Below are 115343 nucleotides of genomic sequence, written 5' to 3' on the forward strand. Positions count from 1 at the left end.
CAGATCAGCCATGCCCGGTGCACTCAGTTGCAGGTGCGTACTGCCCAGCCAGCGCGCCTGCAGCTGAGTCATGTGTGCAAGCAAGCGTTGCGTAAGGAAGCGTCCAGATTCAGCATCGACTACCATCCAGCGGCGATCACCCTGCACGCCCAAAGCGTCCAGCATCGTTTCGCGCAGGGCTTCGCCCGCCGCCGACTTCAGTGGATAACGGTACAACCCGGAGAGATGCAACATGAGTCCAGCTTCCGTTTGGCAAAACGCACTTATACGAGCAACCCGACGTACCTACAAGCCCGCTTTGACCCTGCCGCTACTGGTATTGCTAAGCGCTTGCAGCGGTACTGCGCCGGATAACCTGGGCATCCATGATGGACAACTGAGCGCCTGTCCAGACTCACCGAACTGCGTAAACAGCCAGGCCAGCGATGCGCGACACGCCATTGAACCGCTGCCACTGCAAGGTACCGCCGAAGAAACCCAGGCACGCCTTAAGGCGCTACTCAGTGCAGAGCCACGCGTGAGCGTGGTGGAGGAGGCTCCGGGATATTTGCGCGCCGAATTCAGCAGCAAGCTGATGCGCTTTGTCGATGATGTGGAATTTATGATCGGTGCGGCCGAAGTGGATGTGCGCTCGGCATCGCGCCTGGGCTACGCGGATTTCGACGTTAACCGCGAGCGCATTGAACACCTGCGCCAGCGGCTAAGCGAATAAACAGAAGGTGCATGCCAGCCTGACGCCCGCGTCAGGCTTATTCCTCGGGGTGCAGCAGGGCCAGACGCTGGTGCACCACATCCACCAGTTTGTCCGGCTGGAATTTGGAGAGGAAGTTGTCGCAACCGACCTTCTTAACCATGGCCTCGTTAAAGCTGCCTGACAGCGAGGTGTGCAGTACCACGTACAAGTCCTTGAGACGTGAATCGTTGCGAATTTCGGTGGTCAGGCGGTAGCCGTCCATCTCCGGCATTTCCGCATCAGTGATCACCATCAGCAGCTTTTCATGCACATCGACGCCGGCATCAGCCCAGCTCTTCAGCAGGTTAAGGGCACGCAAGCCATCACTGGCGGCATGGCAACGGATATCCAATTGCGCCATGGTGCCCTTGAGCTGACTCATAGCCACGTTGGAGTCATCCACCAGCAGCACTTCGCGTCCTTTGGCATGCTCCAGTAACGGATCGGCGAGTTTTTCCGGAGAGACCTTGGTGCTCATCGGGCTGATTTCCGCCAAGACTTTTTCCACGTCGATCACTTCGACGATCTGGTCTTCAACCTTGGTGATGGCGGTCAGGTAATGCTGACGCCCGGCGCCACCGGGTGGCGGCAGGATGGATTCCCAATTAAGGTTGAGGATGCGTTCAACCCCACCGACCAGAAAAGCCTGCACCGAGCGGTTGTACTCAGTGACGATAATGGTGCTGCGCTCATCCGGCACAATCGGGCGCATGCCGATGGCCTGGGACAGATCGATCACTGGCAGCGTCTGCCCACGCAGGTTGACCACCCCACAGACAAAACGATGACGCTGCGGCATCAGGGTCAGCTTGGGCATTTGCAGGACTTCCTGAACCTTGAAGACGTTGATCGCAAACAGTTGCCGACCCGCCAGGCGGAACATGAGAATTTCCAAGCGGTTCTCACCCACCAGCTGGGTGCGTTGATTCACTGAGTCGAGAATGCCGGCCATCATGCGCTCCTGTTCACTTATCGATCTAGCCTAGCTCAAATAGCCATACCCGGGTGTATCGGCCATCTGCCGTGCATCTGAAGGCAGATGGCGCAGCGCCATCATGCGATAAGCGCGGCGACTAGGCCAGTCAGGCGGCAGAAGCCGCTCGACTTATTCAACCAGCAGCGGCGAGTCTTCCGGCAAATGCACACGTAACGCCTTCGGCCTGGCCGCGAACCGCAGTTTGCGGCTTTCCATCGGCTCACCGTCAAGGTTGAGATCCAGGCCTTCGGGGACTTCGACTTCCAGCCAAGGCAGCCGTGCGCTGAGGGCTACACTCTGCAGGCCATTGATTCCGCCAGACAGCAGCGTACCGAGGGTGCCTACCACATCCGCTGCCGCCGGCACGATGCAGACATCCAACAAACCATCGTTGACTCGCGCCTGCGGGCATAGCACATGCCCACCGCCGGCCTGTCGGCCATTGCCGATGCCGAGCGCGAGAAACTCGCCTTCCCACTGAAAATCCGGTCCGGTAAAGCGGCCAAACGACGATTGCACTTCGGCAAAACGGGTCAAGCCCGTCAAAAAATAAGCCGCACCGCCGAGCATGCGTTTGAGGTCTTCCGACGTGTTGGCGGTGACGTTAGAGCCAAAACCGCCCGTGGCCATATTGAGGAACACCTGACCATCCACTTCGCCCAGATCGATCGGCTGCGCCGGTATATCCAACAAGCTCAAAGCAGCCAGTGGCTCGAGCGGAATACCGGCCGCACGCGCAAAATCATTGGCTGTACCCAACGGCAACAGCGCCAGACTGGCCTTGGTTTTTGCCAACGCCATAGCTTCAGCCACGTCACGCAGAGTGCCATCACCACCGCCGGCAATAAGGGTTGGGTAGCCCGCCTGCAATGCCTCGTTGACCAGACGCTGTGCATCGCCACCCTCCCAGGTGACCCGCACATCCACTTGCCAGCCCTCTTCACGACGCGCCTGCACCGCAGCGCGCACCTCGGCATTGAGAGCTTGCTTGCCATGCAGGATCAGCAGCGCTTTACGTTCTTGCATTCACAGCATCCTTTCACGTTTCAACACAAAGATTCAGCAACAGGGCATGAGGTTGCACCAGCCGGCTGGTGACGAAATAAACATCAGCTAAATAGATTATTAAGCTCAATATTTACGCATTTTTAATCGTATTGATTTATTGGATCATCCTTACATCGCCAATGAACACCGCCGCTGAAAGCCGGTGCTCCTTAAATGAGGATATGCAGATGATCGACGTACGCCCCTTCGCCGAGCTCGGCGGTGCCCATCACGGTTGGCTGAATGCCCGCCATCATTTTTCCTTTGCCGAATACTATGACCCAGCGCGCATGAACTGGGGGCCGCTGCGGGTCTGGAACGATGATGAAATCGCGCCGCACACCGGCTTTCCGACCCACCCGCACCGCGACATGGAAATCATCACCTATGTACGCCAAGGGGCCATCACCCACAAGGACAACTTGGGTAACCATGGCCGTACCGAAGCCGGTGATGTGCAAGTGATGAGCGCCGGCACCGGGATTGCCCACAGCGAATACAACCTGGAAGACACCACCACCAAGATCTTCCAGATCTGGATTCAACCCAACCAGTCGGGCCTACCGCCGTCCTGGGGCGCCAAGCCGTTCCCTAAAGGTGAGCGCGCCGGCACCTTCGTCACCCTGGCCAGCGGCTTTGCCGAAGACCAGGACGCCCTGTCGATCCGTACCAATGCGCGGATGGCCGCAGCCACCCTACAAGCGGGCCAAAGCACCGAGTATCCGATTGGTGCTTCTCGCAAGGCTTATCTGGTGGCCGCCAGCGGCAGCATTGAGGTCAACGGCGTTAGCGCCCAGGCCCGTGACGGTGTGGCAGTCAGCGATGTAGAAGTGATCCGGGTGACGGCCATCGAAGACAGCGAAATCATCCTGGTGGATGTGGCATAGCCAGCAGAGATGGCTTAGCGGCGCAGCAGAACCTGTGCGCCGCTAAGCGGCTTTACGCCGGATACCCAGTAATCTTGCGAATGGTCTGATACAGCGGCTTCAGCTGCTTGTACATGCGCTGATAAACCTGGGTGTACAGCTGCTGATAGGTGCGCTGCGCCTCCGCATTAGGCTCGAACACCTGGCCCACCCGGGTCATCGCGGCAATGGCTGTTGGGTAATCCGGGTGCAGGCCCAGCCCCACCGCGCAATTGATCGCTGCGCCCAGACCGCTGGTTTCATACAGATGCGGACGCTCGGCAGGCAGGCCAAAGATGTCGGCCGTCAGCTGCATCGCCGCATCGCTCTGTGAACCACCACCAGAAACGCGCAGGCGGTTGATGCGCGTGCCCGAACGCTTCTCGATCTTCTCCTTGCCCTGGCGCAGGGCATAAGCCAAGCCTTCAAGAATTGCCCGGTAGATGTGCGCGCGGGTGTGCACGTCGCCAAAGCCGATGATCGAGCCTTTGGCCTCCAGACCAGGTTCGCGGATGCCCGGCGACCAGTAGGGTTGCAGCATCAGGCCCATGGAGCCAGCCGGCACGCTGTTGACCAGCTCATCGAACAGCGCCTCAGGCTCTACGCCAAGCTCCTTGGCCCGCTGCATCTCACGCAGGCCAAACTCCTGCTTAAACCAACTGACCATCCAGAAACCGCGATAAATCATCACCTCGGTGTTGAAGTGATCAGGAATCGCCGACGGGTATGGCGGAATCAGCGGAATGGTTTCCAGGTAATTACTGCGCGTGGTGTTGATGGTCGCCGTAGTGCCATAGGACAGGCACGCCGTGCTCGGCTCCGCGCCACCGGCGCCGAGCACCTCACAGGCCTTGTCGGCACCCGCTGCAATCAGCGGCAGGCCTTCAGGAATCCCGGTATGTCGGCTGGCAGCCGCCGTGATGTGGCCGAGCAATTCGCCAGGCTTGCACAGCTCCGGCAACTGCCCGCGACGCACCGGCATGGCCTGCCATTTCCAGTCGCCGGGCTTGGCCCACTGCAGTCGTTTGTAGTCGAACGGCAGGTATGCCACACAGCTGGTCAGGGAATCGACAAACTTTCCGCACAGCCGGTGAGTAAGAAAGCCCGAGAGCAGCAGCACCTTGTGGGTATTGGCCCAGATCTCCGGCTGGTTCTGCACGATCCAATTGACCTCGGCCTGGGCGCGAAAGTAATCCACCGTGGCCTGCAAACCCGCCAGCTTGAACAGCCAACCCCAGGGCCCGGTGATCCGCCCTTCGACCTTGGCCTGACGCTGATCGAGCCAGAGCATCGCGGGTCTCAGCGGTTGGCCTTGCGAGTCAACATTGATCAGGGTGCCACGCTGGGTGGTGAGTGACACACCCTTGATCAGGCTACGATCGATATCCACCTGCTGCCACAGCTGCGCGCAAGCCTCACCGAGGCTGGCCCAGTAGTATTCCGGATCCTGCTCGGCCCAGCCGGGTTGCTTGGAGTAGTAAGCCTCAAGTTCCACCTTGCCCTTGGCGAGCAGATTGCCCTGAAGATCAAACAACAGCGCCCGAATGCTCTGGGTGCCATTGTCGATAGCCAGCAGATAACTTTTCTCGCTCAAGACGCCGTCCTTACTCGTGATCCATCTTCCGCCGGCAGGCTGTAGCAACGCTGCCAAAGTTGCCGATACGCCTGTTCTTCCTCTTGCCAGCGCTCGTCATCCCACCCCAGGCGGGCCTGACACAGCGCACGGATACGCGGCAGTTCGGCCCCCGCGCCGCACGCCAACAACAGGCCCAAACGGGTGCGGCGCAGCAGCAGGTCATCCAGGTGTAACACCAGTTCCTGCTCGGCTGCCCAGGCCAGTTCGGCCCACAGCGTGTCCGTGCCGGAAACCTGCTCGACACCCAGCTCATCGAGCAACGCCAGTACTCGCGGCAGCGCCCGACCATAACGACCCATCAGGCGCTTCTGCTGAACCGGGCTTAACTGCGGCATCGGCTGCTGCGGTAAGGCGACAAAGGTCGCCGCGCCCTGATCATCCAGCGTACGGCCAACCATCGGCGCGCAAACCTGCAGCACTTCCAGCGCCAACAGGCGGAAAGTGGTCAGCTTGCCGCCGGCCAGGGTCACGCAACCGGGCTCAACCCACAGCGCATGTTCGCGTTTTTCATCCGAAGGTTTGCGCCCTTCACTGCCATCCGTGACCACCGGGCGCACCCCGGCCCAGGTCGACAACACATCCGCCGCGTTGATCGCGGCAGCAGGAAACTGCTGGCCACAGGCGGCCAGCAGGTAGTCCACTTCATCCGGGCTGATTCGCGCTTCTTCAGCTAATGGCGCCGGGTGATCCAGGTCGGTGGTGCCAATCACAGTCGCGCCTTCCCAGGGGAAGACAAACACCGGACGCTTGTCCGCCGCATGCATAAAGCTAAACGCATGAGCCACGGAAAGGCGCCAGGCCGGCACCAGCAGGTGGCTGCCGCGCAGCGGACGGATATGCTCCAGCCCAGTTTTCTGCCGCAGCTGATCGGCCCAAGCACCTGTGGCCTGTGCCACCGCGCGGGTCTTGAAGCGATACTGCAGGCCGCTTTCACTGTCTTCGGCGAGCAGGCCAGTAACGCGCCCGTCTTCGCGCCGCAACTCGACTACGCGCATGCCGTTGAGCGCTTCGCCGCCCTCGGCGCGGGCCTCACCCAGCACGCGCTGTACCAGGCGCGCATCATCGGTGACCGCATCGAAAAAGCGCGTGCCGCCAAGCAGGCCGTCTTCCTTCAGACCTGGGGCCAGATAACGCAGTTGCTGCAACGGGTAGTACAGGTGATTGCGCTTGCCGGCCAGGGCGTCGTACACCGCCAGCAGCCCGCCGAACACTCGCGGGCCGGGAAAGCCGCCCTGGTAATGCGCCATGATAAAACTCAATGGGTCGACCAACCCCGGCGCTTCCTGCAGCAAGCGCTCGCGCTCGCGCACCGAATCGCGGGTCAGGCCGAACTGGCCCTTGGCGATATAGCGCAATCCCCCATGCACCATCTTCGAGGAGCGGCTGGAGGTGCCCCAGGCAAAGTCGCGCTGCTCCAGCAGCAGGCATTTCCAACCGCGCCGCGCCGCTTCACGCAAAATTCCGGCACCGCTGATGCCGCCGCCGACGACGATCAGATCCCAATCACGCGCCGCCAGTTCGGGCAAGGCCTGTTCACGCCAGGCGGCGTTCCACTGGCTCATCATCAATCCTGCAGCAACACGCCAGGTGCTAGGCGCTGCTCAGGGTCGAAATGCCCAGCCAGCGCCTTGAGGGTCGCCATACCCAGCTCGCCCTTCTCCACCGGCAGGTAAGGCGCGTGATCGCGGCCGACGCCGTGCTGATGACTGATGGTGCCGCGGTTCTCGGCGATAGTCAGGCTGGCGGCATGCTTGAGCTTCTGCCAGCGCGCCATGGCCTCGGCGTAGTTCGCACCTGGGCGGAACACGTAAGTGGTGTAGATGCTCGAGCCTTCGTTGTAGACGTGGGACAGGTGGGTAAACACATGCACCTGCTCGCCCTCTTCGCTCAGGCCGGTGCGCAGGCTGGTTTCGACCTTGTTCAGCAGGTTATCGACATTGCTCCAGTCGGTGGCGGTTTCCAGGGTGTCCACCGCATAGCCAGCGGCCCACAGGCCGTGGCGCAAGTAGGGGAAACGGAAGCGGTTTTCTGCCCATTTCTTGCCCAGCAAGGTGCCGGTAAATACGCCACCAAAGCTCTTCAGCAACTTCTTCGCCTGCTTCAGCGAGGCGGCATTCTGCGTACGGCTGCCGGTAACGCCGAAGGTCAGCATGCACTTGCCCTCGCCGGCGCCGCGCAGGGCCAGGTATTTCTCCAACCAGGCGATTTGCTGCGGATGGCCGGCCAGGGCCAGCTGGGTTTTGGTCTCAATGGCGTTGGACAGACGCAGCATCGACAACGGCACACGCGCCTGGGCCAAGCTGCGAATGGCGCTCAGCGCCTGCTGCCAGTTGGGCAAAAATACCGCGTAGAAATTTTCCTGCTCGGCCAGGCGGGTGATGCGTACCTTGACCTCGGAGATGATGCCGAAGCGCCCTTCCGAACCCATGAGGATTTCGCGCAGGTCTGGCCCCGCGGCAGAGGCCGGGAAGGTCGGAATTTCCAGGGTGCCGGCGAAGGTCTCAACCTTGCCGCCGGCAAACAGCTGCTCGATACGTCCGTAGCGCAGCGATTGCTGCCCGCTGGAACGGCTGGCGACCCAGCCACCCAAAGTCGACAGCTCCCACGACTGCGGAAAATGACCCAAGGTGTAGCCCTGCGCACGCAGCTGGCTTTCCACTTGCGGACCATTGGCGCCAGGGCCGAAGGTGGCAATCAGGCTGTCGTGGTCGATCTCGATCAGCTTGCTCATGCGCGCCAGCGACAGGGTCAGCACCGGTTTGTTGCTGGCCTGTGGGTTGATATGACCGGCCACCGAGGTGCCACCGCCGTAAGGAATGACGATCAGGTCGTGCTGGCTGGCCCAGGCCAGCAACTCGCGGACCTGCGCAGCGCTTTCCGGGTAGGCCACGCCATCGGGAAACACGCCAAAATCGCCGGAACGCATCGCCAGCCAGTCCGGCAGGCTCTGGCCGCGGGCGTGACGCACGCGGTCTTCGGCATTCAGGCAAATCAGCGGGTGGGCCTGCAGACGCGAGGCCGGCACCTGTGCCAGAACCTGCTCCAGGCTGGCATCGGCCAGCAACTGACCCGAGCCGACCAGTTCGGCAAGAAAAGCCTCGCCATGGGCCGGCAGTTCCACCACTGTTGCGTCATCACCCCAGCCGTTCCAACGTCGCATCTGTATCTCCCGGATATTTCAGTCACCCTCGATGGCTGCCTATACTAGCTGGCCGTTTCAAGGCGTCACTGTCGTATCGAGCCAGGCGATATCGCCAATCAAGACATTCAGAATAAGAACAGTTCATGGAAAACCTCGGTTATACCTCTGTCCCTTCCCTGCTCAAGTACCTGCGCCACGCCGAGCAATTGGGCCTGGATATCGACCAGGCGTTGGCGGCCGCCGGCATCAAGACCGAGGACCTGGCCGACAACAGCAAACGCATCCCCAGTGAAACCCATGAGCGCCTGCTCGATCACTTACTCAAGGTGTCGGCTGACCCGCTGTTTGGCCTGCACTGCGCGCGCTTTGTGCAGCCGGGATCGTGGAGCGTGCTGGGCTATATCACCATGAACTGTGCAACCCTCGGTGAGGCCATGAGCCGCATCGTGCCTTACGAGAAACTGGTGGGGGACATGGGTGTCAGCCGGGTCGAGGCCGGCGCAGACCACGTTCGCCTGATCTGGACCTGTCGCCATCAGGCTGAGCCGATCCGCCGGCATATGGTGGAAAACGTACTGGCTTCGTGGTTGCTGTATGCGCGCTGGATCTCCGACTCAGACAGCTCGCCACGGGAGGTGTGGTTCGAGCACGCCCTGCCTGAGGGCGCCGACAGTGCCGAGTACCAGACGATTTTCGGCTGCCCGATCCGCTTCGAGCAAAGCTGCAATGCGCTGATTGTGCCGCTGGAATACCTCGCTGTGCCGCTGCGCCAGGCCGACGCCAACTTGTTGCGCACCCTGGAAGAACACGCCCTGACGCTGATGGCTGGACTGGACGACAACGAGCCACTGCCGCAGCGGGTAAAAAACGCCCTGCGCCTGCTGCTCAAGGATGGTCTGCCACGTAAGGAACGCGTGGCGGAGAAATTCAACATGACGGTGCGCACCCTGCAGCGTCACCTTCAATTGGCCGGCACCAGCTACCAGCAGATTCTCGATGAACTGCGCCAGGAACTGGCCGAGCATTACCTGCTGCGCAGCGACCTGGCGATTCAGGATATCGCCAGCTATCTGGGGTTTACCGAGTCGCGCTCGTTCCACCGCAGCTTCAAGACCTGGACCGGGCAGACCCCGGGCGAATTTCGCGAGAGCCGGCGCAATAGCTGACAACCTTGGTGGATGGGTAAAGCGCCATCCACCACAAGGAAGCAGCAACTACGCTGACCTAACCGAGGATCTCGCTGAGCGGAATAAACCTCAGGCTGTCGCCCTCTGCTAGCGTGGTACCCTCCAGCACTTCGGCAAAACCCTCAGCCCAGGCAGCGCTGCGTAGCACCCCGGAGCTTTGATTTGGATAAGGCACCACGCGTCCGTTTTCCAGACGCGCGCGCAGGTATTCACGGCGGTTGCCCGGCTTGCTCCAGGTGAAACCCGCCGGCATCGGAAAGCCCAGCGGCTCGACCCGCTGCACGCCCAGGCGGCGCAGCAGATACGGCCGCGCGAGCAGGCCGAAAGTCACCAGGGTCGAAGCCGGATTACCCGGCAGGCCGATCACCGGTACGCCGCGAAACTGCCCGCAGGTCAGCGGTTTGCCCGGTTTGATTGCCAACTTCCACAGCGCCAGCTCGCCTTCTTCACGCAAGGCCATACCCAGGAAATCCGCCTCGCCCACTGATACGCCGCCGGTGGAAAGAATCAGGTCAACGTCGCTCAATGCGCCCAGCGCAGCGCGGGTCTGCTCCAGGTCATCGAGCAGAATGCCGCCATCCACAACTTCGCAGCCCAGTCGCTGCAGCCAAGCGATCAGCACGCGGCGATTGCTGTTGTAGATTTGCCCGGCCCCAAGCGGCTGACCCGGCTCGACCAGCTCATCCCCCGTGGACAGCACCGCCACCCGAGGTCGGCGGCGCACATTCAATTCAGCGCAACCCAAGGACGCCGCCAAACCCAGCTCAATCGGACCTAGACGCGTGCCGGCGGGTAGAACGCTATCGCCAACACGGGTTTCCTGCCCCCGGGCGCGCACGTTCTGCCCGCGCTTGAGCGGCTCGCTAAAGGCGACGCGGCCATCCTCGCCGAGCACGGCGTTTTCCTGCATTTCCACAGTATCAGCGCCGGCTGGCAGCGGCGCGCCGGTAAAGATCCGCGCACAGGTGCCGGGCTGCAAAGGCTGCGGCGCACTGCCGGCCTGAATGCGTTGGCTGACGACCAGCGGCTCGCCATTCCAATCGACCAAGCGTAGGGCGTACCCGTCCATGGCGCTGTTGTCCCAGGGCGGCAGATCTAACTCGGCCAGCAATGGCTCGGCCAATACCCGGCCTGCGGCATCGCTCAGCTTGACCCGCTCGCATTCAACAATCGCGCTGGCCTCGGCCTGCGCCAGCAACCGCGCCAGCGCCGCCTCAACGGGCATCAATCCCGGCTTGTCACAGCAGCTCATCCACGGCTCTCGCAGGCGGCCACCGATTTGAGGTGCGGAACGAAATTGCACGGGCGGTGGCGGTTATCCAGCTGCTCACCCAGGATGCCATCCCAGGCGGTGCGGCAGGCGTTGGTCGAACCCGGTAGGCAGCACACCAGGGTGCCATTGGCCAGGCCTGCCAGAGCGCGGGACTGAATGGTCGAGGTGCCGATATCAGGCACAGAAATCTGCCGGAACAGCTCACCAAAACCATCGACCTGTTTATCCAGCAAACAGCTCACCGCTTCCGGGGTGCTGTCGCGGCCGGTGAAGCCGGTACCGCCGGTAATCAGCACCACCTGCACCTGATCCTCGGCAATCCAGGTGGCGACCTGGGCGCGAATCTTGTACAGATCGTCTTTGAGCAAAACCCGGGCGGCGAGCTGATGGCCGGCGGCCTGCAGGCGGTCGACAAACAGTTGGCCGGAGGTGTCAGTTTCCAGGCTGCGGGTGTCGCTGACGGTCAACACCGCGATATTCAAGGGCACGAAATGTGCCTCGGCCTTGTGGTTCATGGCAGGCTTCCAGTTATGGGCGATAATGCACGCCGTTATATCACAGGCCTGCTTTCGGAGACTGCGCATGCCCGCTCCCACGACCCTGCCCCGCTGTTCTGTTTTGCTGCTTGCGGGCGGCCGTGGGCAACGCATGGGCGGCGCCGACAAGGGCCTGCTCGACTGGCATGGCCGCCCGCTGATTGCCTGGCTGCACGAGCTAGTGCGACCTCTGACCGACGACCTGCTTATCTCCTGCAACCGCAACGCCGGGCGCTATGCACCCTTCGCGGATCGTTTGGTCAGTGATGACGAGGCGGACTTCCAAGGTCCTCTCGCAGGCATTCGCGCCGGCCTGCGCGCCGCACGTCAGGCGAATGTATTGATCCTGCCGTGCGACGCCCCGCAACTCGACAGACCGCTGCTGGAGGCGCTACTGAGCCTGGCCGGTGAGCGCGCAGTTGTAGTGCGTCAGGGCGAGTTTCTCGAACCGCTGTTCAGCGTCATTCCCCGTGCACTGCATGCTGACCTGGAGCAGGCCTGGCAAGCCGGCGAACGCAGCCCGCAACGCTGGCTGCGCAGCCTTGATCCATTGACAGTGGAGTGCCCACTCGGTGACCCTCGCCTGGCCAACTTCAACACGCCCGACTTGCTGACGACACGCGGATAAACACCGGCAAGGGAACTTGAACGGCAAAGTTTCGTCACAAGCAGGGTAAAAACATCTATCTAATCAAGGAGAAACCCATGTCTCAGCGGATTATTCCAGCATTGCTGCTTACCTTGGGCCTGATCGCGCTGACTGGTTGCGCGTCGCCAACGGTAATCACCCTCAATGATGGCCGCGAAATTCAGACCATCGACGAGCCGAATTTTGACGAGGATTCGGGCTTCTACGAGTTCGAACAACTCGATGGCAAACGCGCCAAGGTCAACAAGGACCAAGTGCGTACCGTCAAAGAGCTGTAAGCCGATAACCCAGGCGCTGCCACGTACTACTTGCCCAGCGCCTGGACTCTGATTGATATATTCAAAGCGCTTGGCCAATAGAAAAAATTAAAACCTAAGCCCTTGTGCGGTAAAACTTTCTCAGTAAAATTTTGACCCATTCGGAGTGTAGCGCAGCTTGGTAGCGCGTCTCGTTCGGGACGAGAAGGTCGCAGGTTCGAATCCTGCCTCTCCGACCAGATCACATAAAAAAGCCCGCTTAATTGCGGGCTTTTTTATGCCTGGAGAAAAGCTATTGCAAGCTTTCGAACGCATGCACCAAGGCCTTGCTCAGGTCCACGGTGGAGAACTTGGTCAACACCGCATTGGCGCCCACTGCCTCGGCTTTTTCAGTGTTCATGGTGCTGTCGAGCGAGGTGTGCAGCAGCACATAGAGCTGGCCGATATCCGGCTTTTTACGCAGCGTGCGCACCAAGTCATAGCCATCCATTTCCGGCATTTCGATATCCGACACCAGCACTTCGATAGGCTCGCCGGCATCGAATTGACGCTGTAGTAACTCCAGCGCTTCGGCGGCGCTGCGCACCATTTGGCAATCCAGCTCCAACTTGCGCAGGGTAATCATGGTCTGCTGTAAGGCGACATGGGAGTCATCCACCACCAGTACACGACGCCCCTTAAGCAGAGCGCGCTCACGCTCGGATAACAGCTGATCATCCAACTCATCAATACTCATCGGCGCGAGTTCGTGCAGAACTTTTTCAATATCGAGGATCTGCACAATCTTGCCGTCGATCTGCGTCACGCCGGTGATAAAGGCTTTACTGCCGGACGCGGCCGGCGGCGGACGAACGTCACGGGTGTAGCACTGCACGATGCGCTCGACACTCTGCACATGCAGGCCCTGCCGAGAGCGACTGAGCTCCGTCACGATCAGACAGCCGTCATCATTACCCGGCACGCCTTGCTCGCCGATCGCCTTGCCCAGATCAATCACCGTTAGCGCCGAGCCACGCAAAGTGGCAACGCCACGGACATGAGGATGACGACTGGGCAGTTTGGTCAGCGCCGGGCAAGGAATGATTTCCTGCACTTTCAGGAGATTAATGCCCAATAGACGGCCGCTGTGCAGACGGAATAACAACAGTGACAGTGCGTCACCTAGCACGATGCTCATGCGTATGTGTCCTGTAAAAATGCCATCCGTGCCAACGCACTAACCATGACTATTACGCAAGAATTCAACGATCTGTTCGGCCTCGAACGGCCAGCTCAACTCAGCACCGGTATCAATACGGCGCAGCACTGGAATGCGCAGACCATAGTCCTCAACCCAATGCTCCTGCTCAGCGATATCTACCAGCTCGACCAACAGGCCATGCTCGACAAAAGGCATCAGCAACGCCTCGGCCACCTCACACAGGTGGCAGCCGAGCGTACCGAATAATTGGCATTCCGGGAGCATCTGCGCACCTCCACTGACTACTGGAGGTGCAGTTTAGCACTGCGCCTGACTCAGGCGTCCGAGGACTTGCTGCTGTCTAGGGCGGGGTTGAGCAGGTTCTGCAGGCCATCGAGCAAGCGGCTGTTGAGCTGCTCGGCCTTGTCCAGGCGACCGCTGTCAAAACGCTCATCCAGCGAGAAGCCGCCTTTGAGCATATCCAGCAAGCTGGTTTTTGCGGTGCCTTCTTCAGCCACCTGACTGGCGCTGCGCAATGCGTCGAGCAGGCCCTGGGCGTAGTCAATCAGCGAGCTGTTTACTGCGCTGGCTGCCTGGCCGCCGTCCTGTGCAACGGAGCTATAGGCATCGGTTGCTTGGCGAACGGTGGTTTGAGTGAGGCGCAGGGACATCGACGCTAACTGTTCGCCATCCATGTCCAGCGCCATGGCGCGGTCGAAGGCACCCGACAGATCGCCGGCATAGAACTTGTTGGAGAGGTCCTGAACCTGGCCGAAGAGTTTTTCCAGTGCGGCGCGTTCTTCGTCATCCAGCTCGCCTTCGACGCTGACTTGCCAAGCGCCAATCTGCAGGCTGCCGGATTGGCTACTGGCAACTACTGAGCTGCCGTTACCATTGCTGCTGGCAACAACGCCACTCTGCGACCAGTTGGCCGAAGCCTGAGCGATGGAAATCCGCAGGCGGTCACCATCACGGGTGGTCACTTCCATATCGAAGGTTTCCGCTTGCGCGGCAAACCGCTCGCTGTAAGCGGCGATATTGGTTGAGCCCTCAACCAGGGCCGCATCCGGATTAAAGCGTTTATCCAGGTCGCTGAAACCGTCCTGGATTTTCTGGTAGGTGTCGTCGATATCGCTCGCCACCTTGCCTTGCAGCACCCCCATGCCGTCGAGAATCTTACGGGCTTCAGCAAAGCCTTTCTCTACGCCGCTGCGCGCCTGTTCAAGCAAACCCTTGAGCTTGCTGGGGTCGGCACCAGCCGCCTGCTCGCTTTGCAGGCGCTGCTCGATGAAACCGAGGATACGACCGGCGACTTTCTCCGGGGTGTAATCATTGGCCTTGCTGGCCAATGCACCCGGCTCAAGCCCAAGGCGTTCAGCCAAGCGGTTGGCCAGTGTCGCCTGCGCGTCAGCAGCATTGCGCACAACCGGCTGAGCAGTGGCGGAGGTAGGACGTGAAGCAGAGGATAAATTTGCGGCCAGAGGGTTCATGGCAAAGTACCTGGGCGGTGTATCTGACTGGTTGGCGGCCGTGCGGGATGAAACTTTAGCCTGATTGCGGATAAACCGATCAACGGCGCATCCAGCAGTCTAGAGCGATTGCAGCGCAGACAGTTGCATGCCGCACCCACACAGAGCGCGCCCGAGCAGACCAAAGTCTAAAAGCCAAGCCCAAGCCCCCATGCTTTATTGCGCCTCGCTGTATCAGATCGGCCACAAGCCGACCCGCACACACGAGGAGCTAACAATAATGACTCAATCCCCCCTCGCTCGCGCTGTGGCATTCGCCACACTGGGCACCTGCCTCACCCTGCCATCGCTGGCCCAGGCAGAGTTTATCAAGGACAGCAAAGCGACCCTTGAAGCTCGTAATTTCTACTTCAATCGTGATTTCCGTCAGTCATCAAACCCGACACCTAGTCAGGCCAAGAGCGAAGAGTGGGCACAAGGTTTTATTCTGCGCGCCGAGTCGGGCTACACCGAAGGCACTGTGGGTTTTGGCCTCGACGCTATCGGCATGCTCGGCTTCAAACTCGACTCAGGTGACGGCACCGCCGGCAGCAATCTGCTGACACCAGACAAATCCTCCAATGGCTCACAGGACTATTCGTCCGATCTGGCTGTGGCTGGCAAGGTGAAAGTTTCCAAAACCACCCTGCGGGTTGGCGATATGCAATATAAAAACATGGCGATTGCGTCCAGCGACAGCCGCCTGACACCGCAAGTTTTTAAAGGTGGTCAGCTGATTTCCCAGGAAATTGATGGCCTTATTCTGGACGGCGGCTATGTGCGTGAAGTTAACAACCGCAACTCAGGGGATTTCGAAGACCTGTCCATCACCAGTGGCGGCAGGCGTGGGATTAACGTAACAGGCGGCAACAGCACTGACTCGTTCACGTTTCTCGGTGGCACTTACAAGCTCACTCAGAATCTGACTGGCGCCTATTACTATTCCAACTTGGAGGATTTGTATAAGCAGAATTCCTTCAACCTGGTCCATGTCCTGCCCTTGGCAGACAAGCAAACCCTGAAAACCGACTTGCGTTACGCCCGCTCCACCGATGACGGTCGTAGCAACGTCGACAATAAGGCGTTGGGCGCCATGATTACGTACGGCATCGATGGTCACAGCTTTGGCTTGGGCTACCAGAAGATGAGTGGTGACACCGGCTTTGCCTACCTGGCTACCAGTACCGATCCGTTCTTGGTCAACTATGTACAAATCGGTGACTTTGCCAACAAGGACGAGCAGTCCTGGCAGGCGCGGTATGACTTCAACTTTGCCAGCATCGGCATTCCGGGCCTGACGTTCATGACCCGTTACCTGACCGGTGACAACGTTGAGCTGGCCGCCAATCGTTCCGAGGGTAAGGAATGGGAACGCAACACCGAGCTGATGTACGTGTTCCAGGAAGGGGCTTTGAAGAACCTCGGCGTTCGCTGGCGCAATGCAACTGTGCGTTCGAACTTTGCCAACGATCTCGACGAAAACCGCCTGATCGTCAGCTACACCCTGCCACTGCTCTAAGCCTCAACACTTAAGCGGTTGTAATAAAAAAGGCCCGGACATTGTCCGGGCCTTTTGCATTAACGCTCAGCGATCAATCCTGGCTGACAGCGCCAATCTTATGCACCGAGAGGTCAGCACCGTAGTACTCCTCCTCCTGGCTCAGGCGAATACCCACGGCGGCCTTCAGCACACCATAAACCAGTAGGCCGCCAATCAAGGCCACCACCACGCCCAGCGCGGTGCCGACAAACTGGCTGGCCAGGCTGACGCCGCCCAGGCCGCCCAACATCTCTTGGCCGAAGATGCCGCAGGCAATACCGCCCCACACGCCGCACAGACCGTGCAGCGGCCAAACGCCGAGCACGTCGTCGATCTTCCATTTCACCTGGGTCGCGGTAAACGCCCAGACGAACAAAGCACCGGCAATCGCGCCAGTAACCAGAGCGCCAACCGGGTGCATCAGGTCAGAACCGGCACACACCGCCACCAGGCCAGCGAGCGGACCGTTGTGCAGGAAGCCTGGGTCATTACGGCCAACAAGCAAAGCCGCCACCGTACCGCCGACCATCGCCATCAGGGTGTTGACCGCCACCAGACCACTGACGCTGCCCAGGGTCTGTGCGCTCATCACGTTGAAGCCGAACCAGCCGATGATCAGAATCCACGAACCCAGCGCCAGGAACGGAATATTTGACGGGGCAAAAGCAACCAAGCGGCCATCACGGTAACGCCCGTTACGGCGCCCCAGCAGGATCACCGCGCCAAAGGCCAGCCAGCCACCCATCGCATGCACCACCACCGAGCCGGCAAAGTCATGGAAGGTGGCGCCAAACTGCGCCTCCAGCCAGGCCTGCACGCCGTAGTTGCCATTCCAGATCATCCCCTCGAAGAAGGGGTAGATAAAGGCAACGATCAGCACCGTGGCACAAAGCTGCGGGCCGAACTTGGCGCGCTCGGCGATACCACCGGAAATAATCGCCGGGATGGCCGCCGCAAAAGTCAGCAGAAAGAAGAACTTCACCAGCGCATAGCCGTTGCCTTCCGTCAGAACGCTGGCAGGCTCTAGGAAGGTCACGCCGTAGGCAATCCAGTAGCCAACAAAGAAATAAGCCAGGGCCGACACGGCAAAGTCGGAGATGATCTTCGACAAGGCGTTGACCTGGTTCTTCTGCCTGACCGTCCCCACTTCAAGAAAGGCAAAGCCAGCATGCATGGCCAGCACCATCACGGCGCCGAGCAGGATAAACAAGGTATTGGAGCCGTGAATCAGGGTTTCCACAGCACTGTTGATGTTTTCCATCTGCGAAGAAAACTCCGTCGCGGGGAAAAAGCACCAAAGCGGATCACAAACCAATAAATACGCACCATATAGTGGCGCTCATCATGATCCAGCTTGCCGAGGCCCAGGCTGTACAGCACCAAGCCGGTGCCGACTGAACCTTGCCTCGAAGTACTTATTCCATAGTTATTAATAAGTTATTGATGCACCACGGCGTCCTGGCCAGAACCCTCACAGCCCCATAAAGGAGCGCATCTGCAAGGGCGCGCACCAGCGCAATGCAAGCGCTGTACCAGCCGATCAGTCGGCTGCATCCGTCTTGCACCGAAGAAAAAAGGAACCACTGCCCCGCAGAGGACTCGAACCCCCTACACTGCCCCGTCATAAGGAGAGACACCATGGCTCGTAAGACCCCCGTATCGTCCAGCTCGGATCAGTTACTCGACGAGTTCCAGGCGCTGGTACGCGACACCGAAAGCTTGTTGCAGCATTCCGCCAGCCTCGCCGGCGAGCAGGCCGAAGAGCTGCGCGAGCAGATCCGCAGCAGCCTGGGCCGTGCGCGCAGCACCCTGCACAACGCCGAAGACGCACTGCATGCCCGCGGCAAGGCGGCTATTGAAGCCACCGAAGGCTATGTGCAGACTCACCCATGGCAGACCCTTGGTATTGCTGCCGCCATTGGCCTGCTGTTGGGCATGCTGATTACCCGGCGCTAAAGAGAACGCTTAATGGATGCAACACCGTCCACCCCGCCAAGTCGCGGCAGTTCGCCACGGCGATTTGCCAGCGCCTTGCTGGGGTTATTGCAGGGGCATATCGCGCTGTTTGGCGAAGAGCTTAAAGAGCAGCAAAGCCACACCCTCAGCCTGCTGGTGCTGACAAGCCTGAGTTTGCTGTTCGGCCTGCTGCTGGTCATCGGCCTGTCGGCTGCATTGCTGATTGCCTTCTGGGAGACGCACCGTCTGCTGGTTATCAGCGCCCTGTGTGGCTTCTATGCACTGGGCCTGCTGGGCACCCTGTTCACGCTGTTGCAGCGTGTACGCAATGCTCCTGCCCCCTTCAGCGCCAGCCTTGAAGAACTGGCCCGCGACCGTGAGCAACTGCTGCCATGACTATGCCCGAGCTACCCGCCAAGGCCTCGCGCCGCGAACTGCGCAAAACCCTGCTGCGCATGCGTCTGCAAATGCACCGCCAGGAACTGCGCCATGAAACCCTGGTGATGCTGCAACCACTGCGGCAGGCACAGTACTGGCGCAACCACTGGCGTGAAGAACTTGGCAATAGCAACGCACCCCTTTGGGTCGCTGGCGGCGCACTGCTGCTGGCTACCGTCGGCACTCGCCGTGGCCACTGGCGCCGTTGGCTGCGTATCGCCCTGATCGCCTTCCCACTGCTGCGGCGCAATCCGCCGCGACGCCCAGACACATCCGCCGACACGACTAAAGATACCCGCGCAGGGGATTAAACTGGCCACGATCTTGCTTAGTCACCTGGCTTCGCCGCCCACCGGGGCGTCTGCCTGGCTAAGGAACTGCGCAGTGTTCAACGGTCAACCGCTTGCTGTTTTTCAACCTTTTATCGATACCGCCACCGGACGTATTGCCGGTGTCGAAGCACTGGCGCGCCTGCGCAGCGCTGATGGCCAGCTGCACTCCGTAGGCCCATTGTTCAGTGACCCGAAAACCCCGCCTACCGCGCTGCGCCGCCTTGATCGCGAAGTCCGTGAACAAGCTCTGAAGCGCTTTCATGAAGCCCCGCAAGACTGGTTTCTCAGCCTGAATATCTCGCCACGCTGGATCAGCCGGCTGCGCCCTGAACAAGCCTTGCCCAGCCTCAAACAGCTGCAACGCAGTGGCATTGACCCTGCACGTATCGTCTTTGAAATCACCGAACTGGGCGGCGCCAGCTCACGCCTGCCGGGCGTGGTGGAACGCTATCGAGAAGCCGGCGCACGCATCGCCATCGACGATTTCGGTGCAGGCTACTCGCAGCTCGACCGCGTACTGGCCCTGCAGCCGGACATCCTCAAGCTGGACATGCGCCTGTTTCAGCAAGCCGCCCGTGGCGGGCCAAGCAGCGAGATCGTCAAGGCGCTGGCGCAGATGGCAGAAAAGACCGGCTGCTGGATCATTGCAGAAGGCGTGGAGACCGAGGCAGAGCTGGATTTCGCCCTGGAGTGCGGCGCGCGTTATGTGCAGGGCTATCTGTTTGCCAAACCCGAAGAGGCCTTTTTCAGCAGCAGCGCATTCGTCAAACGCTTTGCCCAGCTGCGCGACCACTATGTGCAGCAAAAACTCGCCGAACGCGCGCGACTGATGACCCTGCGCCAGCAGCTCGGTGAGCTGATGAACAGCTTCAAGACCTGGATCGAAAGCGGCTCACAGCCCGATCAGCTACCGCAACCGCACGCCTACCCATGGCTGCTGCGCATCTACCAATGCGACCGCCACGGTACCCAGCTGACCGCCAACTTGGAATGGCGCGAGCACAGCTGGCACAGCGATGCGCGTTACGTCGGGCATAACTGGTCATGGCGCCCCTACTTCTATCAACTGCTGGCCGAAGGCTGGGAGGAACGCCGGCTGATTCTCTCCAGCACCTACCGTGATGCCACCACCAACCAGTACTGCCTGACCGCCGGGCAATTCATCGACAACGGCAAACGGCTGCTGCTGATCGATATCGACGCTGCGGGGTTTTGACTGCATAGGGCCGCACGCCTTGCATCATCGGCTTAGAACCCCGAAGCTAGCTGCCACAGCCAGGTAACGGCGAGGACAACCCTTGGATTGGCAAACCCTGCTCAACCGTGAACGACTCGGCAAGCCGACGCACAGCGTCGCCGAACTGGGCCGCACCCCGTTTCACAAAGACCATGACCGCATCATCTTCTCCGGCGCATTCCGCCGCCTGGGCCGCAAGACCCAGGTGCACCCGGTCTCCAGCAACGACCATATCCACACCCGCCTGACCCACTCGCTGGAAGTCAGCTGCGTGGGCCGCTCGCTGGGTATGCGCGTTGGCGAGATGATCCGCGATGCCCTGCCGGACTGGTGCGAGCCAAGCGACCTGGGCATGGTCGTGCAGTCCGCCTGCCTGGCCCACGACATTGGTAATCCGCCCTTTGGCCATTCTGGAGAAGACGCCATCCGCCACTGGTTCCAGCAGGCCGCCGGACGCGGCTGGCTGGACTCGATGAGCGCGGCCGAACGTGGCGACTTTCTCAGTTTCGAGGGCAATGCTCAGGGCTTTCGCGTACTCACCCAGCTGGAATACCACCAGTTCGACGGTGGCACCCGGCTGACTTACGCGACGCTCGGCACCTACCTGAAATACCCCTGGACCGCACGTCACGCCGAAGCGCTGGGCTACAAGAAACACAAGTTCGGCTGCTACCAGAGCGAGTTGCCGCTGCTTGAGCAGATCGCCAGTAAACTCGGCCTGCCGCAACTGGAAGAACAGCGCTGGGCGCGTCATCCACTGGTCTATCTGATGGAGGCAGCAGATGACATCTGCTACGGCCTGATTGACCTGGAAGACGGTCTGGAAATGGAGCTGCTCGATTACAGCGAAGTCGAGGCGCTGCTGCTCGACCTGGTCGGCGATGACCTGCCGGAAACCTACCGTCAACTTGGCCCCGACGATTCTCGGCGGCGTAAGCTGGCGATCCTGCGCGGTAAAGCCATCGAACACCTGACCAATGCCGCCGCCGAAGCCTTTGTCGAACAGCAGGATGCCCTGCTCGCTGGCACCTTGCAGGGTGATCTGGTCGAGCACATGCACGGCACCGCCAAGCGCTGTGTGCAAAGCGCCAAGGACATGGCCCGACGGAAAATCTTTCAGGACAAGCGCAAAACCCTGCATGAGATCGGCGCCTACACCACCCTGGAAATCCTGCTAAATGCTTTCTGCGGCGCAGCGCTGGAGCAGCATGGCGGGCGCACACCGTCGTTCAAGAACCGACGCATCCTTGACCTGCTCGGTAAAAACGCACCCGACCCAAGCTGGCCGCTGTACCGCTCATTCCTGCGGATGATCGACTTTATCGCCGGCATGACTGACAGCTACGCTACTGAAATGGCCCGCGAGATGACGGGCCGCTCAAGCCCGGTATAAGCCATGACGAGCCTACTGCGACAAACCTTCAGCTGGCATGCCGGGCCGCCCGCCTGGGGCCCCGCGATGGTTGCCGGCTTCGGCTGTGCACTGCCGCTGCTGCTCGGGCTGTTCAGCGCTCACCCGGGTTTTCTCTGGGCTTCGGCAGGAGCCTTCCAGGCTGCCCAGGCCAACCCGCTGCACCGGCTGGGCATGCTTCGCATGTTGATGCTCTGCGGTCTGGGCGCCTGTAGCGCCGGATTGGGCTTCTGGTCAGCCAGCCATCCCTATGCCAGCTTGCTGGTGTTCGCGGTGTTTGGTTTCTTGCTCGCCTGGCTGCAGCGCTTTGGCAGCGAAGCCGGCAAGCTGGGCATCGGCCTTGCCATCTGTCTGTGCCTAGGCCACGGTCAGCAGGGCCTGGGCTCGCTCAACAACCCGTATGCCATTGCCATGCTGTTCATCCTCGGTGGATTCTGGGTGATGCTGCTGGCCTTCGGCCTGCGCGGCATGCATGGCTTGCGCATGTGGCCGTATATGCCGCGTTTTATCAGCATCTTCAAGGTGCTCAAACGCCACGCCAAACGCCTGCCACAGCAAAAGTGGCGCCTGCATGCACTGGGTTGCACCTTGGCGTTTGCACTCTCCGGGCTGATCGTCAACCTGGCTGAGTTGCACCGTGGCTACTGGCTGACACTGACCGTAGTGACCACCCTGCAGCTGGACTTCCAAGGCAGTCTGGTAAGGGCCGTGCAATCGATCCTCGCCAGCCTGGGTGCAGCAGCACTGTTGATCCTGCTCGGTCACAGCATGCAAAACCCGGCACTGATGGTCGCCACACTGCTACCGCTGATCGCCCTTAGCCGTGCCCTGCAGGCCAACCATTACGGCCTGTTTGTGCTGCAAACGACGGTGTGCTTCGTGTTGCTGGCCGAAAGCCTGGCGCATGACTGGCAGCTGCCTCAGGTGCGTTTGTTCAATAGCCTGCTTGGCGTGGCCCTGGCCTTGCTGGTAGCGCTGCTGGTGTATGGCCTGGAGCGCTGGCTAGATCATCGAAACAATCTGCAAAAAATCAAGCACAGCACAGGTCCAATCTAGAGCTGTTGCAGCGTAAGAAACCGGCGTCCGCGCCACGGCAAAACGCACAACGCTCCACTATGCTTTGCGCTTGGCCAAGGCATAAAAGGACAGGCGCGGATGCAGCAGACAGTAAGGTCCAAGGAACGACGTTTTCCGCTCCATATCCATATCAGCGTGCTGTTTACCCTGCTGTTGCTGGGCTCCGGGGTGGTGCTGGGGTACTTCAACTACCAGCAGACCAGCAAGATTATCCTCAGCAGCAGCGACCAGCTGTTCACCCAGATGCGCAAAGAAGTGCAGGCGAGTCTGCGCAATACCTACCAACCGATTCGTAACATGATCAACCTGCTCGCGCGCAACGAGCAGCTCAGTGGTCGCGACCGCCACGAACGGATGGTCATGCTGCCGATTTTCAGCCAGGCGCTGCGCGACAACCCCAAGCTGGCTTCAATCTATGTCGGCTATGGCGATGGCAGTTTCTTTATGGTGCGCCCACTGCGCAGCGAGAAGCTGCGGCAGATCTTCTTCGCACCCGACAATGCGGCCTATCAAGTGTGGAGCATCGACCGCATCAGTGAACAACGCCTGGACTCCGAATACCTGTTCTTCGACAAACAACTGCAACCAATTAGCCGGCGGCAGAACCTTAAAGAGACCTATGACCCGCGTACTCGCCCCTGGTACAACGGCGCCCTGCAGAGCCCTGAGCACTTCACCACTGCGCCCTATGCCTTCTTCTCCACGGGAGAAATCGGCACCACCCTGGCTCGCAAAAGCACTGAAACCACAGTGGTGGGGGCCGACCTGACCCTTGATGACCTGTCCGCCACCCTGGCCGAACACCGCCTGACCCCCTCTACCGAAGTGGTGCTGTACAGCCCCGATGGCAGCGCGGTTGCATACCCGGACAGCGCGCGCCTGGTAATCCCAGGAGAAACGCTGCAACTGGCGCAAGTCAAAGACCTCAGCCCAGTGCTGGCAGACTTTCTCAGCCTCGGGCTCGACGCGGATCGCCAAGGCGCCGTGCGCCTGAATAAACAGCGCTGGCAGATTTCTTACAGCCAGTTCAGCGAAGGTGGCTCGCAGGGATTGCGCCTGGCCCTGCTGGCCCCAGAAAGCGAACTGCTAGCGGATGCCTACCGCATCCGCTGGCAGGGCGCGGTACTGACCTTGTGCATTCTGCTTTTATGCATCCCGCTGGGCTGGCTGCTTTCCAATATTCTGGTCAAACCGCTGCGCTTGCTGGTGGGCGAGGCCGAAGCCATTCGCAGTTTCAATTTCGATTACCCGGCCAGCGGCCGTTCCTTCGTCAAGGAAGTCGACCAGTTGGCCGTGTCGATGGGAAAGATGAAGGACACCATCTCCAGTTTCCTCGACATCACCGCCACGCTTTCAGCGGAAACCCGTTTCGATGCTTTGCTACGCCGGGTGCTGCGTGAAACCGTCGACCTCAGCGAAGCCAGCGGTGGCCTGCTGTATTTGCGCGACAGCAGCAGCGGCCGATTGGAGCCGTACGGCCTATTTATCAACGAGCAGCAACACAACCTGGAAGAACACCGTATCCCGAGTTTCGACCCCGATGATCCCGCCCTGCCCAGCTGGTTAGCGCAAACGGCCACCGGCGGCACGAGCGTCACCGTGGCGCTGGGGTTCGAGCATGCGCAGGGTTTCCAGAGCCTGCTGCATACCCTCGACAGCCCGCGTGCGCACCTGGTCTGCACCGGCCTGCACAACCGCCAGGGTCAGACATTGGGTGTGCTGTTACTGCTGCACCGCGACAGCGGTGACGAAACCGACCTGGCCATGCTACGCCCCGAGCGCATTGCCTTTGTCGAGGCTGTTTCCGGCGTCGCGGCGCTGTGCATTGAGAGCCAGCGCCTGCTCGATCAACAAAAGAAACTGCTCGACGCCTTTATCCAATTGATCGCTGGCGCCATCGACGCCAAAAGCCCTTACACCGGCGGTCACTGCCAGCGTGTACCAGAACTTACCCTGATGCTCGCCCGCGCGGCTGAAGCCAGCGAGGAAGCTGCATTCCGCGATTACCAACCCAGTGAAGAAGAATGGGAAGCCCTGCATATCGCCGCCTGGCTGCATGACTGCGGCAAGGTCACTGTGCCCGAATACGTGGTGGATAAAGCCACCAAGCTGGAAACCATCTGTGATCGTATCCACGAGGTGCGCATGCGCTTCGAAGTGCTCAAGCGCGATGCCTGGATCAGCTACTGGGAGAACCTCAGCCAAGGTGGCGATGCTGCTAACCTCGGCCAGGCGCGCGATGAACTGCTCACCACCCTGGATGACGAATTTGCCTTTATCGCCCGCTGCAACCTGGGCGGTGAAGCCATGGCCGAAGCCGATCTTGAACGCCTGCGCCGCATCGGCGCGCGCACCTGGGCGCGCACTTTGGATGATCGCCTGGGTGTGTCCTGGGAAGAAAACCTGCGCCAGTCGCGTACACCGGCGCAGCCCTTACCGGTGCAGGAAACGCTTCTAAGCGACAAACCCGAACACCTGATCGAGCGCCCTGAGAGTGAACTGATCGCCGAGGACAACCCCTGGGGTTTCAAGCTGGACATACCGCACTACAAACACAATCGCGGCGAGCTGTATAACCTCGGCATTGGACGCGGCACCTTGACCAGTGAGGAGCGCTTCATCATCAACGGCCATATGGTGCAGACCATCCGCATGCTCAGCCACCTGCCCTTCCCAGCGCACCTGGCCAATGTCGCTGAAATTGCCGGTGGTCACCACGAAAAAATGGACGGCACGGGCTACCCCAAACGCCTTAAGCGTGAAGACATGAGCCTGCCGGCACGGATGATGGCGATTGCGGACATCTTCGAAGCGCTGACGGCGGTGGATCGGCCTTACAAGAAAGGCAAACTGTTGTCGGAATCACTCAACATCATGGCGGGCATGTGCAAGGGCGCGCACATCGACCCCGAGCTGTTCGGGCTGTTCGTGCGGGAGAAAATCTACCTGCAATACGCCGAACGCTTTTTGCGCCGCGAGCAGATTGACCAGGTTGATATCGCTGCGCTGCTGGCCAAGGCTGGACTGAGCGACTGACGGGAATTGCAGGAGGGCGAAGCAACAGGGCATGCGCGATGCATGCCCTGCTCACAGGTCTTAGGCCTGATTGATCGAGTTGTCTGGGTACCAGACGTCGATCAGCGGGCTGGCAGTGAAGTCCACCAGCTCGTCACGGCCTTTCAGCCAGGCTTCAACGGCAGCGCGCTGCTCTTCGTTGACCGAGCCACGCTTGGACAGGCATACCAGACCGAAGTCATCGCCGCCGACATAGCCCAGGCCGTTAGCGACCATCGCGTCACGCAGAAAATCTTCCAAGAAGCTGTCGATGGCTGCATCGCTCAGGTCTTGTTTGAAGTTCAGGTTCAGCTCAAAGCCCAGCTCCTGGAATTCATCCACGCAGAGTTTTTTGCGCAGACGGCGGGAACGGTTAGTAGCCATGGAACAATCCTCAAAAGTGATAACGCGCGGCACTCTAGCAGTTTCGCGGCCTACGCGCCCGTCTGGAAGACGACAGGTCAACCGATAGCCCGCAGAAAAGCCCGGCCAATCGCATTTACTGCCACTCAGCCGGAACTGTCTTGGGGCATAATTGCCAACATTATCCCAACCCGCGACGGAACCTCGTTAGATGCCTCGCGTCACCTTTGTCCCTCAGTTAGAGGGGAGTCGCCCATGATCAAAAGCCTACGTCACCTGGCCATCGCCGGCCTGCTGTTACCCGTTTGCCTGCCGCTGGCGGCCGCCACCCCGGGCTTATCAAACAAAGTTCAACAGTCATTGAAAGCCAACAAGATCAGCAGCCAGTCACTGTCTGTGGTCACCGTGCCGCTCAACGGCCCGGGTAATAGCACTTATTTCAATGCCGACATCTCCGTCAACCCGGCCTCGACCATGAAGCTGGTCACTACCTACGCAGCGCTTGAACTGCTCGGCCCGACCCACCAGTGGAAAACCGAATTCTTCACCGACGGCCAACTGAAGAACGGCGTGCTCAACGGCAACCTGTACCTCAAGGGCGGCGGCGACCCCAAGCTGAATATGGAAAAGCTCTGGCTGATGATGCGTGACCTGCGCGCCAACGGCGTGCTGCAGGTGACGGGCGACCTGGTGCTCGACCGTAGCCACTTCGTTCAGCCACAGCTGCCCAGCTTCAATGACGACGGCGGCGACGCCAACAAGCCGTTCCTGGTGGCCCCCGACTCACTGCTGGTCAACCTTAAGGCGCTGCGTTTTATCGCCCGCACCGAGGGTGGCAAGGTGCATATCGCCGCAGAGCCACCAATTGCCTCTATTCGCATCGACAACCGCGTCAAAGCCCTGCCGGCAGCCAAATGCCCGGGCTGGCCGGATGTCCGCTACAACCCGGTCACCGAATTTGACGGCACCACGGTCATCGTGACCGGCAAACTGGCCGAAGGCTGCAGCTCGCAGACCTACCTGTCGCTGCTGGATCACCCGGGCTACGCCGCCGGCGCCATCCGCGCCATCTGGCAAGAACTGGGCGGCAGCATCATGGGCAAGGACCGTCTCGCCCCTGTGCCGGAAAAGGCCCGCCTGCTGGCGCGCGCCTATTCGCCGGACCTGACCGAGATCATCCGCGACATCAACAAATACAGTAACAACACCATGGCCCGGCAGCTGTTCTTGAGCCTCGGCGCGCAGTTTCGCAACTCCGCCGACCAGGACGACAGCAAGGCAGCGCAACGAGTGATTCGCAGCTGGCTCGCGCGCAAAGGCATCACCGCGCCACACCTGGTGATGGAGAACGGCTCCGGGTTGTCACGTGCCGAGCGGGTCAGTGCGCGGGAAATGGCGACCCTGCTGCAGGCGGCCTGGAAGAGTCCTTACGCCGCCGAGTTCATGGCTTCACTGCCGCTGGTAGCAATGGACGGCACCATGCGCAAACGCCTACACCGCACCCCGCTGGTGGGCGAGGCGCGGATCAAGACCGGTACGCTGAACAACGTGCGTGCCATCGCCGGTTTCAGCCGCGACAGCAACGGCAACAGCTGGGCCGTGGTGGCCATCCTCAACGACCCACGCCCCTGGGGCGCCTCGTCGATTCTCGATCAGGTGCTGATCGATCTGTACAAGCAGCCCAAGCTCAGCGCCCAGCGCTAGTCCTCGCTAACCCCGCGCCGTCCCAGGCGCGACGTTTTACTCCATTTCCCCACACAGCTGCGCCGCGCGTAACAACGCGGCGGTCAGGCTGTGGCGCTCCCATTCCTGCAAACCGGCAAAGCGCGCGACAAACTCCGGCGGCAGCAGGCTCGGCGCCTGTTGCAGCAGGGTGCGGCCCTGTTCACTGAGCAGCAGCCACTGCCGGCGGCGATCCTGATCATCACGCTGACGTTGCAACAGGCCCTTTTCCTCCAGCCTGTCGAGCATGCCGGACAGGGTCGCAGCCGTCAGGCTGACACGACCACTGAGGTCGCTGGCCGTCAGGCGTGCCTCTCCCGCCAACACCTGCAGAATCATCAATTGCATCGGCGTCAGCCCACCAAAGCGACCGAGCCGTTTGGCATGTACTTCACCGGCTTGCTGCAAGCGCCGCAAGGCCTGAAACAGCGGCAGTTCGAAGGCCGAAATAGATGACAAATCTATTTCAGTAGAAACCTTTTTATCGAGCATATACGCCTTTTAATTCGATATAAAACTTTGACATGAAAGCATTATTTTGTTTTGGTGTAAAAGGTTCGGCAGCCCCGAACCACTCCCCAACGGCAATACCGGTAAGGAATTATGTGCGCAATCGCTGGAGAATTACGTTTTGATCAACGACCGGCCGACCTGGCTGCAGTCGAGCGAATCACCCACCACATGGCCGCCCGCGGCCCCGATGCCCACGGCTTTCACAGCCAGGGCCCGCTGGCCCTCGGCCACCGCCGCCTGAAGATCATGGACCTGGCCGAAGCGTCTGGCCAGCCGATGATCGACAGCGAGCTGGGACTGACGATGGTGTTCAACGGCGCCATCTACAACTACCCGGAACTGCGCGAGGAGCTGAAAGCCCTCGGCTATCGCTTCTTCTCCGGTGGCGACACTGAAGTGCTGCTCAAGGGCTACCACGCCTGGGGCGCAGACCTGCTGCCCAAGCTCAATGGCATGTTCGCTTTTGCCATCTGGGAGCGCGACAGCCAGCAGCTGTTCATCGCCCGCGACCGCCTCGGGGTCAAGCCCCTGTACTTGTCACGCACTGGCGAGCGCCTGCGCTTTGCCTCCAGCTTGCCGGCGCTGATGGCCGGCGGTGACATCGGCAAAACCCTCGATCCCGTCGCCCTCAACCACTACCTGAACTTCCACGCCGTGGTGCCGGCACCGCGCACCCTGCTGGCTGGGGTGGAGAAACTGGCACCGGCCAGCTGGATGCGTATCGACGCCCAAGGCAACTGTGAACAGCAGACCTGGTGGAACCTGACATTCGGCCCGCAGCGCGAAGAAATCGCCTTCGGCCTGGAAGAATGGCAAGAGCGCGTATTGGATGGCATGCGCGAAGCCGTGTCGATCCGCCAACGCGCCGCCGTGGATGTCGGCGTGCTGCTGTCCGGCGGTGTGGACTCGAGCATGCTGGTCGGCCTGCTGCGTGAAGCCGGGATGGACAACCTGTCGACCTTCTCCATCGGCTTTCAGGATGCCGGCGGCGAACGCGGTGACGAGTTCCAGTATTCCGACCTGATCGCCGAGCACTTCGCTACCCGCCACCATCAACTGCGTATCGGTGAGCACGAGATTCTCGAACAGCTGCCAGCGGCCTTTCGCGCCATGAGCGAGCCGATGGTCAGCCACGATTGCATCGCTTTCTACCTGCTGTCACGCGAGGTGGCCAAGCACTGCAAGGTGGTGCAGAGCGGCCAGGGCGCCGATGAGCTGTTCGCCGGCTACCACTGGTATCCGCAGGTGGACGCTGCCGAGGATGCCTTCGGCGCTTACCGCGCGGCGTTCTTCGACCGTGATTACGACGAATACGCCGCCTGCGTGCAGCCCGCCTGGCTAACCGGCGACATGGCTGGCGACTTTGTTCGTGAGCATTTCGCCCAGCCTGGCGCCGTGGCCGCTGTGGATAAGGCGCTGCGCCTGGACAGCACGGTGATGCTGGTCGATGACCCGGTCAAACGGGTCGACAACATGACCATGGCCTGGGGTCTGGAGGCGCGCACACCCTTCCTCGACTATCGCCTGGCCGAGCTTTCGGCACGTATCCCTGGGCGTTTCAAGCTGCCGGATGGCGGCAAGCATGTGCTCAAGGAAGCGGCACGTAAGGTGATCCCCAGCGCCGTCATCGACCGGCCCAAAGGGTATTTCCCGGTGCCTGGCCTCAAGCACCTGGAAGGCGCCACCCTCAGCTGGGTGCGTGACCTGCTGCTCGACCCCAGCCAGGATCGCGGCCTGTTCAACCCGGCCATGCTGGACCGCCTGCTGAGTGATCCGCACGGCCAGTTGACGCCCTTGCGCGGCTCCAAGTTGTGGCAACTGGCGGCGCTCAACCTCTGGCTCAACGAACACGGCCTGTAGACCGCTGCGGTGGATGAGCACAGGCCCATCCACCGCCGTGTTTGAACCCTGAAAGATGCAATCTGCTCACGGCAAAGGAAACTCTCCAATGCGTGCCACTGCCTTTAATCAACGCCTGCTACGCGGCCAAGCGCCCTCCTACGAGCGCCTGCAGGCGCGCCTGGCCGAGGACCACAACGCCCCGCCCAGCCAACCGCAAGCGGTGCACTGCGGCTGGGGCCGCCTGCTGCTCGGCCACACCTACCCGGATGCTGCCGCCCTGGCCAGTGATCTGCTGACCGAGCAGCCCGGCGAGCGCGATATCGCGCTGTATGTCGCCGCGCCGCACCAGGTGCTCGCGCAAGCGCCGCAGCAGCTGTTTCTCGATCCGTCCGACACGCTGCGTCTGTGGTTTACCGACTACCGCCCGGCGCGCCGCGGTTTTCGCGGTTACCGAGTGCGCCGCGCACAGAATGCCGAGGACTGGCAGGCGATCAATGAGCTGTATCAACTGCGCGGCATGCTGCCGATCGACCCTGGCAAACTCACTCCGCGCCACCTTGGTGGACCGGTGTACTGGCTGGCCGAGGATGAAGACAGCGGCGCGGTGATCGGCAGCGTGATGGGCCTTAACCACCACAAGGCTTATCAGGACCCGGACCACGGCAGCAGCCTGTGGTGCCTGGCGGTCGACCCACGCTGCAGCAGGCCAGGGGTTGGCGAAGTGCTGGTACGTCACCTGATCGAACACTTTATGAGCCGCGGCCTGAGCTACCTGGACCTGTCCGTGCTGCATGACAACGAACAGGCCAAGGGCCTGTATGCCAAGCTGGGCTTTCGCGAGCTGCAGACCTTCAGCATCAAGCGCAAAAACGGCATCAACGAAGCCCTCTTCCTCGGCCCTGGCCCGCATACACCGATGAACCCTTACGCGCGAATCATCGTTGATGAAGCGCTGCGACGCGGCATCGAAGTGCAGGTCGACGACGCCGACGCCGGGCTGTTCACCTTGAGCCACGGCGGCCGGCGAATCCGCTGCCGGGAATCCCTGAGCGACCTGACCAGCGCGGTAAGCATGACCCTGTGTCAGGACAAGCGCCTGACCCATCGCACTCTGGCTCGCGCTGGCTTGCACCTGCCCGCCCAGCGCCTGGCCGGCAGCGCCGAGGACAACGCCGCGTTTCTCGCCGAGCATGGCAGCCTGGTGGTCAAGCCGGTGGATGGCGAACAGGGCCAGGGCGTGGCGGTGGATCTGCGCACGCCGCTGGATGTGCAGGATGCCATCGAACGCGCCAGTACCTTCGACAGCCGCGTGCTGCTGGAAAGCTTTCACCCAGGCTTTGATCTGCGCATTCTGGTGATCGGCTTTGCCGTCGTGGCCGCCGCCATTCGCCGCCCGGCGGAAGTGATCGGTGATGGCCAGCACAGCATCGGCGAGCTGATCGACGCACAAAGCCGTCGTCGGCAAGCCGCCACCGAAGGCGAAAGCCGCATTCCCAAGGACGCTGAAACCCTGCGCACCCTGCATGCTGCCGGGGTCGATTACAGCAGCGTGCTGCCGGCCGGCCAACGCCTGGCCGTGCGTAAAACCGCCAATCTGCACACCGGCGGCAGCCTTGAAGACGTCACCGACATCCTCCACCCGGTGCTGGCCGATGCTGCAGTAAAAGCCGCCCGCGCCCTGGATATCCCGGTAGTCGGCCTCGACCTGCTGGTGCCCGCTGCCGATCAACCCGAGTACGTGTTTATCGAAGCCAACGAGCGCGCCGGCCTGGCCAACCACCAGCCGCAACCCACGGCAGAGCGTTTTATCGACCTGCTGTTTCCATTGAGCCAAACGCCTAGCTAACCCCTTCCCCAGCCCCTCTCCGGCAACGACTGAGGGGCGCAATCGCCGTAGAGGAGACTCCATGCAGCAACTCCCCGAACCCGACCTCGCCTATCTGCAGAAAGTGCTGTTGGAAATGCTCGCCATTCCCAGCCCCACCGGCTTTACCGACACCATCGTGCGCTACGTCGCCGAGCGTCTGGAGGAGATCGGCATCCCCTTCGAGATGACCCGCCGCGGCACCATTCGCGGCACCCTCAAAGGCAAGCAGAGCAGCCCGGACCGCGCGGTTTCGGCGCACCTGGACACCATTGGCGCGATCGTCCGCGAACTGCAGGACAACGGTCGCCTGGGCTTGGCCGCAGTCGGTTGCTGGTCGAGCCGTTTCGCCGAAGGCAGCCGTGTCAGCGTGTTTACCGACCAGGGCGTGATTCGCGGCAGCGTACTGCCGCTGATGGCCTCCGGGCATGCCTTCAACACCGCCGTGGATCAATTGCCGATCAGCTGGGACCACGTCGAACTGCGCCTGGACGCCTACTGCAGCACTCGCGCCGACTGCGAATCACTGGGCATTTCGGTGGGTGATTTTGTCGCCTTCGACCCGCTGCCGGAATTCACCGAGAGTGGGCATATCAGCGCGCGTCACCTGGATGACAAAGCCGGCGTCGCGGCGCTGCTTACCGCACTCAAGGCCATCAAAGAAAGCGGCCTGGAACCGGAGATCGACTGCCACCCGCTGTTTACCATCACCGAGGAAGTCGGTTCTGGTGCGGCAGCAGCCCTGCCCTGGGATGTCAGCGAATTTGTCGGTATCGACATCGCTCCGGTTGCGCCGGGCCAGCAGTCCAGCGAACACACCGTCAGCGTGGCCATGCAGGATTCCGGCGGGCCTTACGACTATCACCTGTCACGCCAACTGCTGCGCCTGGCCAGCGAGAATGAAATCCCGGTACGTCGCGACTTGTTTCGCTACTACCACAGCGACGCACAGTCGGCGGTCACCGCTGGCCACGACATCCGCACCGCCCTGCTGGCCTTCGGCTGCGACGCCACACACGGCTATGAACGTACGCATATCGACAGCCTCAAATCCCTCAGCCGTTTGCTTGCCGCTTACGTGCTCAGCCCACCGGTATTCTCCAGCGATGCCCAGCCGGCGCAGGGCTCGCTAGATCGCTTCAGCCACCAACTGGAGCACGATGCCCAGATGGAAAGTGACACCCGTGTACCAACGGTTGACAGCTTATTGCGCCCCCGCGATCAGGACGCTTGAAGGGCCGCACGCATCCGGGCAAAGTGACAGCATGATGCGAGGCCGGATCTGGCCTCAGATAATAATATTGAGGTCGGTGAATGCCTCGGATATGGCTGGCGTTGGTGCTGTTCTGGCTGTGTGGTCCGGCATGGGCGCTGCTGCCTGCCACACTGGACAGCGCCGATTTGCGCCTGTCACTCGGCCCATCCATGGCTTACCTGGAAGATTCGAAAGGCATGCTGAGCGCCGAACAGGTCGGCGCGCTCAGCGATGAGCGTTTTACACCTGTCAACGGCGATCACGCCAACCTCGGCAAAAATGATTCGATCTGGTGGTTCAAGGTACGTCTGAACAACCGCCTGGCACAGGACCTGGCCGGCTACCTGGAAGTCAATTACCCCTTACTGGACCACCTGCAGGTCTACCTGCGCCACGCTGATGGTCAGTGGCAGATGCAGGAAAGCGGCGACCGCTTTGCCTTCTCCCAGCGCCCTGTGCAGGTGCGCAACTTCTGGTTTCCACTGGAGCTGACACCCGGTGACAGCACCTTGCTGGTACGGGTCGAGACCACCAGCACGATCTTTATGCCGCTGTTCTTCAGCACCTACCAAGCCAGCGCGGCCGCCCAGGAAAACCTCATGGGGTTCAATGGCGCGTTCTATGGCGTGCTGTTTGCGATGTTCTGCTACAACCTGTTCCTGTTTATCTCACTGCGCGAGTCGGCCTACCTCTGGTACCTGGCCTACAACCTCAACGTCGGCCTGCTGGCCGCCTGCTTCGACGGCATGCTGTTCAAGCTACTGCCCGAGCATGTGGTGTTCCAATCGGTGAGCATCTACATCCTGATGTACCTGCATTGCCTGACCGCCATTCAATTCAGCCGCCACTTCCTGCATGCGCCGCAGTACTTTCCACGCCTGGACACTGGCCTGCGCTTATTGATGCTGGCTTGCGCAGGCTGCCTGCTGTCGGTGCCGCTGATCGGCTTCAACGCATGGAATATTCTGGCTAGCGTCACGGTCTCGCTGGTGTCACTGGTCTTGCTGCTCACCGGGGTCTATGTCTGGCGGCGCGGTGTACGTTACGGCTCTTATTACACGCTGGCCTGGGCTATCCTGCTGTTCGCCTTTATTCAAGCCACCACTGGCTCACTGGGCCTGGAAGTGCTGGGTGTATTCGGCGCAACGGTGGTGAAAATCGGCGTAACCATCGAGCTGATCACCCTGTCCATCGGCCTGGCAGACCGCATCAACCTGCTCAAGGAAGAAGGCTTCCAGTCGCGCCGCGCCGCCGAGCAGGCGGAAATCGAAAACCTGGCCAAGAGCCGCTTTCTGGCCAAGATGAGCCACGAAATCCGCACTCCGCTCAACGGCGTTCTGGGCATGCTGCAGCTGCTCAAGGAAACGCCGCTGGATCGCAGCCAGCGCTTCTATGTCGACACCATTTCCAGCTCCGGCAGCTCGCTGATGGCAGTGATCAACGACATCCTCGATTACGCGCGCATCGAGTCCGGCAAGCTCAGCCTGGAACATATCGAATTCGATCTGGAAGAGCTGATTTCCGACACCCTCAGCCTGTTCACCGGGCAAGCCCTGGACAAGCGCCTGCGCCTCTACGTCAGCCTGGAAAGCGGCGTACCACGCCGCGCTCAGGGCGACCCGACGCGGCTCAAGCAGGTGCTAATGAACCTGCTCAGCAACGCCCTGAAATTCACCGCAGAAGGCCACGTGGCGCTGAATGTCTGCCGGCGCAATGATTCCCAGGGCAAACCGCATCTGGTGTTCGCCATCAGCGACAGCGGCATTGGCATCAGTGACACTGCCCTGACCCAATTGTTCGAATCCTTCGCCCAGGGTGACTCCAGCACCACCCGCCGTTACGGCGGCAGTGGCCTGGGTCTGGCGATCAGCAAGGAGCTGGTGGAAATGATGGGCGGCCGTATCGAGGTGCAGAGCACCCTCGGCCAGGGCACGCGCTTTGCCTTCGATGTTCCGCAAAGCGCTGACGAATTCCCGACTGACCCACTGCACGAGCTACTCAAGGGCCGCACCGCTCTGCTGACGTCACTCGACGGTCTCGGCCTCGATGCCTTGAGCCGTTTGCTGGGACGCTGGGGCATGCGCACCGAGCGCTGCCAGAACCCGGAAACCCTGCAAGGCTACCTGGAAGACTTCTCCGCCCCGCCACTGCTGGTGCTGATGGCCCCCTGGCCGGGTAGCATTCAGCACTGGCTGGATTCGCTGCGTCCACTGCTGCAACCTGGGCAACGCGTGCTGTTGCTCTGCGCGCCCGAACACTGTCAGCAACTGCCCAGCTCCGCCGGCCTGCGCCTGCTCGGCCTACCTCAGCCGCTGGCCATCAACGCCCTGCGCAGCGCCCTACTCGAACTGTACGAAGAGCCGCGTATCGTGGAAATCCAACCGCAACCCAAAACCCACACAGATACAGGCACCGCGCCTTGCATCCTGGTGGCCGAAGATAACCCCGTGAACCAGCTGGTGGTGCAGGGCTTTCTGAAAAAGCGTGGCTATAACGTGCGCCTGGTGACCAATGGCCTGGCTGCACTGAATGAGTACCAACGCGACCCCAATGCCACGCAACTGATTCTGATGGACTGCGAAATGCCAGAGATGGACGGTTTCGAAGCCACGCGGCAAATCCGTCGCCTGGAGCGTCAGTACAACCTGCCAGCCGTACCGATCATCGCCCTGACCGCCCATATCCTGGATGAGCACCGCCAGCATGGCGCTGATGCAGGCATGAATGACTTCCTCGGCAAGCCCCTGGACAGTGCCAAGCTGTACAGCACCCTGGAAGCGTATCTGCAGCCTGCAGAGCCGTACGTTCAGTAGCGGCGCGGCAGACATGCACACGCAGAGCCCTGTGAATCGCCCCTGAGATCGTGCTCAAGGGTGTTAGTCACAAGCGGCTTTTCAAGGCAGTTTTTAACGCAGCACTCCCAACGTAGGTAATTTCCCAACGGCCTGCTAGCATCCGCGCTGCGCTCTGGAGGCCTTACCGTGCTGATCCCTTATCACCTGCTCGAAGCTGACACCCTGACCCGCCTGATCGAAGACTTCGTTACCCGCGACGGCACCGACAATGGCGACGAGACTCCACTGGATACGCGTATCGAACGGGTACGCCACGCGCTGAGCAAGGGCCAGGCAGTGATTGTGTTTGATGCGGAAAGCCAGCAATGCCAGCTGGCGCTGAAGCGCGATGTACCGAAAGAGTGGCTGGATGCGCTTGAGGGTCTTGAAGACTAAGTAGCATGTGGCCGGCTACCCTCGCAGGCCGCCCTCGCGCTCCCAGGCGCAACGCACGCGCAACTCACCTTCCTGCGGGCTGTGGAAGCCACTGTCGGACTCCCAGCGAAAGGTGTGCGTGCCGTTCAGCTCGGTTTCCAGGTGCACCACCGCACTGGCCCAGTACAGACGCTTGAGCAGCGCCTCGAACTGCTTGATCCACAGGCTCCACTCATACTCCACCGTACGGTAGCTGGCACCGAAGTGGATCACTTGGGTCTGGTACAAGCCATCGCCCGGTTGTTCACAACAGGCGAACATCTCACGCCCGAGAAAGCTCCAGGCATCGCCGGCCGGTAGCTCATCGAGCACTTGCCGATTGATTTCACGGCGCAGTCGACTCTCCGCCGGACTGTCCGATGGCCAGTCTCGGATGCAACCATAAACGATGGATTCGGACTCCACGCAGGCACTCCAGCAAATCAAGGCTGCCTTCTATCACAGCCGTCCAGAGCAAGGAAGGAACTACTGCCAAATAAGCGTCATTGCAGTGGCATAGCGACGCCTAGGCGGCGTCAGCTACAGGCACTCTTAGGCCCGCGCCGCATCATCCAGGCCAGCACCGTCATCAGCACCGCAAGCCCGGTAAGCACCATAAACGGCAACTGGTAGTTACCCGCCAGATCGCGCGCCAACCCGGTCAATACCGGTGTCAAACAAGCAATGCTGTATCCCATGCACAGCATCATCGCCGTCCAGCGGCTTACCGCCAGTGGCGATCCCGCCTCGTACAACGGCAGCACCAGCGACAAGGCAAACGAGCCGCCTAAACCAAAGCCGATGGTCACGGCCCAGAGTTCAGGCAGCACGGTCGGTTGGAAGGTAATCATCGCCAAGCTGATCGACGACAGCAGCCCGCAGCCGACCAGCAGCAGGTAACGGTTCTTGAACCGCTGCGCCAACCAGGGCAACAGAAATGAGCTGGGCAGTCCCATCAGCATCGACACACTGAACAGACTATTGCTGTGCATCAGGCTCAACCCGGCTTCGTTGTAACGCGCTACGGCCCAGGTGGCGAGGGCATAAAACAAGCCGGCTTGGATGGCAAAAAATGCACTGATCAACCAGGCCCGTGGCTGCCGCCAAGGCAAGCCGGTGCCACCCTCTTCGCTTTCGGCTTCGACGCGGTTAGGCAGGAACAGCCACAGCAGCAAACCGACGACCGCCGGTAGCGCCCAGATGGCCAGGCCATAGGTCCAGTCATTCGCCAACCACTGGGTAGCCGGGATCGTCAGTACTGCACCGCCCGCACCGCCAATCGCCATGCTCAGCGAATACCAGCCCACCACGCTGCCCATCCGCCCAGCGAAGTGGCGCTTGATGAACCCCGATAACAAAGGCCCCGCAACAGCGATAGCTGCGCCCAGCAGCACCGCACTGCCAATCAGAATTACGCTGGCATGCCCTACCGCACGCAGCAACAGCGCCACAGCAATAACCGCCAGACACAGGGCAATGGTACGTTCGAGCCCCAGGCGCATCGCCAGACGCGGCGCAAAAGGCGCGAGCAAACCCATGCATAACACGGGAAGCGCAGTAGTAAGGCTGATCAGGCTGCGGCTCAAGGCCAGTTCTTCAGCAATCCGCTCAATCAGCGGTGCCAGGGAAGTGATACCGGGCCGCAAGTTGATTGCAGCCAGGATCAGGCCCAGCAACAGCAGGGCCCGCGGAAAAGGTTTCACAGTAAATCCATCAGTTTCGCGGCCATGCCGACATGGCCGCAAACCTTAGAGCGCAAGTTCACACCAGACAAGCCCTAAGCGGGATAAAGTTGACCAATAAATCAGCAATTAGAGCGCTACAGGTCAAATTACTTGGTGCGCGGTGCACGCATCTTGTCAGCCATGGCTGTCATTTCGTTATAGAGCAACTGCGGGTTCTTCTGCTTCAACGCCCAAGCCATACGGCCCTGTTCGTGAGGCAGAATCATGAACTCGCCTTTGCCGATTTCCTGGTAGATGTAATCGGCAATATCGGCAGCACTGATCGGTGAGCTTTCCAGCAGCTTGCCCACCTGCGCTTTCATCGCTGGCGTAGGACCGCGGAAGGAATCCAGCAGGTTGGTCTGGAAGAACGAAGGGCACACCACATGCACGCTGACTTCATGCAGCTTCAGCTCGATCAACAAGCTTTCCGACAGCGCCACAACTCCGGCCTTGGCCACGTTGTAGTTACTCATGGCCGGGCCCTGCATCAAGGCTGCCATGGAGGCAATATTGACGATTTTGCCTTTGCTCTTTTCCAGTAACGGCAGGAAGGCCTTACAGCCCTTGACCACACCCATCAGGTTGATCGCGATCTGCCAGTCCCAATCTTCAAGCGACAACTCGCTAAAAAACCCGCCAGAGGCTACACCGGCGTTGTTGACGATCACATCGATGCCGCCGAGCTTCTCCTCACAGGCCTGGGCAAACGCAGTCAGCTGGCTGTAATCACGTACATCACAACGCTGGGTAAAGCCATCGCCACCCGCCTCACGAACCATCTGCAGGGTTTCCGCCAGGCCCGGCTCGTTGACATCCGACAGTGCCAACTGCCAGCCCTCACGCGCCCAACGCAGGGCCATCTCACGCCCCAAACCCGAACCCGCGCCGGTGATCATCATGCGATTTTGCATAGGAAAGCTGCCTTGTGCTGCTGTGATTGATGGAGCCAGTGTAGCCGGGTAAATTATCTTGCCCGTATACCATCATCCATCTGAATAAGGCGGCCTAAGCTCAACTCACGGCCGCTGCCAGCGCTGCCACAGCAACACGCCATAAATCAGCGCATTGAACAGCAGAACAAACACCCCCAAACCAATCTGAATCTGCGGCGTCAGCCCAGCCGGGTAGATGATCGACAGCAAATAGTGCTCAACAAAGCCACCGCTGTACCCCGCCTGCCCTGCAGCCAGACGCAGGCTGTGTTCCAGCGGCGTCAGCGGACAAGGCCAATTCATCAACTCCACCAACACACCCCATAAGGCTGCTGGCACATGCAACCAAACCAACCCGTGCCAACGCCACACCAGCAAGCCGCCCAACACCGCAAATAGAATAAACAGCAGATGAAAGACCACCACCGCATCTGCCGCCACTGCCAACCAAACCATAACGCGCCTCGCAATTAATCCTCAGCCCCATTGTTTCCGCATAACACGCAAACAGTATTAAAAACCTGATCGTCAGAAAGCAAAAAGGCCGGTTAATAACCGGCCTTAATTCAAACTACTGAACGCGTTAGTTAATACTCAACTTGTCGCGATTCTTCTCCAGCGTTGCCTCGCCGATACCCTTGACCTCTAGCAACTCATCCACTGAAGCAAAGTCGCCGTGTTCATCACGGTAAGCAACAATCGCCTGCACCTTCACCTCACCAATCCCCAACAGCTCACGCTGCAAGGTGGCAGCATCAGCCGTATTGAGATTAATTTTCCCGACCGGGGCCACTTCGGCTGTTTCAACTACGGGTGCCGACTGGGTGTTTGTTTCAGCAGCGGAAACCTCAAAGGATATAGAGGCAAGAATAGCGAACAGCAGAGAGAAAAGTTTGGCTTTTAGCATGTAGTGCATCCTTTCGTTAGGGATGGTCTGAAGTAGTCCTGTATTTTCAGTCGACTTCAGCCGTCGCCGATTTTGAAAGCAGCAAACCAATCAAAAACGATCAGATCACCCGCTCATTTCAGTGTTTCTGGCCGCCGCGATAACCTCGCAGCGGTCATTTCCCACATTACAGGCGCACCTCTCCCGCATTCGTCAGCAAATGCCGGCGCACCATCCACAGGTTCGACAGCGCGAACAGTGTCACCAGCTGTGCCGTGTTCTTCGCCAGGCCACGGAAGCGTGTCTTCACATAGCCGAACTGGCGCTTGATCACCCGGAACGGATGCTCGACCTTGGCACGCACCTGGGCCTTGGCTTTCTCGATCTTGCGCTTGGCTTTGTACAGCGCGCTGCGCTTGCTCAGCTTCTTATACGTACTACGACGGGCCGCGATCTGCCAGATCACCTCACGGCCTTCATGTTCCGGGCGCTTCTCTACGCCGGTGTAGCCCGCGTCGGCACCGACCATGTTTTCCTCACCGTGCAGCAGTTTGTCGACCTGGGTAACGTCTGCAACGTTGGCTGCCGTCCCCACCACGCTGTGCACCAGGCCGGACTCGTCATCAACGCCGATATGCGCCTTCATGCCGAAGTAATACTGGTTTCCCTTCTTGGTCTGGTGCATTTGCGGGTCACGCTTGCCGTCCTTGTTCTTGGTCGAACTTGGCGCATTGATCAGCGTGGCATCGACGATAGTGCCTTGGCGCAACGACAAACCTCGGTCACCTAGGTAGCCATTGATCACAGCCAGGATGCCGGCAGCCAATTCGTGTTTCTCCAGCAGGCGGCGGAAGTTGAGGATGGTGGTTTCATCCGGAATGCGCTCCAGGCTCAGTCCGGCAAACTGGCGCAGGATGGTGGTCTCGTACAGCGCTTCCTCCATCGCCGGGTCGCTGTAGCCAAACCAGTTCTGCATCAGATGTATGCGCAGCATCGCCATCAACGGGTACGCCGGACGACCACCCTCGCCTTTGGGGTAGTGCGGGTCGATCAGAGCGACCAAACCTTTCCACGGCACTACCTGATCCATCTCGATCAGGAACAGCTCTTTGCGGGTCTGTTTGCGCTTGCCGGCGTACTCGGCGTCGGCGAAGGTCATCTGCTTCATCGGAAAACTCGGCGGGTGGAGTCCGGGGATTTTGCCAAAATCAGGAAGTCTTTTTCAGAGTTTCCTTAGTTTTCATCGACGTGGGACTTCCCTCTCCACGCTCTGAAAACTAGCTGCTGTAATGCACTTGTCAAATAACTCTATGCATAACTGAGTAGATCAGCACCAAACTGTCCACACGCACCGTTCCACACCGGAGCCTTACGGTATATACCTAAGGCTCCAGCCGACGCTTCATATGTATCCAGTCAACGATCTCGCCTTCCGGTTTGTAACCACTAACCGTCTCACGCAACAACTGGCGCACACGGTCATAGTCATCACGCTCCACCGCATCCAGCAACTCGCTCAAACGCACCTTGAACGGCTCCCATGGCAAGTGCTCTTCATTAGCGCGCATGATCATCGGGTGCTCAGTCGGGCTAACGTCATCGCCGATCAACAGCTCCTCATAGAGTTTCTCACCAGGGCGCAGGCCGGTAAACTCGATGGCGATATCACCGTGAGGTTTCCCCGCAGAGCGCACGCTCAGGCCGCTGAGATGAACCATCTTTTCCGCCAGATCAGCAATTTTGACCGGCTCGCCCATATCAAGTACGAATACATCCCCGCCCTTACCCATCGCTCCAGCCTGGATCACCAGCTGTGCAGCCTCAGGGATGGTCATAAAGTAACGAGTGATATTTGGGTGAGTGACCGTAACCGGACCGCCTTTACGAATCTGTTCATGAAACAGCGGTATAACTGAGCCAGAAGAGCCCAACACATTCCCAAAGCGCACCATCGTAAAGCGCGTTTTATTCAGCTGGCGCAGCGCTTTGTCATCCTCGAACAAGGCTGGCGCAGACTCGCGACTAAGAGCCTGGAGCACCATCTCAGCCAAACGCTTGGTACTGCCCATAACATTGGTCGGGCGTACTGCCTTGTCGGTGGAGATCAGCACAAAGTTGCTCACCCCTGCTCTGATCGCCGCTTGCGCAGTATTCAGTGTACCTACCAGGTTGTTCAGCACGCCTTCGGTGATATTGTGCTCCACAATAGGCACATGCTTATAAGCTGCCGCGTGATAGACCGTATCCACTTTCCAAGCTTGCATCACAGCCAACAATCTATCGGCACTACGGATTGAACCAAGGATAGGCACCAGCCGCAGCGGTAGAGACTCGCGCTTGATGCGCGCCTGTAGCTCGCTGTGAATGCTGTAAAGGTTGAACTCACTGTGTTCGAACAACAAAAGCGTTGTAGGTTGATTGAGCAGAATTTGCCGGCACAATTCAGCACCAATCGAACCACCAGCGCCGGTTACCATCACCACCTGATTACGGATGCAGCGCTCAAACAACGCCTGTTGCGGAGGAACAGAATCACGCCCTAGCAAGTCGGCGATATCCACTTCCTGAACATCCTCGACCTTCACCCGGCCACTGGCCAAATCCATAAAGCCGGGGATGCTGCGCACATGCAAAGGGAAATGTTCCAGCCCTTCAAGAATCTGCCGCCGCCGCCCCCGCGACACCGAAGGCATGGCCAAAAGAACTTCATCGGCACCGGTTTCATTGATCATCTGCTGAATATGCTTGGGGGTGTAAACCCGCAGCCCGGCAATCGTGCGATTGGCAATGCCTGAATCGTCATCAATAAACGCCACGGGACGCATGGAACGGCCCATGTGCAGCGCTGCGACCAGTTGATTACCTGCCGCACCTGCACCATAGATGGCAACACGCGGTAAATGTGCTTCACGGGCACCAAAAGGCAAGCCAAAACCCGCCATGTACCAATCACCCATAAAATACTGACGCATCACCAGACGCAAACCACCAATGAGCACAAGGCTCAACCACCAGTAGTTAAATACAAGCGAACGCGGAATTGTCGAAGGTGCATCGCGGTACCAGTACACAGCCAGCGCAAGAATCAACGCGGATAGAGATACAGCCTTGGCAATGGTGAGCAGCGCATCGTTGCCCAAATAACGCATTACAGCGCGATACATTCCGAGGCGAATAAAAAGCGGGATAGCCACAACTGGTGCCAATGTGAACAACCACAGGTGTCCACCTAATGGTTCAACATGCCCATCTATTCCGAGACGCGCCACAAAGGCTAGCCACAGTGCCAGCCAAACCAGACACACATCGGTTACAACCTGCAAAACCCTTTTCTGACGGCGCGTCAAGCCTAAAAGCTTTTCACGAAACATAAGCGCTCCACTCGCATTGGGTCGGCTGAGCTAAACGGAGGGCTGTCAGCAGGCGCTAACCCTTTCTGACGATCCGGTCTCCCGCCCCTTGACCGACCACAGTCATAACTATGTATTTGAAGTAATAGGCAAGTGTAAGCGTTTCAATCATTTTCTTATCTATTTCTGCCAACAGGGCAGGCGTAGACATATCAATACCACTGACTTGTGCCAAACCTGTGATGCCGGGGCGTACATCAAAGACATGGCGCTCGGCACGCTCCGTAGTCAACTCCGTCTGATTGAACAAACCAGGTCGCGGCCCAACCAGACTCATGTCGCCCTTGAGCACGTTCCACAATTGTGGCAGCTCATCCAGTTTGGTCTTACGCAAAAAATGACCAAACCGGGTGACTGAAGCACTGCTAGCCAGGTGAGTCGCAACAGAGGCCGTATCAATCGCCATGGTGCGGAACTTGAGCAGCGTGAAAGGCTGTTGATGGCGACCAACGCGGACCTGACGAAAGATAGGAGAACCCGTATCAAATAAACCAACCAACGTCAGCAGCACCAGCACCGGTGCGCCAACAAGCAGGCCCAGTAAAGAAAAAACAACATCGAAAAAACGAATCAAGGATTCACTCCAAATACAGTCAATCAGGCTTCGCGAAACAACGCCTCAAACCTTCGTCCACCGTAAAGGGTGGCGTCCAGTCCAATAATTCGCATGTGTGAGCAATGTCCACTTGCAACGAACCCAGCAAGCGCTGCGCGAACGTGCGTTTGCCGAGCAGCATTGCTCCACACGTCAGCAAACCAGCCGGCACAGCAATCAAACGCGAAGGCCGACCCTTGGCCCGGGCCACCCCACGCAACAACTGTGTTGTGGACACGTCCTCACCATCGCCAGCCAAGAAAACTTGATTAGCAGCGGCCGGGTGATCAATACAACGGATAATCAGGTCAACCAGATTATCGATACCCACCAGGGATCGAAGGTTATGAATGGCACCAAGAGGCAGGGGCAGTCCCTTTTCAACGAGCCTGATCATACTGGCAAAGTTGCCCTTGACGCCTGGCCCATACACCAGCGGCGGGCGGACAATCACCACCTCAAGGCCAGTCTCGGCAGCGATCTGCATCAACCCCTGCTCAGCCTCCAGCTTAGAAAGACCATAGGCATCCTCAGGTGCAGGCACGTCAGACGCGAGGAAAGGCTTGCCTGATGAAGTAGCTTCGCCATTGACCTTGATCGAACTGATGAAAATAAAGCGCTTTACCCCCGCAGCTGCAGCCTGGCGCGCCAGATTCAAGGTGCCGTCAACATTGACTTTGCGGAACTCGGCGAGCGGGTCGGTAACGCTGTCGTTCATCACATGAACGCGGGCAGCTGCATGAATAACTGCCTCAACCCCCTGCAAGGCTGGTAGCCAGTTACTATTGGCGCTTATATCGGCAACCAAAAAACCGCTATCTTCCCCCGCACGCCCAGTAGCCAACTTGCGCTTGGCCGCGATCACTCGGTGTTCTCTAGCCAACAATTCATTGAGCAGCGCCTGACCCACAAATCCCGTGGCACCGGTCAGCAAGATACGCACAGATCAGCTCCTAATGTCATAGCAGGCTGCGATACAGTGAGGCATAGGAAGAAACCATCGCGTCAGCGGAAAACAGCTGTTCAAAGCGTTGCGCTGCCCGCCCCCCCATCTCGGCGGCTACCCCTGGCTGATCCCATAGCACTCGCAATGCATGCCTGAGTGCAGCGGGATCGGCAGGAGGCACGACCAACCCGGTCTCACCGGCAATGTTGATATAGGTAGTGCCGGTACCTATCTCGCAAGAGATCATCGGCTTGCCATACATAGCAGCCTCAGCAAGGGATATACCAAACGCCTCGGAACGCAGATGCGATGGAAAGACAAAAGCGCTGCAAAGTGTCAATAACGCAGCCTTGTCCTCGTCAGGCAAGCCGCCAAGAAAATGAATATTACTGAGGTTTAAGTGCCCGGCTTGCGCACGTAACTCGGCGTCAAGCGGCCCCCCCCCCACAATCACCACAACCATGTCCGTGCCTGCAACAGCTTCCAGCAGGTATTTCAACCCTTTGTAGTAGCGCAAAGCGCCTACAAACAGGAAAAAACGTGCGCCCAAACGGCTTTGCCAGTACGCCAACCTCTGCGCAGAAGGCTGCGGGTAGGTCGCCTTGTCCAGGCCATACGGAATCACGCTCACCTTGCCCCGATAGCGCTGAAGTACCGGGCTAGTAGCGACGTAGTTAGGCGAAGCCGCAACAATACAATCCACGCTGCTTAGAAAACGCTGCATCAACGGCTGATACAACTTAAGCAGCACCTTCTGCTTGACAATATCCGAGTGGTAAGTGACCACAGTGGGCTTATAGACGCGAGTCGCAAAGTGCACCAGATCCATGAAAGGCCAGGGAAAGTGGTAATGAATGATGTCTGCTTGCTTGGCCAACTCGGCAAAATCGCGCACGGCCGACAAAGAGAACCCTGTGGACGCCACATGTAGATCAAGCTTGGAGCGATGTGCCAAATGATTACCGACACTCTCCCCCCGAGCACCACCGCGACCACTTAAATAAAGCACTTCAGATTGAATACCGTGCGCAGCCCCTCCTTGGGCCAGCTGGAAAATAACCTGCTCGATTCCACCCATCGTATCCGGGTAGTAGGTTTTGAAAAAATGCAGAACCTTGATCATCAACTGTCCATAACACGGCGGTAGACTTGCAACGTTTCAGCCGCGCAACGCTCCCAGGAAAATAACCCAGCATGCCGCAAGCCCTGCACCACGGCCGCAGCACGCCAGCTTTCATCTTCAAGCCCTTGCAGCAATAACTGAGTCAGGGCCGGAGTATCCAGCGGTGCACACATCAAGGCAGCCGCACCAGCAACTTCAGGCAGCGATGAACTGTTTGAGCATACAACCGGCACGCCGGAACTCATCGCCTCCAGTACCGGCAAACCAAACCCTTCATACAGAGAAGGAAAAGCAAACAGCCTCGCACCGGCCAACAACAGCGGCAGATCGTCGGCCGGAACAAACCCCAGGTATTTAGCCCAGCCCTCACGGCGTGCCGTTTCAAGCCGCTGAAGGATATCGTCGTTACGCCAACCCTTGTAGCCGGTAAGCACTAGCGGCCAAAGCTGACGCAAAGCCATGGGCAGTCGGCTGTAAGCATCCAGCAGACCCACGATATTCTTGCGCGGCTCAATGGTACCGACGAACAGACTATACCCACCGGGCAGCAAACCATACCGCGCGAGAGGCGCTTGCAGCTCAGCCTCGCTGCGCGGATAAAACTCCGCGGAACTGGCGAGTGGTACCGTATGAATGCGCTCCAGGGGCCAGGAAAAATATTCAGCCAGTTCGCGCCGGGTGTACTCCGAGTCTGTAATCAGGGCATCCGCACGGCTCAGGGTTTGTTTAAGTTCCTTTTGCAAATAGCGGATACGCTGAGGCGCATGACAATGCGCCCAGGTAAACGGCGAAAGGTCGTGAAACGTCGCCACACCCCTCCCAGGGAAAGGCGGAAGAAAGAAGTTGGGCCCGTGATAAAGATAATCAGCATAGTGTTTCAAGGCTCGGCGGCGCAGCAGCGGCATCAACAGGCGATAAGCCTCGATAGCAAACGCACTTTGCTGCACAGCTCGCTTCAACCCATAACCACTGCCTGAGGTGTCGCCAGCAGTAGGCAACGCCGGCAACACTCTCGTGCCCGAAAAGAACTGTAGATCAGTAATCTCAGTGCTCTGCTGCAGCCTGCGTGCTAATTCATAGGTATAACGGCCAATGCCGGTCAGCGGAAAACGGACCGGCTCAACGGATAGCATTAATTTCATTTTCAGTCAGCCATTAGCATCCAGCGCAGGGTGTCTGCCAATGGTGGGGTTTGCCAACTACCAAGCAACGAACGCAGATTGGATGCATCGCCACACAGCGTCTTGACCTCACTCGCACGAACGAACGCAGGATTTACTTCGATCTGCATATCCAGACCAGTAATCGACTGACACATCCCTATTACTTCTCGTAACGAGTGGGCTTGCCCAGAACACACATTGACTGTTTGCCCAACGGGCTTTACCTCGAGCAAGCCGCGATAGGCCTGCACCACGTCACGCACATCACTGAAATCGCGCCAGACATCCAGATTACCGAGCTCGATCTTTGCCGCCTTGCGGCGAAAATGCGAAACAATCTTCGGCAACAAAAAATTGTCGGCCTGACCGACGCCGGTGTAATTGAAGGGCCGGACGATCACAATCGGCAAGCGCTCATACCAGAGGCTGGCCATGTATTCCATGGCCAACTTGCTAACGGCATAGTCATTTGCCGGTGCCGGCGTAGTCAATTCACTCAAAACGCCTTCCGACGCGTTGCCATACACATTGGCACTGCTCGCTAGCAAAATGCACTCGGGTAACTTACCGCACGCAGCAATACCCTCGAGCAGATTACGCGTACCCAGCAGGTTGACCTGATAAAAGGCGTTGGCATCGCCATGGCCGACAAAGGCCAATGCCGCCAGGTGAACAACCACATCCGGTTGAATGTCTGCCAGCACCGCACGCAAAGCTTCAGCATCGGTCAGGTCGGCTTGGTAATAACCGGCCTCGCTACCTGGATGGCTACCCAGTCCGATCACCTCGTAGCCATTGGCCTCCAGTTCGGCCGCCATATAGCGACCGGTGAAGCCATGTATGCCCGTAATAAGCGCGCGTTTACCGGCAGTATTCATCAGAAAGAGAATCCTTGTTCGTTACGGCGAAGATCAGCCTCCACCATCATGCGACACAATTCTTCCAGGGACGTTTTAGGCTCCCAGCCCAGAACTTCCTTAGCTTTGGCGGCACTGCCAATCAACAGTTCCACTTCCGCTGGGCGATAGAACTTCGGGTTGACCCTCACCAGCAGCTTGCCGCTAGCCGAATCGACGGCTTGCTCGTCTTCACCCTGGCCTTTCCACTCGACGTCGATATCGGCCGCTTTGAATGCCAGCGAGACGAAATCACGCACAGTCTCGGTGCGGTTAGTGGCCAGCACGAAGGTATCGGGCTCATCGGCCTGCAGCATGCGCCACATGCCCTCGACGTACTCCTTGGCAAAGCCCCAGTCGCGCTTGGCGTCCATGTTGCCCAGCTCCAGCACGCCCAGCTTGCCCTGCTTGATCTTGGCGACGCTGTCGGTAATCTTACGGGTCACGAACTCACGGCCACGCAGCGGCGACTCGTGGTTGAACAAGATGCCACTCGCACCAAAGATGTCATACGACTCGCGGTAATTGATGGTCATCCAATGCGCATACAACTTGGCCACACCATAAGGGCTGCGCGGGTAGAACGGGGTGCTCTCAACCTGCGGGATTTCCTGAACCTTGCCGAACATCTCGGAGGTGGAGGCCTGGTAGAAACGCACCTTGGGGTTAACGATGCGAATCGCCTCCAGCAGGTTTACTGCGCCCAGACCTGTAATCTCAGCCGTGGTGAGCGGTTGATCGAAGGAAACCCCGACAAAGCTCTGTGCTGCCAGGTTGTAAACCTCGGTAGCTTCGGTGCTTTGCAGCAAACGAATGCTGGCAGAGAGGTCCGTCAGGTCATATTCGACAAGGTTTAGATTCGGGTGCTGATTGATGCCCAGCTCCTCAATGCGCCAGAAATTGACCGAGCTGGTGCGGCGATAAGTCCCATATACGGTGTAGCCTTTTTCCAGCAGCATCTGTGCTAAGTAAGCGCCATCTTGACCTGTCACCCCTGTGACTAATGCCTTTTTCATTAATTAACCCTATCAACCAAATATTTATCACCCAACGCACCAGGTACTTTTACAACCACACTAATCACATCCGTGAGGGCCTCAAAGTCTGTTTCATCCGCTGGACTAAGCACAATAATATCGCCGCCACCCCACTCCCGACCACACATACGCACGCGACCAGACACTATCAAAGTAACTTCAGTTGCAATCGCATGATAATGGGCAGCCTCGTAGTCGCCGGCCTTATACTTCTTAACTGCAACTTCGCAACTATCAGTTTTTAGTGCCGCAGGGCTAAAGGCCCCTACAAACCAACCGCCGATCATATCCTGTAGATTTGCAGAGTTCACTCGCAGTTTCCTCTCTCGATACTTTGCAACTGACGCTCAGTTTTGACCGGATGATATTTTCCTTTATCAACCTGGAACACGCCGATGCGTTTCTGCCTCAACACCATTTCATTATAAGCCGGTGCCACATAGAACTTCCCGTCTGAGCTAGCACTCTTACGAATCATACCCTTAACTGCATCGACGAACTCGTGAGTACGTGAGAACCAAAACACCCCAACAGTGGCAGACTGACTAATTGGATTTTGCTGGGCTGCCTCTATAACCAATCCCTGATCGTCTAGGCGAACATAGGAATAGCGTGGATGAACCGACCGGAAGGTAATAGTACCACCATCGAGGTTACGAGCCCGAAAGTCTACTAGCACTTCTGCGAGATTGACATCGACGAGTTCGTTAGCGCTGATAACCAGTAATTCAGCATCACCATCTAGGCCACTTGCAGCCAAAAGAGCCGTGCAGGCAGAACCCTGCGTACAAGCGGGTATGCGCGCAATGGAAGCATCTGGAGTAATTAACTGCGCAATTTGATCAAGGTGGAAGTGCTCTAAGTCTTTCTCTAGAAAAGCGTAGACATAACGCGAATCCTGGACTTGGCGTGTACTTTCGATGACTCGCTCCAGAAGCGGCGCACCATCCACTTCAGTTAGACACAATGGATAACCACCATCGTGATTTTCAAATTCAACCGGGCCCGCCGCAAGAATAAGAATATTTATACTCATACTTATACCACTGAATCAATTTCAGCAATTCGCCGCTGAATATTATTGAAATTCGTATCATCCACTGTACGGACTACTAGCAAATGAGCACCGGAGGCCCGGGCCGCACGAATCCCATTTTCATTATCTTCGACAACCAGGCACTCTTCGGGCTTTAAATTTAAAAAATTGATAGCCTTTGTATACATCTCTGGGTCTGGCTTACCTTTACTGACGTCCTCGTTCGAAACAAGTAGATCTAGGTACTGCATAAGATTCGCCTTACGCATCATAGTTTCAACAGTGTCGCGAACAGAATTGGAGCACACAGCCATAAAATAACCCGCATGCTTGAGCGATGAAAGAGCATACTCGTGAGTAAAGCGAGGATTGCAACGAGCATGTATGATATCCATAGTGTACTGCTGCTTCATCTCATTAATGAAATCATGCAAATCCTTTGGAAGCCCACGTTCAAGAGATAGCATCTCTAACTTCTTGCGAGTAGGCAAACCGTCAAAAGTCGTCAAATGATCCGCACGTGAAATAGGCATCCCAAAAAGCTCAAGAGCTCGATTAAGAGCCTCGTAATGCCAATCTTTGGCATCAATAAGAACGCCATCCATATCGAAGAGAATTGCTTTAATAGCCATACTAATTACAGCCTAAAATAGGCCCGAGCTTGCTCGGGGCGGTCGGTACAAAGCATCAGATTCGGCGCAGCGGCGTGATGAGTTAGCATAGACCACAAATCTTGTGGCTCACGCATGTGCAGCTCAGAGGAGACCACACACACACGCTTCCCAGTAGAGAGCAATTCACCCACCAACTCCTCGTCATACCAAGTTGGCCCAAAACTGTCTAGCCAAACGCCAGCGCTGTAATCAAGCCAAACAGGCTGACGCTCAGCCTCGCTCATGCGTGTAAAGACAGGGATACCAGCTTCGAAATAGCTGCGCATATCAGGCACAGCCATATCGAACACGAAGGCATCCAGCCCCGGCAAGCTTTCGAGCGCTTTTTTCACAAAGCCAGCCAAACCATCAGCCTTAATATTTAGCGCCAAAGGAAGCACGCCGTCGGAATACAGTCGGTAGATATCCAAGGCCTGCGCCAGGGTGAGCTCGTCGCCGGTAGCCACATCGTGCGAAATGACGATCTCACCGCCTGCGTCACGAAGATCAGTCTCGGTACCGTACCCAAGCTGAAATGAACGCTCAAAAGCAATGCGCTGATTTCGCTCACTACGCTCAAGCCAGTAGCCGCGATGCGATAATACAATCATTATATTTTCGTGGCCCGTTCGTGGACTGGCAGTGTAAGAAATAACTCTAAATCCTTAGGGATGCCCAAGCCATACATACCTTTTGCTTCCTCCCCAACATTGTAGATGCCTACACGCGCACCGCAGCTGATAAGTTGATTGTATGTAGGGGCAACGTAGAACTCATTGTTAACGCGCAGATTCTTGCTAATCATATTGTGCGCAGCCGCCACGAATTCCCGCCCACGCTGAAAATTGTAAATACCCACTGTGGCTTCATCTGAGATTACCTCCTTCTCCACCACGTGCGTCACAAGATCACCACACATCCCCACAAAGGACCACTTCGGATCGCTGGCCTTCATCGTCATAATAAGGCCATCTAAGCTCATCTTGCTCATGGTGTTGAGATAAAAATCAATGTCTACATCTACATACTGATCACTGTTCGCGATCATTAGCGGCTCGTCGCTATCAATCAAATTTTCGGCTGCCAGCACCGTGCATGCCGCACCTTCGGTCAGACCATCAACTGTGACAATTTCGCAATTTGGCGCCCAAGCCTTCAACTTTGCTTTCAAGTCGTACTCATCGACGTGTACCTTCTGACAAATAAAGATAAAACGATGCGGCACGGATGGTTTTAGATTCTCAATAACTAACCGAATCATTGGAACACCATTGACAGAAATCAATGGCTTAGGCAGCGTATAACCTTCTTTCTGAAAGCGACTGCCGGCCCCAGCCATGGGGATTATAATATTTAGCATATATTAAGGGCCTTTAGATGTTGTCATGCATTTTTAGAAGCCACTGGAATTCCGGCTCCTACGTTCCTACTTTACAATATGTTCGCAAATCCGGGCAATTTCAAAATCCAGATCGGAAATACGCTTACTAAGACGATCGATTTCAACATCCTGCACTTCAAGGCGAGTCCGTAATCTGAGATTTTCAGCCTGCAGCTGACGATTCAGATCATCACCATACTCGGGCGAGGAACTGCATGCATGCCAGTAGTGCTTACCGTCGAAAGCAGGCAACCCAAACAACCCCCAAGCAACAGTATCCTTATCCCAAGTTTCGGGATCACGCGAAAAAAAAACATTCACCTCATTGCAAGCCGGATCATTCGGCTTAATAGCTACAACTTTGAAACCATGATCCTCGAGAAAATTTAGCACTATTCGCAGGTCTTGCTTCTCACCAAAGTACAAAGCATTTTTTTCTGTAGTACAAACTTCCAACATACCAGCACGAACAGACGAAATATAATCTCCAGCAGACGCTAGCACGGCTAAATCTAGGCCCTGGACATCAATTTTAATGAAGTCTATTTGATCAATACCATTCTTCTCCATAAATGTGCTTAGCCGGAGAGTCTGTACTCGCACCTTAGTCTCATGTCGAAGGTCGGAGCGTTGGGCCCAATACGGATCAGTAGAAATTTTTCCTTCATCAAAAGGAAGCATGCTTGTAGTGCCGCAGTCACCTGAAACACTTACAAAAAGCTCAGCTTCTCCATCCGTTTCAGCCAGAGCAAGCTCGTGCACAAGAATATTAGACACACCTTCAGTAGCGCATTTCACACGCAATTCTCTGGCAAGATCAGGCACAGGCTCAATCATGTGAACAAAGGTCTGCGAATTACGCTTTGCTAGCTCCAAACCGAAGCTACCGAAATTTGCCCCAACATCTATGATGTTAACCATTAAACACACCTCGCCCTTCCTTTCCTGCTAACCCGAAATCAGGAGCAGCACATAATTTTTCTACAAAGCGGCGGTAATTCATGGGATCGACTACCTCGTCGACTCGTCGACGGACTTGTTCAAACCGCGCCACTTCATCGTCAGCAAGCAGGTCTTCGCCTCGCACCAACTGGTTTAATGGCTCAATATTGGAAGTAAGTACTGAAGTACCGCACGCGTACGCCTCCAGCACAGGAAAGCCTAGCCCCTCATTTAGGGAAGGAAAGATGAGGACCTTAGCGCTTGTATACAATTCAACTTGCTTATCAAAGTCAACATCGCACCACCACTGAATATCCTCGATATCCAGCTTTTCAAAAAAAGATACTAACTCGTCATGCGAGCAACGCGGCCGCCCAAAAATTCGCAGAGAATCAAATTGACCTGCGTTAACTAAGCTCGGTATTGAAAGCAGCCCTTTGCGCCGATCAAAAGGCGCAGCAAGTAGCGCTACGCGCCCTCGGTCAACCTCAATTCGAGATGCATCAAGCGTCAAATATCCCGGCGGAATCATGGTGGGAAATACACCAAGCCCACTGTGCCCACCAAAACCAAATTTTTGACACTCACGCGCGGTCAGCTCACTGATACAAAAAATACCATCAGCTTTTTCATCAGCCCAACGATAGCCTTTATAGTGCGCATGTGCGAATAGGTGTAAGCCAATATCTTCTGGGTTATCAAAGTAATAACGATTCGGTATGGCATCATAAGCAACGCACACATACCGATCAGCCATAGGCATTGAAGAAATCGAAGCAGCGATCCACGGAGCACCAACAATGCAAAGATCAAAACGCAAGGGAAGCTTGTCTAGAGACTCGCTTCGCACGCCCACCCTCTCTGTAGAATCCCTCAACTCCCTGACGCGGCTCGAGCGCACGAAATCCAAAATTTCACTTCGAGAGCTGCCTACTAGGCGATTACCAATGAAACCATTATCAACTAGTAGGCTGCGCTCTAGAACCACAGCCTCAGTTTGATCTTGCCCCGTACAATTAATTAAATATACTCGATTACCCTGAGCCTCTAATGTTGCGCACAAGGTCATTAAATAGCGGCGCACCCCATGATGGACGGAGAAAACAGTATTATCCGTTATAACGCAAATATCGTTTAAGTGTGACATAAATACGACTTTTTTTAATTAATTTTTTGGCAGCATAGGGAAGCCTATGCCAGCCAGCGAAGGCTACGCGATGAATTATGACATTCAGTCGGTTTGCTGCTAGCAAAGTAGGCGTACTGGTAACATCTCTAAATGTTCCAGTGTAGTTGTCTGGCACTCCGATTGCTATGGCGCTAGAGTACGAATTCATGCGTGGAAAAATACCGATAGAACGCAGCATTAAACTTAGTTCCACATCTTCAGCCTCATTATGTAGAAGTAAAGCGTTGAAATTCAAAACCTCAGCAACACTGCGCTTCAGAACTATGAGGCCGCCGTTAATAAAGTGTCCGTCATGCAGCATTGTATACGAGAGATCGAATTGTGGCCTCTGCCAACGCATCTTACCTTCCTGAAAACCAATATACGAAGGATAGTAGGCACCCGACTCATATCGCTGGCTAATAGACACAAAATCGAAGTCAAGACCAAATTTTTCGAAACCGCTGAAGAAGTTATCGTCAATCTGATAGCGATCATGAAATATCGCGATGTTAGAATGGCGGGCCTGACGAACGATCCAATTCTTTTTCTCGCCAATACGCGGCAGATTGTCACCAGAGCGATCATTCCACTCCTCCTTGCTGCCCGTAACGTGTGGAGGCATGACGAGCTTCTCAGGTCCAGCAATTACGATTTGAAGTGGCCGTTCACCGGCGAGCTTAGTTAGCTTCTCAGCAAGCGAATGTACATTCACGGACTTCGCACCGTTAGACAGGATACCAATGGTCCATCCGTCTTCGGAGTACGCCGAAAGATTACCGCGCTGTACGTCGATAACCGTTACCGTATCGCCCCCAGAAAGCTTCTCCTGAAAGACTAGTTCTGCGGAAATGTTCGGGCGACGTGCGACTATAGACTTAAGCTCGAACAACGTTCCATGTTCGCTATCACGCGTCCGCGTGATCAGATAACCACGGGGGCCCAGCAGGCGTAGGCACTCATCTAGCAGTAATGGCCAACCAGACCCGTAAGAGAACAATTCCCGCTCATAAAGCCAAACTCTATCGAATTGACCATGCATCACATGAGGCGCACGCCAGTTAACCGCTGAAACTAATTCGATAGTCACTGCGAGATGGACCGGTTTACTGCCGACCCAAGCCGCGCAACCTCCAAAATAATGCTCAATACTCATATTTACTCACAAGCTCACGGTTAATATTAGGTAATTTCTCTCACCGCAAACCTGGGACTAAGGTTGGTAAATCCAGCCCACAAAAGTGAATTAGCAGGATCCTGGGCCACACTGAATTTATGCACAACTTGTGTTGGCAAGATCACGGATTGGAACCCCCCGCCCGGAATGCCATCGTTTTCAATGCCAACAGCGAGTGTGTAATCTCCACGACCGAGATTGCCCTTCAGATGGACAATTAGTTCAAATGATTTCAAACTTACCAACTGTAATCTTGGACTGATACCTTGGCAGTAGGTATTTGTCTCGAAGACAATAAGTCCATACCGATCTTGAATGCGGAAACCAATGTGCGGATCAGTAAAGTGCTCTAAATCCCTCATGCGCAGCCGTAGCGTGATCTGCTCACCCTCGAATATTAAATCTTTAATTCCATTGGGACTTTCTATAGAGAGATCCTCAATGTATTTATTCGGCGACTCAAAGTGGCAAGTAAATTTCTCATGCCCATTCCCCTTGCCACGAGCAATGCTAGCAAAGTAAGCCTCAAGACCTTCGCCTACAGGGCCATCTTGAATCACACTGCCAGTTGATAGCACTATGGCACGATCGCAGATAGCGCTAAGTGCGCCGATATCATGAGTGACCAGCAGGATAGTTGTTCCCTGCTGGCGAAAATTTCGGATGCGAGCCATACATTTTTGCTGGAAGTGAACGTCACCCACCGAAAGAGCTTCATCCACGATGAGAACGTCTGGACGTACGGCAGTGGATACAGCAAAGGCCAATCGCACCTGCATCCCACTGGAATATACCCGCACGGGATGATCGATATATTCACCGATTTCAGCAAAGGATTCGATTTCCGGCATTAGCAGGGTAATTTCTTCGACGTTGTAACCAAGAAGCTGACCGGCCATAAATGCATTCTGCCTGCCGGTGAAATCCGGATGGAACCCCATGCCAAGTTCTAGCATGGCAGCAACTCGCCCAGTGATATTTACGCCACCAGTGGTGGGCTGGGTGGTGCCGGTAATCATCTTGAGCAGAGTGCTCTTACCTGCGCCGTTGATGCCGATAATACCAACGGCTTCACCGGGGCGGATGCTGAAGTTGATGTCTTGCAATACCCACTTAAGACTGTGGCGTGGCTTACCGAACGGTATCAACCACTCCGCCAGTCGCGACCAACGAGTGGGGTATTGCTTATAGGCTTTGCCTAAGTTGGTAACGGTAACTGTGCCCATTAGAGTTCATCCACCATTTCGCCGGCATGCCGGCGGTAAAGGCCAAAGCCGAATACGCAAAGCAGCAGCGCCAACACGACAACGGGCCAAAGGCTGGACCAGTTAGGCCACTGGCCATTCACCAGTACAACCTGAAACGCGTTCATCAACCGTGTCATAGGGTTGAGGCTCATAAAGGGCTGGAGTCTTTCCGGGAGGATGCTGATGGGGTAGACGATCGGGGTTAGCCAGAACCAGAAGGTAAGAAAGATACCGAAGAACTGCCCGACATCACGAAAAAAAACATTCAGCACGCCCAAGGTAATACCAAGGCCGATGGAGAAAAGCACAAGAAGAGCAAGCAGCGGGAAAATGGCAAGAAACGGCAGGCCTGGGAAGGTGCCGGAGAGCACCAGGAATGCCGTGAACAGCCCGAAGATGATGAAAAAATTGAGCCCGGCATTGGCTACGACCGTTACCGGCAGGCAAAGCCGGGGAAAGCTGAGCTTCTTCAGGAGGTTGGCATTATCCAGAAAGACGTTTTGTCCGCGCCCGACAATCTCCGCAAACAGCCCCCAAGTAATCACCCCGGCACAGAGATAGATACTGTAACCAAAGGCGCTATCCACGCCTGGAAGTTTTGCCCGCATGATTTGCGAAAAAATCAGCGTATACACGATGATCATCGCCAGCGGGTTAAGCACATTCCACGCAGCACCCAATAATGAGTTGCGGTACTTGGACTGAAACTCGCGTTTGACGCTACCGAGGATAAACCCCCGATAGGCCCAAAGCGGCCTGATAATAGCCAACATTTAGTATTTTCCTTGATTACCGGTCAGCAGTCTGCACGGCCATAGATGTCTTCAAAACGGACGATATCGTCCTCACCCAGATAGTCTCCGCTTTGCACTTCGATCAAGACGAGATCGATTACACCTGGGTTTTCCAGGCGATGTTTATGCCCGGCCCTGATGAAGGTTGACTCATTAGTATCCAGCATTAATTCGCGCTCATCATTGACGACTCGCGCCATACCACTGACGACAATCCAGTGTTCACTACGATGGTGATGCATCTGCAATGAAAGCGAAGCGCCAGGCTTGACCACGATGCGCTTGATTTTGAAGCGCTCGCCCTCCTCCAACGTTGTATAGGCACCCCAAGGGCGATGAACTACTTGGTGAATCAAGTGAGCGCTGTGGCCGCTTTTTTTCAGCTGCGCCACGATATGTTTCACGTCTTGTGCGCTGTTCTTATGAGCGATCAGTATCGCATCCGATGTATCAACGACTATCAGGTCTTCCACGCCGACCAGTGCGGTCAGGCGCCCATTGCTCTGCACATAGTTGTTACAGGCTTGGTGCGCTAGTACTTCGCCCACGCAGCGATTGCCGTTCTCGTCGGCGGCGGTTAGTTCACTCACTGCATTCCATGAGCCGATGTCGCTCCAGCCAATATCGCAGGGTACGGTCACGACCTTGGCCGAGCGCTCCATCAGCGCGTAATCGATGGAAATATCCGGCACTAGGGCAAAGCTCTCAGCATCGAGACGTAAGCAACGATGCGCTTCACCCTCGCTCAGCCGCGAGTTGCTCAAAGTAGCGCGCACAGCCTCTAGAACGTCTGGAGAGTAGGCCTGCAGTTCATCCAGCACCGTACCCACGCGAAAGCAGAACATTCCCGAGTTCCAGTAATAGTTGCCGGCAGCCACATAGTTTCTGGCGGTGGCTAAATCGGGCTTTTCCACAAAACGCTGGACTTTCAGGCCGCCTTGCAACGTCGACGCTTTATCCGCTTCTATGTAACCGAATCCAGTTTCTGGATACTCGGGCTGAATACCGAACGTCACCAGCCATCCCTCTGCAGCCAGCACCTGGGCTTTCTTGACCGCTTGGGCAAATGCTATCTGATCGGCGATCAAGTGATCTGCTGCGAGTACCAACATCTGAGCGTCGGCCCCGTGGACACTTTCCAGCTGCAGTGCAGCGGCAGCCACTGCAGCCGCGGTATTGCGACCAAATGGCTCGAGAATAAAACTTTGTGGGCCGCGAACTTTAGCTGCACGCTGATATTCGTCTTCGGTCTTGAAGAACAGTTCGCGGTTAGTAACGGTCAGCACCTCGACCACATCATCCAGGGCGGTGGCGCGCACAAAGGTTTTGTGAATCAGATTCTGACCATCTGGCAGCGGCATAAATGGCTTGGGGTGAGTTTCTCGGGATACCGGCCAGAGCCGGCTACCAACGCCGCCGGACATAATTACGGGAATAAGTTTCATATATTTATGTTCCTATACATCTTCGTTAGTGCATCAGCTGTTTTGCGAGGCACTGATAATTCTTTCAATGGTTTTGACCTGATCTGCCACCAACACGGGGCAGTTTTTCGCCTCGACATTCAAGCGCAATAGCGGCTCGGTATTCGACGAGCGCAGGCTCATGCGCCAATCGGCGAACTCCAGGCTGATGCCATCGGTCCTATCCAGCTTCGGTTTCAGCCCGGCATAGTGATCCAGCACGGCCTGGATCACCGCCTTGGCATCGCTGACGGTGTAGTTGATTTCGCCGCTGCAGGGATAGGCGGCCATGCGCTCGCCGACCAGTTGCGAGAGGGTTTTGCCTTGGGTGCTGATCAGTTCGGCCACCAGCAACCAGGGGATCATGCCGCTGTCGCAGTAAGCGAAGTCGCGAAAATAGTGGTGGGCGCTCATTTCGCCGCCGTAGATGGCGTTTTCTTTACGCATACGCTCCTTGATAAAGGCATGGCCGGTCTTGCATTGAATGGCCTGGCCTGCGTACTGCTGACAAACATCGATGGTGTTCCAGGTCAGGCGCGGGTCGTGGATGATCTTGGCGCCCTTCTCCTTCTGCAGGAAGGCTTCCGCGAGCAGACCGACGATGTAGTAACCCTCGATGAACTCGCCATGCTCGTCGAACAGGAAGCAGCGGTCGAAATCGCCGTCCCAGGCGATGCCCATGTCGGCTTTGTAAGCCCTAACCGCCTCGGCGGTGGCGGTGCGGTTGTCCGGCAGCAGCGGATTGGGGATGCCGTTGGGGAAGGTGCCGTCCGCGTCGTGGTATACCTTGATGAATTCGACCTGGGCACCCATGGCCTGGAAGCGTTGCTCTAGCGCATCAATGACGTGGCCGGCAGCGCCGTTGCCGGCATTGACCACCAGCTTCAGCGGTTTGAGCTGCTCGGCCTTGAGGTAACCGAGCAGGTGGTCAATGTAGGCATCGAGGCAGCTTTGCTGGCTGAGTTGGCCACGCTGGCTCACGGGCGAGAAGGCGTTGGCTTCAGCCAGGCTGCGGATGTCCTTGAGGCCAGTGTCGCCGCTGATCGGCTGGGCACCACGGCGGACCAGCTTCATGCCGTTGAAGTCGATGGGGTTGTGGCTGGCGGTGACTTCGATACCGCCATCGACATCCAGGGTGAAGGCGGCGAAGTAGACTTCCTCGGTACCTGTCATGCCCAGGTCGATGACGTCGCAGCCGGCGTCCATCAAGCCTTTGGCCAGCGCCTGCTTGAGCGGCTCGCTGGACAGGCGCATATCGCCGCCTATGACGATCCTCTTCGCATCGAGGAAAAGCGCGTAAGCGCGGCCTATACGGTAGGCGATCTCTTCGTTTAGTTCAGCACCGAGTCGGCCTCGAATGTCATAGGCTTTGAAGCAGGTAAGAGGGGTCATTAAGCAATGTACCTTCTAACTTCAGCAAAATAGGGGGCGGTGGGCGATACTCTCAGGCTTATGGGACGAAGTAGATGCCCAGATGCATGCGCCTCACTACTAAATCAGCCTGAAAAATTAAACACTCATTTTTCTGATGCTTTTTGGACTAAGCCCTGTTGTTTACACTAGAGCATTTGCGCTTGCGCCTCTTCTAATGTCATTCGGAGTTACTTGTACTGCCAGGCGTTATCAACTGAAAATCACGCTCGGCTTTCTTGTACAGTGCTTTGAGGCACTCACCCAACTCATACTTGGCGCCAGGTTCACCGCGAACAATCCGCACTTGTTACTGCCATTGGCGCATTCTGGTAAAAAATCCAAGCAATCTTTTTTGATCTGCATGAGCAGAGTAGCTACCTATGGTATGCACCTGAGCGCGGTTGGTACAGGGCTGCTCGCCCATTTCCACATACCATCCTTTGCGCACAAAACGCTGTATCTACCAGCCATCTAGTGCTTTCAACTTCCAAGACGATAGGCAGTAGTTTGACCGACGACTCGCTGTAGATGATCAGCCATTTGAAGCCTGCGGCGACCAGGGAAGAAATACGACCTACGTGATCGATGTGCACTTGGGTGGTTACTAGCGCTTTGATGCTATCAAGAAAGAAGTCGATGGCGAGCCGCCCTGCCATCCCGCGATGGTTTCTGCGCCTTGGAATAAGCCGCAATTGACTAACAGACTACTGTCAGCATCCATAAGCAGCTGATGGCAGAAACCAGTCACGCCTGAGACGGCACCATGATGAAGTATATGAGGGAAGTCCATCGGCTAATCCATTAACGCAGGAAAAGTACATCCATGACTAAACGACAAATAGCCGTGCCATATGAACTGGCGAGAGCAACCAATTCAAAGCGACGACATTATGCCATGATTAAAACGTGATACCAGTCTCGGATTAGCAGAAAGCAGCGCCTTGAAAATAGCGGGATTGAGATGCAAAAAGCCGCACTATGGCGACTTAGGCGGGGTTATTCATCTTCATTAACCCGATCACGCAGTTCTTTCCCAGGCTTAAAGTGCGGTACAAACTTGCCATCCAGCGTGACTGAGTCGCCCGTCTTTGGATTACGCCCAACCCGCGGCGCGCGGTAATGCAGCGAGAAACTGCCAAAACCACGGATCTCAATCCGATCACCAGCCGACAATGCCTGCGACATTTGCTCCAGCATGGTCTTGATCGCCAACTCAACATCCTTCGACGAGAGCTGCCCCTGATGGGTAACGATGCGCTCGATCAACTCCGACTTGGTCATGGTTTTCCCTTCTTTTTCAAGCGGCTAGATCACTAGATAAAAAGGTTTTAGCACGCCTCGCCTGATTTGAACAGCCTATAAAACAACACCTTAGCGATTTTCAGGTACAAAAAAGGGCGACCGAAGTCGCCCTTTTTCTGGATTACCTAAACTTAGTTCTGGTTTTCCATTTGCGCACGGATCAGATCACCAATGGTAGTCGGACCAGCAGAAGCAACTTCGTCCTGCTTAGTGCGCATTTCTTTGATGGCTTCTTTTTCGTCTTCAACGTCTTTCGACTTAACCGACAAGCTGATTACGCGGCTCTTACGGTCTACGCTGATGATCTTGGCTTCAACTTCTTCGCCTTCTTTAAGGACGTTGCGCGCATCTTCAACGCGGTCACGGCTGATTTCGGAGGCTTTCAGTGTGGCTTCGATACCATCAGCCAGAGTGATGATTGCACCCTTGGCGTCAACTTCTTTCACAGTACCGCGAACGATAGTGCCTTTGTCGTTGACTGCAACGTAGTCGGAGAACGGATCTTCTTCCAGTTGCTTGATGCCGAGGGAAATACGCTCACGCTCCGGATCAACGGAGAGGATAACGGTTTCCAGCTCGTCGCCTTTCTTGAAGCGGCGCACAGCTTCTTCGCCTACTTCATTCCAGGAGATGTCGGACAGGTGAACGAGGCCGTCGATGCCGCCATCCAGACCAATGAAGATACCGAAATCGGTAATCGACTTGATGGTGCCGGAGATTTTGTCGCCCTTGTTGAACTGACCGGAGAAATCTTCCCACGGGTTAGTTTTGCACTGCTTGATGCCCAGGGAGATACGACGACGCTCTTCGTCGATATCCAGAACCATAACTTCCACTTCGTCGCCGACGTTAACGACTTTCGAAGGATGGATGTTTTTGTTGGTCCAATCCATTTCGGATACGTGCACCAGGCCTTCCACGCCTTCTTCCAGCTCTGCGAAGCAGCCGTAGTCGGTCAGGTTGGTTACGCGCGCAGTAACACGGGTGTCCTGCGGGTAACGCGCCTTGATGGCAACCCATGGATCTTCGCCCAGCTGCTTGAGGCCGAGGGAAACACGGTTGCGCTCGCGATCGTACTTGAGGATCTTGACGTCGATTTCATCGCCAACGTTGACGATTTCCGACGGATGCTTGATGCGCTTCCAAGCCATGTCGGTGATGTGCAGCAAGCCGTCGACGCCACCCAGATCCACGAACGCGCCGTAGTCGGTGAGGTTCTTGACGATACCTTTGACTTGCTGACCTTCCTGCAGGGATTCCAGCAGAGCTTCGCGCTCAGCGCTGTTCTCGGCTTCCAGCACGCTGCGGCGGGAAACGACAACGTTGTTGCGCTTCTGGTCCAACTTGATGACTTTGAATTCGAGCTCTTTGCCTTCCAGGTGGGTGGTATCACGCACCGGACGGACATCGACCAAGGAACCTGGGAGGAACGCACGGATGCCGTTAACGTCGACAGTGAAGCCGCCCTTAACCTTACCGTTGATAACGCCCGTAACCACTTCCTCAGCGGCGAAAGCTGCTTCCAGAACGATCCAGCACTCGGCACGTTTAGCTTTTTCGCGGGACAGCTTGGTTTCACCAAAGCCATCTTCAACCGCGTCCAGGGCAACGTGAACTTCGTCACCAACCTTGATGGTCAGCTCGCCAGCGTCGTTGTGGAACTGTTCCAGCGGAATGAGGCCTTCAGACTTCAGACCAGCGTGAACGGTTACCCAACCAGCTTGGTAATCGATGTCGACGATGATAGCGGTGATGATCGAGCCAGCCTGAAGATTCAGGGTTTTTAGGCTTTCTTCAAACAGTTCAGCAAAGCTTTCGCTCATTTTAATTCCTGTTGATTCAGGGCAGGGAATCCGCCCAAACCACATTCCAGACAATGTGGGTACGTTCATTTAAAAAGAGGCAAACGGAACTAGGACTGGGTTCCCGTGTGCCTCCTTGCGAGCCGGTCAGCTTAAGCAGCTGTGGCTCTTATCATCCGGCGAGATCGCGATTGGCGACCTCACTCAGAATTCGTTCAAGCACTTGTTCAATCGAGAGTTCAGTGGAATCCAGCTGGATCGCATCGGCTGCCGGCTTGAGCGGAGCCACTGCACGCTGGGTATCGCGCTCATCGCGCGCCTGAATCTCATCAAGAAGACTCGCGAGATTAACATCATCGCCTTTGGCCTTCAACTGCAAGTAGCGGCGGCGGGCACGCTCCTCGGCGCTGGCGGTGAGGAAAATCTTCAGCGGCGCATCGGGAAACACCACAGTCCCCATATCACGACCATCGGCGACCAGACCCGGCATTTCCTGAAATGCCTGCTGACGCTGCAGCAGAGCCTCGCGCACGGCGGACAGCGAGGCCACCTGCGAAGCACCGGCACCGACCTGCTCGTTACGGATCAGGTCAGTGACCTCTTCGCCCTCAAGAATGATGCGCTGACCATGGCCATCGCCCGCAGCAATAAATTGCACATCCAGATGAGCGGCGAGCAGCTTCATCGCCTCTTCGTTGGTCAGATCAACGCCGTGATTGCCCGCAGCAAAGGCCAGCAGGCGATACAACGCACCCGAATCCAGCAGATTCCAGCCCAGCTGTTTGGCCAGCAGGCCGGCAATGGTGCCCTTGCCCGAGCCGCTCGGCCCGTCGATGGTGATAACCGGTGCAACGATCATGCTTTGCCCTCCTCGGCCACACGAATGCCAACCTGAGCCGACAGCGCGAGGAAGTTGGGGAACGAAGTGGCTACATTGGCGCAATCATGGATGCGGATCGGCGCAGTGGCGCGCAACGACGCCACGCTGAACGACATGGCGATGCGGTGATCGCCGTGCGCCCAGACTTCGCCACCACCGATGCTGCCGCCCTCAATGATAATGCCATCTGGCGTTGGCTCGGCCTTGACGCCCAGAGCAATCAAACCATCAGCCATCACCTGAATACGGTCGGATTCCTTGACCCGCAGCTCTTCGGCACCGCGCAACACGGTACGGCCTTCAGCCACCGACGCAGCAACAAACAGTACCGGGAACTCATCAATAGCTAGGGGCACCAGGTCTTCGGGGATATCAATGCCTTTGAGCTTGGCGCTGCGCACGCGAATATCAGCCACGGTCTCGCCGCCGACTTCACGCTGGTTTTCCAGGGTGATGTCGCCACCCATCAGCTTGAGGATATCGATGACACCAGTACGGGTCGGGTTGATGCCTACGTGCTCAAGCACCAGCTCGGAGTCTTCGGCAATGCTGCCGGCCACCAGGAAGAATGCTGCCGAGGAGATATCCGCAGGCACTTCGATATGAGTCGCGGTCAGCTTATGGCCTGATTCAACGCTGGCGGTGCTGCCATCCACAGTTACTGGGTAGCCGAAGCCACGCAGCATGCGCTCAGTGTGGTCGCGGGTCGGCGCAGGCTCGGTCACTGAGGTGGTTCCGGCGGCGTAAAGCCCAGCAAGAAGCAGGCAGGATTTAACCTGAGCACTGGCCATGGGCATTTCGTAATCCATACCGGTCAGACGCTGGCCGCCTTTGATCATCAGTGGCGGGCGACCTTCCGGGCCGGTTTCGATCACTGCGCCCATTTCGCGCAGCGGCTTGGCAACACGGCTCATAGGCCGCTTGGACAGCGAGGCATCACCGGTGAGCGTGGTGTCGAACGGTTGCGCTGCCAACAAACCCGAGAGCAAGCGCATCGAGGTGCCAGAGTTGCCCATGTACAGCGGACCGGCCGGCGCCTTCAGACCATTCAGACCCACCCCGTGAATGGTCACGCGACCATGATGCGGGCCTTCGATGACCACCCCCATATCGCGGAACGCTTGTAGCGTTGCTAGCGCGTCTTCACCTTCCAGAAAACCCTCGACATGCGTGGTGCCTTCAGCCAGCGAGCCAAGCATGATCGAACGGTGAGAGATGGACTTGTCGCCCGGAACGCGAATACGCCCGGAGAGTTTGCCGCCAGGGCTAGCCAGAAAAACCAGATCGTTAGAGTGCATAGCGTCCACATAGGCCCTACGGGCCAAAATTTTGCCGAAATGCTCACGGGCCACGCGGGCGCGGGTGAATACGCCCAGCAATTGATGCCCATCCCCAGCGTCGACCGCGTCGCGCAAGGCGTCGAGGTCGTCGCGAAATACGTCCAGCGTGCGCAGCACCGCCTCGCGATTGGCGAGGAAGATGTCATGCCACATGACCGGATCACTGCCGGCGATCCGCGTGAAGTCGCGAAAACCGCCGGCGGCGTAACGAAAGATCTCCAGGTTCTCACTGCGCTTGGCCAGCGAGTCAACCAGAGTAAAGGCCAGCAAGTGCGGCAGGTGACTGGTCGCAGCCAGCACCTGATCGTGATGCTCCACCTCCATATGTTCAACATCCGCGCCCAGCTCGCGCCACAGCGCATCGACCAGCACCAGGGCCGACTCATCACTCTGCTCGCAAGGCGTGAGGATGACCTTATGGCGGCGGAACAGCTGCGCATTGGATGCTTCCACCCCGCTCTGCTCGGAGCCGGCAATTGGGTGGCCCGGCACAAACCGCACCGATTTACCAGTAAAGGCCAGGCGCGCAGCACGCACCACATTGCCTTTGGCGCTGCCCACATCGGTGAGCACCGTCGTACCCAGGTCAAGCTTGGCCAGCTCTGTGAGCAGCTTTTCCATGGCCAGGATAGGCACCGCCAGCTGGATAATATCGGCACCCTGACAGGCGGCAGCCAGATCAACCTCGCAGCGATCAACCACGCCCAGCTCCACTGCCAACCGGCGCGACTCGGGATCGAGATCGACACCTATCACTTCGCGGCACAGGCCGCGCTCACGCAAACCCTTGGCAAAAGAGCCGCCAATCAGGCCCAGGCCGATAACCACCAGGCGGCCGAGCTTAGGGGCGGCAGGTTGCACCTGAGTGACAGCAGATTTGGCTTCACTCACGCGTTCAGCACCTTGGCCAGGGCGTCAAGGAAGCGCGCGTTTTCAGCAGTTAGACCAATCGACACCCGCAGGAAGTTCGGCATGCCATAACCGGCCACTGGGCGCACGATCACCCCGGCGCGCAGCAGCGCCTGGTTGATTGCCGCGGTATCACGGCCAAAGTCCACAGCAATAAAGTTGCCTTTCGACGGGATCCAGCTCAGACCCAACTCGCGCAGGCCGGCCTCCAGCTGCGCCATGCCGGCGTCATTGAGCTGACGGCTTTGCGCCAGGTAATCGGCATCATCCAGCGCCGCACAGGCCGCGGCCAGGGCGAGGCTGTTGACGTTGAACGGCTGGCGTACACGGTTAAGCACATCGGCGATCTGCGCCGAGCTGAGCGCATAACCAACGCGCAGCGCCGCCAGGCCATAGGCCTTGGAGAAGGTGCGCGAGACCAGCAGATTGTCATAGCGCGCCAGGTACTTGAGACCGTCCGGCAGCTCATCACCTTCGGCGAACTCGATATAAGCCTCATCCAGTACCACCAGCACATTGCTAGGTACGCGCGCGAGAAAGCGCTCCAGCGCATCGGGGCCGAACCAGGTACCAGTCGGGTTGTTCGGGTTGGCGATAAACACCACGCGGGTGTTGGCGTCGATGGCCGCCAGCATGGCTTCCAGGTCGTGGCCGTAATCCTGCGCCGGCACCACTTTGCCCTGAGCACCTACGGCCTGGGTCGAAATGGGGTAAACGGCAAAGGCATACTGACTGAACACCGCATTAAGGCCGGGGGCCAGATAGGCCCGGGCGACCAGATCGAGAATGTCGTTGGAGCCGTTGCCCAGGGTGACCTGATTGATCTGCACACCGCAACGCACAGCCAGGCGACTTTTCAGCTCGAAGCCATTGCCATCGGGGTAACGGGTCAGCTCCGCCAGTTCGCCGCGAATCGCTTCCAGCGCCTTGGGGCTTGGACCCAGCGGATTCTCATTGCTGGCCAGCTTGACGATGCTGGCCGGGTCCAGATCCAGCTCACGGGCCAGCTCATCCACCGGCTTGCCCGGCACATAGGGCGACAGCTGCTGTACGCCTGGCTGGGCCAGGGCGAGGAAATCGGTCATAGCAAAGCCTCACGCTTAAAGCCGCAAGCCCCAAGTACAGCCCGGCGTCGATGCGCGTAAAGCTTGAGACCTGAGGCGTGCCGCAGCAGTTTTAAAGTACCGCTTTCGGGTAGGAACCCAGCACCTTGAGCGCCACGGCTTCCTGATTGATCTTTTCCAGCACGTCCTTGATCAGAGGATCGCGGTGGTGACCAACGAAGTCGATAAAGAACACGTAGGTCCACTTGCCGCTGCGCGACGGGCGGGTTTCGATGCGGGTCAGGTCGATGCCGTTGTTGTGGAACGGCACCAGCAGCTCATGCAGTGCGCCCGGCTTGTTACGCATGGAGACGATGACCGAAGTCTTGTCGTCGCCGGTCGGCGGTACTTCCTGGCTGCCGATGATCAGGAAGCGCGTGGAGTTGTCCGGACGGTCTTCGATCTTCTCCGCCAGCTTGGTCAGGCCGTAGAGACTGGCCGCCATATCGCCGGCAATCGCCGCACTGTTCCACTCGCTTTTCACCCGTTTGGCTGCATCGGCATTGCTCGACACCGCCACGCGCTCGACGTTGGGGTAATGCGCATCCAGCCACTTGCGGCACTGTGCCAGGGACTGCGCATGGGAATAGATGCGGGTGATCTTGTCGGTTTTGGTGGTTTCACCGACCAGCAGGTGGTGGTGAATGCGCAGCTCGACTTCGCCACAGATGACCATGTCATGCTCGAGGAAGCTGTCGAGCGTGTGGTTGATCGCGCCTTCGGTGGAGTTCTCCACCGGCACCACACCGAAGTTCACCGCACCGGCGGCCACTTCGCGGAATACTTCATCGATAGCCGCCATCGGCACGCTGATCACTGCGTGACCGAAATGCTTCATCGCCGCAGCCTGGGAGAAAGTACCCTCTGGACCGAGGTAAGCCACCTTGAGCGGGTTTTCCAGGGCCAGACAGGAGGACATGATTTCGCGAAACAGCCGCGCCATTTCCTCGTTGCCCAGTGGCCCCTGGTTGCGCTCCATGATGCGTTTGAGCACCTGGGCTTCGCGCTCCGGGCGATAGAACACCGGCTTCTCGCCTTCCGGCAGCGCCTTCATCTTCACCCGCGCGACTTCTTCGGCGCAGCTGGCGCGATCGCTGATCAGCGCGAGAATCTTCTCGTCGAGGTTGTCGATGCGCAGGCGCAGAGCCTGCAGTTCCTGCTCGGAAATTGGATCGGTCATCAGCCGTGCTCCTTCTCGAACTCGGCCATATAGGCCACCAATGCCTCAACGGCATCCAGACCCACGGCGTTATAGATCGAGGCACGCATGCCGCCGACCGAACGGTGGCCTTTCAGGTTGAGCAGGCCGCGCGCATCGGCACCGGCGAGGAACGGCTTATCCAGCTTCTCGTCGGCCAGGCGGAACGGCACGTTCATCCAGGAGCGGGCGTTATGGGCAATCGGGTTGCTGTAGAAATCGCTGGTATCGATGGCCTTGTACAGCAGGTCTTTCTTGGCGCGGTTGATCCGCTCCATGGCAGCCACCCCGCCCTGCTCTTTCAGCCACTCGAACACCAGGCCGGACAGGTACCAGGAGAAGGTCGCCGGGGTGTTGTACATCGAGCCGTTATCGGCAGCGATCTTGTAGTTGAGCATGGTCGGGCAGACGCTGCGGGCACGGCCGAGCAGGTCTTCACGGACGATGGTCACCACCAGGCCGCTGGGGCCGATGTTCTTCTGCGCGCCGGCGTAGATCAGGCCGAACTTCGACACATCGATCGGGCGCGAGAGGATGTCGGAAGACATATCCGCCACCAGCGGCACATCACCGACTTCGGGAATCCAGTCGAACTGCAGACCACCGATGGTTTCATTGCTGGCGTAGTGCAGGTAGGCGGCGTCTTTCGACAGCTGCCACTCGTTCTGCCCAGGAATGGCGAAGTAGTCATAGGCCTTGGCGCTGGCGGCGACATTGATGTTGCCGTAGCGGCTAGCTTCTTCGATGCTTTTCTTCGACCAGATGCCGGTGTCGATGTAATCCGCCACACCCTCTTCGGGCAGCAGGTTGAGCGGAATCTCAGCGAACTGCTGGCTGGCACCACCCTGCAGGAACAGCACCTTGTAGTCGGACGGGATCTCCATCAGGTCGCGCAAATCCTGCTCGGCCTTTTCCGCGATGGCGGTGTATTCGTCGCTGCGGTGACTCATCTCCATCACCGACAGGCCTTTACCCTGCCAATCGAGGAGCTCCGCCTGGGCGCGTTGCAGAACAGCTTCAGGAAGCGCGGCCGGGCCGGCGCAGAAGTTAAAGGCTCGCTTGCTCACATCCACTCTCGCTCAAAATAGTGGGCGGGCTGGTGCGTGCCAGCAGCCGCCAAATCCTACGCTGTCAGAAGCGAGCGCACTCGCCCCGACAGATCACTCTTCGCTGATTGGGCTTTCGTCAGCTGCGGCTTCGGGTGCATTACCTGCATCCGCAACTGCGCCGTCAACACCCTCTTCGCCTTCCAGCAGCTCTTCGTCGTCTTCAGCCGAGGGCTCCTGCACACGCTCAAGACCCACCAGGGTTTCATCCTTGGCCAGCTTGATCAGGGTCACGCCCTGGGTGTTGCGACCGAGGCTGGAGACTTCGCTGACGCGGGTGCGTACCAGGGTGCCCTGGTCGGAAATCAGCATGATTTCCTCGCCTTCAAGCACCTGCACGGCGCCGACCAACTTGCCGTTACGCTCGTTGCTGACCATGGCGATCACGCCCTGGCCGCCACGACCGCGACGCGGGAACTCGGCCATCGCAGTGCGCTTACCGTAGCCACGCTCGGAAGCGGTGAGAATCTGCGCGTCGGCTTCAGGAATCAGCATGGAGATGATTTCCTGACCTTCCGGCAGACGCATACCACGCACACCGCGAGCGGTACGACCCATGGTGCGGACCTTGCTTTCCTTGAAGCGAATAACCTTGCCGCCGTCGGAGAACATCATCACTTCGCGGGCGCCGTCAGTTACGGCAGCGGAGATCAGGGTGTCATCTTCGTCCAGCTTGAGGGCGATCAGGCCCGAGCTGCGCGGACGGCTGAACTGCACCAGCGGCGTCTTCTTCACAGTACCTTTGGCCGTAGCCATAAAGATGTAGGCACCGGTCGGTTCATCCGGGGTCTCGTCGTCGGCGTCATCGCCTTCGGCCAGGTCTTCGACTTCTTCAGCCTCGACCACTACGCCTTCGATATCGTCCGGCTCGTCGCCTTCCGGCGCCTGCTGACGCAGCGCTTCCAGGTCGACCTGGAGCATGGCGGTAATGCGCTCGCCGTCGTCCAGCGGCAACAGGTTGACCAGCGGACGACCACGGGCGGCGCGCGAGGCCTCCGGAATTTCGTAGGTCTTCAGCCAGTACACCTTGCCCTTGCTGGAAAACAGCAACAGAGTGGCGTGACTGTTGGCGACCAACAGGTGCTCGATGTAGTCCTCATCCTTCACGCCGGTGGCCGACTTGCCCTTACCGCCGCGACGCTGCGCCTGGTAGGCATGCAGCGGCTGGCTCTTGGCATAACCACTGTGGGAAATGGTGACCACACGCTCTTCTTCGGTGATCAGGTCAGCCAGGCTCAGATCCAGGCGGTTGTCGAGAATCTCGGTGCGGCGCGCATCGCCGAACTCGGCTTTGACCGCTTCCAGTTCTTCGCGGATCACTTCCATCAGACGCGTGGCGCTGGTGAGAATGCGGATCAGCTCGCCAATCTGAGTGAGGATTTCCTGGTATTCGGCCAGCAGTTTTTCATGCTCAAGACCGGTCAAACGGTGCAGACGCAGCTCGAGAATGGCCTGGGCTTGTTCCGGCGAGAGGAAATACTTGCCGTCACGCAGGCCGTATTGCGGATCGAGATCGTCCGGACGGCAGGCGTCGGCACCGGCGCGCTCGACCATGGTTTCCACTGCACTGGACTCCCAGGGCGTGGCGATCAGCGCTAGCTTGGCTTCGGCCGGGGTCGGCGAGGCCTTGATCAGAGCGATGACCGGGTCGATGTTGGACAGGGCAACCGCCTGTCCTTCAAGGATATGGCCACGTTCACGGGCCTTGCGCAGCTCAAATACGGTGCGGCGGGTGACCACTTCACGGCGGTGCAGAATAAAGGCTTCGAGCATGTCCTTGAGGTTAAGGACCTTCGGCTGGCCGTCGATCAGCGCCACCACGTTGATACCGAACACACACTGCATCTGGGTCTGGGCGTAGAGGTTGTTGAGTACCACTTCCGGTACTTCGCCACGGCGCAGCTCGATGACGATGCGCATGCCGTCCTTATCGGACTCATCGCGCAGCTCAGTGATGCCTTCGAGCTTCTTCTCTTTAACTAGCTCGGCGATCTTCTCGATCAGGCGCGCCTTGTTCAGCTGATACGGCAGCTCGCTGACGATGATCTGCTGACGGCCACCGACCTTGTCGATGTCTTCAATGATGGCGCGGGCGCGCATATAGATGCGGCCACGGCCGGTTCGGTAGGCCTCGATGATACCGGCGCGACCGTTGATGATCGCCGCAGTCGGGAAGTCCGGACCAGGGATGTATTGCATCAGCTCATCGACAGTCAGCTCGCCGTTGTCGATAAGCGCCAGACAACCATTGATCACTTCCGTGAGGTTGTGCGGCGGAATATTAGTGGCCATACCCACGGCGATACCGCTGGAGCCGTTGACCAACAGGTTGGGGATCTTGGTCGGCATAACCGCCGGGATCATCTCGGTGCCGTCGTAGTTCGGCACCCAATCCACGGTTTCTTTATGCAGGTCAGCCAGCAGCTCATGGGCCAGCTTGGTCATGCGTACTTCGGTGTATCGCATGGCAGCTGCGTTATCGCCGTCCACCGAACCGAAGTTGCCCTGGCCGTCGACCAGCAGGTAACGCAGCGAGAATGGCTGCGCCATGCGGACGATGGTGTCGTACACCGCGGTATCACCGTGTGGGTGGTACTTACCGATGACGTCACCGACCACACGGGCGGACTTCTTGTAAGCCTTGTTCCAGTCGTTGCCCAACTCACTCATGGCAAACAGCACACGGCGGTGCACGGGCTTCAAGCCATCACGTGCATCCGGCAGCGCGCGCCCAACAATTACACTCATCGCGTAATCGAGGTAGGACTGCTTGAGTTCGTCTTCAATATTGACCGGGAGGATTTCTTTGGCCAGTTCGCCCATGAGTAGCCTTGTTCCTTTTTCTGGTGAAACTCCGCGCCGCTCGTCCTGAGTGGTGTGGAGCCTGTCGCCGTGCCTTGAGGCTCATAGCGACTCACGACAAATCAATAAGTTATGCCATGTATCTGCGCAGGTAAGAGGCCCATAACAGGCACCCCCGAAAACCGCCGGAGCTTACCACAATCAGTGCGTCGCACCTATCCCCAGCGCCGCCCTACCGACTAGGTGTGCGCACCCGCAGAAAACTCAGTGCAGGCGCTTGCGGCACATCAATTGCGCCATTTTTTCCGCATCCGGACGATCAACCACACCCTTCTCGGTGACGATAAAATCGATCAGGGCCGCCGGGGTCACATCGAATACCGGATTGAGCGCTTCGATCCCGCCAGCGATGCGCTTGCCGCCCAGCTCCAGCAGCTCGTTAGCATCGCGCTCTTCCAGCACGATATCGTCGCCATGCTCCATGGCCATGTCGATGGTCGAGCTGGGAGCGACCACCATAAAGCGCACGCCATGGTGCATGGCGTTCACCGCCAGCTGATAGGTGCCGATCTTGTTCGCCACATCGCCATTGGCAGCAATGCGGTCCGCCCCAACGATGACCCAGGTGATACCACGGGTTTTCATCAGGTGCGCAGCAGCCGAATCGACATTGACCGTCACCGGGATGCCGTCAGCCGCCAGCTCCCAGGCAGTCAGGCGCGAGCCCTGCAGCCAGGGCCGGGTTTCGTCGGCATATACCCGCTCAAGCAAACCCTCATGAAAAGCCGCGCGAATCACCCCCAACGCCGTACCGAAGCCGCCTGTGGCCAGGGCGCCGGCATTGCAATGGGTCAGCAGGTTCTGCTGATTGCCCTGGTGCTTGCGGATCAGATCGACGCCCAGCTGGGCCATGGTCAGATTGGCTTCACGATCACTTTGATGAATGCCGATGGCTTCGGCCTCCAACAGCGCCAGCGGGTTGTCATGGCTTTTCAGCCGACCCAGCCGCTCACGCATGCGCTCAAGCGCCCAGAACAGATTGACCGCTGTCGGGCGCGATGCAGCCAGCAGGTCGAAATCCGCCTGCAATGCCGCTCGCCAGTCGCCGCCGTCCTGCAGACGAGCCCTTACAGCCAGGACAATCGCATAGGCCGCGCTGATGCCGATGGCCGGCGCGCCGCGCACCACCATGCTACGGATCGCCTCGGCGACATCCGCAACCGAGTGATAGCTCAGCCAGGTTTCCTCGAAAGGCAGCGCGCGCTGATCCAGCAAGTGCAGAGCGCCGTCACGCCACTCGATGGCCCTGACCTTCTCTGCCGCTAGCAGTTGCTCGCGCATGACACACCTCCGCCGGAAAAAGCCGACCATTATACGCACAGCACTGCGCACATCGCGCCAGATCAGCTGCATGCAGCTTCAAGCCTAGGGCGTTCCCCTATAAACTCGCCACTCTACTGACTGCCGGAAGCCTTCCCATGCCCCAAGCTCCGCTCGATTTGCTGCTACTGCCCACCTGGCTGGTCCCGGTCGAGCCAGCTGGCGTGGTGCTGCTGGAGCACGGCCTGGGCATCCGCGACGGGCGCATCGCACTGATCGCACCGCGCGCTGAAGCGCTTAAACACGCAGCCCTGCAGGTGCTTGAGTTGCCCGGACGACTGCTCACGCCAGGCCTGGTAAACGCCCATGGGCATGCGGCAATGACCCTGTTCCGCGGCCTGGCCGATGATCTGCCGCTGATGACCTGGCTGGAGAAGCACATCTGGCCGGCTGAGGCCAAATGGGTCAACGAGCAGTTTGTGCAGGATGGCACCGAGCTGGCCATCGCCGAACAGCTCAAGGGTGGCATTACCTGCTTCTCCGACATGTATTTCTTCCCGGAAACCGCCAGCCAGCTGGTGCACAGCAGCGGCATCCGCGGGCAGATCACCATTCCGGTACTGGATTTTCCGATTCCCGGCGCCCGCGACGCTGACGAAGCGCTGCGCAAAGGCCTGAATCTGTTCGACGACCTAAAGCACCACCCGCGCCTGAGCGTCGCCTTCGGCCCGCATGCGCCCTACACGGTGAGTGACGACAAGCTAGAAAACATCCGCATGCTCGCCGAAGAGCTGGACGCCGGCATTCATATGCACGTGCACGAAACCGCCTTCGAAGTGCAGCAGAGCCTGGAGCAGCGCGGTGAGCGGCCACTGGCGCGCCTGGCGCGCCTTGACCTGCTCGGCCCGCGCTTCCAGGCCGTGCACATGACCCAGATTAATGATGAAGACCTGGCCATGCTGGTGGAAAGTAACAGCAGCGTGATCCATTGCCCGGAGTCCAACCTCAAGCTGGCCAGCGGCTTTTGCCCGGTGGAAAAACTCTGGCAAGCCGAGGTCAACGTCGCCATCGGTACCGATGGCGCAGCGAGCAACAATGATCTCGATCTGCTCGGCGAAACCCGCACCGCCGCCCTGCTAGCCAAGGCCGTTGCCGGCTCGGCCACGGCCCTGGATGCTCACCGCGCGCTGCGCATGACCACCCTCAACGGCGCCCGCGCTTTGGGTCTGGATGCGCAAATCGGCTCGCTGGAACTGGGCAAGGCGGCCGATATCGCCGTATTCAACCTCTCCGGCCTGGCCCAGCAACCAGTTTATGACCCGGTTTCGCAGCTGATCTATGCAGGTGGCCGCGCCTGCGTCGAACACCTGTGGGTCGGCGGCAAACAATTGCTCGACGGCGGCCAACTGACGCGCCTGGACGAACAACGGATCATCGCCAATGCCCGCGCCTGGGGCGCGAAGATTGCCGGCAAGTGACAGCCAGCCCAGAGAATTCGGGCACTGCGACAAACTGACATACATTGGACGCATAACAGGCGTCCAATCCACCCGGCGAAGCTGGCAACATGAGTCTCCCGCCGCCGCCTGATTCAGGGATTTATATGAGCAACGTCGACCGCGCCGAAATCGCCAAATTTGAAGCCCTTGCCCACCGCTGGTGGGACCGTGAAAGCGAATTCAAACCGCTGCATGACATCAACCCGCTGCGCGTCAACTGGATCGACGAACGCGTCGGCCTGGCCGGCAAGAAAGTGCTCGACGTTGGCTGCGGCGGTGGCATTCTCAGCGAATCCATGGCCCAGCGCGGCGCCAGCGTCACCGGCATCGACATGGGCGAAGCACCGCTGGCAGTAGCCCAGCTGCACCAGCTGGAGTCCGGCGTCAGCGTCGAATACCGGCAGATCACTGCTGAAGCCCTGGCTGAAGAAATGCCAGAACAGTTCGACGTGGTCACCTGCCTGGAAATGCTTGAGCACGTACCCGACCCGGCGTCGGTGATCCGCGCCTGCTACCGCATGGTCAAGCCTGGCGGCCAGGTGTTCTTCTCCACCATCAACCGTAACCCCAAGGCCTACCTGTTCGCCATCATCGGTGCGGAGTACGTGATGCGCCTGCTGCCGCGCGGCACCCATGACTTCAAGAAATTTATCCGTCCGTCCGAGCTCGGCGCCTGGAGCCGCGAAGCGGGTCTTGAGGTCAAGGACATCATCGGCCTGACCTACAACCCGCTGAGCAAACGCTACAAGCTGGAAGCCGATGTCGACGTCAACTACATGATCCAGACCCTCAAGGAGGCGTAGGGCGTGCCATCCGTTATTTCCCTGCAGCGTTGCTGCCAGAAAGCCGGCCAGGCTAGACGCTGGCCGCAGACAATGGTTGTTCCATTGCCAAGGACAGCAACAACGCATGGCCGGCTTTCTGGCGCAACCCGTAGGGCCGGGTCTGTTTTGACGCGATGCTGCGTTTCTCGCCACTCATTTGGAATAACCAAACTTCACGGCTCGTGCCTGACCTCGCGCCAAAACATACTCCGGCGCTGCAAGGGAAATAACCAATGACACGCCCAATGCGCTTGCGCGCGGTTTTATTCGATATGGACGGCACCCTCCTCGACAGTGCGCCGGACTTTATCGCCATCAGCCAGGCCATGCGTGCCGAACGCGGCCTGCCACCGATTGCGGACAAGCTGATCCGTGACCAGGTGTCCGGTGGCGCGCGCGCCATGGTCGCTGCCAACTTCGCCATGGACCCCGAGGCAGAAGGCTTCGAAGTCCTGCGCCTGGAGTTTCTCGACCGCTATCAGGCGCATTGCGCGGTACTGACGCGGCCGTTTGACGGCATGGATGAGCTGCTCAATGACATCGAACAGGCCAAGCTGATCTGGGGCGTGGCAACCAACAAGCCGGCGCGCTACGCCGAACCGATCATGCAGCAACTCGGCCTGGCGCAGCGCTCGGCGGTACTGGTCTGCCCAGATCACGTCAGCCGCAGCAAGCCCGACCCCGAGATGATCCTACTGGCCTGCGCAAAGATGGGCGTAGAACCTGCCGCCACCCTGTTTGTGGGTGACGACGAGCGCGACATCGAAGCCGGTCGCGCGGCAGGCTGCAAGACCGCCGCTGTCACCTACGGCTATATCCACCCGCAGGACAACCCACGTAACTGGGGCGCCGACGCGGTGGTGGACCACCCACTGGAACTTCGCACCGTGCTCGAACAAGCCCTGTGTAGCTGTTGAAGACGGTTTACCGGACGCGCATCACGTGCCACCCGCTTTTGAATTAATGAGGCTTTACCCATGCATGACTATTCCGCCCGCCCCGACCTGCTCAAGGGCCGCGTGATTCTGGTGACCGGTGCTGGCCGTGGCATTGGTGCAACCGCCGCCAAGACCTTCGCCGCCCACGGCGCAACGGTGCTGCTGCTGGGCAAGACCGAAGACAACCTCAGCCGCGTCTATGACGCCATCGAAGCCGCAGGCCACCCGCAAGCGGCAGTGATCCCGTTCAACCTGGAAACCGCCCTGCCGCATCAGTACGACGAACTGGCAGCGATGATCGAAGCCGAATTCGGCAAACTCGACGGCGTGCTGCACAACGCCTCTATCATTGGCCCGCGCACGCCGCTGGAACAGCTGTCCGGCGACAACTTCATGCGCGTGATGCAGGTCAACGTCAACGCCATGTTTATGCTCACCAGCACCCTGCTGCCGCTGCTCAAGTTGTCGGCAGACGCCTCGGTGGTATTCACTTCGAGCAGTGTCGGGCGCAAAGGTCGTGCTTACTGGGGGGCCTACGCAGTATCCAAGTTCGCCACCGAAGGCCTGATGCAGGTGCTGGCCGATGAAGTCGACGGCATTGCCAACGTGCGCGCCAACAGCGTCAACCCAGGTGCAACACGCACCGATATGCGCGCCCAGGCCTACCCCGGAGAGAACCCACAGAACAATCCACTGCCTGAAGCCATCATGCCGGTTTACCTGTACTTGATGGGACCGGACAGTACAGGCGTTAATGGCCAAGCATTTGACGCGCAATAAACCGTGACGGCTACCGCCGGTTTTCCGGCGGCAGCCCGACCCACTGGCATCAGATTGCCAGCAGTCCCGCCAGTTAACCGGCAAATCCTTGCCGCACGCCCGCCTAATTAATCGCTAAGCCAATGAATTAAAAGCACTTTTAAAGTTATTTTAAAATTGGCACGGAATTCGCTCTAGCCCAACTATCGCCGCGTACTGCGCTAGAGGTAGAGCTTCATGGCCCCGCACAACCAGTCCAACACCATTGATTTCGACGCTGCCAAACTACAGCGCCTCGGCTATGCCGGCCGCCTGCAGAAAAGCCTGAAACCAGTCAGCCTGGCACAGTTGCGCCAACAGCTGAGCCTGCGCCTGCAGACCTCACTCGAAGCCGAACGCATTCTTGAGCTGTTCTACAGCGAAGTGCAGCGCCTGGTGCCGCTCAGCTCCCTGAGCTACCAGCTGGCCTCCTGCGACCTGCGCCTGGAGCTGGGCGAGCGCGCGAACCATTCGGCTGGCTATCGGTTGAATCACGACGGCGAATTCCTCGGTGAACTGACCTTCCGCCGCAACGTGCGCTTCAGTGAAGATGAGTTGGGCCAACTCGAATCGCTGCTCGCCAGCCTGCTGTTCCCGCTGCGCAACGCCCTGCTCTACCGCGCAGCCGTGCAAAGTGCATTGCGTGATCCGTTGACCGAAACCGGCAACCGTATCGCCATGCAGCAAACACTCAAGCGCGAAGTCGACATCGCCCGACGCACCCTGCAGCCACTGTCCGTGCTGATGGTCGACATCGACCACTTCAAACGCATCAACGACACCCACGGTCACCTGATCGGCGACCAGGCGCTCAAAGCCGTCGCCAGCGCGCTGAAAGAAAGCCTGCGCAATGTCGACATGGTGTTCCGCTTCGGCGGCGAAGAATTCATGGTGCTGCTCTCCAACACCAACCGTGAAGCCGCGTCCATGGTTGGCGAGCGCCTGCGTATGGCCGTTCTCGGCATCCAGTACCTGGTGGAAAACCGTGCCATCGAGCTGTCGGTCAGCCTCGGCTGCGCCACTTTGCTGCCGGGCGAATCCATGGAAAGCCTGCTGCGCCGTGCGGATAACGCGCTGTACGTATCCAAGCGTGATGGCCGCAATCGCCTATCAATGGCTGGATAAAACCGCCGACACACAATGGCTGCGAAACATTTTTAATGTCGCGCAGACACGACCCGCAGGGTTGGCAGCCATGAATGGCAGGACATAAAAAAGGCGACCCGAGGGTCGCCTTTTTACATCCACCGTAATGGATTACTCCGGCTTAGGACCGCGACCAAAGCCTGGACGCTGACCGTCGCGGGTTGGCTGGCTGCGGCGCTTGACTGGCGCACCCGCTGGCTTACGCGAAGGGCGATCAGTCAACTCAACACCTGGACGTTGCGCACCCGGCTTGGCCGGGCGCTTCTTGTTGACATCGCTCGGACGCTCAGCAACCGGCGTCCCCTTGCTCTGATCCGCACGCGGCGCACGCGGGGTGCGTACTGGACGCTCGCCACGCTCATCACCTTCACCACGGGCAGGACGCGAACGGCCCTGATCACCAGCCGCTGCCGGGCCGCCGCCATGGGCCGGGCGTAAAGTCCGCTCTGGACGGGCGGCACGACCCACCGGCTTGGCCGATTTACGCTGCAGACGGTCGATCTTGTCGCGGGCTTTTTCCTTCATATCCGGCAAGGCGACCGGCTTGAGGCCGACTTCCTCGCTGAGGATATCCACTTCGCGCTGACTCATTTCGCGCCAGCGACCCATGGTCAGGTCCGAGGTGATAAACACCGGACCGAAACGCACGCGCTTCAAACGACTGACCACCAGACCCTGGGATTCCCACAAACGGCGCACTTCGCGGTTACGGCCTTCCATCACCACGCAGTGATACCAGTGGTTGAAGCCAACACCGCCCGGTGCGACCTTGATGTCGGTGAACTTGGCCGGGCCATCTTCCAGCATCACGCCGGCTTTCAGGCGCTCAATCATCTCTTCATCGACTTCGCCACGCACGCGCACGGCGTACTCGCGGTCCATCTGGAAAGAAGGGTGCATCAGGCGGTTGGCCAGCTCACCGTCGGTGGTGAACATCAGCAAACCGGTGGTGTTGATGTCGAGGCGACCGATATTGATCCAGCGGCCATCTTTCGGCCGTGGCAGACGGTCAAACACGGTCGGACGGCCTTCTGGGTCGTCACGGGTGCAGATCTCGCCCTCAGGCTTGTTGTAGATGATGACGCGACGAACGTTTTCGGCAGCTTCTTCGCGGCGGATCACCTTGCCATCGACAGCAATCGCATCGTGCAGGTCGACACGTACGCCGAGGCTGGCGACTGCGCCGTTGACCTTGACGCGGCCAGCGGTAATCCAGGCTTCGATTTCACGGCGCGAAGCCAGGCCCATACGCGCCATGACTTTCTGCAGTTTTTCGCCTGCGGGGCTGTATTCTTCGATTTCTTCACTCATCTGGGCACCTCCCGGTGTTTTCTTTAGTGATTGGACGACTCGAGTCGTCGAAGGGTCGCGGAGCATACGCGAAACGCGGCGCTTACGCACGGGTTGAGGCTAGTCGCCTGATCGGTGGACGTCAGCCTTTGCGTCGACCGATGGTCGCCAAACTCAGCAAGCGCATATCCGCTTCGGCCAGAACGGCACGTCGGGCAGGCTTGTCGAGCTTCTTCCAACCTTTGATCTCAGCCTTGCTGCGCCCGCAACCCAGGCAGATATCGCGCTCGAACTTGCACAGCTTGATGCAGGGGTCTTTCACCGCGCGAACGCCTTCATTGGTGCCACCAGCACTTCAGTCAGGCAGCTGCTCTTTATCCAGGGTTTCGTGAGGCTCTTCGGCATCGTCAAGCTCATCGTCCTGTTCGGGTAAATCATCGAAGTCGGTCTTCAGACCCTGCTCCATCGAGTCGAGTTCAGCCAGCAGGCTGCTGAAGCTGGTTTCTTCGCTCGCTTCCACCGCGGGCTCATCGGCCAGGGCCAGGTCGGCACGCGCCTGCAGGCTTTGTGGCGCCTCCAGATCATCCTCAAAAGCCAGCACCGGCTCCGGTTCCAGCTCGCGCAGGGCGGCTAGGGGCGGTAACTCGTCGAGGCTTTTTAGGTTGAAGTGATCGAGAAAGGCCTTGGTAGTGGCGAACATCGCCGGTTTGCCCGGCACATCGCGGTAACCCACCACACGAATCCACTCGCGCTCCAGCAGGGTTTTGACGATATGGCTGTTCACCGCCACACCGCGCACATCTTCGATCTCGCCACGGGTAATCGGCTGGCGATAAGCAATCAGCGCCAGGGTTTCCAGCATGGCGCGCGAATAACGCTGCGGACGCTCTTCCCATAGGCGCCCCACCCAAGGCGCAAACTTCTCGCGCACTTGCAGACGGTATCCGGACGCCACTTCGATAAGCTCGAAAGCGCGCCCTTCGCAGGACTTGCCCAAGTGTGCCAGCGCCTTTTTGAATACTGCCGGCTCAGGCCGCTCGGCTTCTTCAAAAAGCTCGAACAGGCGCTCCAGTGATTGCGGTTTGCCGGAGGCCAGCAGAAAGGCTTCGAGCAGGCTGGCCAGCTCGCGAGGTTCATTAAGGTTCATGCTTATTCAGCCCGCGCACGCACATGGATTGGCCCGAAAGCCTCATTTTGTACCAGTTCAACCAGGGATTCCTTGATCAACTCGAGCACCGCCATAAAGGTCACCACCACCCCGAGCTTGCCCTCTTCAGCACTAAAAAGGCTGACAAACGGCACAAACGCGCCGCCTTTGAGACGCTCAAGCACTTCGCTCATGCGCTCACGGGTCGACAGCGCTTCACGGGTGACCTGGTGGCTTTCAAACATATCGGCGCGGCGCAGCACCTCAGCCATCGACAGCAGCACCTCTTCCAGGCTGACATCCGGCAGCAGCTTGCGCGCCCGCGCTTCGGGCGCGTCCAGACGCGGCACGGTAACGTCACGGCCAACCCGGCTAAGGCAGTCGATACCTTCCGCGGCGGCCTTGTAACGCTCGTATTCCTGCAGACGGCGGATCAGCTCGGCGCGCGGGTCGTCTTCCTCGGCTTCCGCCTCACTGGAGCGCGGCAACAGCATGCGTGACTTGATCTCGGCGAGCATGGCCGCCATCACCAGGTACTCGGCAGCCAGCTCCAAGCGCACCGACTGCATCAACTCAACGTAGCCCATGTACTGGCGGGTGATTTCCGCCACCGGGATATCCAGTACGTCGATGTTCTGCTTGCGGATCAGGTAAAGCAGCAGGTCCAGCGGCCCTTCGAAGGCTTCGAGAAACACTTCCAGCGCATCCGGCGGGATGTACAGATCGAGCGGCATTTCAGTGACCGCCTGGCCATACACCAGGGCAAATGGCAGCTCCTGCTGCGCATTGGCCTGATCGTGGGGATGGCTCTCGGGATGTTCCTGGGCTGGCACGCTGGACATGGTCATTCTCGAAGGTAGATACAGCGGCAGGTTCAGCGGTAATTCAGGCCAAGGGCCAGGCGCACTTCAGTGAGGGTTTCGCGCGCTTCAGAGCGCGCGCGCTCGGCGCCATCGGCGAGAATCTGCCGGACCAGATCAGGGTTGTCCTGATAATCCGCAGCACGCGCCTGCAGAGGTTGCAGTTCCTGCTGCAGCGCTTCGACCAAGGGTGCCTTGCACTCCAGGCAGCCGATGCCGGCGCTGCGACAGCCTTGCTGTGCCCAGTCGCAGGTTTCATTGCTGGAATACAGCTGATGCAGCGACCACACCGGGCAATTCGCCGGGCTACCCGGATCATCACGATGCACCCGCGCCGGATCAGTCGGCATGCGGCGGATCTTCTCCTCGATCGCCGAACCGCTGTCACGCAGGAAAATCGCATTGTTATTGGATTTGGACATCTTGCCGCCATCAAGCCCAAGCAGCTTGGGCGAATCGCCCAGCATGGCCTGCGGTTCGATCAGGAGAATCTTGCCGCCACCTTCCAGGTAGCCGTAAAGGCGCTCTTTATCGCCCAGGGTGATGCTCTGCTGATCCTTGAGCAGCGCTCGCGCGGTTTCCAGCGCCTCAGCGTCGCCCTGTTCCTGATAAGCCCTGCGCAGGTTGTTGTAGAGCGTCGCGGTTTTTTTGCCCAGTTTGATGATGGCCGCCTCGGCTTTTTCCTCAAAACCTGGCTCGCGGCCATACAGATGGTTGAAGCGCCGCGCCACATCCCGGGCAAACTCGATATGCGCCAGCTGATCGCTGCCGACCGGCACCACGCCTGCGCGGTACAGCAAAATGTCAGCCGCCTGCAGCAAGGGGTAACCGAGAAAGCCGAAGGTGCTCAGGTCCTTGCCGTGCAGCTGCTCCTGCTGTTCTTTATAAGAGGGCACGCGCTCCAGCCAACTGAGCGGGCAAATCATCGACAGTAGCAGGTGTAATTCGGCGTGTTCAGGGACTTGCGACTGGATAAACAGCGTCGCTGAGCTGGGGCTCACGCCGGCTGCCAACCAGTCCACCGCCATGTCCATGACGCGCTGCGACAGTGGGCCGACATCGTCGTAATCAGTGGTCAGGGCGTGCAGGTCAACGATGCAGAAGAAGCATTCATAGGTGTGTTGCAGCTTCACCCAGTTCTTCAGCACACCTTGGTAGTGCCCCAAGTGCAGCGAGCCACTTGGGCGCATGCCAGACAGCACGCGGCGTTCAGCGTCAACAAGACTCAAAACGGATTACCTGAAAACTCAAAGGAACCCGATTATAGCCAGGATCAGTTGCCATTCGTAAAAGGCGACGGATCACCGCACCCTACTCGAAACACCTCGGGCTCATCGTTGAGCAAGCTGACCACAGTGGAGGCTTCCAGGCCGCCGAAGCCGCCATCGATGATCAGATCGACCTGATGCTCAAGCATCTGACGCATTTCGTAAGGATCACTCATCGGCAGCGTTTCGCCCGGCAAAATCAAGGTCACGCTCATCAATGCCTCATCCAGTTCGGCCAGCAAGGCCATGGCAATCGGATGATTGGGCACACGCAGGCCAATGGTGCGGCGTTTGGCATGCAGCAGCATGCGCGGGACTTCACGGGTGGCATTGAGAATAAAGGTGTAAGGCCCCGGGGTATGGCTCTTGAGCAAGCGGAAGGCGGCGGTATCGACCTTGGCAAAGGTACTGAGCTGCGACAGATCGCGGCATACCAGGGTGAAGTTGTGTTTGTCATCCAGTTGGCGCAGGCGGCGAATACGCTCCACCGCGTTCTTGTCACCAATATGGCAGCCGACGGCATAGGAAGAGTCGGTCGGATAGACCACCACACCGCCATTGCGGATGATTTCCACGGCCTGTTTGATCAACCGTGCTTGCGGGTTTTCCGGATGAATCTGGAAGAATTGGCTCACGCTAGGCCCCGGGTCAAAGTGCAGTAGGCTGCTGGACATGTTGGAACCGTGCCCATAAGGGCGGTAGATCCTCGGGCACCGGGCGGTAAACGCCCAGTTCAGACCACTGGCCAGGCGCATGGAAATCACTGCCAGCGGTGACGAACATGCCGAACTCCCTCGCCAGAATCGCTAGACTGCCCACCTGATCAGCAGGCTGCATGCCATTGACCACTTCCAATGAATGCCCACCCGCGCCGACAAAATCGGCAATTAACTTACGCCGTTTACTGCGAGTAAAGTCGTACTGCCAGGGATGCGCCAGGCTAACCCAGGCACCTGCACGGCGTAACGTATCCACAGTTTGCGCCAGCTCCGGCCAATGCTGTTTCACATCCCCCAACTTGCCTGAACCCAACCACTTGCGGAACGCTTCAGCACGGTCCTTGACGTACCCGCTGCGCACCAGAAAGTCGGCAAAATGCGGGCGTGCAGGAGCATTACTACTGTCGCCCAACTCCTGCTGCAGAGCACGCGCGCCTTCCAGTGCGCCCGGCATACCTTTGGCTTCCAGACGCTTACTGATTTCCGCAGCGCGCAGCCAGCGCCCATCGTGCAATTCGGCAATTGCCTGCTGTAACGCCGGCGCATCACGATTAAAGGCGTAGCCCAGCACATGAATGGTCGCACCGCCCCAGGTGCAGGACAGCTCGATACCGTTGATCAACTGCATGCCCAATGCCTGGGCCGCCGCGCCCGCTTCATCGAGGCCATCAAGGGTGTCGTGATCGGTCAACGCCAGCACACGCACACCGCGCTCAAACGCCCGCGCCACCACCGCAGCGGGCGCGAGTGCGCCATCTGAAGCGGTGCTGTGGCAATGCAAATCAACATCCATAGGGGGCGCTTTCCGAGTCATTTATGTTTGATATTATGCCGCCAGATGCGGATTCTTGCTGGCTTGCACCAATATTTCCTCGACTTTGCCTGACCGGGCTGCTTTTCTCCCCAAGCAGCGGCCTGCGCCGACGACCTTATTAAGGATTGAAATGCTCTACGCGATCATTGCCACCGATGTGCAGAACTCCCTGGAAAACCGCTTGAATGCCCGTCCGGCGCACCTTGCGTGCCTGGAGCAGCTGAAAAACGAGGGGCGCCTGATCCTCGCCGGACCGCACCCGGCCGTCGACAGCAATGATCCAGGTCCAGCGGGGTTTTCCGGCAGCTTGATCGTCGCAGAGTTCGACTCGCTGCTAGCCGCGCAACAATGGGCTGAGGCCGACCCTTACCGCGCCGCTGGGGTGTACGCCTCGGTGCTGGTAAAACCCTTCAAATTGGTCTTGCCTTGAGCCAATCTCCCGCTGAATAACCCATAACAACAATTACAAAGATAGGAGTTCCGATGCGTCCAGGCCCGCTGTTTCTGCTCTTGACCCTGTGCTTGCCAGCCGTCACTCAGGCCGAGGAAAGCCCTCCGCTGCCATTGGCAGAAGCCACTTCAGCGCAGACGCAGATTGATGAACTGGAGCAGCGACTGGCGCTCAGCGAAGAACAACGCGAAGCCCTCGCGACTGAACTGCAGACCAGCAGCAACGAACGTGACACCGTGCAGCTGCAGCGCCTGCGCCAGGAAAACCAGCGCCTCAAGCTGCAGCTGAAAAAAGCCATCGCTAGCGCCCCACAACCGCTGATCAGTGAACAGCAGATGTGGTTTGCCACGGGCGCCGGGGCCGGCCTACTCGGGGTGATCATCGGCGCCCTGCTACGCCGTGGCCGTCGCTCACGCAGCGAGTGGCTTAACTGACCCATGAGTGATCTGCTGTTAATCGACGACGACGTCGAACTCTGCGAACTGCTGACCAGCTGGCTGACCCAGGAAGGCTTTCAGGTCAGTGCTTGCCATGATGGCTACAGCGCGCGCAACGCCCTCGCCAAACACAGCCCGGATGCCGTGGTGCTGGATGTGATGCTGCCCGATGGCAGCGGCCTGGAGCTGCTCAAGCAGTTACGCAGCGACCATCCGGAGCTGCCGGTACTGATGCTCTCGGCGCGCGGCGAACCGCTGGACCGGATTCTCGGTCTGGAGTTGGGCGCGGACGATTATCTGGCTAAACCCTGCGACCCCCGCGAACTCACCGCGCGCCTGCGCGCAGTGTTACGCCGCAGCCTGCCGGCCACACCCAGCAGCCTACTCGACCTGGGTGACCTGCATTACAGTCAGGCCCGCGGCACCGTGACCCTGGGCGAACAAGAAGTGCTGCTGACGCTCTCGGAAAGCCGCATCCTCGAAGCCTTGCTGCAACATCCGGGCGAACCGGTGGATAAACAGGAACTGGCGCAACTGGCCCTTGGCCGCAAACTGACCCTGTATGACCGCAGCCTGGATATGCACGTCAGTAACCTGCGCAAAAAACTCGGCCCGCATGCCGACGGCCGCCAGCGAATTTTGGCGCTGCGTAGCCGCGGTTACTACTACAGCGTCTGAGCCGTGGTTGTGTAATTCAGCTGCGCCGCGCTCTTTACCTAAGCTTTACCTTGCCCTGACCGCCCTTGACCTTGACCGCCCTAGACTGGGCTCATCCGGTGTTTACCGGTTTCAGACAAGGAGACACACCATGCGTAAAACCCTGACCGCAGTACTGCTCGCCCTGACGCTCCCAACCCTGGCCATGGCCATGCCTGAAGACGGTCCACGGCACGGCGGCCATCATGGGGAACATGGCTCCCGGATGTTTAAAGAGCTCGACCTGAGCAAAGAGCAACACCGCGAAATCCGTAAGCTGATGGGCGAGCAGATGCAAGGTCGCCATGAGATCACCCAGCGCTACCTGGACAAGCTGACCGCCGCTGAACAGAAAGCCATGCAGGACGAGTTGCAGGCCGCCAAGGACAAACAGCACAGCGCCATCCGTGCCCTGCTCAAACCTGAGCAGCAAAAAGCCTTCGACGAACACCAGAAAAAGATGGAAGAGCGCCGCGCCGAGCACCAGGCATTCAAGGCTTGGCAGGCAGACCAAGCGAAAAAGAACTGATCCAGGCATTGTTGCCGCTACGCCCACCCGACTTTCCAGCCGGGTGGGCGTTAGCATTTCTACTACTGCATCACTAAGGAGCTACCGTGCGGTCACTGTTCTGGCGCATTTTTGCCAGCTTCTGGCTGGCCATTGCCTTGGTTGCCGGGCTGTCCATGTTGCTTGGGCGCATGCTCAATCAGGATGCCTGGCTGCTCAGCCAGCACCCCGGCATGGATGACCTCGCCGAGACGTGGACGCAACGCTACGAAAAGAAAGGCCCGCGCGCAGCCCAAAATTTGCTCGAACAACGCAAACGCAAGTTCCGCATCGATGTGCAGGTCCTCGATGACAGCGGCCAGCCGGTCGTTCAAGGCACCTTCCCGCCGCGTGCGGCGGCTTTTGAAGCCCGTCACCGCAATGAAAAGCGCCTGCCCTGGCGCCGCTTGAGTGTCGATTACACCAGCCCACACAGCGGCGAAACCTACCTGTTTATTTACCGCATCCCGATTCCAGAAGTTGCCGCCTGGCAGCGCGACAGCCTGCTCTGGCCGCTGAGTGCGCTGGGCATCGCCATGTTGGTGCTGACCCTCTTCAGCCTCTGGCTGACGCTCTCCATCACCCGTCCGCTGAATCGCCTGCGCGGCGCCGTGCATGATCTGGGGCAAACCGCCTATCAGCAGAACAGCCTGGCCAAATTGGCCGAACGGCGTGATGAGCTCGGCGTACTGGCGGCCGACTTCAACCGTATGGGTGAGCGCGTGCAGGGCCTGATCAGCAGTCAGCGCCAGTTGCTGCGCGACGTGTCCCATGAGCTGCGCTCACCATTGGCGCGTCTGCGCATCGCCCTGGCACTGACCGAGCGGGCAGAAGCCCAAGAACGAGAGAAATACTGGCCGCGCCTGAGCCAGGAGTGCGACCGCCTGGAAGCGCTGATCAGTGAAATTCTCGCCCTCGCCCGCCTCGACGCCGAACCCGGCGCAGCGCAGCCAATCAACCTGGGTGAGCTGCTGCACAAACTGCAGGACGATGCGCGCCTGGATGCGCCCGAGCAAACAATCGAGATTCAGCTGGAAAGCGACCTGCAGCTCAACGGCTGGCCGGACATGCTGCAACGCGCGCTGGATAACCTGCTGCGCAATGCCATGCGCTTTAACCCGGTTGGCCAAACTATTGAACTGACGGCAAGCCGAAACGCCGAGCAACTATGCCTGAGCGTACGTGACCACGGCCCCGGCGTTGCGCCTGAACTGCTGACGCGACTTGGCGAACCCTTCTTCCGCGCGCCCGGCCAGACCAGCAGTGGTCATGGCCTCGGGCTTGCCATCGCGCGCCGCGCGGCGGAGCGGCATGGCGGGCAACTGGAGCTGAGTAATCATGCGCAAGGCGGCTTTATCGCCACCCTGCGCCTACCGCTTACTCTGCTGAATCAGGCGCCGACCAGGCCGTGACAAAATCATCTACCTGAACCTGCGGCACCGCACGCAACTCGCGCTCCGGCGTACCCAGGTAGAGGTAGGCAATAACCTGCTCATCCGCGTTCAGACCCAGGCCAGCAGCGACCTGCGGGTTGTAGGCCATATCACCGGTGCGCCAGACCGCACCAATACCTTGCGCATGGGCAGCCAGCAGAATCCCGTGGGCAGCGCAGCCGGCGGCCAGCACTTGTTCCTGCTCTGGGACTTTAGGGCTGGCTTGTACGCGGGCAATCACCACCACCAGCAACGGCGCACGCAGTGGCATGGCACGCGCTTTGGTCAAGGCTTCAGGGCTGGCATCAGCAGGTAATGCACGGGCAAACAGCTCACCCAGTTGCACAAGCGCTTCGCCTTCCACTGTAAGGAAGCGCCAGGGTTTGAGCTGGCCGTGATCGGGCGCGCGCAAGGCGGCACGAAACAGCAGCTCACGCTGAGCACCATCGGGGGCCGGCGCCATCAGGCGCGGCGCAGAAACACGGTTTAGCAACGCATCAAGAGCGTCCATCAGCCACCTCGGCAATTGAAACAGTTGGCCATTCTAGTGCCTGCGCGCAGCTGAGGGGCAATCCGCACAGATTCTCAGGCTACCCGCTCGGGAGAAACGCTCGGCAACACCGGCGGCATTAACGGCGGCAAGCCGTGCGCACTGCGCGCCGCATCGCAATGCGGATTGTGCTCGCCATTGGCCCAGGAGGCCTCAAATTCGCGGCAGGTGCTGGAGCGCTGCTCATAAAGCGTACAGCGCACCCCCTGGCCAACGTCCCCCAGCAGGGCGTTACAACGCGTGGGTTTGCTTTCCGTGCCACGCATGGCAACACGGTGCGGGGTGATCAGCACAACCTGATCGTCCGGCATCAAACCACCGGCCGATTGGCACTCCCCCCAGAAAAAAGACACACGAAAATGCGCGCAGCAGGCGCCACAGCTAAGACAAGGATTACTATCGGACATGATTTGGCGGGCTCAGAAACCGGCAAGGGCCGGCACCTGGTGGCTATTCTATGCAGCGCCAAGCGCTTGTAAAGCACCCATTACGACTGCTGTACAGCGGCTACAGCGCGCGTAGAATGACGCCCCTTTGCCCTACAGAGCCCGAGCCGACTCCATGTCATTGCCGACACTGCGCATCATTGCTTTTATTCTCGGCATCTTCCTGATCACTCTGGCCGTCAGCATGCTGATCCCCATGTTGACGCTGCTGCTCTATTCACGCACCGACGACCTCAACGCCTTTCTCTGGTCCAGCCTGGTAACCGCAGTGGCTGGCATTGCCATGGTCCTCCCTGGGCGACCGAAAGAAGCGCATCTGCGCCCGCGCGACATGTACCTGCTAACCACCGGTAGCTGGCTGGTGGTGTGCATCTTCGCCGCCCTACCGATGGTGCTGATTCAGCACATCAGCTACACCGATGCCTTCTTTGAGACCATGTCCGGCGTTACCACCACCGGCTCAACCATTTTGGTTGGATTGGATAAGGCATCACCGGGCCTGCTGATCTGGCGTTCGATGCTGCACTGGCTGGGTGGCATCGGCTTTATCGGCATGGCGGTAGCAATTCTGCCGCTGCTGCGGGTCGGCGGCATGCGCCTGTTCCAGACCGAATCCTCCGACTGGGGCGAGAAGGTCATGCCACGCTCACATATGGCGGCCAAATATATTCTGCTGATCTACAGCGGCCTCACCTTGCTCGGTTTTTTGGCGTTCTGGATCGCGGGCATGACGCCCTTTGACGCTATCAACCACTCCATGGCGTCGATCTCCACCGGTGGTTTTTCCACCTCGGATTTGTCACTGGCTAACTGGAGCCAACCCGCTGTGCACTGGGTCGCAGTCGTCATGATGATCTTCGGCAGCCTGCCATTTACCCTGTATGTGGCAACCCTACGCGGCAATCGCCGAGCACTGTTCAAGGACCATCAGGTACGCGGCTTTCTCGGCTTTCTACTGGCCACCTGGCTGGTTTTCGGTACCTGGCTGTGGCTGCACTCGGATAACACTTGGCTGGATGCGTTTCGCATCGTCGCAGTGAATGTCACCTCAGTAGTCACCACCACTGGCTTTGCCCTGGGCGACTACACCACTTGGGGCAGTTTCGCCGTGCTGCTGTTCTTCTACTTGACCTTTGTCGGTGGCTGTTCGGGCTCCACTGCTGGCGGATTGAAAATCTTCCGCTTCCAAGTGGCCTATGTACTGCTCAAAGCTAACCTGCAGCAACTGGTGCACCCGCGCGCAGTAATCAAGCAGCAGTACAACAATCACAACCTCGATGAAGAGATTGTCCGCTCGCTGATCACCTTTTCGTTTTTCTTCACCATCACCATCGGCGTGATTGCCCTTGGCCTGACATTACTGGGCCTGGACTGGGTAACCGCACTGACTGGTGCCGCGACAGCCGTCTGTAACGTGGGCCCGGGACTGGGACCGATCATCGGCCCGGCAGGTAATTTTTCGACCTTGCCGGATGCGGCCAAGTGGTTATTGACCATCGGCATGCTGCTCGGTCGACTGGAAATCTTGACCGTACTGGTTCTGGTCACGCGAGCATTCTGGCGCCATTGAGTGAAATCGACAGAGCGAAAAGCCAGCCCGATCACCTAGACTCCTGCTACTCATGGAATGGAACACGCTTAGATGGCTTGGCCGACCCTGCGGATCATCGCGTTTATCAATGGCATCTTTCTTCTGACCCTGGCGATCAGCATGGCAGTCCCCATGTTGACCCTCGTATTGTTTGCGCGGCCTGATGAGCTCAATGCGTTTCTCTGGTCCAGCCTGATCACATGCATGGCGGGCATCGCGATGATTGCCCAGGGCCGACCGAAGGATGTGCAGCTGCGCCCACGCGATATGTACTTGCTGACGGTGTCCAGCTGGATTCTGGTGGGGCTGTTCGCCGCACTGCCGTTTATGTTTTCCCAACACCTGGACGTGACCGACGCTGTGTTCGAGAGCATGTCGGGCATCACCGCCACCGGCGCCACGGTCCTCACGGGACTGGACAGCATGTCACCGGGGATTCTGATCTGGCGCTCCCTGCTGCACTGGCTCGGCGGGATTGGCTTTATCGCCATGGCCGTGGCGATTCTGCCCATGCTGCGCATCGGCGGCATGCGCCTGTTCCAGACTGAATCCTCGGACCGCTCCGAAAAAATCATGCCGCGCTCGCACATGGTCGCCAAATACATGATCGCGGCCTACCTGGGCATCAGCCTCATCGGCTGCCTGGCGCTCTGGACCGCTGGCATGGACGTCTTCGACGCGATCAACCACACCATGTCAGCCATCGCGACCGGCGGGTTTTCCACCTCTGATCAGTCCCTGGGGAAATGGACCGAGCCCGCCGTGCACTGGGTGACCATCGTGCTGATGATTCTCGGCAGTGTGCCGTTCGTGCTGTTTGCCTCAATGCTGCGCGGCAATTACAAAGCGCTGATCCGCGACCAGCAGGTGCGGGGCTTTCTCGGCATTCTGCTGAGCACCTGGCTGCTACTCGGCACGTGGTATTACATCAGCACCGAGCTGCACTGGCTCGAAGCCATTCGCCACGTGGCGTTCAACACCACCTCGATCATGACCACCACCGGCTTTGCCCTGGGTGACTACACGCTATGGGGCGGTTTTGCCGGCATGCTGTTCTTCTACTTGGGGTTTATCGGGGGGTGTTCGGGCTCAACTGCCGGCGGTCTGAAGATCTTCCGTTTCCAGGTAGCCTACGTGCTGCTCAGGGCCAACCTGATGCAGCTGATTCATCCACGCGCCGTGATCAAGCAGCAGTACAACCGCCACCACCTGGATGAGGACATTGTCCGCTCGATTCTGACCTTCTCGTTCTTCTTCACCATCACCATCGCCTTGCTGGCGCTGGGCCTGACGCTCTGCGGCCTGGACTGGATCACCGCACTCAGTGGCGCGGCCAGCACCGTCTCCGGCGTCGGCCCGGGCATGGGCCCGATCATTGGCCCGGCGGGTAACTTCTCCAGCCTGCCGGACACCGCCAAATGGCTGCTGACCTTCGGCATGCTGCTCGGCCGCCTGGAAATCCTCACCGTGTTGGTGCTGATGCTGCCGGCCTTCTGGCGCCACTAAGCGCACCGTTACAGCCGTGCGCGGTACTCGCCCGGCGTACTGTCAAACCAGCGACGGAAAGCGCGGAAGAAGTTGCTCGGATCAGAGAAACCCAGCAGATAAGAAATTTCCAGCAAGGTCAGGTTGGCCTGCCCCAAGTACTGGCCGGCTAACTCACGGCGCGTATCGTCGAGCAAGTGCTGGTAGCTGGTGCCTTCATCCTGCAAGCGTCGCTGCAACGTGCGCTCCGACAGCAACAGCGCCTGCGCCACCGCCTCACGCTTAGGCTCGCCCTGAGGCAGCAGGCGGCATAGCACCTGACGCACCTGATGGGTCACCCGTGTACCGGAAAAACGCGCCAGGTAATCGCCAGCAAAGCGGTCATGCAGCTGTGCCAGCGCCTCATTGGCTGACGGCAGCGGAGCATCCAGGTCAGCGCGCTCGAACAGCAAGGCGTAATGCTCGGCATTAAATTTCAGCGGACACTGGAACACTTCGTCATAGGGCGCCATGTCCTCCGGCGCCGGCCCGATAAAGCTCACCCGCCGCGGGCGCAGCGGCTTGCCGGTCAGCCAACGGCAAAACGCCAGGGAGTGCGCCAGCGAGGCTTCGGCGCTCTGCCGGGCCGACGGTAGCCGGTCACCATGAATCGCCAGCAGCATTTCATAGCCTTCCGGGGTGGGATGAAAGCTGAGGTCGGCACCTTCGCCAATAATCCGCTGATAACGCACCAGCCGGGCAAAGCCTTCCTGCAGGTTGCGACTGCTCATAACCGCATACCCAACCACATTGAAGGACGATGGTCGCAAGATCTTCGCCATATTCAGGCCAATGGCCGGATTGCCCGAGGCCTCCACGGCCATGTGCCAGAGCCGGGTCATCGCATCCTGGGCAAACCGCGCGTCGGGATCGGTCAGGGCTGCATAGTCGAGCCCCAACTGGGCAAACAGGCTGCGGCAATCAACCCCGCCAAGCTCCAGTGCCGCGACAATGCCCGAGGCCCAACTGGATGAAGTGGTACGTTCGCTCATGAGTTGTTCTTATAAGGGTATCTAGGGGGCGACAGAAGGATACTAAACTGGCACCTAATGTCAGTAGCCCAGCGCGTCAGTCGACCTAAACTGCTAGTAAGCCGCCACAGCTGCAAGCTGGGTGACGCTCAAAAGAATAAGAGGAGCCCCCGATGAGTACTGAAACCCACGAACGCTTCAGCAGCTTCGCCGAGTTTTACCCCTATTACCTGCAGGAACACAGCAATGCTACCTGCCGCCGACTGCATTACGTCGGCAGCCTGTTGGTGCTCTGCGTGTTGGGCTATGCGCTGGTCACTCAGCACTGGCTGTGGCTGCTGGCCATCCCGGTGCTGGGCTATGGCTTCGCCTGGGTCGGGCACTTCGTTTTCGAAAAAAACCGCCCCGCCACCTTCGACTACCCGTTCTACTCGCTGATGGGTGACTGGGTCATGCTGAAAGATGCCTTTACCGGACGCATCAAGTTTTAGGCACTCACTGCGCGCGACCACTGACCCACGCGGCCCTGCCGTTCAGCCGCCGCGCTTGGCGGTTGCGGTGGGCTTGGTTATGATCCCTGGCTTATTTCGCGCAGCCTGCACGGCGCGCCACCCAGGCACCCAGCAGAGGTGCCAGACGAGCAGCAGGGATTGTCCCATCGGATGAATGTCAAAAGCGCCCCCCGAATTTCCGCACTGCCGGCACCACCGCTGCGTGAGTACTACTCGCGCGTACTGGCCTATATCGCCATCGCAGCCAGCATTGCCGCCGGCACCTACACCCAACATTTCAGCTACGACATTCTCTGGATGGTGCCCTACGCCCTGCTTTACCCGCACCTGGCGCACCACCTGAGCCTGCGCTTCAAGCGTGATCACCCGCAGCGCACGATGCTCAGCCTGCTATTTATTGATGCCTTGCACTGCGGTGGCGCGATTGCCCTGCTGGGCTTCTCAGTGGTACCCAGTTTAATGGCGCTACTGATCATGACGTTCAGTGCCCTGGTCATCGGCGGCCTGCGTTACCTCGGCCTGGCGGGCCTGATCGCCCTGAGCAGTGCCGTTTTTATCCTGGCCATGATTGAGGCCAAGCCCAACGTGCACACCCCGGCACTGGTGGCACTGGTCAGCATTGCCTTCACCACACTGTATATCTGCATCACTGCCTATTTTGTCCACCAGCAGGGCCTGCGCCTGGCGCAGGTGCGCAGCGAAATCAGCCGCGAACAGGAAAAAGCTGCTCGGTTGGCACGCAATCTCGCCAAGTACCTGTCACCGCAGGTGTGGGAGTCGATCTTCACTGGTAAGAAGAGCGTGCGTCTGGAGACCCAACGTAAAAAGCTCACGGTATTCTTCTCCGACATCAAAGGCTTCACCGAGCTGTCAGAGGAACTGGAAGCGGAAGCCCTGACCGACCTGCTCAACACCTACCTCAACGAGATGTCGAAGATCTGCCTGAAATACGGCGGCACGATCGACAAGTTCGTTGGCGACTGCGTGATGGTATTTTTCGGCGACCCAAGCAGTAAGGGCGCGAAAAAAGATGCGGTGAATGCCGTGTCCATGGCCATCGCCATGCGCAAGCATATGAAGGTACTGCGCCAGCAATGGCGGGCTCAGGGCATCACCAAGCCACTGGAAATCCGCATGGGGCTGAACACCGGTTATTGCACGGTGGGCAACTTCGGCGCCGATACGCGCATGGATTACACCATCATAGGCCGCGACGTGAACCTCGCCAGCCGCCTGGAAAGCGCTGCTGAATCTGGCGAAATTCTGATCTCTCATGAGACCTATTCACTGATCAAGGACGTGATCATGTGCCGCGACAAAGGCCAGATCACCGTCAAGGGCTTTACCCGCCCGGTGCAGATCTACCAGGTGGTGGATTTCCGCCGCGACTTGGGCGCCACGTCGAGCTATGTCGAACACGAACTACCCGGCTTCTCCATGTACCTGGACACCAACGGCATCCAGAATTTCGACAAGGAAAAGGTCATCCAGGCCCTTAGTCAGGCAGCCGACAAGCTGCGTGACAAGGTGATCATGTAAGCACCTGCTTATGCCCCGCTGCGTGTGAGTCCTGCACAACAGGCATACACAACTCACCATCCAGCAGTGGCTGCTGCGCCAGAAACTCCAGTGCTGACGCCCGCCAGGATTGTCGCGCGGCCAACTCGGCGCAACGCCCCCGATCCAAGCTCAAGGCCGCCAGACAGGCCGCGCGCAAGTCCTCATGCATGACCCCGCTGACGCCCGCTTGCAACACGTCTAGCGGCCCGGCTACCGGAAACGCTGCCACTGGCGTACCGCAGGCCAAAGCCTCGAGCATCACCAAACCATAGGTATCGGTACGCGAGGGGAATACCAGCACGCTGGCGGCCTGAAACGCCTCAGCCAAGGCCTGACCATGCTGGTAGCCGAGAAAATTCACCTGTGGATAAGTCGCCTGCAATGCCTCGCGCTGCGGGCCATCGCCGACCACCAGCTTTTGCCCCGGCAGATCGAGGGCCAGAAACGACTCGATATTCTTCTCCGGGGCGATCCGTCCGACATACAGAAACACTGGTTCGGCAGGGCTCGGCAGCGTTTTGGCTGGACGAAACAGCCGTGTATCGACGCCCTTGCACCACAGCACCAGGCGCTTGAAGCCCCAACTGGAAAACTCGTCGCGCATGCGCTCGGTGGTCACCAGCACGGCCTGACTCGGCCGGTGAAAAGCACACAGAAAGGCATAGCCCCAGTGCAGCGGCACCCAGGGCCAGCGCGTGTGTACGTATTCGGGAAAACGCGTATGGATGGCGCTGGAGAACGCCAAGCCGCGCTTACTCAGCCAGCGTCGCGCCGCCCAGCCCAGTGGTCCTTCGGTGGCCAGGTGCACGCAATCCGGCTGAAACGCGCGGATCGCCGGACCAACCTGCCAGAGGTTCCACACCAAGGGAATTTCCGGGTAACTGGGGCACGGCAGCGCGCGAAAGTCAGCCGGCGACAACAACTTGACCTGATGACCAAGACTCCGTAATTCGCTGATCAACGCCTGCAAACTGGTGACCACACCATTGACCTGGGGTGTCCAGGCGTCGGAGACGATCAGAATCCTCACAGAGCAGGCTCGGCAGCCGCAACTGGAGCTGCTTGCAGCTGGCGCGCCTGATCATCGGCCAGGCGATACAGTTCGATACTGCCATCCAAATGTTCGATCAAGGCGGTGCAAGACTCCACCCAGTCGCCGCAGTTCATGTACTCGACATCCCCCATCGGGCGGATTTCGGCATGATGGATATGCCCACAGATCACGCCGTTGAAGCCACGCTTGGCGCATTCATGGACGATGGCTTCTTCAAAGTCGCTGATGAAATTCACCGCGCTCTTGACCTTGTGCTTGAGGTACGCCGACAGCGACCAGTAACCGTAGCCATAACGGCTGCGCCAGAAATTCAGCCAGCGGTTGAGGGTCAGGGTAAAGCCATAGGCCGAGTCGCCAAGAAAGGCCAACCAGCGGTGGTAACGGGTGATCACGTCGAACTGGTCACCGTGAATCACCAGCAGCCGGCGACCATCGGCAGTGAAGTGCTCGGCCTCGTCGACCAACTGGATATTGCCGAGCATCAAGCTGGAATAGCGGCGCAGAAATTCGTCATGGTTGCCGGTGACGTAAACCACCTCGGTGCCGCGCTTACTCATGGTCAGCAAGCGGCGGATCACGTTGCTGTGCGACTGCGGCCAGTACACCCCGCTGCGCAGCTTCCAGCCGTCGATGATGTCACCGACCAGGTAGATCTTGTCAGTCTGGTAGCGTTTGAGAAACGCCGCCAAGTGTTCAGCCTGACAATCCCGGGTGCCCAGGTGCACGTCGGAAATCCACAGGGTACGGACACGTTGCTTGCGGCTGGGCTTGGCGAGCTGAGCGCTGGTCATGGACGACCTCCGGCTGGGTTTGCTCGAGTCTGCGCAGACGGGGTGAAAGGTGCATGACAGCGCCGTGGCAATTCGGTGACAACCTCTAAAGGGTATAAACTGGCTAGCCGAACAAGGAGCCCACCATGTCCTCGCTGCTCTCGCTGCGTCACTACAGCCATGAACTGCTCAGCCACAGCCATGACCATGCGCAGCTGGTGTTTGGCTTGAGCGGCCTGCTGGAGTTTGAGGTGGCAGGCCAAAGCAGCCAGGTGAAACACCAGACCCTGGCCGTGGTGCCCAGCGCTGCGCAGCACGCCTGCGGTAGCAAAGACGGCAGTCATTGTCTGGTGCTCGACGTACCCGCAGACAGCTGGCTGCAACAACAGCTGGGCCGGCACGTGGATGCCACTCGCCGCCTGCTGGACAAACCTGCCGCCGTCAGCCTCAACACTGCGCAGAGCCAGTTGGTCAGCTGGCTGGCCGCCAGCCCAATCAATGACCCGGTCATTGCCCAGCAAGGCGCCGCTCTGCTCTTGGCCAGCCTGGCCAATGGCGAGACTTCTGCCCACGCAGCCAGTCGCCTAACGCTGGCGGCGCTGGATGCGCATATCGACCAGCATGCCGCGCACCCCTTGCAGGTGGCCGATTTGGCGCGCCTGGCCGGCCTGTCGGCAGCACGTTTTCACGCGCGCTTTCTCAGTGAAACCGGACAAACGCCCATGGACTATGTGCGCAGCCGTCGCCTGCAACTGGCGCGGCAACTGCTGCAGGGCAGCAACCTGGCAATTGGCGAGGTCGCCGCGCGGGTTGGCTACAGCTCACAAAGTGCCTTCAGTGCCGCCCTGTCCCGGCATCTCGGCGTTACACCTCGACAACTGCGCCGCACTGACTAATTTGCCTGCGTCCACCGACGAGAGCCTGGCGACAAAACCCGCGATTCCTGAGACAGACAAGCGCACAGATAGGCACCTAGACTGCCCGGCAGAATCGAGGAGTCGCCTATGCAAAATATCGAATGGCAGGATTTCGAAAAGGTTGAGCTGCGCGTCGGCACCATTCGCGCAGCCCGCCCCAATGAAAAAGCCGTAAAACCCGCCTACGTGCTAGAGGTGGATCTCGGCGAACTGGGCATCAAGACATCCAGCGCCCAGCTCACCGCCCACTACAGCTGCGAGCAACTGCTCGGCCGCCAGGTCCTGTGCGTGTGCAATTTCGCAGCCAAACGCATCGCCGGCGTGCGCTCCGAGGTGCTGGTGACCGGCGTGTATGACACAGACAACAAGGTGGTTCTGGCCAGCTTCGACAAACCGCTACCTAATGGCGCACGCCTGGCATGAATCAACGTAATGCGCTCTGGGCCATCCATCTGGGGGCCCTACTGTTTGGCTTGTCCGGCATCTTCGGCAAGCTGGCGAATACCACGCCGCAGATGATCTCCGCCGGCCGCGCCATCTTCGCCGTGGCGGCCCTGCTGCTGTTCGCCAAACTGATCAGCAACGCTCGCCTGGTCCGCCTCGGCTTGCGCCAAACCAGCCTACTGGCCCTCGGTGGCTTGCTGCTTGGTGGCCATTGGTGGAGCTTCTTCGAGTCCGTGCATATCTCCGGCGTGGCCATCGCCACCCTCGGCTTCGCCAGTTTCCCGGCCTTTACCGTACTGCTCGAAGGTTTGCTGTTCCGCGAGCGCACCCGACCCGTCGAATACGCCATGGTGGCGCTGGTGTGCCTGGGCCTGGTGCTGGTCACCCCGCATTTCGACCTGAGCAGCCAGGCCACCAGCGGCCTGCTCTGGGCAGTACTTTCCGGCCTGCTATTCGCCCTGCTGTCGCTGCTCAACCGCGCCAGCACCCGTGGCATCGAGCCAGTCCAGGCGGCGCTGTACCAGAACCTCACCGTGCTACTGGTATTCCTGCCGCTGGCCTGGCCAACCCTGCCCAGCGTGCAGGCACAGGACTGGTTGTGGATGGCCATGCTTGGGATCTTCTGCACGGGCCTGGCGCACAGCCTGTTCGTCGCCAGCCTGCGGGTACTCAAGGCACGCACTACGGCGGTGATTTTCGCCCTGGAGCCGATCTACGGCATTGCCTTCGCCTGGCTGCTTTTCAGTGAGGTGCCAACCCTGCGCATGCTGGCAGGCGGGCTGCTGATTGTCAGCGCGATTTTTCTATCAGCGCGGATGGCCAAGTGATCAATGACTGCGGTCGTTATGGCCCAGATCCCGCGCCGGATCAATCTGATCGCGCAAGCGCTGCTTGAGCACCTTGGCCTCGGGAAAACCGCCATCGGCCTTGCGCTCCCAGATCTGCACACCATCACAGGTGATGCGAAACACCCCACCTGTACCGGGCTCCAGGCAAACCCTGGATAAATCATCGGTAAACGTCGACAGCAGCTCCTGCGCTAGCCAGGCGGCGCGAAGCAGCCACTGGCATTGCGTGCAATAGGTGATAACTACTTCGACTTTGGGGTTGGACATTGGCAGGCTCACGGCGGATGAAAAACCGATGATAACGCGCAGCTACCATAGGTCAGCAGAAGAAAAACGCCCGCTTAGCGCAAGCTAGCGGGCGTTGAGCAACAGCGTTCTGAATCAGGCGATTTTAGCCAGCAGCTGACGCGCCTCCTGCTTCTGCTCTTCATCGCCTTCGTTGATTACTTCATTGAGGATCTGGCAGGCGCTGTCCAGGCTGCCCTGCTCGATATAGGCCAGGGCCATGTTCAGTTTGGACAGGTTTTCGCGGTTGCTGGCCAGCTCATCAAAATCATCCAGCAGTTCCACATCGAGGACGTCACCCCCCCAACCGTCATTGGATGTTTCTTCCACCAGCATGGACTCGGCAAACGGGCTGCGGGCATCACGGCTGCTGGACAGTTCGAAGATATCCGAAGTCTTACGCTTGGCCGCAGTACTGCTGCCGGTCTTGTCCGCCACTTTGTTCGGCGCAGTTGGGGCAAAGGGGCTGACCAGATCCCAGTCGGCATCCAGCGACATATCGTCCAGATTGAGCTGGCCATCATTGGCAGCATCCACCAACGGCTGCGCCTCGACTTCATCCAGTTCCAGCACTACATCGTCCAGCAAACTGGCCGGCGGCGCGCTGAACAGCTCGGCATGCCGCGCCTTCAACTCGTCGATCCGCGCCGGAGTAAAGCCGGATGCCCGCACCACGGCTTCATGGTCGATAAAACCTTGGGCATCCCCCAACAACGCCAGCACTTCCAGCAGACGGAAACCGATATCACTGCGCTGCGGCTGGGCCTCCCAGGCCTTGCGTAACGTGCTGGCGGCCTCATTCAGGCGGCCATAAGCGATATACACGTTGGCACTTTGCAGCGCATCCTCACCCGCTGCTGGCCATACCGGCCCACCTCGCGGCACCTCGCGCATATTGAGCGCCACTGCGGCGGCCGGTGTGACGGCTGACGCTGGGGCGGCACTGGATGACGTCGGCATGACCGGTATCACGGCAGCGGCGACCGCAACAGGGGCTGGCTCAACGGGTTTTCTGCTGCGCCAGAACAGCCCCACGACACCGGCCAGTAACAGCGCCAGCAGACCGGCAATAATCGCCAGCCAGTTGCTACCTGATTCCGCCGTAACCGGTGCGGTTATCGCGACCGGAGCAGGCACAGACGCAGCACTTGCTTCAGCGCTCGCACGACGCGCGGCCAACTCGGCCTGCAGGCCAGCAATCTGCTGATCACGCGCGTCCATCTGTTCCTGCAGCTGCTGAACCTGCAGGCCCAGCTGGGCCAGGCTCTGTTGCAATTGCAGGGTCTCACTAATCTGGCTGGCCAGCTCCTGCTCGACGCGAGCCTGTTCCTGAATCAGCAGCTCGGCTGGCGGGTCGACCGGCAGCTGAGCACTAGGCGCAGCCACAGTCTCGGGCGCAGCAGTTGCCGCTACTGCCGGCTCGACCACTGCAGACGGCACACCCGCAACACTATCGGGCAAGAGCAATTGCGCACCGGCACGCAGGCGATTGATATCACCGTTGATAAAGGCTTGCGGATTAAGCGCGTACAGATCACGCATCAGCGACTGAGGTGTTACCTGCCCTGTCTCGGCGGCCAGACGCTCGGCAATCTTCCACAAGCTGTCGCCGCTGACCACGCTGTAGCGATTTCCCTGCTGCGCGGCGGGCAATACCGCTGGCCGTGTAGGCTCAACAGCCTCGGCACGAGTCACTGCGGGTACCGATACAGGCACTGTAGATGCAGCAGGCGCCGCTAGGCTGCGGTAAGCCGCAGAGCTGGGTGGGTCAAGCAATACGGTGTACTCGCGGTACAGCTGGCCGTTGGGCCTGACCACTTCAACAATAAAATTCAGGTAAGGCTCACGCACCGGCTGCGTCGATACCACGCGAATCACACTCTTGCCGCCCCGCAGCAACGGGGTAAAACGCAGGTCATTAAAGAAATACAGACGGTCGACGCCGGAACGGCTGAACACTTCGGCAGGCGCCAGGCGCACACGCATGTCTTCAGCGGTCAGATCGCCTACATCAAACAATTCGATTTCGGCATCCAGCGGCTGACTAAGTGCCGAATGCAGGGTGATTTCACCCAAGCCAAGTGCAGGGACTAAACCTGAATACAATGCTGAACTTGACGCCAAACCTAGTAGTAACTGACGAACCTTTGCCATAAAAAACGCTCCCGTGACTCCGCCCCCTAATCCCTCGCCACTTCACGTCCAAGACGTGCGCTTCCAGCGCTTGCGACAGAGTAGGAATCGGCAAATGTTGCCTTGGGAAGTACGTTCCGTGTTTAACCCGGCTGGTGCATGGCCATAAATACGGCGCACTGAATAGACGAATAACCGACGCCGCTCGGCAAAAAGCCATTACAGGTGCAAGCATAGGCGTTTAGCCAAGAAAACGACAACTCCGTCACACAACCGTTTAGCTGTCAGCGCCTGGTCGACTTGACGCCCCAGGCCGCCAAAACTGTGATCGCGAAGACGCCAGCCACCAACCAGAAACTCTGCTTGAAGGCGAGCATCTCCGAGAAATGATCGCCGCCTTCGGCGCTGTGCCGCCATTCCAGAAAAAAGGTCAGCAGGTTGACCCCGAACGCGCCGCCGAGCTGACGCACGAAGGTGATGGCGCCAGCGCCTTGAGCCAGTTCCTCAGGACTGAGGATATCCAGCGAACCGGTGCTCAAGGCCGGCAGCAACACACCCAGACCAATACGCCCGACACAGGCCCAGAAACACAGTTGAATGAATGAGGCGCCCTGCTCAACCCAAGCCATCCCCGCCGCCGACAAGGCAAAGATCAACAGTCCGCCACTCAGCAGCACGGCCGCAGACAGTCGATCACTGAGCCAGCCGCCGAGAAAGGACGCCATGCCCATCAAGATTCCCGCCGGCAACAGCAGCAGACCCGAGCGTCCGGCGCTGAAGCCTTCAACGGTTTGCAGATACAGAGGAATCAGGTAGGTGGAACCATACAAACCCAACCCCAGGGTCAAGGCGACCCAACTGGCGCTGCGAAACCCGGCATGCTGCCACAAGGCAAGCGGCAGCAGCGGCTGAGCAGCGCGCCGACTGCGCAGGATAAACGCCACACCGGCCAGCAGTGCAAGGCAACCCGGTAACCAGACCCTCGGCGCAGTCCAGGCAAAACGCTGCGCCTCGGCAAGAAAGCCCAACGCTGTAAATATCGCCACACACAGCCAGGCAAAGGCCTGAATATCCAGACGCGGGGTGCTGGCCGCACGTTCACTGGGCAACAACCACTGCCCGGCGAGCATGACCAGCAGGCACATCGGCAGCGGCATCCAGAAAATCGACGGCCAACCGAAATGATCGACCAGGTAACCACCAATCCCCGGCCCCAGCGACGGCGCCAGCATCACCCCCAGGCCATATATGCCCAGCGCCATGCCGCGCCCGCCATCGGCGAACACCCGAAAAATCAGCACCATGGCCAGCGGCTGCACAATCCCCGCACAGAGACCCTGCACGATGCGCAGGGCGATCAGCTGCCAGGCGGCGTGCGCCATCAGCGCCAACAGTGAACTGAGGATAAACAGCAGTAGGCCGAACTGTGCCGTACGCCGCGCGCCAAAACGCGCCTGGGCCCAGGCGGCCAGCAGCAAGCCAGCGGTCATGGCCGCGAGAAACCCCGTGGACAGCCACTGCGCCAGCGGCCGGCCAATGGCGAAGTCCGCCATGATCGCCGGCAAGGCGACGTTGATACTGGTGGAGGCCAAGACCATGGCCATGCTGCCGACCATCAGCAATGCTAACAGCCACTGCGGGTAACGCGGACCGAAACGTTGCTGCAGGGCCGGCAGGTCGTCACGCATCAGCGTTTTTCCAGGTTACTCAACACCTGGGCATGAACCTTCTGGCAGCGGCGCAACTCGTCTTCATCGATGCCGGCAAAGACTTCTTGGCGCAGTTGCGCGGAAATCGCTTCGATCTTTTCAATCAGTGGGCGGGCCTGCGGGCTGAGGGCAATCTTCTTCGCGCGGCGGTCTTCAGGCACCGCCTGGCGGCTTACCAAGCCTTGGGCCTCAAGACTGTCGAGCAGACGCGCCAGGGTCGGCCCTTCGACACCGACGCTCTGCGCCAATTCGCGTTGGGTCGGCAATTCGGCAAAGCGCCCCAGATGCAGCAGCACCAGCCAGCGAGCCTGGGAAAGCCCCAGGCCGACGAGGCGGCGATCCAATTCGGCGCGCCAGGCACGGGAAAGCTGGGCAACTTGCATGGCAAAACGGTGTTGATCGGTATGCGACATGGACAACGGCTCTTAACTATAAAAAACTAATTATTAGCCAGCTAACCATAACCCTTTTCATGAGGCAAGCCTGCAGAAGGCTCACAACCGTTTCACCACTTTACATACTGATCTTCAACAAAGCCCCAGAGGTTGTCGATGCGCACTTCGGACCGGCCAGTCGGGCGCAGCACGCCGGTGAACTGGCCAAATATCTGTTTGAAGTTGCTCGCCAGCAGCCCCACGTTCAATCGCTCCTTGTGCAGGCCACGCCCCTCGAAGCGCAGCTCCACCTGGCCGTCATAGGAGTTGATCAACCAAGGCTGCAGCGGCTGATCACGATCAAAGGCAAAGCGCACGGTATCGACCTTGAGCAGCTCGCCATCCAGCCAGAAGCAGTTCTCGGTAAAGCTACTTTCATTGACCCCGCAGGACAGATTCAGCCCGACCCGCTGCTCGCCGGCCGGGCCGGATAAGCAGGCCCAGTTCCAATGGGTTTCCGGGCGCATATAACCGGCCGACCAGTCGTGGTGGGCAAATGCGCCGATCTGCGCCAGATCGAAATTCCCCAACACACTGCGCACCTGCCCCGTGCAGCGCACCCCTGCTACCTTTTGCGCATAGACCCAGCCATTGACCGCCGTTGGCGTGTTGATGCACATCGGCTGAAAAGCAGGTTCTGCCTCAGAGAAACAGGCGTCGATGCGAGTGCCGTCATCCAGTTCCACCAGCAGACGCTTTTCCTTCGATAAGGAGCTGTTCTCCAAGCGCAGAAGATTGCCGCCGCTACGCACCTCGCACACGCCCTGATCTGGGGTCTGCGAGAACTGGCTGCCAAAGCCCAGCGGCAGCTTGAACTGACGCTCGATCATGCGCCCGCTGGCTGGGTGGAACAGGTAGACGAAACCCACACCCAACAGGCTGAGGTTGGCCAGCGCGCAGCCGCCAATCAGCTCATCGCTGATCAGGCCGAAATACTGGAATTGATGAAAACGCCGCCATTTGGCCAACGCACCCAACTTGCGCCCCATAGGCGAGCGGAAATCAAAATCGCGGTAGTTGATCAGCCCCGGCGCGGCGGGAAAGATGCCGTAATGCGGCTGACCGTTGGCCTGAATCAGTCGATCCATCGGAGCAATCACTCAAGGAAAAAACCTCAGCGATGCTAGCACCGCGACTTTGCTCCGAGCATTCACCACAGGCGCCAAGCACAGCGGCAAAATCGGCCACCTCAAGCCCAGACTCTCAGGCCACGACCTGATTACGGCCAAACGCCTTGGCTTCATAAAGTGCGCGATCTGCATGCTCATAGAGCTGCGCCAACGCCCCCCCAGCGGCAGGCTGGATGCAGGAAATACCGATCGACATGGTCAGCATGCTTGCGGTATCAGAGCCGGCATGTTGGATGTTCAAGGTCTGCAGAGTCTGACGCAGGGCTTCGGCGTGATGCCGCGCCTCGGCTTCACCGATGTCGTAAAGCAACACGGCAAACTCCTCACCGCCCAGACGCACGGCAATGTCCAGTGGGCGCCGTGCCGCGTCCTGCAGCAGGCTGCCTATGCGCTGCAACACGTTGTCGCCGGCTTGGTGACCGTAGTGGTCGTTGTAGGCTTTGAAGTGATCAACATCGCAGAGCAACAGCGCCAGGCTGCGCTGTTCGCGCTGCGCCTGACGCCAGAGGCGCTCGAACTGGCGGTTGAAACTGCGGCGGTTGTGCAAGCCGGTCAGGCTGTCGTGATCGGCCAGTACGCGCATCAACCGGCTGATCAGAAAATGCTCGCGCGACTTGAACTCCAGCAAGTAACACCCTACCGCGCCCATCAAGTTGCCAAAAAGTAGAAACAGGGTGTTGTTGATCAACCGAGGCATGGGTAAATCGGCGACCAGTAGCTCGACACAGACGTATACCAATAGCACCAGCAAAGAGCAGCACAACGCCTCGATCAGGCGTAACCCTGCCAGAAAGTAGGCGGCCATACAGACCAACAGCAGCCCTTCATAGGGGTAACTGGGGTCTACTCGATGGGCAATGCCCACCACCAGCGATGCTGCAGCGCCAAGCGCCAGCAGGCTGACCCAGCTAAGCGGTTGCAGCAAATGAACGTGCTTGCGCTGAATCAGCAATACACCAAACAGACACAGCAACAGTAAGACGGCGAGACGGATGGCCAGCATCCACCACACCTCGGGCGCCCGAATCAGGACGAAATCGAACGCGGCAAACGCCAGCCACACCAGAATGCCCACAACCAGGGCAATGCGCTTGAGATCGAAGGTGTCGTCACGCACATAGTTGCGGTACTCCTGCTCCAGCGGCCGAGAGAAACGCAGCAGCCGAAAACCCAAGGCGAGCTGATCGGCATAGGGGCTGGGGCGAACATCGTCTAGCCAGGCATGGGAAAGCGGCACCGGAACCTCTGCAGCGGAGTGGCTGAAACCACCTTAGCCGCTCATATCGGGCGCCACAAGCCGAACCATCCGCGGGGATAACAGCCGCACGAGGCATGTCAGGCCTCGAATTCAGCCTGCAAGGCAGCACGTACGCAGTGCAGGATGCCCAGCTCAACCCGCCCGGCAAACTGCTCACTGATCGCCGCTACCGGTGGCAACTCACCTTCGCCATCGAGGAAGGCATCCTGAATTTCGCCGAGCAATCCCTCAGGCACATCCAGCGCCTGTTCTAAGGACAGCTGCTGCCGACCAATGGCTTCGGCCAGCAGACCGTAAACATTCTTCTCGCTGCAACTCAGCTGGCTGGCAATCTGCGCAGGGGTCATGCCGGCACGGGCCAGGCTGACCAGCTCATGCCGTAAATCAACCACTGCACGCGGTGCTTCATCATCCGCACCGAGCACCGCCAGGAAGGCCTCACCATAGCGTTCCAGCTTGCGCGCACCGACTCCACTAACCCGAGCCATTTCGGCCAGAGTGCTGGGCTGGCTACGCAGCATCTCCAGCAAGGTGGCATCCGGGAAGATCACATACGGCGGCACGCCGTGCTCTTCTGCCAGTTTGCGGCGCAAGGCGCGCAGCGCTTCCCACTGGCCACGCTCCTCGCCACGCACCAGTTGGCTGGCCGCGCTGCTGGAGGCCTTGGCGCTTTGCTGCGGTTTCAGATCACGGCGTAGCTGCAGGCTGACCTCTCCCTTGAGCAAAGGCCGGCAACTGTCAGAAAGGCGCAGCCCACCAAAACCGTCCAAATCAACATCCGCCAAACCGCGCGCCACCAACTGACGAAACAACGAACGCCACTCACCCTCGGCCAGCGCCTTACCGATACCAAACACGGCCAAATGCTGATGACCCACGGTGCGAATTTTCTCGTTATCGCGCCCGAGCAACACATCAACCAGATGACCCACACCGTAACGCTGGCCGGTGCGGTAGATCGCCGACAGCGCCTGACGCGCCGGCTCGGTGGCATCCCAGGTCTGCACACCGTCGATGCAGTTGTCGCAATGGCCGCAGGGCTGCGGCATGTCTTCGTCGAAATAAGCCAGCAGCGCCTGGCGCCGGCAGCGGGTTTCCTCGCACAGCGCCAGCATGGCATCGAGCTTGTGTTGCTCGACGCGCTTATGCCGCTCGTCGCCTTCGGAGTTGTTAAGCATCTGCTTGAGGAAGATCACATCCTGCAGGCCGTAAGCCATCCAGGCATCCGCCGGCAGGCCATCACGGCCGGCGCGACCGGTTTCCTGATAATAAGCTTCCAGGGATTTCGGCAGATCAAGGTGGGCGACAAAGCGCACGTTGGGTTTATCGATGCCCATGCCGAAGGCGATAGTCGCCACCATGATCAGCCCTTCCTCATTGAGAAAGCGCTTCTGGTGAAAGGCGCGCAACTCGTTGGCCAGGCCGGCGTGATAAGGCAATGCGGGGAAGCCTTGCTCAGAGAGGAACGTGGCCACTTCCTCGACCTTCTTGCGCGACAGGCAATACACGATGCCAGCATCGCCTTTGCGCGCAGTCAAAAAGCTCAGCAGCTGCTTGCGTGGCTGCTCCTTGGGCACGATGCGGTATAAGATGTTCGGCCGGTCGAAACTCGACAGAAAACGCTCGGCATTCTGCAGGTGCAGGCGCTGAACGATTTCCTCACGGGTGCGCATGTCGGCCGTGGCCGTCAGAGCAATACGCGGCACGTGAGGGAACAGCTCAGCCAGCTGGCCCAGCTGCAGGTATTCGGGGCGGAAATCATGCCCCCACTGCGACACGCAATGCGCCTCGTCGATGGCGAACAGGGCAATGTCGAGGTTCTGCAGAAAGCTCAGCATGCGCGGCTGCACCAGCCGCTCGGGAGCCAGGTAAAGCATCTTGATTTCGCCGCGCTTGATTCGCTCGGCGATCTCGCGCTGCTCATCTGCGCTCAAGGTCGAGTTCAGCGCCACCGCGGCCACGCCCAGCTCATCAAGGGTGGCGACCTGATCATCCATCAACGCAATCAGCGGCGACACCACCACTGCCAGACCATCGCGCAACAGGGCCGGCACCTGGAAGCACAGCGACTTGCCACCACCGGTGGGCATCAGTACCAGAGCATCACCACCGCTGGCCACGCGCTCGATAATGGCACCCTGACGGCCACGAAAACTGTCGTAGCCAAAGACGTCTTTGAGGATGCGTTGCGCGTGTTCGAGCATGAAGGGTCTCCGAAACAAGCCGCGCATTATACGCAAGTGCCGCTTGGGCACGCGCAGGCATGCTGGCGTTTGATCCGATTTTCACCCGCCATGGCCGCGGCTATGGCTGCACTGGCCGCTCTAGACTAGAATTCAGCCTCGTTTACTCCTTCAAGGTAGCCCCCCGATGTCCTTCGCCGAGCAACTCTCCCGCCTGCAAGCCTTCCTCGATGCCGATGAGCTGCATGAAGAGGCACTGGACTACATCGCCGCCCACGGCTACCTGACCGCGTTGTCGATCTGCCCAGAGCCGGTGCCTGAGCGCGAGTGGATTGACGCGTTGTTCTCCGAGGCGCCGCATTACCGCAGTGATGCCGAGCGTGAAGAGATCGAAGCCACCCTGATCCAGCTGCAAAGCCATATCGCCCGCCAACTGGCCAGCGACGATGAACCCGATGTACCGTGCGACCTCGACCTGGGCGAGGAGCCAGACGATTCCGACCTGCGCGGCTGGTGCATCGGCTTTATGGAAGGGGTGTTCCTGCGTGAAGCGGTATGGTTCGACGACGCCGAAGATGAAGTCAGCGAGCTGCTGCTTCCGATCATGGTCGGTTCAGGCCTGTTCGACGAGCAACCTGAATTCGCCGAGATCGCCCGTGACCGCGACCTGGTCGACAGCATGGTCGAGCAGATCCCTGAGCTGCTGACCGCACTGTTCCTGCTGTGCCATGCGCCGGAAGAAAAGCCGGCTCTTCTGAAGCCTCGCCACCACTAAGCACGCGCCATGGCGCGTGAGATTCCGGTGCCGCCTGTTCAAGAGCAGCGCAACCCCGTTATTCGCTACGTTCTGCTGGCCATCGGCTGGCTGAGCGTGGCACTGGGTGTTATCGGCATCTTCCTCCCAGTACTGCCCACCACGCCTTTTCTGCTACTGGCGGCTGCGTGCTTTATGCGCAGCTCGAAGCGCTTCTACCTGTGGTTGGTCAATCACCGCCAGCTTGGCCCGTGGATCGTCGACTACCTCGAAGGCCAGGGCATTCCGCTCAAGGGGAAGGTCTACGCCATCAGCCTGATGTGGCTGAGCATCGGCCTGTCGTGCTACCTGGTGCCGTTGTTCTGGGCCAGGGCTTTTATGCTGACCAGCGCGGTCGTGGTCAGCTTGTACATCCTTAAACAGAAAACCCTGAGCAAACCCTGATGGTTGTTACGCGCCCCTAGCGACCAGCACAAAACTGCAAGCAACCTCTTGTCGCGCTCAAGCCAACCGACATTCGGTATAGTCAGCGCGGCAAAAATCAGCAGTACCACCTAGACTTTTCCAATCCCCGGCCGAGGCGCGGTACATGCCACCCCGTCAGCTTACTCATGGATGGTTCAAGCGCCTCAACCGAGCGTTGCTAGGCGGCTGCATCCTGCTGATCGGCTTAGCCAGCGCCCTGGCCAACTGGGACTTCGGCGTGATCCTGCAAAATGCCGAAAGCCGCTACGGCAAACTCGGCGCAGCCAAGCAGCGCATCCAGGCCTGGGAAGCGCAAATCAAGGCCAGTGGCAGCAGCAGCGAAAGAGACAAGCTCACCGAGGTCAACCGCTTCTTCAATCGGCAGATCCGCTTTACCGACGACATCCGCCTGTGGAAACAGAACGATTACTGGGCCACGCCCATCGAGATGCTGGTCAAGGGCGAAGGCGACTGCGAAGACTATTCAATCGCCAAATACTTCACCCTGCGCCGCCTCGGCATCCCCAGCGACAAGCTGCGCATCACTTATGTTAAGGCGCTCAATTACAACCAGGCGCATATGGTCTTGACCTACTACGCCAGCCCCGGTGCCGAGCCACTGGTGTTGGACAACCTGATCAATGAAATAAAACCCGCCTCGCAACGTAAAGACCTGCTGCCGGTCTATGCATTCAACGCCGAAGGCCTCTATCTCCCGGGTTCCACCAGCAGAAAGAGCGACTCCAAGAAGCTCTCGCGCTGGCAGGACATCTTGAAAAAAATGCGCACGGAGGGCTTCGCCATCGGCGAAGGCTAGGAGGAACCTATGTCTCTACTCAAGCAGCTATTTCTCGCCATCTGCCTGTTCCTGGTAGTGGCCTTTACCGGCAGTTTTATCGCCGGGGTGGAGAGCTCGCGTGAGCAATTGCTAAGCCAGCTGCGCTCCCATGCCCAGGACGCCGCAACCGCGCTGGGCCTGTCGATGACCCCGCACGTGGATGATCCGGCGATGATCGAGCTGATGGTCAGTTCGATCTTCGACAGCGGCTATTTCACCAGCATCCGCGTGGTGCGAATCCCTGATGATGAGGTGATAGTCGAACGGCGCAGCGACGATGCCAGCGCCGAAACCGTTCCCACCTGGTTCAGCGAGCTGGTCGACCTGCAGCCCCAGGGCGGCGATGCGCTGATCATGCGCGGCTGGGAACAGGCCGCGCGGGTTGAAGTACTCAGCCACCCGCAATTCGCCCTGGCCAAACTCTGGGACAGCGCCATCGGCAGCCTGATCTGGTTGCTGCTCTGCGGCCTAGTCAGCGCCATACTCGGCGGCTGGTTGCTGCGCACCCAGTTGCGCCCGCTGGACAACATGGTGCAGCAAGCCCAGGCCATCACCCGCCGCGAGTTCCTCACCCTGCCCAAGGTGCCGCGCACCCCGGAACTTAAACGCGTGGTCACCGCCATGAACCAGATGGTGGAAAAGCTGAAAACCCTGTTCGCCGAAGAAGCCGCACGCAGCGAGAAACTGCGTGAAGAAGCCTACCAGGACAGCATCACCGGCCTAGCCAACCGCCGCTTGTTCGATATCCGCCTGGCCCACCAGTTAGTGGTCAGTGAGCAGAATGCCGAAGGCTATTTGCTGCTGCTGCGGGTTAACGACCTCGGCGGGCTCAACCAGCGCCTCGGTGGCCAGCAGACCGATGCCCTGATTGCCGCCATCGGCGAGCTGCTCAAGCGCCTGCTTAACCAGACCAACCGCTCAGACTGGCTGGCCTCACGCAGCCGGGGTGGCGAATTCAGTCTGCTGGCCCCGGGGATTGGCAGTGAAGAAGCCGACCTGCTCGCCGGCGAGCTGCACACCGGACTGGAAAGCCTGCGTCAGACCGGCGCCAGCGACTGTACGCCCGTGGCGCATATGGGCATTGCCGCCTTCCGCCCGGGTGAGGAACCCAGCCAGGTCATCGGCCGCGCTGATCAGGCCCTGGCGCAAGCGCAGAACGACCCGAGCCGCGACTGGGTACGCCTGGATGATTACAACGCACAACCGACGCAGGGATTGCACGACTGGCGCACCTGGATCGACGATGCGCTGAACAAGCGCAAGCTGCAGCTGTATTTCCAACCGGTCACGCAATGTGCCGACCGTAATCAGCTGCTGCACCATAAGGTGCTGGCGCGCCTGCTTGACCCGCCAGGTGAAGCGATTGCCGCCGGACGCTTCCTACCCTGGATTGAACGCCTGGGTTGGACCGCGCGCTTTGACCTGGCCATGCTCGAACACAGCCTGGCACATCTCAGCCAGCATGCAGCACCATTGGCCCTCAGTCTATCGGCCGCGACCCTGCGTGACAGTGAAACGCTCAAGCGTATGTTCGACATTCTCAGGCAGAACCCGCAGCAGGCCCGCCTGCTGACACTCGAGGTGGACGAGCGCCACCTGCCGCCGGCAGCCGAACTGGAAGCGCTCAGCCAGGGCGTCCGCGAAACCGGCTTCAGCCTGGGCCTGCAGCACTTCGGCGGGCGTTTCAGCCTGATCGGTAACCTGACCCACCTTGGTCTGGCCTACCTGAAACTCGACGGCACCTATATCCGCGCTATCGATCAGGAAAGCGACAAACGTATGTTTATCGAGGCGGTGTTCCGCGCCACCAACAGCATTGACCTGCCGTTGATTGCCGAAATGGTGGAAACCGAGGGCGAGCTGGCAGTGCTCAAGGAGTTGGGGCTATATGGCGCCATGGGCCGCCTACTGGGCGCACCGGAACCGTGGAAAGACTAATGTTCTAAAGCAAACGGGGTAGTCCTACTACGGCCTACCCCGATTCAAGTACAGCACTTAGAGCTCAGCCGACAGCGGGCTCAGCTGGCAAACAGATATCCTTCCACATCCATTCCGGCATCACGCATCTGCGCCAGCTTGTAGCGCAAGGTACGTGGGCTTATGCCCAGGCGCTCAGCGGCTTCCTTGCGACGACCACGCTCGGCACGCAAGGTATCGATGATCATCTGAAATTCATGCCGACGCAGATCATCGCCCAATGCACCAGCTTCAGCCGGCGAGGCATCCTGCTGCGCAGGTACGCTATTGACCACCACCGACAACAGCGGTTGCGCGGGCGGCGTAACGGCCGAACCAATCGGCGCCAGCAGACAGAGGTCCTGCGGCTGAATCAGACCGCCTTGCTGCAGAATCAACGCACGCTGGATGGCGTTATCCAGCTCGCGCACATTGCCCGGCCAGCTATGACTCATCAGGCTCACCTGCGCCTGCGGGGAAAGCCGAATCGGCGCGTGGTTCATTTTCTTCACGTATTTGGCCAGCAAGCGCTCGGCCAGCGGCACGATGTCCGCAGGGCGCTCACGCAGGGGTCGCCAGGCCAGCGGAAAGACCGACAGGCGATAGTAGAGGTCTTCACGGAAACGCCCCGCCGCCACTTCTGCGGCCAGGTCACGGTTACTGGTGGCCAGCACGCGGATATCCAAGGTAATCGGCTTGCGTGCCCCCACCCTCTCTACCTCGCGCTCTTGCAGCACGCGCAGCAGCTTGGCCTGCAGACCCAGTGGCATCTCGGAAATCTCGTCGAGCAGAATGGTGCCGCCCTCGGCCAACTCAAACTTTCCGGGCGCGCTGGCAATGGCGCCGGTAAAGGCGCCCTTCTCGTGACCAAACAGCGTGGCCTCGAGCATATTGTCTGGAATCGCTGCGCAATTGATCGCGATGAAGGGTTTGTTGCCGCGTGGCGATTGCTGGTGGATAAAACGCGCCAACACTTCTTTACCCGTACCGGACTCGCCCGTGATCAACACCGTGGAATCGCTTTGCGCCACCCGTGTGGCCAACGCCAGCAGTTGCACGCTGGCCGGTTCTTCGGCAACGGGACCATCCTGCTCGCTGACAGAAACCCGGCCCAAGGCATGCCGATCCACCAGCGTCAGTAAGGCCTTTGGCTCGAATGGTTTGACCAGGTAATCCGCCGCGCCTTGCCGCATGGCATCCACCGCCCGCTCCACCGCGCCGAACGCAGTCATCAGCAGCACCGGCAGTTGTGGCTGACTCTGACGAATCTGCGCGAGCAACTGATGACCATCCATTCCGGGCATGTTTACGTCGCTGACCACCAGGCCGAAAGGTTCTTCGGCAATCGCCAGCAGCGCCGCTTCGGCGCAATCCACCGCACGGTAATCATGCCCACCCAGCGCCAGGGTATCGGCCAGGGCTTCGCGCAACGCGCGGTCATCTTCGACCAGTAGAATTTTGCTCGCCATGGATGGTTACTCCTGAATCAAAGGGTGCGTAGCACCAAGCAGC

Annotated in this window: 109 protein-coding genes, 1 tRNA gene and 2 pseudogenes (2 of these 112 running past the window's edge); 41 read left to right on the forward strand and 71 right to left on the reverse strand. The window is 58.9% G+C overall.

Features of this window, described 5'->3' with window-relative positions; all coding sequences use genetic code 11:
* On the reverse strand, positions 1-234 hold the 5' end (the start) of the coding sequence (locus BLO50_RS01200) for an MOSC domain-containing protein (protein WP_090248077.1). It extends 573 nt beyond the left edge of the window; only the first 234 of its 807 coding nucleotides appear in the window; the start codon lies at positions 232-234; the stop codon falls past the left edge of the window.
* On the opposite strand from BLO50_RS01200, the gene BLO50_RS01205 reads away from it, so the two are divergent.
* Entirely contained in the window at positions 233-712 is a 480-nt protein-coding gene (locus BLO50_RS01205; protein ID WP_090248079.1) for a DUF1499 domain-containing protein, read from the forward strand. The genes BLO50_RS01200 and BLO50_RS01205 overlap by 2 nt on opposite strands.
* A gap of 37 nt (positions 713-749) precedes the next feature.
* On the opposite strand, the gene BLO50_RS01210 is transcribed toward BLO50_RS01205, so the two are convergent.
* On the reverse strand, positions 750-1685 hold the full coding sequence (locus BLO50_RS01210; protein WP_090248080.1) for a chemotaxis protein CheV: 936 nt from the start codon (positions 1683-1685) through the stop codon (positions 750-752).
* 153 nt (positions 1686-1838) lie between these two features.
* Positions 1839-2735 (reverse strand): lipid kinase YegS, encoded by an 897-nt coding sequence (gene yegS, locus BLO50_RS01215; protein ID WP_090248082.1) that lies wholly within the window; start codon positions 2733-2735, stop codon positions 1839-1841.
* 209 nt (positions 2736-2944) lie between these two features.
* On the opposite strand from yegS, the gene BLO50_RS01220 reads away from it, so the two are divergent.
* Positions 2945-3643, forward strand: a complete 699-nt coding sequence (locus tag BLO50_RS01220) for a pirin family protein (RefSeq protein WP_090251100.1) — start codon at positions 2945-2947, stop codon at positions 3641-3643.
* Positions 3644-3695: 52 nt separating this feature from the next.
* Here BLO50_RS01220 and BLO50_RS01225 read toward each other — a convergent pair whose 3' ends face one another.
* The 3 genes from BLO50_RS01225 to BLO50_RS01235 are packed head-to-tail and all read right to left on the reverse strand — an operon-like array spanning position 3696 to position 8457.
* Positions 3696-5255 carry an FGGY-family carbohydrate kinase gene (locus tag BLO50_RS01225; protein ID WP_090248084.1) on the reverse strand — a complete coding sequence of 520 codons (1560 nt, stop codon included), beginning with the start codon at positions 5253-5255 and terminating at the stop codon, positions 3696-3698.
* Positions 5252-6859 carry a glycerol-3-phosphate dehydrogenase/oxidase gene (locus BLO50_RS01230; RefSeq protein ID WP_090248085.1) on the reverse strand — a complete coding sequence of 536 codons (1608 nt, stop codon included), beginning with the start codon at positions 6857-6859 and terminating at the stop codon, positions 5252-5254. The genes BLO50_RS01225 and BLO50_RS01230 overlap by 4 nt, the downstream gene beginning before the upstream one ends.
* Before the next feature lie 2 nt (positions 6860-6861).
* A complete protein-coding gene (locus BLO50_RS01235; RefSeq protein WP_090248087.1) occupies positions 6862-8457 on the reverse strand; it encodes an FAD-binding oxidoreductase in 1596 nt (531 codons plus the stop codon).
* A gap of 125 nt (positions 8458-8582) precedes the next feature.
* Here BLO50_RS01235 and gliR point away from each other — a divergent pair, with 125 nt between their 5' ends.
* Positions 8583-9605 (forward strand): AraC family transcriptional regulator GliR, encoded by a 1023-nt coding sequence (gene gliR, locus BLO50_RS01240; protein ID WP_090248088.1) that lies wholly within the window; start codon positions 8583-8585, stop codon positions 9603-9605.
* Between the two features lie 58 nt (positions 9606-9663).
* Here gliR and BLO50_RS01245 read toward each other — a convergent pair whose 3' ends face one another.
* Positions 9664-10878, reverse strand: coding sequence for a molybdopterin molybdotransferase MoeA (locus BLO50_RS01245; protein WP_090248090.1), 1215 nt, complete (start codon positions 10876-10878; stop codon positions 9664-9666).
* Complete coding sequence (moaB, locus tag BLO50_RS01250) at positions 10875-11414, reverse strand: molybdenum cofactor biosynthesis protein B (protein WP_090248092.1); 540 nt, start codon at positions 11412-11414, stop codon at positions 10875-10877. Before moaB ends, BLO50_RS01245 begins: the two co-directional genes overlap by 4 nt.
* Before the next feature lie 67 nt (positions 11415-11481).
* On the opposite strand from moaB, the gene mobA reads away from it, so the two are divergent.
* The 3 genes from mobA to BLO50_RS01265 all read left to right on the forward strand — a co-directional run bounded on the left by mobA (position 11482) and on the right by BLO50_RS01265 (position 12580).
* Positions 11482-12063, forward strand: coding sequence for a molybdenum cofactor guanylyltransferase MobA (gene mobA, locus BLO50_RS01255; RefSeq protein ID WP_090248093.1), 582 nt, complete (start codon positions 11482-11484; stop codon positions 12061-12063).
* Between the two features lie 77 nt (positions 12064-12140).
* The gene (locus BLO50_RS01260) at positions 12141-12362 is read left to right on the forward strand and encodes a YgdI/YgdR family lipoprotein (RefSeq protein WP_090248095.1); all 222 of its coding nucleotides are present in this window, start codon (positions 12141-12143) and stop codon (positions 12360-12362) included.
* Between the two features lie 141 nt (positions 12363-12503).
* A tRNA-Pro gene (locus tag BLO50_RS01265) sits at positions 12504-12580 on the forward strand.
* Between the two features lie 53 nt (positions 12581-12633).
* On the opposite strand, the gene BLO50_RS01270 is transcribed toward BLO50_RS01265, so the two are convergent.
* The 3 genes from BLO50_RS01270 to BLO50_RS01280 are packed head-to-tail and all read right to left on the reverse strand — an operon-like array spanning position 12634 to position 15011.
* Complete coding sequence (locus BLO50_RS01270) at positions 12634-13518, reverse strand: chemotaxis protein CheV (protein WP_090248096.1); 885 nt, start codon at positions 13516-13518, stop codon at positions 12634-12636.
* Positions 13519-13557: 39 nt separating this feature from the next.
* Positions 13558-13806: a glutaredoxin family protein gene (locus tag BLO50_RS01275; protein WP_090248098.1), complete on the reverse strand. Its 249-nt coding sequence runs from the start codon at positions 13804-13806 to the stop codon at positions 13558-13560.
* Between the two features lie 50 nt (positions 13807-13856).
* Positions 13857-15011, reverse strand: coding sequence for a DUF5610 domain-containing protein (locus tag BLO50_RS01280; protein WP_090248099.1), 1155 nt, complete (start codon positions 15009-15011; stop codon positions 13857-13859).
* Between the two features lie 259 nt (positions 15012-15270).
* On the opposite strand from BLO50_RS01280, the gene BLO50_RS01285 reads away from it, so the two are divergent.
* A complete protein-coding gene (locus BLO50_RS01285; protein ID WP_090248101.1) occupies positions 15271-16548 on the forward strand; it encodes an OprD family porin in 1278 nt (425 codons plus the stop codon).
* 73 nt (positions 16549-16621) lie between these two features.
* Here the strand turns inward: BLO50_RS01285 and BLO50_RS01290 are convergent, their stop codons facing one another.
* Positions 16622-17830 (reverse strand): ammonium transporter, encoded by a 1209-nt coding sequence (locus BLO50_RS01290; protein WP_090248102.1) that lies wholly within the window; start codon positions 17828-17830, stop codon positions 16622-16624.
* 377 nt (positions 17831-18207) lie between these two features.
* Between BLO50_RS01290 and BLO50_RS01300 the strand changes: the two genes are divergently transcribed.
* The 7 genes from BLO50_RS01300 to BLO50_RS01330 all read left to right on the forward strand — a co-directional run bounded on the left by BLO50_RS01300 (position 18208) and on the right by BLO50_RS01330 (position 26056).
* The gene (locus BLO50_RS01300) at positions 18208-18525 is read left to right on the forward strand and encodes an ElaB/YgaM/YqjD family protein (protein ID WP_090248105.1); all 318 of its coding nucleotides are present in this window, start codon (positions 18208-18210) and stop codon (positions 18523-18525) included.
* Positions 18526-18537: 12 nt separating this feature from the next.
* Positions 18538-18921, forward strand: coding sequence for a phage holin family protein (locus BLO50_RS01305; protein ID WP_090248107.1), 384 nt, complete (start codon positions 18538-18540; stop codon positions 18919-18921).
* Positions 18918-19274 carry a hypothetical protein gene (locus BLO50_RS01310; RefSeq protein ID WP_090248109.1) on the forward strand — a complete coding sequence of 119 codons (357 nt, stop codon included), beginning with the start codon at positions 18918-18920 and terminating at the stop codon, positions 19272-19274. The genes BLO50_RS01305 and BLO50_RS01310 overlap by 4 nt, the downstream gene beginning before the upstream one ends.
* Before the next feature lie 73 nt (positions 19275-19347).
* On the forward strand, positions 19348-20511 hold the full coding sequence (locus tag BLO50_RS01315) for an EAL domain-containing protein (RefSeq protein WP_090248111.1): 1164 nt from the start codon (positions 19348-19350) through the stop codon (positions 20509-20511).
* 82 nt (positions 20512-20593) lie between these two features.
* Complete coding sequence (locus BLO50_RS01320; protein WP_090248112.1) at positions 20594-21925, forward strand: deoxyguanosinetriphosphate triphosphohydrolase; 1332 nt, start codon at positions 20594-20596, stop codon at positions 21923-21925.
* Positions 21926-21928: 3 nt separating this feature from the next.
* Positions 21929-22999: an FUSC family protein gene (locus tag BLO50_RS01325; RefSeq protein ID WP_090248114.1), complete on the forward strand. Its 1071-nt coding sequence runs from the start codon at positions 21929-21931 to the stop codon at positions 22997-22999.
* Between the two features lie 99 nt (positions 23000-23098).
* Positions 23099-26056, forward strand: a complete 2958-nt coding sequence (locus tag BLO50_RS01330; protein WP_090248115.1) for an HD domain-containing phosphohydrolase — start codon at positions 23099-23101, stop codon at positions 26054-26056.
* A 60-nt stretch (positions 26057-26116) separates the two neighbouring features.
* On the opposite strand, the gene BLO50_RS01335 is transcribed toward BLO50_RS01330, so the two are convergent.
* On the reverse strand, positions 26117-26458 hold the full coding sequence (locus tag BLO50_RS01335; protein ID WP_090248116.1) for a YggL family protein: 342 nt from the start codon (positions 26456-26458) through the stop codon (positions 26117-26119).
* Positions 26459-26692: 234 nt separating this feature from the next.
* On the opposite strand from BLO50_RS01335, the gene dacB reads away from it, so the two are divergent.
* A complete protein-coding gene (dacB, locus tag BLO50_RS01340) occupies positions 26693-28141 on the forward strand; it encodes a D-alanyl-D-alanine carboxypeptidase/D-alanyl-D-alanine endopeptidase (protein ID WP_090248117.1) in 1449 nt (482 codons plus the stop codon).
* A 36-nt stretch (positions 28142-28177) separates the two neighbouring features.
* On the opposite strand, the gene BLO50_RS01345 is transcribed toward dacB, so the two are convergent.
* The gene (locus BLO50_RS01345; RefSeq protein WP_090248119.1) at positions 28178-28651 is read right to left on the reverse strand and encodes a MarR family winged helix-turn-helix transcriptional regulator; all 474 of its coding nucleotides are present in this window, start codon (positions 28649-28651) and stop codon (positions 28178-28180) included.
* Between the two features lie 111 nt (positions 28652-28762).
* On the opposite strand from BLO50_RS01345, the gene BLO50_RS01350 reads away from it, so the two are divergent.
* From BLO50_RS01350 to BLO50_RS01370, 5 genes are all read left to right on the forward strand, one after another.
* Positions 28763-30532, forward strand: a complete 1770-nt coding sequence (locus tag BLO50_RS01350) for an N-acetylglutaminylglutamine amidotransferase (protein ID WP_090248121.1) — start codon at positions 28763-28765, stop codon at positions 30530-30532.
* Between the two features lie 88 nt (positions 30533-30620).
* Positions 30621-32360 (forward strand): N-acetylglutaminylglutamine synthetase, encoded by a 1740-nt coding sequence (gene ngg, locus BLO50_RS01355; protein WP_090248122.1) that lies wholly within the window; start codon positions 30621-30623, stop codon positions 32358-32360.
* Positions 32361-32421: 61 nt separating this feature from the next.
* Entirely contained in the window at positions 32422-33612 is a 1191-nt protein-coding gene (locus BLO50_RS01360) for an osmoprotectant NAGGN system M42 family peptidase (RefSeq protein WP_090248124.1), read from the forward strand.
* An 80-nt stretch (positions 33613-33692) separates the two neighbouring features.
* On the forward strand, positions 33693-36446 hold the full coding sequence (locus BLO50_RS01365) for a hybrid sensor histidine kinase/response regulator (protein WP_090248125.1): 2754 nt from the start codon (positions 33693-33695) through the stop codon (positions 36444-36446).
* A gap of 168 nt (positions 36447-36614) precedes the next feature.
* Positions 36615-36863: a YheU family protein gene (locus BLO50_RS01370; RefSeq protein ID WP_090248127.1), complete on the forward strand. Its 249-nt coding sequence runs from the start codon at positions 36615-36617 to the stop codon at positions 36861-36863.
* A 15-nt stretch (positions 36864-36878) separates the two neighbouring features.
* On the opposite strand, the gene BLO50_RS01375 is transcribed toward BLO50_RS01370, so the two are convergent.
* The 36 genes and pseudogenes from BLO50_RS01375 to mtnA form a co-directional block, all read right to left on the reverse strand.
* Positions 36879-37307, reverse strand: coding sequence for a hypothetical protein (locus BLO50_RS01375; RefSeq protein ID WP_090248129.1), 429 nt, complete (start codon positions 37305-37307; stop codon positions 36879-36881).
* Between the two features lie 110 nt (positions 37308-37417).
* A complete protein-coding gene (locus BLO50_RS01380) occupies positions 37418-38584 on the reverse strand; it encodes an MFS transporter (protein ID WP_090248131.1) in 1167 nt (388 codons plus the stop codon).
* 128 nt (positions 38585-38712) lie between these two features.
* Positions 38713-39519: an SDR family oxidoreductase gene (locus tag BLO50_RS01385; protein WP_090248132.1), complete on the reverse strand. Its 807-nt coding sequence runs from the start codon at positions 39517-39519 to the stop codon at positions 38713-38715.
* 105 nt (positions 39520-39624) lie between these two features.
* The gene (locus BLO50_RS01390) at positions 39625-39996 is read right to left on the reverse strand and encodes a DUF2784 domain-containing protein (RefSeq protein ID WP_090248134.1); all 372 of its coding nucleotides are present in this window, start codon (positions 39994-39996) and stop codon (positions 39625-39627) included.
* Positions 39997-40123: 127 nt separating this feature from the next.
* The gene (locus tag BLO50_RS01395; protein ID WP_090248135.1) at positions 40124-40447 is read right to left on the reverse strand and encodes a ComEA family DNA-binding protein; all 324 of its coding nucleotides are present in this window, start codon (positions 40445-40447) and stop codon (positions 40124-40126) included.
* A gap of 166 nt (positions 40448-40613) precedes the next feature.
* On the reverse strand, positions 40614-41594 hold the full coding sequence (locus BLO50_RS01400; RefSeq protein WP_090248136.1) for an IS5 family transposase: 981 nt from the start codon (positions 41592-41594) through the stop codon (positions 40614-40616).
* A 214-nt stretch (positions 41595-41808) separates the two neighbouring features.
* A complete protein-coding gene (locus BLO50_RS01405) occupies positions 41809-43797 on the reverse strand; it encodes a polysaccharide biosynthesis protein (protein WP_090248138.1) in 1989 nt (662 codons plus the stop codon).
* 55 nt (positions 43798-43852) lie between these two features.
* Complete coding sequence (locus BLO50_RS01410; RefSeq protein ID WP_090248139.1) at positions 43853-44410, reverse strand: sugar transferase; 558 nt, start codon at positions 44408-44410, stop codon at positions 43853-43855.
* Positions 44411-44429: 19 nt separating this feature from the next.
* A complete protein-coding gene (locus BLO50_RS01415) occupies positions 44430-45374 on the reverse strand; it encodes a UDP-glucose 4-epimerase family protein (protein ID WP_090248140.1) in 945 nt (314 codons plus the stop codon).
* A 16-nt stretch (positions 45375-45390) separates the two neighbouring features.
* On the reverse strand, positions 45391-46497 hold the full coding sequence (locus BLO50_RS01420; RefSeq protein ID WP_208597425.1) for a glycosyltransferase family 4 protein: 1107 nt from the start codon (positions 46495-46497) through the stop codon (positions 45391-45393).
* Positions 46498-46499: 2 nt separating this feature from the next.
* Entirely contained in the window at positions 46500-47642 is a 1143-nt protein-coding gene (locus tag BLO50_RS01425) for a glycosyltransferase family 4 protein (RefSeq protein WP_090248143.1), read from the reverse strand.
* 2 nt (positions 47643-47644) lie between these two features.
* Positions 47645-48541 carry a GDP-mannose 4,6-dehydratase gene (locus BLO50_RS01430; RefSeq protein ID WP_090248145.1) on the reverse strand — a complete coding sequence of 299 codons (897 nt, stop codon included), beginning with the start codon at positions 48539-48541 and terminating at the stop codon, positions 47645-47647.
* Positions 48541-49575 (reverse strand): GDP-mannose 4,6-dehydratase, encoded by a 1035-nt coding sequence (gene gmd, locus BLO50_RS01435; RefSeq protein WP_090248147.1) that lies wholly within the window; start codon positions 49573-49575, stop codon positions 48541-48543. The genes BLO50_RS01430 and gmd overlap by 1 nt, the downstream gene beginning before the upstream one ends.
* Positions 49575-49907, reverse strand: a complete 333-nt coding sequence (locus BLO50_RS01440; protein WP_090248148.1) for a cupin domain-containing protein — start codon at positions 49905-49907, stop codon at positions 49575-49577. The genes gmd and BLO50_RS01440 overlap by 1 nt, the downstream gene beginning before the upstream one ends.
* Positions 49904-50632: a glycosyltransferase family 2 protein gene (locus tag BLO50_RS01445; protein WP_090248150.1), complete on the reverse strand. Its 729-nt coding sequence runs from the start codon at positions 50630-50632 to the stop codon at positions 49904-49906. Before BLO50_RS01445 ends, BLO50_RS01440 begins: the two co-directional genes overlap by 4 nt.
* Positions 50633-50634: 2 nt before the next feature.
* The gene (locus BLO50_RS01450) at positions 50635-51264 is read right to left on the reverse strand and encodes an HAD family hydrolase (protein WP_090248151.1); all 630 of its coding nucleotides are present in this window, start codon (positions 51262-51264) and stop codon (positions 50635-50637) included.
* A 5-nt stretch (positions 51265-51269) separates the two neighbouring features.
* Complete coding sequence (locus BLO50_RS01455; protein ID WP_090248153.1) at positions 51270-51896, reverse strand: PI-PLC domain-containing protein; 627 nt, start codon at positions 51894-51896, stop codon at positions 51270-51272.
* The gene (locus BLO50_RS01460; RefSeq protein ID WP_090248154.1) at positions 51896-52645 is read right to left on the reverse strand and encodes a glycosyltransferase family 2 protein; all 750 of its coding nucleotides are present in this window, start codon (positions 52643-52645) and stop codon (positions 51896-51898) included. Before BLO50_RS01460 ends, BLO50_RS01455 begins: the two co-directional genes overlap by 1 nt.
* A 66-nt stretch (positions 52646-52711) precedes the next feature.
* Positions 52712-53587: an FkbM family methyltransferase gene (locus tag BLO50_RS01465; protein ID WP_090248156.1), complete on the reverse strand. Its 876-nt coding sequence runs from the start codon at positions 53585-53587 to the stop codon at positions 52712-52714.
* Positions 53580-54755: a glycosyltransferase gene (locus BLO50_RS01470; RefSeq protein ID WP_143003792.1), complete on the reverse strand. Its 1176-nt coding sequence runs from the start codon at positions 54753-54755 to the stop codon at positions 53580-53582. The genes BLO50_RS01465 and BLO50_RS01470 overlap by 8 nt, the downstream gene beginning before the upstream one ends.
* Positions 54718-55932, reverse strand: coding sequence for a hypothetical protein (locus tag BLO50_RS01475; RefSeq protein ID WP_143003793.1), 1215 nt, complete (start codon positions 55930-55932; stop codon positions 54718-54720). Before BLO50_RS01475 ends, BLO50_RS01470 begins: the two co-directional genes overlap by 38 nt.
* A 26-nt stretch (positions 55933-55958) precedes the next feature.
* Positions 55959-57179 carry an ABC transporter ATP-binding protein gene (locus tag BLO50_RS22130; RefSeq protein WP_090248160.1) on the reverse strand — a complete coding sequence of 407 codons (1221 nt, stop codon included), beginning with the start codon at positions 57177-57179 and terminating at the stop codon, positions 55959-55961.
* Positions 57179-57973: an ABC transporter permease gene (locus BLO50_RS01485; protein WP_090248162.1), complete on the reverse strand. Its 795-nt coding sequence runs from the start codon at positions 57971-57973 to the stop codon at positions 57179-57181. The genes BLO50_RS22130 and BLO50_RS01485 overlap by 1 nt, the downstream gene beginning before the upstream one ends.
* 23 nt (positions 57974-57996) lie before the next feature.
* A complete protein-coding gene (locus tag BLO50_RS01490; RefSeq protein ID WP_090248163.1) occupies positions 57997-59439 on the reverse strand; it encodes a mannose-1-phosphate guanylyltransferase/mannose-6-phosphate isomerase in 1443 nt (480 codons plus the stop codon).
* A gap of 33 nt (positions 59440-59472) precedes the next feature.
* Entirely contained in the window at positions 59473-60849 is a 1377-nt protein-coding gene (locus BLO50_RS01495; protein WP_090248165.1) for a phosphohexomutase domain-containing protein, read from the reverse strand.
* 328 nt (positions 60850-61177) lie between these two features.
* Entirely contained in the window at positions 61178-61294 is a 117-nt protein-coding gene (locus tag BLO50_RS22215) for an MBL fold metallo-hydrolase RNA specificity domain-containing protein (protein ID WP_420875447.1), read from the reverse strand.
* Between the two features lie 61 nt (positions 61295-61355).
* Positions 61356-61660: pseudogene (locus BLO50_RS22220) on the reverse strand (MBL fold metallo-hydrolase); the annotation flags it as partial.
* A gap of 206 nt (positions 61661-61866) precedes the next feature.
* Positions 61867-62151 carry an integration host factor subunit beta gene (gene ihfB, locus BLO50_RS01505; protein WP_090248166.1) on the reverse strand — a complete coding sequence of 95 codons (285 nt, stop codon included), beginning with the start codon at positions 62149-62151 and terminating at the stop codon, positions 61867-61869.
* Positions 62152-62303: 152 nt separating this feature from the next.
* Positions 62304-63995: a 30S ribosomal protein S1 gene (rpsA, locus tag BLO50_RS01510; protein ID WP_090248168.1), complete on the reverse strand. Its 1692-nt coding sequence runs from the start codon at positions 63993-63995 to the stop codon at positions 62304-62306.
* Positions 63996-64146: 151 nt separating this feature from the next.
* Positions 64147-64833 carry a (d)CMP kinase gene (gene cmk, locus BLO50_RS01515; protein WP_090248169.1) on the reverse strand — a complete coding sequence of 229 codons (687 nt, stop codon included), beginning with the start codon at positions 64831-64833 and terminating at the stop codon, positions 64147-64149.
* Positions 64830-67085: a bifunctional prephenate dehydrogenase/3-phosphoshikimate 1-carboxyvinyltransferase gene (locus BLO50_RS01520; RefSeq protein WP_090248171.1), complete on the reverse strand. Its 2256-nt coding sequence runs from the start codon at positions 67083-67085 to the stop codon at positions 64830-64832. The genes cmk and BLO50_RS01520 overlap by 4 nt, the downstream gene beginning before the upstream one ends.
* Complete coding sequence (gene hisC / locus BLO50_RS01525; protein WP_090248173.1) at positions 67082-68188, reverse strand: histidinol-phosphate transaminase; 1107 nt, start codon at positions 68186-68188, stop codon at positions 67082-67084. The genes BLO50_RS01520 and hisC overlap by 4 nt, the downstream gene beginning before the upstream one ends.
* 91 nt (positions 68189-68279) lie before the next feature.
* Positions 68280-69386, reverse strand: coding sequence for a prephenate dehydratase (gene pheA / locus BLO50_RS01530; protein WP_167141464.1), 1107 nt, complete (start codon positions 69384-69386; stop codon positions 68280-68282).
* A complete protein-coding gene (gene serC / locus BLO50_RS01535; protein WP_090251105.1) occupies positions 69386-70471 on the reverse strand; it encodes a 3-phosphoserine/phosphohydroxythreonine transaminase in 1086 nt (361 codons plus the stop codon). The genes pheA and serC overlap by 1 nt, the downstream gene beginning before the upstream one ends.
* A 93-nt stretch (positions 70472-70564) precedes the next feature.
* Positions 70565-73333 carry a DNA gyrase subunit A gene (gyrA, locus tag BLO50_RS01540; protein WP_090248174.1) on the reverse strand — a complete coding sequence of 923 codons (2769 nt, stop codon included), beginning with the start codon at positions 73331-73333 and terminating at the stop codon, positions 70565-70567.
* Between the two features lie 243 nt (positions 73334-73576).
* Positions 73577-74653, reverse strand: a complete 1077-nt coding sequence (gene mtnA, locus BLO50_RS01545; protein ID WP_090248176.1) for an S-methyl-5-thioribose-1-phosphate isomerase — start codon at positions 74651-74653, stop codon at positions 73577-73579.
* Between the two features lie 137 nt (positions 74654-74790).
* Here mtnA and BLO50_RS01550 point away from each other — a divergent pair, with 137 nt between their 5' ends.
* The 5 genes from BLO50_RS01550 to BLO50_RS01570 all read left to right on the forward strand — a co-directional run bounded on the left by BLO50_RS01550 (position 74791) and on the right by BLO50_RS01570 (position 79816).
* Positions 74791-76110 (forward strand): TRZ/ATZ family hydrolase, encoded by a 1320-nt coding sequence (locus tag BLO50_RS01550; protein ID WP_090248177.1) that lies wholly within the window; start codon positions 74791-74793, stop codon positions 76108-76110.
* Between the two features lie 125 nt (positions 76111-76235).
* Positions 76236-76934, forward strand: a complete 699-nt coding sequence (gene ubiG / locus BLO50_RS01555) for a bifunctional 2-polyprenyl-6-hydroxyphenol methylase/3-demethylubiquinol 3-O-methyltransferase UbiG (RefSeq protein WP_090248179.1) — start codon at positions 76236-76238, stop codon at positions 76932-76934.
* A 266-nt stretch (positions 76935-77200) separates the two neighbouring features.
* Positions 77201-77872 carry an N-acetylmuramic acid 6-phosphate phosphatase MupP gene (gene mupP / locus BLO50_RS01560; RefSeq protein WP_090248181.1) on the forward strand — a complete coding sequence of 224 codons (672 nt, stop codon included), beginning with the start codon at positions 77201-77203 and terminating at the stop codon, positions 77870-77872.
* 60 nt (positions 77873-77932) lie between these two features.
* The gene (locus BLO50_RS01565; RefSeq protein ID WP_090248183.1) at positions 77933-78673 is read left to right on the forward strand and encodes a YciK family oxidoreductase; all 741 of its coding nucleotides are present in this window, start codon (positions 77933-77935) and stop codon (positions 78671-78673) included.
* Positions 78674-78889: 216 nt separating this feature from the next.
* The gene (locus BLO50_RS01570) at positions 78890-79816 is read left to right on the forward strand and encodes a GGDEF domain-containing protein (protein WP_090248184.1); all 927 of its coding nucleotides are present in this window, start codon (positions 78890-78892) and stop codon (positions 79814-79816) included.
* 132 nt (positions 79817-79948) lie between these two features.
* Here BLO50_RS01570 and rluB read toward each other — a convergent pair whose 3' ends face one another.
* From rluB to BLO50_RS01605, 7 genes and pseudogenes are all read right to left on the reverse strand, one after another.
* Complete coding sequence (gene rluB / locus BLO50_RS01575) at positions 79949-81148, reverse strand: 23S rRNA pseudouridine(2605) synthase RluB (RefSeq protein WP_090248185.1); 1200 nt, start codon at positions 81146-81148, stop codon at positions 79949-79951.
* Between the two features lie 121 nt (positions 81149-81269).
* The gene (locus tag BLO50_RS01580) at positions 81270-81449 is read right to left on the reverse strand and encodes a DUF1289 domain-containing protein (protein ID WP_090248187.1); all 180 of its coding nucleotides are present in this window, start codon (positions 81447-81449) and stop codon (positions 81270-81272) included.
* 48 nt (positions 81450-81497) lie between these two features.
* Positions 81498-82274: pseudogene (gene scpB, locus BLO50_RS01585) on the reverse strand (SMC-Scp complex subunit ScpB); the annotation flags it as partial.
* Between the two features lie 2 nt (positions 82275-82276).
* On the reverse strand, positions 82277-82975 hold the full coding sequence (locus BLO50_RS01590) for a segregation and condensation protein A (RefSeq protein WP_167354444.1): 699 nt from the start codon (positions 82973-82975) through the stop codon (positions 82277-82279).
* 173 nt (positions 82976-83148) lie between these two features.
* Positions 83149-84363 carry a tryptophan--tRNA ligase gene (locus BLO50_RS01595; protein WP_090248192.1) on the reverse strand — a complete coding sequence of 405 codons (1215 nt, stop codon included), beginning with the start codon at positions 84361-84363 and terminating at the stop codon, positions 83149-83151.
* Between the two features lie 44 nt (positions 84364-84407).
* Complete coding sequence (locus BLO50_RS01600) at positions 84408-85037, reverse strand: L-threonylcarbamoyladenylate synthase (RefSeq protein ID WP_090251107.1); 630 nt, start codon at positions 85035-85037, stop codon at positions 84408-84410.
* Positions 85038-85050: 13 nt separating this feature from the next.
* Entirely contained in the window at positions 85051-85914 is an 864-nt protein-coding gene (locus tag BLO50_RS01605; RefSeq protein ID WP_090248193.1) for a PHP domain-containing protein, read from the reverse strand.
* Positions 85915-86065: 151 nt separating this feature from the next.
* Here BLO50_RS01605 and BLO50_RS01610 point away from each other — a divergent pair, with 151 nt between their 5' ends.
* The 5 genes from BLO50_RS01610 to BLO50_RS01630 all read left to right on the forward strand — a co-directional run bounded on the left by BLO50_RS01610 (position 86066) and on the right by BLO50_RS01630 (position 89478).
* Positions 86066-86365, forward strand: a complete 300-nt coding sequence (locus tag BLO50_RS01610; protein WP_090248195.1) for a YciI family protein — start codon at positions 86066-86068, stop codon at positions 86363-86365.
* A 53-nt stretch (positions 86366-86418) separates the two neighbouring features.
* Complete coding sequence (locus tag BLO50_RS01615) at positions 86419-86820, forward strand: SH3 domain-containing protein (protein ID WP_090248196.1); 402 nt, start codon at positions 86419-86421, stop codon at positions 86818-86820.
* 3 nt (positions 86821-86823) lie between these two features.
* Complete coding sequence (locus tag BLO50_RS01620) at positions 86824-87501, forward strand: response regulator transcription factor (protein WP_090248198.1); 678 nt, start codon at positions 86824-86826, stop codon at positions 87499-87501.
* Between the two features lie 130 nt (positions 87502-87631).
* Entirely contained in the window at positions 87632-88048 is a 417-nt protein-coding gene (locus tag BLO50_RS01625) for a Spy/CpxP family protein refolding chaperone (protein WP_090248199.1), read from the forward strand.
* A gap of 86 nt (positions 88049-88134) precedes the next feature.
* Positions 88135-89478, forward strand: coding sequence for a sensor histidine kinase (locus BLO50_RS01630; RefSeq protein WP_090248201.1), 1344 nt, complete (start codon positions 88135-88137; stop codon positions 89476-89478).
* On the opposite strand, the gene BLO50_RS01635 is transcribed toward BLO50_RS01630, so the two are convergent.
* Both BLO50_RS01635 and BLO50_RS01640 read right to left on the reverse strand, forming a co-directional pair.
* Complete coding sequence (locus BLO50_RS01635; RefSeq protein WP_090248203.1) at positions 89444-90010, reverse strand: nitroreductase family protein; 567 nt, start codon at positions 90008-90010, stop codon at positions 89444-89446. The genes BLO50_RS01630 and BLO50_RS01635 overlap by 35 nt on opposite strands.
* Positions 90011-90084: 74 nt before the next feature.
* Positions 90085-90456: a YkgJ family cysteine cluster protein gene (locus tag BLO50_RS01640; protein ID WP_090248204.1), complete on the reverse strand. Its 372-nt coding sequence runs from the start codon at positions 90454-90456 to the stop codon at positions 90085-90087.
* Positions 90457-90610: 154 nt separating this feature from the next.
* On the opposite strand from BLO50_RS01640, the gene BLO50_RS01645 reads away from it, so the two are divergent.
* Entirely contained in the window at positions 90611-92065 is a 1455-nt protein-coding gene (locus tag BLO50_RS01645; protein WP_090248206.1) for a TrkH family potassium uptake protein, read from the forward strand.
* A gap of 72 nt (positions 92066-92137) precedes the next feature.
* Positions 92138-93592 (forward strand): TrkH family potassium uptake protein, encoded by a 1455-nt coding sequence (locus BLO50_RS01650; RefSeq protein ID WP_090248207.1) that lies wholly within the window; start codon positions 92138-92140, stop codon positions 93590-93592.
* 8 nt (positions 93593-93600) lie between these two features.
* On the opposite strand, the gene BLO50_RS01655 is transcribed toward BLO50_RS01650, so the two are convergent.
* A complete protein-coding gene (locus BLO50_RS01655; protein ID WP_090248209.1) occupies positions 93601-94602 on the reverse strand; it encodes an AraC family transcriptional regulator in 1002 nt (333 codons plus the stop codon).
* Positions 94603-94754: 152 nt separating this feature from the next.
* On the opposite strand from BLO50_RS01655, the gene BLO50_RS01660 reads away from it, so the two are divergent.
* Positions 94755-95072 carry an Mpo1-like protein gene (locus tag BLO50_RS01660; RefSeq protein ID WP_090248210.1) on the forward strand — a complete coding sequence of 106 codons (318 nt, stop codon included), beginning with the start codon at positions 94755-94757 and terminating at the stop codon, positions 95070-95072.
* Positions 95073-95243: 171 nt separating this feature from the next.
* On the forward strand, positions 95244-96632 hold the full coding sequence (locus BLO50_RS01665; protein ID WP_090248212.1) for an adenylate/guanylate cyclase domain-containing protein: 1389 nt from the start codon (positions 95244-95246) through the stop codon (positions 96630-96632).
* Here the strand turns inward: BLO50_RS01665 and BLO50_RS01670 are convergent.
* The gene (locus BLO50_RS01670; RefSeq protein ID WP_090248213.1) at positions 96625-97683 is read right to left on the reverse strand and encodes a glycosyltransferase family 4 protein; all 1059 of its coding nucleotides are present in this window, start codon (positions 97681-97683) and stop codon (positions 96625-96627) included. The genes BLO50_RS01665 and BLO50_RS01670 overlap by 8 nt on opposite strands.
* The gene (locus tag BLO50_RS01675) at positions 97680-98498 is read right to left on the reverse strand and encodes a UDP-2,3-diacylglucosamine diphosphatase (RefSeq protein WP_090248215.1); all 819 of its coding nucleotides are present in this window, start codon (positions 98496-98498) and stop codon (positions 97680-97682) included. The genes BLO50_RS01670 and BLO50_RS01675 overlap by 4 nt, the downstream gene beginning before the upstream one ends.
* Positions 98499-98623: 125 nt before the next feature.
* Between BLO50_RS01675 and BLO50_RS01680 the strand changes: the two genes are divergently transcribed.
* The 3 genes from BLO50_RS01680 (at position 98624) to BLO50_RS01690 (ending at position 100665) form a co-directional block, all read left to right on the forward strand.
* Entirely contained in the window at positions 98624-99373 is a 750-nt protein-coding gene (locus BLO50_RS01680) for an AraC family transcriptional regulator (protein WP_090248216.1), read from the forward strand.
* A gap of 108 nt (positions 99374-99481) precedes the next feature.
* Positions 99482-99817, forward strand: coding sequence for a tRNA-binding protein (locus tag BLO50_RS01685; RefSeq protein ID WP_090248218.1), 336 nt, complete (start codon positions 99482-99484; stop codon positions 99815-99817).
* Complete coding sequence (locus BLO50_RS01690; protein ID WP_090248220.1) at positions 99814-100665, forward strand: DMT family transporter; 852 nt, start codon at positions 99814-99816, stop codon at positions 100663-100665. The genes BLO50_RS01685 and BLO50_RS01690 overlap by 4 nt, the downstream gene beginning before the upstream one ends.
* Here the strand turns inward: BLO50_RS01690 and BLO50_RS01695 are convergent, their stop codons facing one another.
* From BLO50_RS01695 to recQ, 7 genes are all read right to left on the reverse strand, one after another.
* Entirely contained in the window at positions 100666-100953 is a 288-nt protein-coding gene (locus tag BLO50_RS01695) for an Rdx family protein (RefSeq protein WP_090248221.1), read from the reverse strand.
* A gap of 114 nt (positions 100954-101067) precedes the next feature.
* Positions 101068-103047: a motility hub landmark protein FimV gene (locus tag BLO50_RS01700; protein WP_244152820.1), complete on the reverse strand. Its 1980-nt coding sequence runs from the start codon at positions 103045-103047 to the stop codon at positions 101068-101070.
* A 341-nt stretch (positions 103048-103388) separates the two neighbouring features.
* Complete coding sequence (locus BLO50_RS01705; protein WP_090248224.1) at positions 103389-104792, reverse strand: DHA2 family efflux MFS transporter permease subunit; 1404 nt, start codon at positions 104790-104792, stop codon at positions 103389-103391.
* Entirely contained in the window at positions 104792-105226 is a 435-nt protein-coding gene (locus BLO50_RS01710) for a MarR family transcriptional regulator (RefSeq protein ID WP_090248226.1), read from the reverse strand. Before BLO50_RS01710 ends, BLO50_RS01705 begins: the two co-directional genes overlap by 1 nt.
* Positions 105227-105318: 92 nt before the next feature.
* Entirely contained in the window at positions 105319-106335 is a 1017-nt protein-coding gene (locus tag BLO50_RS01715) for a DUF2804 domain-containing protein (RefSeq protein WP_090248228.1), read from the reverse strand.
* Positions 106336-106450: 115 nt separating this feature from the next.
* Positions 106451-107614, reverse strand: a complete 1164-nt coding sequence (locus BLO50_RS01720) for a GGDEF domain-containing protein (RefSeq protein ID WP_090248229.1) — start codon at positions 107612-107614, stop codon at positions 106451-106453.
* A 98-nt stretch (positions 107615-107712) separates the two neighbouring features.
* Complete coding sequence (gene recQ, locus BLO50_RS01725; RefSeq protein ID WP_090248231.1) at positions 107713-109839, reverse strand: DNA helicase RecQ; 2127 nt, start codon at positions 109837-109839, stop codon at positions 107713-107715.
* 166 nt (positions 109840-110005) lie between these two features.
* Here recQ and BLO50_RS01730 point away from each other — a divergent pair, with 166 nt between their 5' ends.
* From BLO50_RS01730 to lapD, 4 genes are all read left to right on the forward strand, one after another.
* Positions 110006-110593, forward strand: a complete 588-nt coding sequence (locus tag BLO50_RS01730; RefSeq protein WP_090248233.1) for a UPF0149 family protein — start codon at positions 110006-110008, stop codon at positions 110591-110593.
* Between the two features lie 9 nt (positions 110594-110602).
* A complete protein-coding gene (locus tag BLO50_RS01735) occupies positions 110603-111016 on the forward strand; it encodes a YbaN family protein (protein WP_090248234.1) in 414 nt (137 codons plus the stop codon).
* A 145-nt stretch (positions 111017-111161) separates the two neighbouring features.
* Positions 111162-111854, forward strand: a complete 693-nt coding sequence (lapG, locus tag BLO50_RS01740) for a cysteine protease LapG (protein ID WP_090248236.1) — start codon at positions 111162-111164, stop codon at positions 111852-111854.
* A gap of 9 nt (positions 111855-111863) precedes the next feature.
* Positions 111864-113813, forward strand: coding sequence for a cyclic di-GMP receptor LapD (gene lapD, locus BLO50_RS01745; RefSeq protein ID WP_090248237.1), 1950 nt, complete (start codon positions 111864-111866; stop codon positions 113811-113813).
* Between the two features lie 80 nt (positions 113814-113893).
* On the opposite strand, the gene BLO50_RS01750 is transcribed toward lapD, so the two are convergent.
* Entirely contained in the window at positions 113894-115300 is a 1407-nt protein-coding gene (locus BLO50_RS01750) for a sigma-54-dependent transcriptional regulator (RefSeq protein ID WP_090248239.1), read from the reverse strand.
* A gap of 6 nt (positions 115301-115306) precedes the next feature.
* Positions 115307-115343, reverse strand: the final stretch of a protein-coding gene (locus BLO50_RS01755; RefSeq protein WP_090248240.1) for a sensor histidine kinase. The gene runs 1172 nt beyond the window's last position; 37 of the gene's 1209 nt are visible here — the last part of the coding sequence; the start codon falls outside the window, past its right edge — the gene reads right to left on this strand; the stop codon is at positions 115307-115309.

It is taken from the genome of Pseudomonas peli (assembly GCF_900099645.1).
Taxonomy (GTDB): Bacteria; Pseudomonadota; Gammaproteobacteria; order Pseudomonadales; family Pseudomonadaceae; genus Aquipseudomonas; species Aquipseudomonas peli.

Bases quoted from the DNA above. Each gene is read 5' to 3' on its own strand.
- BLO50_RS01335 (WP_090248116.1), bottom strand. From the start codon at position 26,458: ATGGCTACTAACCGTTCCCGCCGTCTGCGCAAAAAACTCTGCGTGGAT.
- BLO50_RS01395 (WP_090248135.1), bottom strand. From the start codon at position 40,447: ATGCTAAAAGCCAAACTTTTCTCTCTGCTGTTCGCTATTCTTGCCTCT.
- BLO50_RS01645 (WP_090248206.1), top strand. From the start codon at position 90,611: ATGTCATTGCCGACACTGCGCATCATTGCTTTTATTCTCGGCATCTTC.
- BLO50_RS01640 (WP_090248204.1), bottom strand. From the start codon at position 90,456: ATGTCCGATAGTAATCCTTGTCTTAGCTGTGGCGCCTGCTGCGCGCAT.
- BLO50_RS01650 (WP_090248207.1), top strand. From the start codon at position 92,138: ATGGCTTGGCCGACCCTGCGGATCATCGCGTTTATCAATGGCATCTTT.
- BLO50_RS01445 (WP_090248150.1), bottom strand. From the start codon at position 50,632: ATGAGTATAAATATTCTTATTCTTGCGGCGGGCCCGGTTGAATTTGAA.
- BLO50_RS01230 (WP_090248085.1), bottom strand. From the start codon at position 6,859: ATGAGCCAGTGGAACGCCGCCTGGCGTGAACAGGCCTTGCCCGAACTG.
- BLO50_RS01565 (WP_090248183.1), top strand. From the start codon at position 77,933: ATGCATGACTATTCCGCCCGCCCCGACCTGCTCAAGGGCCGCGTGATT.
- BLO50_RS01665 (WP_090248212.1), top strand. From the start codon at position 95,244: ATGAATGTCAAAAGCGCCCCCCGAATTTCCGCACTGCCGGCACCACCG.
- cmk (WP_090248169.1), bottom strand. From the start codon at position 64,833: ATGATCGTTGCACCGGTTATCACCATCGACGGGCCGAGCGGCTCGGGC.
- BLO50_RS01280 (WP_090248099.1), bottom strand. From the start codon at position 15,011: ATGAACCCTCTGGCCGCAAATTTATCCTCTGCTTCACGTCCTACCTCC.
- BLO50_RS01465 (WP_090248156.1), bottom strand. From the start codon at position 53,587: ATGGTTAACATCATAGATGTTGGGGCAAATTTCGGTAGCTTCGGTTTG.
- BLO50_RS01360 (WP_090248124.1), top strand. From the start codon at position 32,422: ATGCAGCAACTCCCCGAACCCGACCTCGCCTATCTGCAGAAAGTGCTG.
- BLO50_RS01715 (WP_090248228.1), bottom strand. From the start codon at position 106,335: ATGGATCGACTGATTCAGGCCAACGGTCAGCCGCATTACGGCATCTTT.
- BLO50_RS01290 (WP_090248102.1), bottom strand. From the start codon at position 17,830: ATGGAAAACATCAACAGTGCTGTGGAAACCCTGATTCACGGCTCCAAT.
- gliR (WP_090248088.1), top strand. From the start codon at position 8,583: ATGGAAAACCTCGGTTATACCTCTGTCCCTTCCCTGCTCAAGTACCTG.
- BLO50_RS01680 (WP_090248216.1), top strand. From the start codon at position 98,624: ATGTCCTCGCTGCTCTCGCTGCGTCACTACAGCCATGAACTGCTCAGC.
- BLO50_RS01730 (WP_090248233.1), top strand. From the start codon at position 110,006: ATGTCCTTCGCCGAGCAACTCTCCCGCCTGCAAGCCTTCCTCGATGCC.
- BLO50_RS01405 (WP_090248138.1), bottom strand. From the start codon at position 43,797: ATGTTTCGTGAAAAGCTTTTAGGCTTGACGCGCCGTCAGAAAAGGGTT.
- mupP (WP_090248181.1), top strand. From the start codon at position 77,201: ATGCGCTTGCGCGCGGTTTTATTCGATATGGACGGCACCCTCCTCGAC.
- BLO50_RS01475 (WP_143003793.1), bottom strand. From the start codon at position 55,932: ATGAGTATTGAGCATTATTTTGGAGGTTGCGCGGCTTGGGTCGGCAGT.
- BLO50_RS01690 (WP_090248220.1), top strand. From the start codon at position 99,814: ATGAATCAACGTAATGCGCTCTGGGCCATCCATCTGGGGGCCCTACTG.
- BLO50_RS01300 (WP_090248105.1), top strand. From the start codon at position 18,208: ATGGCTCGTAAGACCCCCGTATCGTCCAGCTCGGATCAGTTACTCGAC.
- BLO50_RS01660 (WP_090248210.1), top strand. From the start codon at position 94,755: ATGAGTACTGAAACCCACGAACGCTTCAGCAGCTTCGCCGAGTTTTAC.
- BLO50_RS01310 (WP_090248109.1), top strand. From the start codon at position 18,918: ATGACTATGCCCGAGCTACCCGCCAAGGCCTCGCGCCGCGAACTGCGC.
- hisC (WP_090248173.1), bottom strand. From the start codon at position 68,188: ATGACCGATTTCCTCGCCCTGGCCCAGCCAGGCGTACAGCAGCTGTCG.
- ngg (WP_090248122.1), top strand. From the start codon at position 30,621: ATGCGTGCCACTGCCTTTAATCAACGCCTGCTACGCGGCCAAGCGCCC.
- BLO50_RS01455 (WP_090248153.1), bottom strand. From the start codon at position 51,896: ATGATTGTATTATCGCATCGCGGCTACTGGCTTGAGCGTAGTGAGCGA.
- dacB (WP_090248117.1), top strand. From the start codon at position 26,693: ATGATCAAAAGCCTACGTCACCTGGCCATCGCCGGCCTGCTGTTACCC.
- ubiG (WP_090248179.1), top strand. From the start codon at position 76,236: ATGAGCAACGTCGACCGCGCCGAAATCGCCAAATTTGAAGCCCTTGCC.
- BLO50_RS01425 (WP_090248143.1), bottom strand. From the start codon at position 47,642: ATGAAATTAATGCTATCCGTTGAGCCGGTCCGTTTTCCGCTGACCGGC.
- BLO50_RS01685 (WP_090248218.1), top strand. From the start codon at position 99,482: ATGCAAAATATCGAATGGCAGGATTTCGAAAAGGTTGAGCTGCGCGTC.
- BLO50_RS01325 (WP_090248114.1), top strand. From the start codon at position 21,929: ATGACGAGCCTACTGCGACAAACCTTCAGCTGGCATGCCGGGCCGCCC.
- BLO50_RS01605 (WP_090248193.1), bottom strand. From the start codon at position 85,914: ATGGATGTTGATTTGCATTGCCACAGCACCGCTTCAGATGGCGCACTC.
- BLO50_RS01735 (WP_090248234.1), top strand. From the start codon at position 110,603: ATGGCGCGTGAGATTCCGGTGCCGCCTGTTCAAGAGCAGCGCAACCCC.
- BLO50_RS01485 (WP_090248162.1), bottom strand. From the start codon at position 57,973: ATGTTGGCTATTATCAGGCCGCTTTGGGCCTATCGGGGGTTTATCCTC.
- BLO50_RS01205 (WP_090248079.1), top strand. From the start codon at position 233: ATGAGTCCAGCTTCCGTTTGGCAAAACGCACTTATACGAGCAACCCGA.
- rpsA (WP_090248168.1), bottom strand. From the start codon at position 63,995: ATGAGCGAAAGCTTTGCTGAACTGTTTGAAGAAAGCCTAAAAACCCTG.
- BLO50_RS01400 (WP_090248136.1), bottom strand. From the start codon at position 41,594: ATGAAGCAGATGACCTTCGCCGACGCCGAGTACGCCGGCAAGCGCAAA.
- BLO50_RS01285 (WP_090248101.1), top strand. From the start codon at position 15,271: ATGACTCAATCCCCCCTCGCTCGCGCTGTGGCATTCGCCACACTGGGC.
- recQ (WP_090248231.1), bottom strand. From the start codon at position 109,839: ATGCTCGAACACGCGCAACGCATCCTCAAAGACGTCTTTGGCTACGAC.
- BLO50_RS01610 (WP_090248195.1), top strand. From the start codon at position 86,066: ATGCTCTACGCGATCATTGCCACCGATGTGCAGAACTCCCTGGAAAAC.
- BLO50_RS01450 (WP_090248151.1), bottom strand. From the start codon at position 51,264: ATGGCTATTAAAGCAATTCTCTTCGATATGGATGGCGTTCTTATTGAT.
- BLO50_RS01385 (WP_090248132.1), bottom strand. From the start codon at position 39,519: ATGCAAAATCGCATGATGATCACCGGCGCGGGTTCGGGTTTGGGGCGT.
- BLO50_RS01710 (WP_090248226.1), bottom strand. From the start codon at position 105,226: ATGTCGCATACCGATCAACACCGTTTTGCCATGCAAGTTGCCCAGCTT.
- BLO50_RS01390 (WP_090248134.1), bottom strand. From the start codon at position 39,996: ATGGTTTGGTTGGCAGTGGCGGCAGATGCGGTGGTGGTCTTTCATCTG.
- BLO50_RS01675 (WP_090248215.1), bottom strand. From the start codon at position 98,498: ATGACCAGCGCTCAGCTCGCCAAGCCCAGCCGCAAGCAACGTGTCCGT.
- BLO50_RS01330 (WP_090248115.1), top strand. From the start codon at position 23,099: ATGCAGCAGACAGTAAGGTCCAAGGAACGACGTTTTCCGCTCCATATC.
- rluB (WP_090248185.1), bottom strand. From the start codon at position 81,148: ATGAGTGAAGAAATCGAAGAATACAGCCCCGCAGGCGAAAAACTGCAG.
- BLO50_RS01260 (WP_090248095.1), top strand. From the start codon at position 12,141: ATGTCTCAGCGGATTATTCCAGCATTGCTGCTTACCTTGGGCCTGATC.
- lapD (WP_090248237.1), top strand. From the start codon at position 111,864: ATGTCTCTACTCAAGCAGCTATTTCTCGCCATCTGCCTGTTCCTGGTA.
- BLO50_RS01365 (WP_090248125.1), top strand. From the start codon at position 33,693: ATGCCTCGGATATGGCTGGCGTTGGTGCTGTTCTGGCTGTGTGGTCCG.
- lapG (WP_090248236.1), top strand. From the start codon at position 111,162: ATGCCACCCCGTCAGCTTACTCATGGATGGTTCAAGCGCCTCAACCGA.
- BLO50_RS01695 (WP_090248221.1), bottom strand. From the start codon at position 100,953: ATGTCCAACCCCAAAGTCGAAGTAGTTATCACCTATTGCACGCAATGC.
- BLO50_RS01495 (WP_090248165.1), bottom strand. From the start codon at position 60,849: ATGACCCCTCTTACCTGCTTCAAAGCCTATGACATTCGAGGCCGACTC.
- BLO50_RS01430 (WP_090248145.1), bottom strand. From the start codon at position 48,541: ATGAATACTGCCGGTAAACGCGCGCTTATTACGGGCATACATGGCTTC.
- BLO50_RS01245 (WP_090248090.1), bottom strand. From the start codon at position 10,878: ATGAGCTGCTGTGACAAGCCGGGATTGATGCCCGTTGAGGCGGCGCTG.
- yegS (WP_090248082.1), bottom strand. From the start codon at position 2,735: ATGCAAGAACGTAAAGCGCTGCTGATCCTGCATGGCAAGCAAGCTCTC.
- BLO50_RS01305 (WP_090248107.1), top strand. From the start codon at position 18,538: ATGGATGCAACACCGTCCACCCCGCCAAGTCGCGGCAGTTCGCCACGG.
- BLO50_RS01460 (WP_090248154.1), bottom strand. From the start codon at position 52,645: ATGCTAAATATTATAATCCCCATGGCTGGGGCCGGCAGTCGCTTTCAG.
- BLO50_RS01490 (WP_090248163.1), bottom strand. From the start codon at position 59,439: ATGAAACTTATTCCCGTAATTATGTCCGGCGGCGTTGGTAGCCGGCTC.
- BLO50_RS01615 (WP_090248196.1), top strand. From the start codon at position 86,419: ATGCGTCCAGGCCCGCTGTTTCTGCTCTTGACCCTGTGCTTGCCAGCC.
- BLO50_RS01350 (WP_090248121.1), top strand. From the start codon at position 28,763: ATGTGCGCAATCGCTGGAGAATTACGTTTTGATCAACGACCGGCCGAC.
- BLO50_RS01620 (WP_090248198.1), top strand. From the start codon at position 86,824: ATGAGTGATCTGCTGTTAATCGACGACGACGTCGAACTCTGCGAACTG.
- BLO50_RS01345 (WP_090248119.1), bottom strand. From the start codon at position 28,651: ATGCTCGATAAAAAGGTTTCTACTGAAATAGATTTGTCATCTATTTCG.
- BLO50_RS22215 (WP_420875447.1), bottom strand. From the start codon at position 61,294: ATGGGCGAGCAGCCCTGTACCAACCGCGCTCAGGTGCATACCATAGGT.
- BLO50_RS01625 (WP_090248199.1), top strand. From the start codon at position 87,632: ATGCGTAAAACCCTGACCGCAGTACTGCTCGCCCTGACGCTCCCAACC.
- BLO50_RS01750 (WP_090248239.1), bottom strand. From the start codon at position 115,300: ATGGCGAGCAAAATTCTACTGGTCGAAGATGACCGCGCGTTGCGCGAA.
- mobA (WP_090248093.1), top strand. From the start codon at position 11,482: ATGCCCGCTCCCACGACCCTGCCCCGCTGTTCTGTTTTGCTGCTTGCG.
- ihfB (WP_090248166.1), bottom strand. From the start codon at position 62,151: ATGACCAAGTCGGAGTTGATCGAGCGCATCGTTACCCATCAGGGGCAG.
- BLO50_RS01470 (WP_143003792.1), bottom strand. From the start codon at position 54,755: ATGTCACACTTAAACGATATTTGCGTTATAACGGATAATACTGTTTTC.
- BLO50_RS01550 (WP_090248177.1), top strand. From the start codon at position 74,791: ATGCCCCAAGCTCCGCTCGATTTGCTGCTACTGCCCACCTGGCTGGTC.
- BLO50_RS01275 (WP_090248098.1), bottom strand. From the start codon at position 13,806: ATGCTCCCGGAATGCCAATTATTCGGTACGCTCGGCTGCCACCTGTGT.
- BLO50_RS01210 (WP_090248080.1), bottom strand. From the start codon at position 1,685: ATGGCCGGCATTCTCGACTCAGTGAATCAACGCACCCAGCTGGTGGGT.
- BLO50_RS01220 (WP_090251100.1), top strand. From the start codon at position 2,945: ATGATCGACGTACGCCCCTTCGCCGAGCTCGGCGGTGCCCATCACGGT.
- BLO50_RS01570 (WP_090248184.1), top strand. From the start codon at position 78,890: ATGGCCCCGCACAACCAGTCCAACACCATTGATTTCGACGCTGCCAAA.
- BLO50_RS01270 (WP_090248096.1), bottom strand. From the start codon at position 13,518: ATGAGCATCGTGCTAGGTGACGCACTGTCACTGTTGTTATTCCGTCTG.
- gmd (WP_090248147.1), bottom strand. From the start codon at position 49,575: ATGAAAAAGGCATTAGTCACAGGGGTGACAGGTCAAGATGGCGCTTAC.
- gyrA (WP_090248174.1), bottom strand. From the start codon at position 73,333: ATGGGCGAACTGGCCAAAGAAATCCTCCCGGTCAATATTGAAGACGAA.
- BLO50_RS01235 (WP_090248087.1), bottom strand. From the start codon at position 8,457: ATGCGACGTTGGAACGGCTGGGGTGATGACGCAACAGTGGTGGAACTG.
- BLO50_RS22130 (WP_090248160.1), bottom strand. From the start codon at position 57,179: ATGGGCACAGTTACCGTTACCAACTTAGGCAAAGCCTATAAGCAATAC.
- BLO50_RS01635 (WP_090248203.1), bottom strand. From the start codon at position 90,010: ATGGACGCTCTTGATGCGTTGCTAAACCGTGTTTCTGCGCCGCGCCTG.
- BLO50_RS01655 (WP_090248209.1), bottom strand. From the start codon at position 94,602: ATGAGCGAACGTACCACTTCATCCAGTTGGGCCTCGGGCATTGTCGCG.
- BLO50_RS01705 (WP_090248224.1), bottom strand. From the start codon at position 104,792: ATGCGTGACGACCTGCCGGCCCTGCAGCAACGTTTCGGTCCGCGTTAC.
- moaB (WP_090248092.1), bottom strand. From the start codon at position 11,414: ATGAACCACAAGGCCGAGGCACATTTCGTGCCCTTGAATATCGCGGTG.
- mtnA (WP_090248176.1), bottom strand. From the start codon at position 74,653: ATGCGCGAGCAACTGCTAGCGGCAGAGAAGGTCAGGGCCATCGAGTGG.
- pheA (WP_167141464.1), bottom strand. From the start codon at position 69,386: ATGACCGATCCAATTTCCGAGCAGGAACTGCAGGCTCTGCGCCTGCGC.